General features: G+C 64.8%; 117 protein-coding genes and 1 pseudogene. 50 read left to right on the top strand and 68 right to left on the bottom strand.

Annotation, left to right across the window (positions count from 1 at the left end; translation table 11 throughout):
• Positions 1-30 precede the first annotated feature (30 nt).
• A complete protein-coding gene (locus tag P6U25_RS20660; RefSeq protein ID WP_407146598.1) occupies positions 31-1,242 on the top strand; it encodes an ABC transporter substrate-binding protein in 1,212 nt (403 codons plus the stop codon).
• A 204-nt stretch (positions 1,243-1,446) separates the two neighbouring features.
• A complete protein-coding gene (locus P6U25_RS20665) occupies positions 1,447-2,421 on the top strand; it encodes a hypothetical protein (RefSeq protein WP_407146599.1) in 975 nt (324 codons plus the stop codon).
• Positions 2,422-2,426: 5 nt separating this feature from the next.
• Here P6U25_RS20665 and gmk read toward each other — a convergent pair whose 3' ends face one another.
• The 9 genes from gmk to P6U25_RS20710 all read right to left on the bottom strand — a co-directional run bounded on the left by gmk (position 2,427) and on the right by P6U25_RS20710 (position 11,033).
• A complete protein-coding gene (gene gmk / locus P6U25_RS20670; protein WP_407146600.1) occupies positions 2,427-3,080 on the bottom strand; it encodes a guanylate kinase in 654 nt (217 codons plus the stop codon).
• 3 nt (positions 3,081-3,083) lie between these two features.
• Positions 3,084-3,971, bottom strand: a complete 888-nt coding sequence (locus tag P6U25_RS20675) for a YicC/YloC family endoribonuclease (RefSeq protein WP_407146601.1) — start codon at positions 3,969-3,971, stop codon at positions 3,084-3,086.
• A 127-nt stretch (positions 3,972-4,098) separates the two neighbouring features.
• A complete protein-coding gene (gene mltG, locus P6U25_RS20680; RefSeq protein WP_407146602.1) occupies positions 4,099-5,355 on the bottom strand; it encodes an endolytic transglycosylase MltG in 1,257 nt (418 codons plus the stop codon).
• Positions 5,356-5,485: 130 nt separating this feature from the next.
• A complete protein-coding gene (fabF, locus tag P6U25_RS20685) occupies positions 5,486-6,748 on the bottom strand; it encodes a beta-ketoacyl-ACP synthase II (RefSeq protein ID WP_407146603.1) in 1,263 nt (420 codons plus the stop codon).
• 96 nt (positions 6,749-6,844) lie between these two features.
• Entirely contained in the window at positions 6,845-7,084 is a 240-nt protein-coding gene (locus P6U25_RS20690) for an acyl carrier protein (protein WP_139482977.1), read from the bottom strand.
• 288 nt (positions 7,085-7,372) lie between these two features.
• Positions 7,373-8,110, bottom strand: a complete 738-nt coding sequence (gene fabG, locus P6U25_RS20695) for a 3-oxoacyl-[acyl-carrier-protein] reductase (RefSeq protein WP_280979250.1) — start codon at positions 8,108-8,110, stop codon at positions 7,373-7,375.
• Between the two features lie 20 nt (positions 8,111-8,130).
• Complete coding sequence (fabD, locus tag P6U25_RS20700; protein WP_407146604.1) at positions 8,131-9,084, bottom strand: ACP S-malonyltransferase; 954 nt, start codon at positions 9,082-9,084, stop codon at positions 8,131-8,133.
• Between the two features lie 216 nt (positions 9,085-9,300).
• Positions 9,301-10,326: a fatty acid desaturase family protein gene (locus P6U25_RS20705; RefSeq protein WP_407146605.1), complete on the bottom strand. Its 1,026-nt coding sequence runs from the start codon at positions 10,324-10,326 to the stop codon at positions 9,301-9,303.
• Positions 10,323-11,033 carry a TetR/AcrR family transcriptional regulator C-terminal domain-containing protein gene (locus P6U25_RS20710; protein WP_407146606.1) on the bottom strand — a complete coding sequence of 237 codons (711 nt, stop codon included), beginning with the start codon at positions 11,031-11,033 and terminating at the stop codon, positions 10,323-10,325. Before P6U25_RS20710 ends, P6U25_RS20705 begins: the two co-directional genes overlap by 4 nt.
• Positions 11,034-11,387: 354 nt before the next feature.
• Between P6U25_RS20710 and rpsF the strand changes: the two genes are divergently transcribed.
• From rpsF to rplI, 4 genes are all read left to right on the top strand, one after another.
• Positions 11,388-11,831, top strand: a complete 444-nt coding sequence (rpsF, locus tag P6U25_RS20715; RefSeq protein WP_407146607.1) for a 30S ribosomal protein S6 — start codon at positions 11,388-11,390, stop codon at positions 11,829-11,831.
• A 6-nt stretch (positions 11,832-11,837) separates the two neighbouring features.
• A complete protein-coding gene (rpsR, locus tag P6U25_RS20720) occupies positions 11,838-12,077 on the top strand; it encodes a 30S ribosomal protein S18 (RefSeq protein ID WP_016844287.1) in 240 nt (79 codons plus the stop codon).
• 126 nt (positions 12,078-12,203) lie between these two features.
• A complete protein-coding gene (locus P6U25_RS20725) occupies positions 12,204-13,178 on the top strand; it encodes a hypothetical protein (protein ID WP_407146608.1) in 975 nt (324 codons plus the stop codon).
• A gap of 50 nt (positions 13,179-13,228) precedes the next feature.
• Positions 13,229-13,831: a 50S ribosomal protein L9 gene (gene rplI, locus P6U25_RS20730; RefSeq protein ID WP_407146609.1), complete on the top strand. Its 603-nt coding sequence runs from the start codon at positions 13,229-13,231 to the stop codon at positions 13,829-13,831.
• 39 nt (positions 13,832-13,870) lie between these two features.
• Here the strand turns inward: rplI and P6U25_RS20735 are convergent, their stop codons facing one another.
• The 3 genes from P6U25_RS20735 to P6U25_RS20745 form a co-directional block, all read right to left on the bottom strand.
• Complete coding sequence (locus tag P6U25_RS20735) at positions 13,871-14,332, bottom strand: PaaI family thioesterase (RefSeq protein WP_407146610.1); 462 nt, start codon at positions 14,330-14,332, stop codon at positions 13,871-13,873.
• A complete protein-coding gene (locus P6U25_RS20740) occupies positions 14,329-14,934 on the bottom strand; it encodes a TetR/AcrR family transcriptional regulator (RefSeq protein WP_407146611.1) in 606 nt (201 codons plus the stop codon). The genes P6U25_RS20735 and P6U25_RS20740 overlap by 4 nt, the downstream gene beginning before the upstream one ends.
• A 95-nt stretch (positions 14,935-15,029) precedes the next feature.
• Complete coding sequence (locus P6U25_RS20745; protein WP_407146612.1) at positions 15,030-15,962, bottom strand: hypothetical protein; 933 nt, start codon at positions 15,960-15,962, stop codon at positions 15,030-15,032.
• A gap of 259 nt (positions 15,963-16,221) precedes the next feature.
• Between P6U25_RS20745 and P6U25_RS20750 the strand changes: the two genes are divergently transcribed.
• The gene (locus P6U25_RS20750; protein WP_407146613.1) at positions 16,222-17,475 is read left to right on the top strand and encodes a class I SAM-dependent methyltransferase; all 1,254 of its coding nucleotides are present in this window, start codon (positions 16,222-16,224) and stop codon (positions 17,473-17,475) included.
• A gap of 23 nt (positions 17,476-17,498) precedes the next feature.
• Here P6U25_RS20750 and P6U25_RS20755 read toward each other — a convergent pair whose 3' ends face one another.
• Positions 17,499-17,855, bottom strand: coding sequence for a hypothetical protein (locus P6U25_RS20755; RefSeq protein ID WP_407146614.1), 357 nt, complete (start codon positions 17,853-17,855; stop codon positions 17,499-17,501).
• Here P6U25_RS20755 and P6U25_RS20760 point away from each other — a divergent pair.
• The 12 genes from P6U25_RS20760 to P6U25_RS20815 all read left to right on the top strand — a co-directional run bounded on the left by P6U25_RS20760 (position 17,854) and on the right by P6U25_RS20815 (position 31,210).
• The gene (locus tag P6U25_RS20760; RefSeq protein ID WP_407146615.1) at positions 17,854-17,976 is read left to right on the top strand and encodes a hypothetical protein; all 123 of its coding nucleotides are present in this window, start codon (positions 17,854-17,856) and stop codon (positions 17,974-17,976) included. The two genes, P6U25_RS20755 and P6U25_RS20760, sit on opposite strands and share 2 nt — an antisense overlap.
• 290 nt (positions 17,977-18,266) lie before the next feature.
• Entirely contained in the window at positions 18,267-19,769 is a 1,503-nt protein-coding gene (locus P6U25_RS20765; RefSeq protein ID WP_407146616.1) for a replicative DNA helicase, read from the top strand.
• Between the two features lie 48 nt (positions 19,770-19,817).
• Positions 19,818-21,038 (top strand): alanine racemase, encoded by a 1,221-nt coding sequence (gene alr / locus P6U25_RS20770; RefSeq protein ID WP_407146617.1) that lies wholly within the window; start codon positions 19,818-19,820, stop codon positions 21,036-21,038.
• Positions 21,039-21,069: 31 nt separating this feature from the next.
• Entirely contained in the window at positions 21,070-21,840 is a 771-nt protein-coding gene (locus P6U25_RS20775; RefSeq protein WP_407146618.1) for an exodeoxyribonuclease III, read from the top strand.
• Positions 21,841-22,126: 286 nt separating this feature from the next.
• Positions 22,127-22,852 carry a sulfite exporter TauE/SafE family protein gene (locus tag P6U25_RS20780; protein ID WP_407146619.1) on the top strand — a complete coding sequence of 242 codons (726 nt, stop codon included), beginning with the start codon at positions 22,127-22,129 and terminating at the stop codon, positions 22,850-22,852.
• Between the two features lie 156 nt (positions 22,853-23,008).
• The gene (gene radA, locus P6U25_RS20785) at positions 23,009-24,511 is read left to right on the top strand and encodes a DNA repair protein RadA (RefSeq protein ID WP_407152565.1); all 1,503 of its coding nucleotides are present in this window, start codon (positions 23,009-23,011) and stop codon (positions 24,509-24,511) included.
• A gap of 170 nt (positions 24,512-24,681) precedes the next feature.
• A complete protein-coding gene (locus P6U25_RS20790) occupies positions 24,682-25,317 on the top strand; it encodes a CvpA family protein (protein ID WP_407146620.1) in 636 nt (211 codons plus the stop codon).
• A gap of 47 nt (positions 25,318-25,364) precedes the next feature.
• Positions 25,365-26,888, top strand: a complete 1,524-nt coding sequence (purF, locus tag P6U25_RS20795) for an amidophosphoribosyltransferase (RefSeq protein WP_407152566.1) — start codon at positions 25,365-25,367, stop codon at positions 26,886-26,888.
• A gap of 156 nt (positions 26,889-27,044) precedes the next feature.
• Positions 27,045-27,785 carry an SDR family NAD(P)-dependent oxidoreductase gene (locus P6U25_RS20800; RefSeq protein ID WP_407146621.1) on the top strand — a complete coding sequence of 247 codons (741 nt, stop codon included), beginning with the start codon at positions 27,045-27,047 and terminating at the stop codon, positions 27,783-27,785.
• Positions 27,786-28,091: 306 nt separating this feature from the next.
• Positions 28,092-29,228, top strand: coding sequence for a hypothetical protein (locus P6U25_RS20805; protein ID WP_407146622.1), 1,137 nt, complete (start codon positions 28,092-28,094; stop codon positions 29,226-29,228).
• A gap of 155 nt (positions 29,229-29,383) precedes the next feature.
• Positions 29,384-30,619 carry an ABC transporter substrate-binding protein gene (locus P6U25_RS20810; protein WP_407146623.1) on the top strand — a complete coding sequence of 412 codons (1,236 nt, stop codon included), beginning with the start codon at positions 29,384-29,386 and terminating at the stop codon, positions 30,617-30,619.
• A gap of 198 nt (positions 30,620-30,817) precedes the next feature.
• Positions 30,818-31,210, top strand: coding sequence for a nuclear transport factor 2 family protein (locus P6U25_RS20815; protein ID WP_407146624.1), 393 nt, complete (start codon positions 30,818-30,820; stop codon positions 31,208-31,210).
• A gap of 172 nt (positions 31,211-31,382) precedes the next feature.
• On the opposite strand, the gene der is transcribed toward P6U25_RS20815, so the two are convergent.
• From der to P6U25_RS20855, 8 genes are all read right to left on the bottom strand, one after another.
• Positions 31,383-32,768: a ribosome biogenesis GTPase Der gene (gene der / locus P6U25_RS20820; RefSeq protein ID WP_407146625.1), complete on the bottom strand. Its 1,386-nt coding sequence runs from the start codon at positions 32,766-32,768 to the stop codon at positions 31,383-31,385.
• Between the two features lie 142 nt (positions 32,769-32,910).
• Positions 32,911-33,477, bottom strand: coding sequence for a hypothetical protein (locus tag P6U25_RS20825; protein ID WP_407146626.1), 567 nt, complete (start codon positions 33,475-33,477; stop codon positions 32,911-32,913).
• An 81-nt stretch (positions 33,478-33,558) separates the two neighbouring features.
• Positions 33,559-34,212 carry a tetratricopeptide repeat protein gene (locus P6U25_RS20830; RefSeq protein ID WP_407146627.1) on the bottom strand — a complete coding sequence of 218 codons (654 nt, stop codon included), beginning with the start codon at positions 34,210-34,212 and terminating at the stop codon, positions 33,559-33,561.
• 154 nt (positions 34,213-34,366) lie between these two features.
• On the bottom strand, positions 34,367-35,965 hold the full coding sequence (locus P6U25_RS20835; RefSeq protein ID WP_407146628.1) for a class I adenylate-forming enzyme family protein: 1,599 nt from the start codon (positions 35,963-35,965) through the stop codon (positions 34,367-34,369).
• A gap of 10 nt (positions 35,966-35,975) precedes the next feature.
• The gene (panB, locus tag P6U25_RS20840; RefSeq protein ID WP_407146629.1) at positions 35,976-36,797 is read right to left on the bottom strand and encodes a 3-methyl-2-oxobutanoate hydroxymethyltransferase; all 822 of its coding nucleotides are present in this window, start codon (positions 36,795-36,797) and stop codon (positions 35,976-35,978) included.
• 2 nt (positions 36,798-36,799) lie between these two features.
• Positions 36,800-37,384: an NnrU family protein gene (locus P6U25_RS20845; RefSeq protein ID WP_407146630.1), complete on the bottom strand. Its 585-nt coding sequence runs from the start codon at positions 37,382-37,384 to the stop codon at positions 36,800-36,802.
• 66 nt (positions 37,385-37,450) lie between these two features.
• Complete coding sequence (locus tag P6U25_RS20850) at positions 37,451-38,062, bottom strand: hypothetical protein (RefSeq protein WP_407146631.1); 612 nt, start codon at positions 38,060-38,062, stop codon at positions 37,451-37,453.
• A 398-nt stretch (positions 38,063-38,460) separates the two neighbouring features.
• The gene (locus P6U25_RS20855) at positions 38,461-40,080 is read right to left on the bottom strand and encodes a peptide chain release factor 3 (RefSeq protein WP_407152567.1); all 1,620 of its coding nucleotides are present in this window, start codon (positions 40,078-40,080) and stop codon (positions 38,461-38,463) included.
• A 155-nt stretch (positions 40,081-40,235) separates the two neighbouring features.
• Here P6U25_RS20855 and sugE point away from each other — a divergent pair, with 155 nt between their 5' ends.
• Positions 40,236-40,550, top strand: coding sequence for a quaternary ammonium compound efflux SMR transporter SugE (sugE, locus tag P6U25_RS20860; protein ID WP_407146632.1), 315 nt, complete (start codon positions 40,236-40,238; stop codon positions 40,548-40,550).
• Here sugE and P6U25_RS20865 read toward each other — a convergent pair whose 3' ends face one another.
• The 10 genes from P6U25_RS20865 to P6U25_RS20910 all read right to left on the bottom strand — a co-directional run bounded on the left by P6U25_RS20865 (position 40,551) and on the right by P6U25_RS20910 (position 49,538).
• Complete coding sequence (locus P6U25_RS20865) at positions 40,551-41,555, bottom strand: inorganic phosphate transporter (RefSeq protein ID WP_407146633.1); 1,005 nt, start codon at positions 41,553-41,555, stop codon at positions 40,551-40,553.
• Between the two features lie 99 nt (positions 41,556-41,654).
• Entirely contained in the window at positions 41,655-42,299 is a 645-nt protein-coding gene (locus P6U25_RS20870; protein WP_407146634.1) for a DUF47 domain-containing protein, read from the bottom strand.
• Positions 42,300-42,447: 148 nt separating this feature from the next.
• A complete protein-coding gene (locus P6U25_RS20875; RefSeq protein WP_407146635.1) occupies positions 42,448-43,416 on the bottom strand; it encodes a branched-chain amino acid ABC transporter permease in 969 nt (322 codons plus the stop codon).
• A 1-nt stretch (position 43,417) separates the two neighbouring features.
• Positions 43,418-44,281: a branched-chain amino acid ABC transporter permease gene (locus P6U25_RS20880; RefSeq protein WP_407146636.1), complete on the bottom strand. Its 864-nt coding sequence runs from the start codon at positions 44,279-44,281 to the stop codon at positions 43,418-43,420.
• Positions 44,282-44,345: 64 nt separating this feature from the next.
• Positions 44,346-45,575: an ABC transporter substrate-binding protein gene (locus tag P6U25_RS20885; RefSeq protein ID WP_407146637.1), complete on the bottom strand. Its 1,230-nt coding sequence runs from the start codon at positions 45,573-45,575 to the stop codon at positions 44,346-44,348.
• 40 nt (positions 45,576-45,615) lie between these two features.
• A complete protein-coding gene (locus P6U25_RS20890; protein WP_407146638.1) occupies positions 45,616-46,359 on the bottom strand; it encodes an ABC transporter ATP-binding protein in 744 nt (247 codons plus the stop codon).
• A complete protein-coding gene (locus P6U25_RS20895) occupies positions 46,352-47,107 on the bottom strand; it encodes an ABC transporter ATP-binding protein (RefSeq protein ID WP_407146639.1) in 756 nt (251 codons plus the stop codon). Before P6U25_RS20895 ends, P6U25_RS20890 begins: the two co-directional genes overlap by 8 nt.
• A 387-nt stretch (positions 47,108-47,494) precedes the next feature.
• The gene (locus tag P6U25_RS20900) at positions 47,495-47,863 is read right to left on the bottom strand and encodes an ArsC family reductase (protein ID WP_407146640.1); all 369 of its coding nucleotides are present in this window, start codon (positions 47,861-47,863) and stop codon (positions 47,495-47,497) included.
• Positions 47,864-47,963: 100 nt separating this feature from the next.
• Positions 47,964-48,473, bottom strand: coding sequence for a cytochrome P460 family protein (locus tag P6U25_RS20905; protein WP_407146641.1), 510 nt, complete (start codon positions 48,471-48,473; stop codon positions 47,964-47,966).
• Between the two features lie 21 nt (positions 48,474-48,494).
• Positions 48,495-49,538, bottom strand: coding sequence for an alpha/beta fold hydrolase (locus P6U25_RS20910; protein WP_407146642.1), 1,044 nt, complete (start codon positions 49,536-49,538; stop codon positions 48,495-48,497).
• Between the two features lie 162 nt (positions 49,539-49,700).
• Between P6U25_RS20910 and P6U25_RS20915 the strand changes: the two genes are divergently transcribed.
• Positions 49,701-51,251, top strand: coding sequence for a winged helix-turn-helix domain-containing protein (locus P6U25_RS20915; RefSeq protein WP_407146643.1), 1,551 nt, complete (start codon positions 49,701-49,703; stop codon positions 51,249-51,251).
• A gap of 85 nt (positions 51,252-51,336) precedes the next feature.
• Here the strand turns inward: P6U25_RS20915 and P6U25_RS20920 are convergent, their stop codons facing one another.
• From P6U25_RS20920 to P6U25_RS20935, 4 genes are all read right to left on the bottom strand, one after another.
• Positions 51,337-51,978, bottom strand: a complete 642-nt coding sequence (locus P6U25_RS20920) for a glutathione S-transferase family protein (RefSeq protein ID WP_407146644.1) — start codon at positions 51,976-51,978, stop codon at positions 51,337-51,339.
• A 141-nt stretch (positions 51,979-52,119) separates the two neighbouring features.
• Complete coding sequence (locus P6U25_RS20925; RefSeq protein WP_407146645.1) at positions 52,120-52,338, bottom strand: DfrB family trimethoprim-resistant dihydrofolate reductase; 219 nt, start codon at positions 52,336-52,338, stop codon at positions 52,120-52,122.
• A 259-nt stretch (positions 52,339-52,597) separates the two neighbouring features.
• Positions 52,598-53,923 carry a dicarboxylate/amino acid:cation symporter gene (locus P6U25_RS20930; protein WP_407146646.1) on the bottom strand — a complete coding sequence of 442 codons (1,326 nt, stop codon included), beginning with the start codon at positions 53,921-53,923 and terminating at the stop codon, positions 52,598-52,600.
• Between the two features lie 102 nt (positions 53,924-54,025).
• Positions 54,026-54,730: a glutathione S-transferase family protein gene (locus P6U25_RS20935; protein ID WP_407146647.1), complete on the bottom strand. Its 705-nt coding sequence runs from the start codon at positions 54,728-54,730 to the stop codon at positions 54,026-54,028.
• Between the two features lie 88 nt (positions 54,731-54,818).
• Between P6U25_RS20935 and P6U25_RS20940 the strand changes: the two genes are divergently transcribed.
• Positions 54,819-55,688 (top strand): SDR family oxidoreductase, encoded by an 870-nt coding sequence (locus P6U25_RS20940; protein WP_407146648.1) that lies wholly within the window; start codon positions 54,819-54,821, stop codon positions 55,686-55,688.
• A 68-nt stretch (positions 55,689-55,756) separates the two neighbouring features.
• On the opposite strand, the gene P6U25_RS20945 is transcribed toward P6U25_RS20940, so the two are convergent.
• The 4 genes from P6U25_RS20945 to P6U25_RS20960 all read right to left on the bottom strand — a co-directional run bounded on the left by P6U25_RS20945 (position 55,757) and on the right by P6U25_RS20960 (position 59,367).
• Positions 55,757-56,107, bottom strand: a complete 351-nt coding sequence (locus P6U25_RS20945) for a Lin0512 family protein (RefSeq protein ID WP_407146649.1) — start codon at positions 56,105-56,107, stop codon at positions 55,757-55,759.
• 253 nt (positions 56,108-56,360) lie between these two features.
• Complete coding sequence (locus P6U25_RS20950) at positions 56,361-57,425, bottom strand: GntG family PLP-dependent aldolase (protein WP_407146650.1); 1,065 nt, start codon at positions 57,423-57,425, stop codon at positions 56,361-56,363.
• On the bottom strand, positions 57,422-58,687 hold the full coding sequence (locus P6U25_RS20955; RefSeq protein WP_407146651.1) for a dicarboxylate/amino acid:cation symporter: 1,266 nt from the start codon (positions 58,685-58,687) through the stop codon (positions 57,422-57,424). The genes P6U25_RS20950 and P6U25_RS20955 overlap by 4 nt, the downstream gene beginning before the upstream one ends.
• Positions 58,684-59,367 (bottom strand): GntR family transcriptional regulator, encoded by a 684-nt coding sequence (locus tag P6U25_RS20960; RefSeq protein ID WP_407146652.1) that lies wholly within the window; start codon positions 59,365-59,367, stop codon positions 58,684-58,686. The genes P6U25_RS20955 and P6U25_RS20960 overlap by 4 nt, the downstream gene beginning before the upstream one ends.
• A gap of 129 nt (positions 59,368-59,496) precedes the next feature.
• Between P6U25_RS20960 and P6U25_RS20965 the strand changes: the two genes are divergently transcribed.
• On the top strand, positions 59,497-59,853 hold the full coding sequence (locus tag P6U25_RS20965; protein WP_407146653.1) for an MmcQ/YjbR family DNA-binding protein: 357 nt from the start codon (positions 59,497-59,499) through the stop codon (positions 59,851-59,853).
• A gap of 132 nt (positions 59,854-59,985) precedes the next feature.
• Here the strand turns inward: P6U25_RS20965 and P6U25_RS20970 are convergent, their stop codons facing one another.
• Entirely contained in the window at positions 59,986-60,444 is a 459-nt protein-coding gene (locus P6U25_RS20970) for an SRPBCC domain-containing protein (protein WP_407146654.1), read from the bottom strand.
• Positions 60,445-60,520: 76 nt separating this feature from the next.
• On the opposite strand from P6U25_RS20970, the gene P6U25_RS20975 reads away from it, so the two are divergent.
• Positions 60,521-61,612, top strand: a complete 1,092-nt coding sequence (locus P6U25_RS20975; RefSeq protein ID WP_407146655.1) for an adenylate/guanylate cyclase domain-containing protein — start codon at positions 60,521-60,523, stop codon at positions 61,610-61,612.
• 5 nt (positions 61,613-61,617) lie between these two features.
• Here P6U25_RS20975 and P6U25_RS20980 read toward each other — a convergent pair whose 3' ends face one another.
• Positions 61,618-61,860 (bottom strand): hypothetical protein, encoded by a 243-nt coding sequence (locus tag P6U25_RS20980; RefSeq protein ID WP_407146656.1) that lies wholly within the window; start codon positions 61,858-61,860, stop codon positions 61,618-61,620.
• A gap of 20 nt (positions 61,861-61,880) precedes the next feature.
• Positions 61,881-62,660: a DUF899 domain-containing protein gene (locus P6U25_RS20985; protein WP_407146657.1), complete on the bottom strand. Its 780-nt coding sequence runs from the start codon at positions 62,658-62,660 to the stop codon at positions 61,881-61,883.
• Positions 62,661-62,753: 93 nt separating this feature from the next.
• Here P6U25_RS20985 and P6U25_RS20990 point away from each other — a divergent pair, with 93 nt between their 5' ends.
• Together P6U25_RS20990 and P6U25_RS20995 are read left to right on the top strand one after the other, a co-directional pair.
• Complete coding sequence (locus P6U25_RS20990; protein WP_407146658.1) at positions 62,754-63,974, top strand: helix-turn-helix domain-containing protein; 1,221 nt, start codon at positions 62,754-62,756, stop codon at positions 63,972-63,974.
• A 33-nt stretch (positions 63,975-64,007) separates the two neighbouring features.
• Positions 64,008-64,652 carry a DUF5074 domain-containing protein gene (locus P6U25_RS20995; RefSeq protein ID WP_407146659.1) on the top strand — a complete coding sequence of 215 codons (645 nt, stop codon included), beginning with the start codon at positions 64,008-64,010 and terminating at the stop codon, positions 64,650-64,652.
• A gap of 51 nt (positions 64,653-64,703) precedes the next feature.
• On the opposite strand, the gene P6U25_RS21000 is transcribed toward P6U25_RS20995, so the two are convergent.
• Positions 64,704-65,918, bottom strand: coding sequence for an MFS transporter (locus tag P6U25_RS21000; protein WP_407146660.1), 1,215 nt, complete (start codon positions 65,916-65,918; stop codon positions 64,704-64,706).
• A gap of 199 nt (positions 65,919-66,117) precedes the next feature.
• Here P6U25_RS21000 and P6U25_RS21005 point away from each other — a divergent pair, with 199 nt between their 5' ends.
• The 4 genes from P6U25_RS21005 to P6U25_RS21020 all read left to right on the top strand — a co-directional run bounded on the left by P6U25_RS21005 (position 66,118) and on the right by P6U25_RS21020 (position 68,879).
• Positions 66,118-66,348 (top strand): AbrB/MazE/SpoVT family DNA-binding domain-containing protein, encoded by a 231-nt coding sequence (locus tag P6U25_RS21005; protein WP_407146661.1) that lies wholly within the window; start codon positions 66,118-66,120, stop codon positions 66,346-66,348.
• On the top strand, positions 66,338-66,739 hold the full coding sequence (locus P6U25_RS21010; RefSeq protein ID WP_407146662.1) for a PIN domain-containing protein: 402 nt from the start codon (positions 66,338-66,340) through the stop codon (positions 66,737-66,739). Before P6U25_RS21005 ends, P6U25_RS21010 begins: the two co-directional genes overlap by 11 nt.
• A gap of 419 nt (positions 66,740-67,158) precedes the next feature.
• Positions 67,159-68,217 (top strand): DUF6551 family protein, encoded by a 1,059-nt coding sequence (locus tag P6U25_RS21015; RefSeq protein WP_407146663.1) that lies wholly within the window; start codon positions 67,159-67,161, stop codon positions 68,215-68,217.
• 110 nt (positions 68,218-68,327) lie between these two features.
• On the top strand, positions 68,328-68,879 hold the full coding sequence (locus P6U25_RS21020; RefSeq protein WP_407146664.1) for an AAA family ATPase: 552 nt from the start codon (positions 68,328-68,330) through the stop codon (positions 68,877-68,879).
• Between the two features lie 8 nt (positions 68,880-68,887).
• Here the strand turns inward: P6U25_RS21020 and P6U25_RS21025 are convergent, their stop codons facing one another.
• Together P6U25_RS21025 and P6U25_RS21030 are read right to left on the bottom strand one after the other, a co-directional pair.
• Complete coding sequence (locus P6U25_RS21025) at positions 68,888-69,439, bottom strand: carboxymuconolactone decarboxylase family protein (protein ID WP_407146665.1); 552 nt, start codon at positions 69,437-69,439, stop codon at positions 68,888-68,890.
• Positions 69,440-69,593: 154 nt separating this feature from the next.
• Positions 69,594-71,111 (bottom strand): MFS transporter, encoded by a 1,518-nt coding sequence (locus P6U25_RS21030; protein WP_407146666.1) that lies wholly within the window; start codon positions 71,109-71,111, stop codon positions 69,594-69,596.
• Between the two features lie 203 nt (positions 71,112-71,314).
• Between P6U25_RS21030 and P6U25_RS21035 the strand changes: the two genes are divergently transcribed.
• On the top strand, positions 71,315-72,253 hold the full coding sequence (locus P6U25_RS21035) for a LysR family transcriptional regulator (protein ID WP_407146667.1): 939 nt from the start codon (positions 71,315-71,317) through the stop codon (positions 72,251-72,253).
• 17 nt (positions 72,254-72,270) lie between these two features.
• On the opposite strand, the gene P6U25_RS21040 is transcribed toward P6U25_RS21035, so the two are convergent.
• A complete protein-coding gene (locus tag P6U25_RS21040) occupies positions 72,271-73,182 on the bottom strand; it encodes a LysR family transcriptional regulator (RefSeq protein ID WP_407146669.1) in 912 nt (303 codons plus the stop codon).
• 128 nt (positions 73,183-73,310) lie between these two features.
• Between P6U25_RS21040 and P6U25_RS21045 the strand changes: the two genes are divergently transcribed.
• On the top strand, positions 73,311-74,747 hold the full coding sequence (locus P6U25_RS21045) for an MFS transporter (protein ID WP_407146670.1): 1,437 nt from the start codon (positions 73,311-73,313) through the stop codon (positions 74,745-74,747).
• A gap of 89 nt (positions 74,748-74,836) precedes the next feature.
• Here P6U25_RS21045 and P6U25_RS21050 read toward each other — a convergent pair whose 3' ends face one another.
• Complete coding sequence (locus P6U25_RS21050) at positions 74,837-76,015, bottom strand: MFS transporter (RefSeq protein WP_407146671.1); 1,179 nt, start codon at positions 76,013-76,015, stop codon at positions 74,837-74,839.
• The gene (locus tag P6U25_RS21055; RefSeq protein WP_407146672.1) at positions 76,012-76,800 is read right to left on the bottom strand and encodes a GNAT family N-acetyltransferase; all 789 of its coding nucleotides are present in this window, start codon (positions 76,798-76,800) and stop codon (positions 76,012-76,014) included. Before P6U25_RS21055 ends, P6U25_RS21050 begins: the two co-directional genes overlap by 4 nt.
• A gap of 104 nt (positions 76,801-76,904) precedes the next feature.
• On the opposite strand from P6U25_RS21055, the gene P6U25_RS21060 reads away from it, so the two are divergent.
• Positions 76,905-77,804, top strand: a complete 900-nt coding sequence (locus P6U25_RS21060) for a LysR family transcriptional regulator (protein ID WP_407146674.1) — start codon at positions 76,905-76,907, stop codon at positions 77,802-77,804.
• Positions 77,805-77,839: 35 nt separating this feature from the next.
• Here P6U25_RS21060 and P6U25_RS21065 read toward each other — a convergent pair whose 3' ends face one another.
• Complete coding sequence (locus P6U25_RS21065; RefSeq protein WP_407146676.1) at positions 77,840-78,628, bottom strand: DUF899 domain-containing protein; 789 nt, start codon at positions 78,626-78,628, stop codon at positions 77,840-77,842.
• A gap of 358 nt (positions 78,629-78,986) precedes the next feature.
• Between P6U25_RS21065 and P6U25_RS21070 the strand changes: the two genes are divergently transcribed.
• From P6U25_RS21070 to P6U25_RS21080, 3 genes are read left to right on the top strand one after another with little or no spacing between them, the layout of a single operon-like run.
• A complete protein-coding gene (locus P6U25_RS21070; RefSeq protein ID WP_407146677.1) occupies positions 78,987-79,457 on the top strand; it encodes a carboxymuconolactone decarboxylase family protein in 471 nt (156 codons plus the stop codon).
• Positions 79,454-80,314 carry a sigma-70 family RNA polymerase sigma factor gene (locus tag P6U25_RS21075; protein WP_407146678.1) on the top strand — a complete coding sequence of 287 codons (861 nt, stop codon included), beginning with the start codon at positions 79,454-79,456 and terminating at the stop codon, positions 80,312-80,314. Before P6U25_RS21070 ends, P6U25_RS21075 begins: the two co-directional genes overlap by 4 nt.
• A gap of 51 nt (positions 80,315-80,365) precedes the next feature.
• Entirely contained in the window at positions 80,366-80,581 is a 216-nt protein-coding gene (locus P6U25_RS21080; RefSeq protein ID WP_407146679.1) for a hypothetical protein, read from the top strand.
• On the opposite strand, the gene P6U25_RS21085 is transcribed toward P6U25_RS21080, so the two are convergent.
• Entirely contained in the window at positions 80,578-81,138 is a 561-nt protein-coding gene (locus P6U25_RS21085) for a TetR/AcrR family transcriptional regulator (RefSeq protein WP_407146680.1), read from the bottom strand. The two genes, P6U25_RS21080 and P6U25_RS21085, sit on opposite strands and share 4 nt — an antisense overlap.
• A 158-nt stretch (positions 81,139-81,296) precedes the next feature.
• Here P6U25_RS21085 and P6U25_RS21090 point away from each other — a divergent pair, with 158 nt between their 5' ends.
• From P6U25_RS21090 to P6U25_RS21110, 5 genes are all read left to right on the top strand, one after another.
• The gene (locus tag P6U25_RS21090) at positions 81,297-81,827 is read left to right on the top strand and encodes a hypothetical protein (protein WP_407146681.1); all 531 of its coding nucleotides are present in this window, start codon (positions 81,297-81,299) and stop codon (positions 81,825-81,827) included.
• 28 nt (positions 81,828-81,855) lie between these two features.
• The gene (locus P6U25_RS21095; protein WP_407146682.1) at positions 81,856-82,926 is read left to right on the top strand and encodes an amidohydrolase family protein; all 1,071 of its coding nucleotides are present in this window, start codon (positions 81,856-81,858) and stop codon (positions 82,924-82,926) included.
• A gap of 202 nt (positions 82,927-83,128) precedes the next feature.
• Positions 83,129-84,001, top strand: a complete 873-nt coding sequence (locus tag P6U25_RS21100) for a GNAT family N-acetyltransferase (RefSeq protein ID WP_407146683.1) — start codon at positions 83,129-83,131, stop codon at positions 83,999-84,001.
• A gap of 108 nt (positions 84,002-84,109) precedes the next feature.
• Positions 84,110-84,634 carry a hypothetical protein gene (locus P6U25_RS21105; protein WP_407146684.1) on the top strand — a complete coding sequence of 175 codons (525 nt, stop codon included), beginning with the start codon at positions 84,110-84,112 and terminating at the stop codon, positions 84,632-84,634.
• Between the two features lie 55 nt (positions 84,635-84,689).
• A complete protein-coding gene (locus tag P6U25_RS21110) occupies positions 84,690-85,187 on the top strand; it encodes a peptide deformylase (protein WP_407146685.1) in 498 nt (165 codons plus the stop codon).
• A 127-nt stretch (positions 85,188-85,314) separates the two neighbouring features.
• Here the strand turns inward: P6U25_RS21110 and P6U25_RS21115 are convergent, their stop codons facing one another.
• The 4 genes from P6U25_RS21115 to P6U25_RS21130 form a co-directional block, all read right to left on the bottom strand.
• A complete protein-coding gene (locus P6U25_RS21115) occupies positions 85,315-86,577 on the bottom strand; it encodes a serine hydrolase domain-containing protein (RefSeq protein WP_407146686.1) in 1,263 nt (420 codons plus the stop codon).
• A gap of 122 nt (positions 86,578-86,699) precedes the next feature.
• On the bottom strand, positions 86,700-87,173 hold the full coding sequence (locus P6U25_RS21120; protein ID WP_407146687.1) for a VOC family protein: 474 nt from the start codon (positions 87,171-87,173) through the stop codon (positions 86,700-86,702).
• Positions 87,174-87,225: 52 nt separating this feature from the next.
• On the bottom strand, positions 87,226-87,927 hold the full coding sequence (locus P6U25_RS21125; protein ID WP_407146689.1) for a methyltransferase family protein: 702 nt from the start codon (positions 87,925-87,927) through the stop codon (positions 87,226-87,228).
• A gap of 40 nt (positions 87,928-87,967) precedes the next feature.
• Complete coding sequence (locus P6U25_RS21130) at positions 87,968-88,258, bottom strand: hypothetical protein (RefSeq protein WP_407146690.1); 291 nt, start codon at positions 88,256-88,258, stop codon at positions 87,968-87,970.
• A gap of 64 nt (positions 88,259-88,322) precedes the next feature.
• Between P6U25_RS21130 and P6U25_RS21135 the strand changes: the two genes are divergently transcribed.
• Both P6U25_RS21135 and P6U25_RS21140 read left to right on the top strand, forming a co-directional pair.
• The gene (locus P6U25_RS21135; RefSeq protein ID WP_407146691.1) at positions 88,323-88,790 is read left to right on the top strand and encodes a GbsR/MarR family transcriptional regulator; all 468 of its coding nucleotides are present in this window, start codon (positions 88,323-88,325) and stop codon (positions 88,788-88,790) included.
• A 267-nt stretch (positions 88,791-89,057) separates the two neighbouring features.
• Positions 89,058-89,699, top strand: coding sequence for a glutathione S-transferase family protein (locus P6U25_RS21140; protein WP_407146692.1), 642 nt, complete (start codon positions 89,058-89,060; stop codon positions 89,697-89,699).
• 278 nt (positions 89,700-89,977) lie between these two features.
• Here P6U25_RS21140 and P6U25_RS21145 read toward each other — a convergent pair whose 3' ends face one another.
• Positions 89,978-90,874, bottom strand: coding sequence for a LysR family transcriptional regulator (locus tag P6U25_RS21145; RefSeq protein ID WP_407146693.1), 897 nt, complete (start codon positions 90,872-90,874; stop codon positions 89,978-89,980).
• 290 nt (positions 90,875-91,164) lie between these two features.
• Between P6U25_RS21145 and P6U25_RS21150 the strand changes: the two genes are divergently transcribed.
• Positions 91,165-91,899, top strand: a complete 735-nt coding sequence (locus P6U25_RS21150; RefSeq protein WP_407146694.1) for an SDR family NAD(P)-dependent oxidoreductase — start codon at positions 91,165-91,167, stop codon at positions 91,897-91,899.
• Positions 91,900-91,938: 39 nt separating this feature from the next.
• The gene (locus tag P6U25_RS21155) at positions 91,939-92,538 is read left to right on the top strand and encodes an NADPH-dependent F420 reductase (RefSeq protein WP_407146695.1); all 600 of its coding nucleotides are present in this window, start codon (positions 91,939-91,941) and stop codon (positions 92,536-92,538) included.
• Positions 92,539-92,847: 309 nt separating this feature from the next.
• Here P6U25_RS21155 and P6U25_RS21160 read toward each other — a convergent pair whose 3' ends face one another.
• Entirely contained in the window at positions 92,848-93,300 is a 453-nt protein-coding gene (locus P6U25_RS21160; RefSeq protein WP_407146696.1) for a DMT family transporter, read from the bottom strand.
• A 138-nt stretch (positions 93,301-93,438) separates the two neighbouring features.
• Here P6U25_RS21160 and P6U25_RS21165 point away from each other — a divergent pair, with 138 nt between their 5' ends.
• From P6U25_RS21165 to P6U25_RS21180, 4 genes and pseudogenes are all read left to right on the top strand, one after another.
• Positions 93,439-94,131, top strand: coding sequence for an ArsR/SmtB family transcription factor (locus tag P6U25_RS21165; RefSeq protein WP_407146697.1), 693 nt, complete (start codon positions 93,439-93,441; stop codon positions 94,129-94,131).
• A gap of 527 nt (positions 94,132-94,658) precedes the next feature.
• On the top strand, positions 94,659-95,348 hold the full coding sequence (locus P6U25_RS21170) for an alpha/beta fold hydrolase (protein WP_407146699.1): 690 nt from the start codon (positions 94,659-94,661) through the stop codon (positions 95,346-95,348).
• 71 nt (positions 95,349-95,419) lie between these two features.
• Positions 95,420-95,542 (top strand): annotated as a pseudogene (locus tag P6U25_RS21175) (LysR family transcriptional regulator); the annotation flags it as partial.
• A 9-nt stretch (positions 95,543-95,551) separates the two neighbouring features.
• Positions 95,552-96,319: a LysR family substrate-binding domain-containing protein gene (locus P6U25_RS21180; protein WP_407152568.1), complete on the top strand. Its 768-nt coding sequence runs from the start codon at positions 95,552-95,554 to the stop codon at positions 96,317-96,319.
• 642 nt (positions 96,320-96,961) lie between these two features.
• On the opposite strand, the gene P6U25_RS21185 is transcribed toward P6U25_RS21180, so the two are convergent.
• Genes P6U25_RS21185 through P6U25_RS21215 form a run of 7 tightly spaced genes read right to left on the bottom strand, consistent with a single transcriptional unit; the run spans position 96,962 to position 103,873 of the window.
• Positions 96,962-97,423, bottom strand: coding sequence for a Zn-ribbon domain-containing OB-fold protein (locus P6U25_RS21185; protein WP_407146700.1), 462 nt, complete (start codon positions 97,421-97,423; stop codon positions 96,962-96,964).
• Positions 97,420-98,616, bottom strand: a complete 1,197-nt coding sequence (locus P6U25_RS21190) for a thiolase C-terminal domain-containing protein (protein WP_407146701.1) — start codon at positions 98,614-98,616, stop codon at positions 97,420-97,422. The genes P6U25_RS21185 and P6U25_RS21190 overlap by 4 nt, the downstream gene beginning before the upstream one ends.
• The gene (locus P6U25_RS21195; RefSeq protein WP_407146702.1) at positions 98,613-99,902 is read right to left on the bottom strand and encodes a CaiB/BaiF CoA transferase family protein; all 1,290 of its coding nucleotides are present in this window, start codon (positions 99,900-99,902) and stop codon (positions 98,613-98,615) included. Before P6U25_RS21195 ends, P6U25_RS21190 begins: the two co-directional genes overlap by 4 nt.
• Positions 99,903-99,954: 52 nt before the next feature.
• Complete coding sequence (locus P6U25_RS21200) at positions 99,955-101,178, bottom strand: ABC transporter substrate-binding protein (protein ID WP_407146703.1); 1,224 nt, start codon at positions 101,176-101,178, stop codon at positions 99,955-99,957.
• Between the two features lie 32 nt (positions 101,179-101,210).
• Positions 101,211-102,173 (bottom strand): PDR/VanB family oxidoreductase, encoded by a 963-nt coding sequence (locus P6U25_RS21205; protein WP_407146704.1) that lies wholly within the window; start codon positions 102,171-102,173, stop codon positions 101,211-101,213.
• 34 nt (positions 102,174-102,207) lie between these two features.
• Positions 102,208-103,527, bottom strand: coding sequence for a Rieske 2Fe-2S domain-containing protein (locus tag P6U25_RS21210; protein ID WP_407146706.1), 1,320 nt, complete (start codon positions 103,525-103,527; stop codon positions 102,208-102,210).
• The gene (locus tag P6U25_RS21215; RefSeq protein ID WP_407146707.1) at positions 103,505-103,873 is read right to left on the bottom strand and encodes a hypothetical protein; all 369 of its coding nucleotides are present in this window, start codon (positions 103,871-103,873) and stop codon (positions 103,505-103,507) included. The genes P6U25_RS21210 and P6U25_RS21215 overlap by 23 nt, the downstream gene beginning before the upstream one ends.
• A gap of 201 nt (positions 103,874-104,074) precedes the next feature.
• Here P6U25_RS21215 and P6U25_RS21220 point away from each other — a divergent pair, with 201 nt between their 5' ends.
• Positions 104,075-104,563, top strand: coding sequence for a MarR family winged helix-turn-helix transcriptional regulator (locus P6U25_RS21220; protein WP_407146708.1), 489 nt, complete (start codon positions 104,075-104,077; stop codon positions 104,561-104,563).
• A 44-nt stretch (positions 104,564-104,607) separates the two neighbouring features.
• Here P6U25_RS21220 and P6U25_RS21225 read toward each other — a convergent pair whose 3' ends face one another.
• From P6U25_RS21225 to P6U25_RS21245, 5 genes are read right to left on the bottom strand one after another with little or no spacing between them, the layout of a single operon-like run.
• Positions 104,608-105,843 (bottom strand): cytochrome P450, encoded by a 1,236-nt coding sequence (locus P6U25_RS21225; RefSeq protein ID WP_407146709.1) that lies wholly within the window; start codon positions 105,841-105,843, stop codon positions 104,608-104,610.
• 31 nt (positions 105,844-105,874) lie between these two features.
• Entirely contained in the window at positions 105,875-106,987 is a 1,113-nt protein-coding gene (locus tag P6U25_RS21230) for an NAD(P)-dependent alcohol dehydrogenase (protein WP_407146710.1), read from the bottom strand.
• Between the two features lie 31 nt (positions 106,988-107,018).
• Positions 107,019-108,227 (bottom strand): CaiB/BaiF CoA transferase family protein, encoded by a 1,209-nt coding sequence (locus P6U25_RS21235; protein WP_407146711.1) that lies wholly within the window; start codon positions 108,225-108,227, stop codon positions 107,019-107,021.
• 10 nt (positions 108,228-108,237) lie between these two features.
• Positions 108,238-110,478 (bottom strand): acyl-CoA dehydrogenase, encoded by a 2,241-nt coding sequence (locus P6U25_RS21240; RefSeq protein WP_407146712.1) that lies wholly within the window; start codon positions 110,476-110,478, stop codon positions 108,238-108,240.
• 8 nt (positions 110,479-110,486) lie between these two features.
• On the bottom strand, positions 110,487-111,296 hold the full coding sequence (locus tag P6U25_RS21245) for an enoyl-CoA hydratase/isomerase family protein (RefSeq protein ID WP_407146713.1): 810 nt from the start codon (positions 111,294-111,296) through the stop codon (positions 110,487-110,489).
• Positions 111,297-111,355 lie beyond the last annotated feature (59 nt).

Raw genomic sequence — 111,355 nt, forward strand, 5'->3', positions numbered from 1 at the left:
GCCTCACCCAAACAACCGGGGAGGACGTGCATGAGGAGGAAACGTTCGACGTTTGCGGCATGGGCGGCGCTCGCGCTCGCCCTTGCCGCCACACCGGCCGCTTCGCAAACGCGGTACGGGCCCGGGGCCACCGACCATGAGATCAAGATCGGGACCACGACGCCCTATAGCGGTCCGGCGTCGGCCTATTCGGCGGGCGCCGTCTCGATCACCGCCTATTTTGCGATGATCAACGATCAGGGCGGCGTGAACGGCCGCAAGATCAACTTCATCAGCCTTGACGATGCCTACAGCCCGCCCAAGACGGTCGAGCAGATCCGCCGCCTGATCGAGAGCGACGAGGTGTTGTTTCTCGTCAATCCGGTGGGCACCGCGCCCAACATGGCCGTGGTGAAGTACATCAACCAGAAGCGGGTGCCGCATCTGTTCGTCGGCTCCGGCGCGACCATTTTCAACGATCCCGAGCACTATCCGTGGACGATGAGCTGGACGCCGCATTACGCGTCCGAAGGTGAGATCTACGCCAAGTATATCCTATCGACGCTATCAGATGCGAAGATCGGGATCCTCGCGCAGAACGACGATCTCGGGCGCGACTACGTGATGGGCTTCAGGCACGGGCTCGGCGACAAGGCTGCGACGATGATCGTGTCGCAGCAAACCTACAACACCAGCGATCCGACCGTGGATTCGCAGATCGTGTCGCTGAAGGCCGCCGGCGCCAATGTGCTGTTCATCGCTTCGGTCCCGAAGTTTGCCGCGCAAGCGATCCGCAAGGCCTATGACATCGGCTGGCACCCGCAGGAATTCCTCTCCAGCGTCGGCTCCTCGATCGCGGGCGCGATCCGCCCGGCCGGCTTTGAGGCAGCCAAGGGCGTCATATCGGCCGCCTACCAGAAGGACCCTGCCGATCCGCAATGGAAGGACGATCCGGCCATGCAGGCCTGGAACGTCTGGATGGACAAATACAACCCGCACGTCGACAAGAGCGACTATTACGCGCCCTACGGCTACAACATCGGCTACGCCGTGGTGCAGATCCTCAAGCAGTGCGGCAACGACCTGACGCGCGAGAACATCATGAAGCAGGCCTCGCATCTCGACATGGAGTTGCCGCTGCTGCTGCCGGGCATCCGGCTGCGGACCTCGCCGACCGACCTGCGGCCGATCAAGCAGATGCGGCTGGTTCGGTTCAACGGCCAGCGTTATGTGCTGTTCAGCGACGTGCTGGAGAGCAACTAGTCTCGGAACGAAACCGCCGCGCCAACGGAACCGGCCAGGAACCTGGGAGGCGGCACGCTCGCTTGCCACCATGACGCCGCAATTGCGCGATGCCGTGAGCCTCAATTAAGCCCTGCCCGCTCCGGATTTGCGGCGCATTGCGACCCAACTCTTTACCGAGATTGGACCGCAAGCGTTTACGCAAAAGAAATACCGGGGACGTCAATGTCGAATCGTTCAGCAAAATTTGCTTCGGCGCTCGTCGCGAGCATCCTGGCCGGCGCAAATTTCACGGCCGTGGCGCAGAATGCGGCCACCACCGCGGATACCAAGACGGCCGACAGTTGCCAGTCCGCCCCCAAGGGACCGGCGGGCGCGGGAAAGCACTGGTATTATCACCAGGATCGCACGACCAAGGCCAAGTGCTGGTACATCGGTGAGGCCAAGAATAAGGCAGCCAAGACCGCTACCGCGCAGCAGCAGCCCTCGCCCGAGGCAACGGCAGACGCCACACCACCACAGCCGCAGGCTCAACCGCAGCCACAGCCGCAATCAGCGATGCGCCCGTCGGTCGCCGACGCGCATGCCGAGTTGGCCTTGTCGCAACGTGCAGCCGCGCCGGCCGCAGCCCCCGAGGCCAGTCAGGCCGGCAGCAACACGGCCCCCGACACAAGCGCGCCCGCAACGCCCCCGGACGCAAATACGCAGACGTCCGCGCGCTGGCTGGATGCGACGAGCATGGCCGGCTCCAACGGCACGCGGCACGCCGCGCCTCAGCCCCCCGCACCCGAGCAGGCGGATGCGCAGCAGCCGTCGGTGAACGCCACTGCACCGGCCGCGCCCGCCGCGGTCGAAACGCCGGCGGAGAAGACCTCATCCTCGACGCAGATGTTGCTGATCGTGATGGTCGGCGCGCTGGCGCTCGCAGGCCTCGTCAGTGCCCTCGTCCTCCGCCTGACCCGCAGGCGTACGCCGCCCTCCGATACCCAGGACGAGTGGCACGCACCATGGGACTCGATGCGTTCACCGGACCTGCCGATCCGCCTGGAATCTCCGCTCAGGCTGTCCGAACTGCCGCCGCGCCGGGCCGAGCCGCCGATGCCTCGTCGCGCGGTCGCGCGAAATCTCGATGAGACCGAGGATAGGAATCAGCAGATCACAGCGATGCTGCAGCGCCTGGCGCGCAGCGCGGCCAACTGAAGCGGCTATTTCTCGAGTTGACGCTGCAGGCCGCGCACGAACTCGGTGAGTCCCGTGCGCCGCTCGCGCTTGAGCCGTTCCGCCTTCAGGATCGACTGCACCTCGGCGAAGGCGTCGTCGACGTTCTGGTTGACGACGATGTAGTCGTATTCCGCCCAATGGCTCAACTCATGCGTGGCGCGGTTCATCCGGCCGCGGATGACTTCCTCGGAATCCTGCGCACGGGTGTGTAGCCGCTTCTCGAGGTCGGCGGCCGACGGCGGCAGGATGAAGACGCTGACCACGTCGGCGCGCGCCTTCTCGCGCAATTGCTGCGTACCCTGCCAGTCGATGTCGAACAGCACGTCCTGGCCGGCTGACAGCGCTGCCTCGACCGGCTGGCGCGGCGTGCCGTAGCGATTGTCGAACACGGTCGCCCATTCCAGCAGGTCGCCCTGCTTGGCCATCACCTCGAACTTCGCTTTGTCGACGAAGAAATAGTCGCGGCCTTCGACCTCGCCCGGGCGCATCGGCCGCGTGGTTGCCGACACCGACATTTTCAGCCCCGGCATGCGGTCGATCAGCATGCGCGACAGCGTCGTCTTGCCGGCGCCCGAAGGCGACGACAGCACGAACATCAGCCCGCGCCGCTCCACGCCGTCAAAACCCTGCGCCGTCATCGCTCACTCCAGATTCTGGACCTGCTCGCGGAATTGCTCGACCACGTTCTTCATCTCGAGCCCGGTGTTGGTCAGCTCGACATCGTTCGACTTCGAGCAGCAGGTGTTGACCTCACGATTGAACTCCTGCGCCAGGAAGTCGAGCCGGCGCCCGACCGGCCCACCCTTCCCGATCATCTCGCGTGCCTGGGCGACATGGGAGGCAATGCGGTCGAGCTCCTCGCGGATGTCGGCCTTGGTGGCGATCAGGAGCGCCTCCTGGCTGAGGCGATCGGCGTCGAACCGGTCCGAGGTCTCCAGCAGTGCGGCGATCTGCTCGGCCAGCCGCGCCTTGATCGCCTCGGGCTTGCGGCCCGGAGCAGCCTCGGCGCGCTTGGCGAGCCGTTCGATCTCGTCCATCCGCTGCATCAGGATCTGGCCGAGCGCATCGCCTTCGCGGCAGCGCATCTCGACAAGGCTGCCGAGCGCCTGCTCGAAGGCTTTCGCGGCTGCGTCGCGCGCCGCCTTGTCCTCTTCCTCGTTCCGCTCGGGTTCGGCCACCTCGATGACGCCCTTGATGGCGAGCAGGCCGTCGATGCTCGGCGCCACCGCGTCGATCCGCTGCGCCAGCGTACCGGCGATCTTCACGACGGCTTCCAGCACATCCTCATTGATGCGGACGGTCTGCGCGGCATCGGTGCGCTTGACGCTGAGATTGGCATAGACCGTGCCGCGCGACAGCAACTCGCCGGCGCGCTTCTTAGCGAAAGCCTCCAGCTCGTCCCATCCGGGCGGCAGCCGTAACCGTAGATCAAAGCCCTTGGCATTGACCGACTTCAGCTCCCACTCGAACGTGTAGGGACCGCTTGCGCCATGGCTTCGGGCAAAGCCAGTCATGCTCGACAGCGCCATCGCGTGAAACTCTCCAGCAAAAGGATATGGGGCTCACCAGGAGCCAACGAGACTCGCTCGGAGTCCTGCGACCTTAAAACGGATTCCGTGAAAGTGGAATTACGTTCCACCCACGGGACATCGGAGCTCAGCGCTGCACGACCGGTGGCGAATTGGTCTGCTGGGCTGCCCCCTGGCGGCCGCGCGGCGGCTTCCGCTGATTGGTTGGTTTCGGCGGCGTGGTCGCCGTCGGATTGGTATCGGTCGCCCCGGGAGCCGCGGCCGCCGGCGGCGGATCATCCGCTGGCTCGACGGTGTCGTTCTGGATCTGCTTTTCCATCGTGCGCAGCTTGGCAACGTTCTTGGCGTGCTGGTCGTAGGTTTCGGTGAAGGTGTGACCACCGGTGCCGTCGGCAACGAAGAACAGGTCACGCGTGCGCGCGGGATTCGCGGTCGCCTCCAGCGAAGCGCGGCCGGGATTGGCGATCGGCCCGGGCGGCAGGCCGTCGATCACATAGGTGTTGTAGGGCGACGGCTGCGTAATCTCGCTGCGCTTGATCGGGCGTCCCAGCGTCCCCTTGCCGCCGACCAGGCCGTAGATGATCGTCGGGTCGGATTGCAGCTTCATTCTCTGCCGCAGGCGATTGACGAACACCGCGGCGACGCGGCTGCGCTCGTCGGCGCGGCCGGTTTCCTTTTCGACGATCGAGGCCAGTGTCACGAGTTGCTCCGGCGACTTCAGCGGCGTGTCCGGATTGCGGCGTTCCCAGATCTCGGCGAGCACGCGCTTCTGTGCCTGCTGCATGCGCTGGATCACCTGATCGCGCGTGGTGCCGCGCGGGAACTTGTAGGTCTCCGGCAGCAACGTTCCCTCGCGCGGGATCTCGCGCACCGAGCCGGTGAAGATGTCGTTGTCGGAGAGCCGCGCCACGATCTGCTCCGAGGTCAGGCCCTCCGGAATGGTGACGGCGTGCTGCACCACCTTGCCCTCGACGATGGTGGCAATGACGTCGCGCAGGCTTGCACTCTTCTGGAACGCGTATTCGCCGGGCTTGAGGTCGGAGCTTGCCTTCAGCGCGAACACGCCGCCGATGAAGACCCAGGGATTGACGTTGATCACGCCCTCGCGCGAGAGCACGTCGGCGATGTCACGCTTGCCGGCGCGAGCGGGGATGTTGACGACCTTGTCTTCCTGCAACGGCCCGGGCGCTTCCAGCGTCTGCTTGCCGTAGTAGTAGGTCGCTCCAGCCCCGATCATCAGGATGATCAGGATCGTGAAGATGGCATTGCCGACGATCACGAACGGATTGCGGGCACGATCCGAGCGCTTCGGCGGCGGCGGAACCTGCTCAGGCTCCAGCGCAGCACGCGGACTCCTCGGTGAAATGGGCGGCCTCTCACTCATCGATGCAAACCAAAATCCTGCCGGTTGAATCGTGGCCGGACAAACCCCTGCCCTGCCAATAGCATACGCCCGCTCTTAGGAGTCACCGCGGAATACGGCAAAACGGTGGACTAGTTCTAAAGACTTACAACTAGATCACGCGCCGCACGATCACAGAGGCGTTGGTACCCCCGAAACCAAATGAATTGGACAACGCCACATTCACGTCACGCTTGCGCGACGTGTGAGGCACAAGGTCGATCGCCGTTTGAACCGACGGATTATCGAGATTGATGGTCGGCGGTACCACGTTATCGCGAATCGCAAGGATGGCGAAGATCGCCTCGATCGCGCCGGCGGCGCCGAGCAGATGGCCGGTCGCCGATTTGGTCGACGACATCGAGATCTTCGAAGCCGCATTGCCGAGCAGGCGCTCGACCGCGCCGAGCTCGATCTCATCGCCAACCAGCGTCGAGGTGCCGTGGGCATTGATATAGTCGATGTCGGCGGCGGTCAGGCCGGCACGCTTGAGCGCCGCGCTCATGCTGCGGAAGCCACCGTCGCCATCCGGCGAGGGCGAGGTGATGTGATAGGCATCACCGGACAGGCCGTAGCCGATCACCTCGGCGTAGATCTTCGCACCGCGCTTCTTCGCGTGCTCGTATTCCTCGAGGATCACGATGCCGGCACCCTCGCCCATCACGAAGCCGTCGCGATCCTTGTCGTAGGGGCGCGAGGCCTTCTCCGGCGTATCGTTGAAGCCGGTGGAGAGTGCGCGCGCCGCGCAGAAACCGGCCATGCCGATGCGGCAGATCGGCGATTCGGTGCCGCCCGCCACCATCACGTCAGCGTCGCCGAGCGCGATCAGCCGCGCGCCGTCGCCGATCGCATGCGCGCCAGTCGAACAGGCCGTGACCACCGAATGGTTCGGCCCCTTGAGGCCGTGGTCGATCGAGACGTAGCCCGATGCCAGGTTGATGAGACGGCCGGGAATGAAGAACGGCGACACCTTGCGCGGCCCGCGCTCCTTCAGCAGGACCGCCGTGTCGGCAATGCCCGAGAGGCCGCCGATGCCGGAGCCGATCAGCGTGCCGGTCGCACACTTGTCCTCTTCGGACTCGGGATGCCAGTTGGCATCGTCGAGCGCCTGCTTGGCCGCGCACATTGCGAAGATGATGAAGTCGTCGACCTTGCGCTGGTCCTTCGGCTCCATCCACTGATCGGGATTGAAGCTGCCCTCGGTCCCGTCGCCGCGCGGAACGGGACAGGCAATCTGGCTCGGCAGGTCGGACACGTCGAACGTATCGATCTTCTTCGCGCCGCTCTGTCCGGCGAGAATGCGTGTCCAGGTTGCGTCGACGCCGCAGCCGAGCGGTGTGACCATGCCCAGCCCCGTGACGACAACACGTCTCATTTCAGAATCTCCCGCGCACAATGGGCGGCCAATAATAAGAAACCGGGGGACCGTTCGACAACGGTCCGTCCGGCTCCGTCAACTCCGCAAGAAGCGTCAGCTCTTCGCGTTCTTCTCGAGAAATTTCGTCGCGTCGCCGACGGTCAGAATCGTTTCCGCGGCGTCGTCGGGAATCTCGCAACCGAATTCTTCTTCAAAGGCCATCACGAGCTCGACCGTGTCGAGGCTGTCGGCGCCGAGGTCATCGATGAAACTTGCGCTATCGACCACCTTGTCGGGCTCGACACCAAGGTGTTCGACCACAATCTTCTTAACCCGCTCGCCAATCTCACTCATCGTTCAACCTCGTTGTTCCATTGGACCCGACCCCAAGACGATACGAGCCATCGTGGTCGTCTCGATTACTCAATCGCGCATAGTCTTGATTCGGCCCGGTCGTAGCCGACTAAGCCCCGGCGAAACGGCAGCCGCTGTCACGCCAATATACAGGGTTTCAAAATCCTGCAATGGCGTTCTTTGCCCATCCGTTGGGGTTCAGCTACCATACTTCCCAAGCCTTGACTACACGCCTGAACCGGCTCCCGAAAACGGCCTTTCGCCGCATTGCGAGAGCCAGTAAGCAGCTCAAATCATAGCCATTCCACCATTGACGTGAATCGTCTGTCCGGTGACGTAACCGGCTTCGTTGGACGCCAGATAGACTGCCGCGGCAGCGATGTCTTCGGGCGTCCCGAGTCGCGCCGCAGGAACCTTCGCCAGGATCGTTTCGCGCTGCTTCTCGTTGAGCGCGTCGGTCATCGGCGTCTTGATGAAGCCGGGCGCGATGCAGTTGGCGGTGACGCCGCGCTTGGCATATTCGGCGCCGAGGGTCTTGATCAGGCCGATGATGCCGGCCTTCGAGGCGGTGTAGTTGCCCTGCCCCGGATTGCCGGTGACGCCGACGATCGAGGTGATCGCGATGATGCGGCCGAAGCGCTTGCGCATCATCAGCTTGGTCGCCGCGCGCGCGAGCCGGAAGGTCGCCGTCAAGTTGACCGCGATGACGTCATCCCAATCCTCGTCGCGCAGTTGCACGAACAGATTGTCGCGCGTGATGCCGGCGTTGGCGACGAGAATGTCGACCTGCCCCATCGCCGCTTCCGCCGCCGGCACCAACGCCTCGACCTCGTCCTTGCTGGAGAGATTGCAGGGCAGCACGTGAACGCGGTCGCCGAGCTTGGCGGCAAAGCCGTCCAGCACCTCGCGCCGTGTGCCCGAGATCGCGACGGTTGCGCCCTGCGCATGCAGCGCCTGCGCGATCGCACCGCCGATACCTCCGGTCGCACCCGTGACGAGCGCCGTCCTGCCAGTCAGATCAAACATCGAACTCTCCTCTCGGCCGCTTACGCCGAAGCCGCCAATGCATCCTTGGCCGCAGCAATATCGTTCGGACCGCCGACCGACACGCCGACGGCGCCGTCGGCGATGCGCTTGACGAGCCCGCTCAGCACCTTGCCGGCGCCGATCTCGAAGAACCGCGTCACGCCCTGTCCTGCCATATAGGCAACCGACTCGCGCCAGCGCACCGTGCCGGTGACCTGTTCGACCAGGCGGCGGCGAATTTCGTCGGGATCGGTGATGGCGGAGGCCAGCACGTTGGAGACGAGCGGCGCCGCGGGTGCCTTGATGGTGACGCCGGCCAGCGCCTGCGCCATCGCGTCGGCCGCCGGCTGCATCAGCTTGCAGTGGAAGGGCGCCGACACCGGCAGCAGCATCGCGCGCTTGGCGCCCTTGGCCTTGGCGATTTCGACCGCGCGATCCACGGCGGCCTTGTCGCCGGACACCACGACCTGTCCGCCGCCATTATCGTTGGCAGCCTGACACACCTGCCCCTGCGCGGCTTCGTCGGCGACCGCCACGGCCGTCTCATAGTCGAGACCGAGCAGCGCGGCCATCGCGCCGGCGCCCACCGGCACCGCCTTCTGCATCGCAAGGCCGCGGGTGCGCAGCAGGCGCGCGGTGTCGCTGACGGTGAGACTGCCGGCCGCGGCAAGCGCCGAATACTCGCCGAGCGAGTGACCCGCGACGAAGGCAGCGTCACGGCCGACCGAAAAGCCGGCTTCGCTCTCCAGCACGCGCAACGTCGCGATCGAGACCGCCATCAGCGCCGGCTGCGCATTCTCGGTGAGCTGCAGCGTCTCGCCCGGGCCGTCCCAGATGATCGTGGTCAGCTTCTCGCCGAGCGCGGAATCGACCTCGTCGAACACCGCCTTGGCGACCGGAAAGGCCTCGGCCAGGGCCTTGCCCATCCCGACCGCCTGCGAGCCCTGCCCGGGAAACGTAAATGCTGCCGTCATCGGCGCTCCCTACCTTGTTGAGCGAGATCTTCCCTGGCAAACGCGTTGCGTCTGCTGCGGGGGAGAACGGTATCCGCGTCGCGCGAAAGAAAAATGCCTCGGCGGGTCCGGACGATGCCTTGCACCGTGTCGCGGACCGGGCCGTAAGACACTGACGGAGGCCGCCGTGTCAAGCCGCGCCGACGGAACCCTGGGGATGCCGGTCGATCTGTTGGGCTAGAAACCGCCGGCGTTCTGGTCGGCGTTAACCTTGGCGCCCGCCCTCGCCCGGCGGGCGCTGTTGACCAATTGCCCGGGGCGATCCTCATGGTCGGGCCTGCCGGTCGCGAGCCGCAGCACCGCGGCATAGCCCGGCTGCACCTCCATCCGCCCGGCGTAGCGGCTCCTGCTCAGGATGCGATGGACGCGCGGCAGGTTGTAACAGGGCACGTAGAACAGCAGATGATGCTCGAGATGGTAGTTCACGTAGTAAGGCGCGATGAACAGGCGCTCGAGAAAATTCGCGCGCGTGGTGCGGGTGTTGCGCAAGGGATCCGCGCTGTCGGGCACGACGGCATGTTCGGCGATGTTGCGGATCCGCGTGATCACCATCATCCAGGTCAGAAGCGGCACCAGCCACAGCAGTGGATAGGCCCACCACACGCCGGCCGCGGCAAGGCCCGCGAACAGCACCGCGTTGGTCAGGCATTGCGGGCCGAGCTTGTCCCAGAAGTTCGCGGCGCGCCGCGCCAACGGCCATTCCTTCGGGCCGAGCGCATTGAGCAGTTGCGCCTTGCGCTGCTGGTAGCCGGTCTGGCCGGTGATATCGCGGAGGAATTTGCGACGATAGCTCAGCCGCGTGATCGGAAACGGCGCCGACAGCACGAGGTCGGGATCGTCCTCCTGTTGCGTCCGCGCGTGATGCTGCAGGTGATAGCGGCGATATCCGCGGGTTTCGGCGAAGATCGGATAGGCGCAGAACCATTGGCTCAGCGCGAGGTTGGTCCTCTCATCGGCCGACAGGCAACCATGCGCACCGTCGTGCATCAGGATCGCAAGCCCGAGCTGGCGCGAGCCGATGATCGCCACAGCGAAGAGATAGGTCAACGGATTGGGCCACCATGCGACGAGTGCGATCGCGCCCAGGATCAGCGCCCAGGCGTGCGCGATCAGCGCGACGCCCTTCCATGTCACGCGCTGCCGGACCGCAACCAGCTCATCTTCGGTCAGGAACTCGCGGGCTCGCATGCGAAGCGCGGTCATGTGCTCGTCTCCTCGTCGGATGAGGGCGAAGTGGTGGAATCGCGGACCAGGCGAAGCCGCGCGGCCTCATGCTGCGATGTCGCCGTCGCCTGCTCGCCGAGCGCGCGCAAGAGTTCGCGGCACATCTCGTCGGCCGCGCGGCCCATCGCAAAACCTTCGACGATGACGCCGATCGCGACCGCCCAGAATCGCCGCGAGCTCTCCTCGGGCGCGCGCAGCGTTCGCCAACCGTGCCGCTCGACCTGGCCTGCATAGGCACGCGCACCTTCACTGTGCAAACGCTCGATGGTGCGCTCGACCAGCGGTGCGAGGTCTTGTCGCCGCCTGGTCAGGGTCAAGGCTTCGGCGAAGAAGGCAACGGTATCCGTCGCGGTCACGGTCTCGGCCAGCGCATGCGTGTACGCGCGCGGGGTGTGGGCTTCGAGGGCGGCCTGCTCGGTCGCGCGCGCCAGGTAGAGCATGTCGCGGCAGGCGGCCTCGACGAACAGCGCCTCCTTGGTGCGGAAGTAATAGGTGATCTGGCTCGGAAAGGCGTCCGCCGCCGCGGCGATGTCGGAGATCGAGGTGCCCGACAGTCCGCGCTCCTTGAACAGGCGGCTGGCGCCGTCGAGCAGCAGCGAGCGCATCTTGCGGCCCGCCGACCGTGTCGCGCGGACCGCGTGCTTCGGATCGGGCGCAGGCATGTCGGCAGCGGTCTCCGAACCCATGATCGTTCCTCCCGGACAATATTTGTATGATATACAAACAAAGAAATCAACGGGAAATCACGCGGAGATCAGATTAGGATGGTTTCCGACGAAGGCTCGCCCTTGTGAGAGACATTCCTGCCGGGCCGACAACCCTTGCCTTCGCGGCTAAAATCCGTATAAAGCGCGCCATCCGTGGGCCCCGGCCGGGAGCTGAACGGACGGTCTCAGCAAATTCACCTGGTTGATTTTGATGTGGCAGGGCCAGTCGGCCCGTCGTCCCGTGCTTCCGCCTTCTGAGCAGCATCGAGTCCTTTCCGAAGGTCTCGAAGGGCTTGTCGCCGGGAACCGCGTCAACACTAGGAAAGGACACCCATGCCTCTTTACGAGCATGTCTTCCTCGCGCGTCAGGACGCGAGCACCCAGCAGGTCGATGAACTGACCACCCAGGTCACCGGCATCGTCGAACAGGGCGGCGGCAAGGTCACCAAGACCGAGAATTGGGGCGTGCGCTCCCTCACCTACCGCATGAACAAGAACCGCAAGGCGCACTTCGTGCTGATGAACATCGACGCGCCGTCGGCTGTCGTCACCGAGATCGAGCGCCAGGAGCGGATCAACGAAGACGTCATCCGCTATCTGACCGTGCGCGTCGAAGAGCACGAGGAAGGCCCGTCGGCGATGATGCGCAAGGCCGACCGTGACCGCGAGCGCGATGACCGCGGCGGCGGCTTCCGCGGCGACCGCGATGGTGGCGGATTCCGTGGTGATCGTGGCCCGCGCCGTCCGCGCGATGAAGACGCAGCGACCGAGGAGTAATGAATCATGGCTGACGCTGGTGCCCGCCGTCCGTTTTTCCGTCGCCGCAAGTCCTGCCCGTTCACGGGCGCGAATGCGCCGAAGATCGACTACAAGGATTCCAAGCTGTTGATGCGTTACGTCTCGGAGCGCGGCAAGATCGTGCCGAGCCGCATCACGGCGGTGTCCGCCAAGAAGCAGCGTGAACTCGCCCGCGCCATCAAGCGCGCGCGGTTCCTCGGCCTCTTGCCCTACGTGATCAGGTAATCGCCTTCGGCCGGCGACGCGCGTCGCCGGCCGCTTGTCTTCATAAGGCTTCCGGGTCGTCCGGTCGCCGATGGTTGGGGCTCTCGCAAGACCGCCTCTAACCGCTCGAAAGGAGCGGGACAGCTAATGATCGGAATATTCATCGTTGCAATTGCGGCCGCCGCTGCGTCGGCCTTGATGTTCGCCTCGATCATTTCGGGCGCGCTGATCTCGTTGCTGCTGTTCTATCTGGCGCCGTTGCCGCTGATGGTGACGTCGCTCGGCTGGGGTCCGCTCGCCGCCGCGATCGGCGGCATCATCGCCTCCGCAAGCGTCGGTGCGATCCTCGGACTTCCCTACGGGATCGCCTTTGCGACGATGGTTGCCCTGCCCGGCTGGTGGCTCGGCCATCTCGCTCTGCTCGGCCGGCCCACCACCGGCGGCGTCCCCGCCGGCGCTGCCGCAGAAGCAGCGCCCCCTCAGCTCGAGTGGTATCCGGTCGGCCGCATCCTGATCTGGGTCGCAGCCTTCGCGGTCGTGACCACGGCCGGCGCGCTGCTGACGCTCGGCCTTGATGCCCAGACGATTGCCGCCGAGCTGCGCCGCGGCCTCCTGAAGGTCTTCAGCGCCGGCAACGCGCAGCCCAGCGACGAGATCGAACAGCTCGTCAAGTTTTTGGTGATCTTCGCGCCGATGGCGGCAACGGTCGTCGCGATGGTCACGCTGACGGTGAACCTGTGGCTCGCCGCCAAGGTCACGCAGACCTCGGGCCGGCTGAACCGGCCATGGCCGGAGCTGCGTTCGACGACGCTGCCGCCGATGACGCTGGTCGCGCTGCTGGTGGCGCTCGGCCTCAGTTTCGTCGGCGGCCTTCTCGCCATCCTAGCGCAGCTCGTGACGACCGCGCTGATCATCGCCTACACGCTCGTCGGCTTCGCGGTGCTCCACACGGTGACGCTGTCGCTCACCAGCCGCGGCTTCTGGCTGGCCTGCGCCTACACCGCCGTCGTCGTGTTCACCTGGCCGATCGTCGCGCTGGTAGCGCTCGGCATCGCCGATGCCCTGTTCGGATTGCGACAACGCTATCTGCGCAGCCGGCCGCCGCCGCTGCCGGCATCCTGAGATTCGAACCAACCACTCAACCGATACTTAGCACCTAGAGGAGAACGAAAATGGAAGTCATTCTGCTGGAGCGCGTGGCCAAGCTTGGCCAGATGGGCGAGATCGTCCGCGTCAAGGACGGGTATGCCCGCAACTTCTTGCTGAAGCGCGGCAAGGCGCTGCGCGCCACTGCCGACAACCGCGCCAGGTATGACGGCATGAAGGCCGAGCTCGAGGCCAACAACATCAAGGCCAAGGGTGAAGCAGCCAAGGTCGCCGAGAAGATCGACGGCCGCGACATCGTCATCATCCGCCAGGCCTCCGAATCCGGCCAGTTGTTCGGCTCGGTCTCGGTGCGCGACATCGTCGCGGCGCTGGCAGCCGACGGCGTCACGGTGACCCGTCCGCAGGTCTGGCTGGACTCGCCGATCAAGGTGATCGGCCAGCAGAAGGTCACGATCGCCGTGCACCCGGAAGTCGAAGCCAGCGTCGCCGTGACGGTCGCCCGCTCCGCCGACGAGGCCGAGCGGATCAAGCGCGGCGAGGACATCTCGACCCGCCAGGAGGACCAGGACGCCGCCGCCGAGGCGCTTGCCGCCGCCGGCGAGTTCTTCGATCCGGAAGCCCAGCACGACGAGGTCGAGCCGGCGCCGGCCACCGAAGAGCAGAAGTAAGTCCGTCTCCGCCACCCAACCGACTGAAGCCCGGCCTGATCAGGCCGGGCTTTGGATTCGTGCCGCGGCCGCATCGTCCAGCATCGCAATCGACGCCAACGCCGTCGCCGTGTGCTTTTCCTTGCCGTCGATCACGCAGAACACGTCGGCCGCGACCACCGCGACCTGACGCCCCGGCTTGACCACCCGCGCGCGGCAGATCAGGCGATCGCCCGACGCCGGCGACAGCAGGTTCAACTTGTACTCCGCCGTCAGCGCCGGCTGGCCGCGCGACGTCGCTGCCGCAATCGTCGTGGCGTTGTCGACCAGAAACGCCGTCACCCCGCCGTGAAACAGGCCGTGCTGCTGCAACAGCTCGGGGCGCCGATCGACCGCGAGCGTACAGGCGCCGCGCGACAGCTCGGCCAATTCCGCACCGACATGGCCCATGAAGCCCTGGCGGCCGACGTTGTCGCGGATCCGTGCCGCGATCGGCGCGAAGTCCGGATCGGTTTCGTTCATGACGTTTCTCCTGTGTGCTCCGCCGCTCCCGGCGCCACCACCGCGCGGATTGCGCAGGCAATCAGCGTCTCGACCTGATCCCGCGGGTCGCTGCGGTCGCGGCCCGACAGATAGGCCCGGCAGAAAATTTGCGCCGGACCGATGATCTGGCTGAAGAACAGCACCGCGCTCATCGGCAGCAATTCGCCGCGGGCGAGCAGCGGGGCGCGCCAGCGCTCGATCCCCTCGGCCAGCCGCGAGTTCTCGGTGCGCTGGGCGCCGCGCACCTCCTCACCCCATTCGCTGCGCGAAATTTCGAACAGGAAGCGCGCCTCTCGCCGGTTGCTCACGACCCAATCGAGGTGGGCGCGGATCAGCCGCGCAACGCCATCGCGCGCGCCGCAGGATGCATCGACCGAGGTGATGATCGCGGCGTGGTAGCTCTGCAGGACCTCCAGAAAGAGAGTTCCGGCCAGCTCCTTCTTCGAGTTGAAGAAGTGGAAGAAGCTGCCGTTGGAGGCCCGCGCCCGGCTGCGGATCGCGGCAACCGTCGCGCCTTCGAAGCCGTCCCGATCGAACACCGCCAGTCCCGCTTCCAGTAGATCCTCGCGCGCTGTGCTCACCTGCTCGTCCTCGTTGCTAGATCAGCACTCTAGAGTGATACTCTAGTGATGGTCAAGAATTTGCCCGGCCTGCGAGGGCCGGGCTTTGGCGATTGCTACTTCGACGCCGAACCTTCGGGGGTTCCGGCCGGCGTCGGGGCTGGTGCGGCAGCCGTGGCCGGCGCAGGCGAAGCAGCCGCAGCCGGGCTCGGGGTCGGCGCAGGCGCGGCAGCCGCCGGAGCCGGTGTCACCGGCGGGACTGGGTCGGCGCGCAGCGGCGTCGATTCGCCGCCGGTGCTTTCCTTGGGCGCATCGACCTTGGCGCGGTCGGGCTTGTCCGCCTCCGACTTGTCCGGTCCCGACTTGGCGTTCGCCGGCTTGTCGCTGTCGACCTTCTCCTGACCCTTGGCGGCCTTGGGCTCGTCCTTCGGCGTTTCGCCCTTCGCAGCGTCGTCGGGCTTCTCCTCGATGTGCTTGCCGCGACGGCCGAGCTTGTGGCGGGACGGCTTCTCCTCGCCGGCGGCCGGCGGCTCACCGTCGGCAGCAGGCTTGACACCCTCCGGCGCCTCGCTCGGACGGGCCATGCGCTTGTCCTTGCGGCCGGCACGTCCCTCGGCCGGCGTCACCCCGTCGGCATCGGGCTTCGCAGCCTCCTGCGAAGCGGCGCCCGAATGCGGCTTGTGGCCGGCGCGCTCGGACGGCTCCGCCGGCTGCCTTGCCTCGCGGTCATCCCTGCCCTCTCTGGCCCCCTTGGGCTTGTCCTTGGCCTGGTAACGGGGATCGTTGGCGCCATTGGAAATCAGATAGGACGCGAGCACTCCGGCCATGTCGCTGGACGTCGTGTAGTGCTGGCGCAGGAAGCCCGGCAGCGAGGACGCCGGCACGGTCTTCAGCAGGCCGCGCGGACTTTTGTGACACGCGGTGCAGGTGCTCGAGAAGATTTGGGAGGGGCTCTTGCCGGCCTCGAGGTTTTGCGCTTGCGCAGATGCTGCCGAGAAGCAGCCAACCAGAAGCGTCACCGTCGCCAGACTGAGGGCTCGGCTCAACATCCTTTAAGTCTCCAAATTCCGGAAAATCGCCGCCAGGGATCCATGGGCTGCGGCGGGTCACCTTTTATCCGATTATCTCGCGAATGGAAGCGCATCCATGACACACACACGGTATTGTCACATTTCGGAATATCGGCTTTGACCACAATGCAGTAGCGCGATCTAATTCCGTGCCTATGTTTGTTCCGTGGGGACACACTGGAGCACCCCGCTCCGGTGGTGTCGGGCGCAAGCAGCTTGCCGTTCCGTTGGTGTATCGATGGATCGATTGTTGCGATATTTCTTGGGGCAGTTCGTTCGGCGCGGTTCGATCACGTTCACGACCGCAAGCGGAATGAGGTTCACCTGTGGCGACGGCACCGGAGTTCCGGTGGCGGTACGCTTCACGAGCACTGCGGCACAGGCCCGCGTTCTCCTTGATCCAGAGCTCTATCTCGGCGAAGCCTACATGGACGGCACGTTCGTGGTGGAGCAAGGCACCATCGCGGATGCGCTGGCGGTCCTGATGGGCCAGGCCGATATGCTGCCGAACTATGCCCGGCTCCAGTCGGGCCTGCGTTTCCTCGGACGGCGCATCCAGCAGCTCAATGTCCGCGGCCGGTCCAGGAATAACGTCGCCCGGCATTACGATCTCGACGGACGCCTCTACTCGCTCTTTCTTGACGCCGACAAGCAATATAGTTGCGCCTATTTCGAGACGTCCGATGCGGCGCTGGACGACGCCCAGCTCGCCAAGAAGCGCCATCTCACCGCCAAGCTCCTGGTGCGACCGGGCGACCGTGTCCTTGACATCGGCTCCGGCTGGGGTGGACTGGGGCTCTACCTCGCCGAGATGACCGGCGCCGATGTCACCGGCGTCACGCTGTCGACCGAGCAGTTGCAGATATCCAATGCCCGCGCCGCCGAACGCAACCTCGCGCAATCGGCGCGTTTCCTGCTCCAGGACTACCGCGACATTCCCGGCCCGTTCGACCGCATCATCTCGGTCGGCATGTTCGAGCATGTCGGGGTCGCTTTCTACGAGACCTTCTTCAAGCGCTGCGCCGAGCTCCTGAGCGACGACGGCGTCATGATGCTGCATTCGATCGGCCGCTCGACCGGGCCTGACGTCACCAGCCCCTGGATCAGGAAATACATCTTCCCGGGCGGTTACATCCCGGCGCTCTCCGAAGTCATGCCCGCAATCGAGAAGGCGGGACTCCTGGTCTGTGACATGGAGATCCTGCGCCTGCACTATGCCGAGACACTGAAGGCGTGGCGCGACCGGTTCATGGCGCGTCGCGAGGAAGCGGTCCGGTTGTACGACGAGCGCTTTGCCCGGATGTGGGAGTTCTATCTGGCAGCATCGGAGATGTCGTTCCGCGTGCAGAATATGATGAACTTCCAGCTCCAGCTCACGAAGCGGCAGGGCATCGTGCCGATGACGCGGGATTATATCGGCCGCGAGGAAGCGCGGCTGCGGCTGAAGGAGGCGGATGCCGCCACGCCCCGCCTGCAGCTCGCGGGCGAGTAAGCCTGACGAAAAGGTGAGAGCGGCTAGTTGCGCAGGCTGTAGGCCGATCCGTAGTGGGCGAAGGCCGACGCGGGCCGCGCCAGATGGGCCGAAACGGCTGAGATCAGCTCGGGGTCGCAGGGAGCATTGCGGATCTCCGGACGAACGGCCTGCTCCATAGCGTCTATCAGCGTCGCCAGCCAGCGCCCGTCGAGGCCCTTCGCCGGATCGACCACAAACCGCGATGTCTGAAACTCCTGCGCCATCGTCGCCGTATCTTCGCTGAGTGACAACAACCCGGAAACCGCCAGCCAGTTCCCGCCACCATGCCGCAAATAAAATGCGGCCGGTGTGACCTGCTTCACAGAAACCCTGCCCGGCCCGTCGTAGTGGTCGGGCATGAATCGCCAAACTTACCGATCGATGTTGGACCCGCAGCGCGATATCGTGACCGACTACGCCCTGATCGCAACCGGCGTGGCGGCAGCCTTGATCGCACTGGCCTTCCTTATCCTGGTCTGACGAATCAGAACCAACGGACGCCTCGCCTCCTGATGGGTGCGCCGGCCCGAGAAAAGGTTCAGGCCGCGCCCAACTTTCAGCGATGACGACGCCGTACCGCCGTCCCCTGCCCGGTTTCGCCAAATCCCCGTCAAGCCGAATGCGTTCGCCGGTCTTGGATTCACACACCGCGTTGTGTGAATCGGGCATAAGGCGCATCTCGTCTTTCGCTTCGTGCCGGGCTGGCGCTTGATCGCGGCCCCACATCCGAAAATCGCAGTAACGACGAAATCAGAAGAATAAGCTCGTCCATGGCCTTGATTGATTCGAACGTCCACCAGCTCGCACCGGACGCCGGAGCACCGGCGTACCGGAGTGCACCGCACAACATCGAAGCGGAACAGAGCCTTCTGGGCGCGATCCTGGTCAACAACGACGCGTTCTACCGGGTCTCCGATTTCCTGGAGCCGAAGCACTTCTTCGAAACCATCCACCAGCAGATCTACGAGACGGCCGCGAGTCTGATCCGGATGGGCAAGGTCGCGACCCCGATCACGCTGAAGACCTTCCTGCCGGCCGATCTCGACATCGGCGGCATGACGGTCAGCCAATACCTCGCCCGGCTCGCCGCCGAGGCAACCACCATCATCAACGCCCAGGATTACGGCCGCACGGTCTATGATCTCAGCCTGCGCCGCGACCTGATCCGGATCGGCGAAGAGATCGTCAACGTCGCCTATGAGGCGTCGGTGGACTTCGCGCCCCGCGCCCAGATCGAGGATGCCGAACGGCAGCTTTACTCTCTCGCCGAGACCGGCCGCTATGACGGCGGCTTCCAGCGCTTCTCACAGGCCCTCACGGTTGCCGTCGACATGGCGGCGAAGGCGTTCCAGCGCGACGGCAAGCTGTCGGGCATCTCGACCGGCCTGCGCGACCTCGACGCCAGGATGGGCGGCTTGCAGCCCTCCGACCTCATCGTGCTCGCCGGCCGTCCCGGCATGGGCAAGACCTCGCTGGCCACCAACATCGCCTACAACATCGCCAAGGCCTATGTGCCAGAGGTGCAGGCGGACGGCACCACCAAGGCTGTCAACGGCGGAGCCGTCGGCTTCTTCTCGTGCGAAATGAGCGGCGAGCAGCTCGCCACCCGTATTCTGGCCGAGCGCACCGGCATCCCCTCGAGCCTGATCCGCCGCGGCGGCATCACAGAGATGGATTTCGAGAAGATCCGCGACTGCTCGATCGAGCTGCAATCCTTGCCGTTCTATGTCGACGAGACCGGCGGCCTGTCGATCTCGCAGCTCACCGCCCGCGCCCGCCGTCTCAAGCGGCAGAAGGGCCTCGACCTGATCGTGATCGACTACATCCAGCTTCTGCAAGGCTCGGGTAAGCGCGGCAGCGACAACCGTGTCCAGGAAATCACCGAGATCACCACCAGCCTGAAGGCGCTGGCGAAGGAGTTGAACGTCCCCGTGATCGCGCTGTCGCAGCTCTCGCGTCAGGTCGAAAATCGCGACGACAAGCGACCCCAGCTCTCCGACCTTCGTGAATCCGGCTCGATCGAGCAGGACGCCGACGTCGTGATGTTCGTCTATCGCGAGGAATACTACCTCGCGAACAAGGAGCCGCGCCCCGGCACCCCCGAACATGAGAAGTGGCAGACCGAGATGGGCCTCGCCCATGGCAAGGCCGAAGTCATCATCGGCAAGCAGCGCCACGGCCCCACCGGAACCGTCGAATTGCACTTCGAAGCCAGCGTCACCCGGTTCGGCGATCTCGCGCCCGACGGCCAAGTCCCGGATCGCGGCTACTAACGCGCTGCCGCGGTTGAACGCTCGAAGTCCCGCGCGTACAACTGACGCATGAACATCGTGACCGACGCGAAATCCCAGCTCACGCCCGAAGCCAGCCTGCTGGCGGCCCATCCGGCCGCCACCGGCATCCTCACCGTCGATCTCGACGCCATCGTCGCCAACTGGCGCAAGCTCGAGAAGACCGCGATCCCGGCCGAATGCGCCGCCGTGGTCAAGGCCAACGCCTATGGCTGCGGCGCCGAGCAGGTTGCGCGCGCGCTCGCCAATGCCGGCTGCAAGACCTTCTTCGTCGCCACCGTGGACGAAGCCGCCGCGGTGCGCGCGGCAGCTCCCCAGGCCACCATCTATTCGCTCGGCGGCTTCTTCCAGAACACCGGCGACCGTTACGCCAAGATCGATTGCAAGCCGGTGATCGGCGATCTCAACGAGCTCGCCGAATGGGACGTGTTCTGCCGCCGCTCGGGCTGGTCGGGCGGCGCCGGCATCCATATCGATACCGGAATGAACCGGCTTGGCCTCACGGTCAGCGAAGCGCAGGGCATCATTCCGCGCATCAACGCCGGCGATCACGGCATCACGCTGGTGATGAGCCACCTCGTCGCTGCCGAGCAGCTCAACAATCCCACCAACGCCAGGCAACTTGCCACCTTCCGCGAGATCGCAAGCCTGTTCGCAGGCGTGCCGGCCTCGCTCGCGAACTCGTCCGGCGTCTTCCTCGGCCCGCATTTCCAGTTCGACATCGTCCGTCCCGGCTGCGCGCTCTATGGCGTCAATCCGACGCCGGAGGCCGACAACCCGATGCAGCAGGTGGTCGATCTCAAGGCGCGCATCGTGCAGATCCGCAATATCGATCGCGGCGAGACCGTCGGCTATGGCGGCACCTGGACGGCCCGGCGGCCGACGCGGCTTGCCATCGTCTCGGCCGGCTATGCCGATGGTTATTTCCGCGCCGCCAGCGCCAATGACGGCACCCGCGGCGCCGAGGTCATCGTTGCCGGCAAGCGCTGCCCGATCGCGGGCCGCGTCTCGATGGACCTGATCGCGGTCGACATCACCGACCTCGACAAGAATGCCGCGCGCCGCGGCCACATGGTGACGCTGATCGGCGAAGGCATCACGGTCGACGAGATCGCACGCCATTTCGGCACGATCGGCTATGAGGTGCTGACCAGCCTCGGCCGCCGCTTCGCGCGGGTCTACAAGGGCGGCGGCGCCGTCGCGCAGCCGATCGCGCCACCGCCAGCGGCGTCTGTCGCAGCATCGAGCTGACCATAGAAGGGCTCGCGATCGCCGGGATCGCATGAAGATCGCGACCTTCAACATCAACAACATCAATCGGCGCCTGCCGAACCTGCTGCGCTGGCTGCGCGCGGCGAAGCCCGACGTCGTCAGCCTGCAAGAGCTCAAGGCGAGCGAGGCCGAGTTTCCGCAGACTGCGCTCGAGACAGCCGGCTATGGCGCGGTATGGCAGGGACAGAAGACGTGGAACGGCGTCGCCATCCTCGCACGCAACACCGAGCCGGTGCTGATCCGCACCGCTCTGCCCGGCGACCGCGACGATCATGAGGCGCGCTACATCGAGGCCGCGGTGCGTGGCATCGTCGTCACCAGTCTCTATTTGCCGAATGGCAATCCGCAGCCCGGGCCGAAATTCGACTACAAGCTCGCCTGGTTCAAGCGGCTGCGCGCGCACGCCGCCAAGCTGCTCAAGCAGGACGTTCCGGTCGTGCTCGCTGGCGACTATAATGTCGCGCCTGATACGTTCGACATCTATCCGACCCGCTCCTGGGACAAGGATGCGCTGATCCAGCCGCAAAGCCGCGCCGCGTTCAAGGCGCTGGTCGATCAGGGCTGGTGCGACGCGATCCGCACGCTGCATCCCGACGCGCCGATGTTCACCTTCTGGGACTACAAGCGCAACCGCTGGCCGCGCGATGCCGGCTTGCGGCTCGATCATCTGCTGCTCAGCCCTGCGCTGGCAGCACGGCTCACCGCGGCCGGCGTCGATCGCGACATCCGCGGCGCAGACGGCGCCAGCGACCACGCGCCGGCGTGGGTGGTGTTGAAGTGATGGTGCTTGCCGGCCCTGGGCCCCGATGGCACTGTCGTCCCTGCGAAAGCAGGGACCCATACTCCGCAGCAGATGTTGTTGGAGGGACCCGTCGTCCCGGCATCGTTCAACAATCAGCACTTGTGGTTATGGGTCCCTGCTTTCGCAGGGACGACACTGAATATGTGGTTCGGCCGGTGAGTCATACTTCCGCATTCTCGCGACATGATTTGCCAAAGGCTGACGCAGGGGCTTGCGCCATCGCGCAAATCGGTGGCAGGGGGTATCACCTCGCCGGAGCATGCGCGTGGGCTACCTCTTCGTCCTCATCGTCGGCCTGGTCGCAGGCACCATTTCCGGCATCGTCGGCACCGGCTCGTCGATCATGCTGATGCCGGTGCTGGTCTATCAGTTCGGGCCGAAGCAGGCCGTGCCGATCATGGCGGTCGCGTCCGTGATGGCCAATCTCTCGCGCATCCTTGCCTGGTGGCGCGAGGTCGACTGGCGCGCCTGCGTGGCCTACTCCATCACCGGCATTCCGGCGGCAGCGCTCGGCGCGCGGACGCTGCTCGTCTTGCCCTCGCGCGCTGTCGACGTCGCGATCGGGGCGTTCCTGATCGCAATGGTGCCGGTGCGGCACTGGATCGCGCGACACAGGCTCAGAGCCAGGCTCTGGCACCTCGCGGTCGGCGGCGCCGTGATCGGCTATCTCACCGGCATCGTGGTCTCGACCGGGCCGCTCAGCGTGCCGCTGTTCCTGTTCTATGGCCTGTCCCGTGGCGCGTTCCTCGCCACCGAGGCGGCAAGCTCGCTCGGGCTCTATGTGAGCAAATCGGTGACGTTCGAGCGCTTCGGCGCACTCACCGCCGCGGTGGCGCTGAAGGGCCTGATCGCCGGCGCGTCGCTGATGGCCGGCGCCTTCATCGCCAAGCGCTTCGTGCTACAGATGAAGCCCGAGGCGTTTCGCCTGCTGATGGACGGCATCATGCTGATCGCGGGCGCGACACTGCTGTGGTCGGCCGTCTCGCACTAAGTCCGCGCTACTCTGGGCGACACGCTACGGTGGGTGGCCGGAGCGCGGATCTTCTCCCACTGATCCCCGCCGTCCGGCAGAGCCAATCATTGATGGATCGTGTTCGCCAGCCGAACCGTGTTATGCACGCTGCTCGACAGTGCGACTCACCTACCGATGGCCAAGAACACGCTCTCCTTCGTCTGCCAGAACTGCGGCGCGGCGTATAATCGCTGGCAGGGCAAGTGCGACGCCTGCGGCGAGTGGAACACGCTGGCCGAGGAAGACACGTCCGGCTCAGTGCCGGTCTCGATCCGCAGTAAGCGCAAGGGCCGGACGTTCGCGCTGGAGTCGCTGTCCGGCAAGACTCAGGACGCCCCGCGCCTCTCCTCCGGGATGGCTGAGCTCGATCGCGTCACCGGCGGCGGCTTCGTGCGCGGCTCGGTGCTCCTGGTCGGCGGCGATCCCGGGATCGGCAAGTCGACGCTGCTGACGCAGGCGACCAGCATGATGGCGCGCGCCGGGCATCGGGTGGTCTACATCTCCGGCGAAGAGGCGGTGGCGCAGGTGCGGCTGCGGGCCGACCGGCTCGGCCTCGCCGACGCGCCGGTGCAATTGGCGGCGGAAACCTCGGTCGAGGACATCGTCTCGACGCTGTCGGAAGGCACCGTCCCGCGCCTGATCGTGATCGACTCGATCCAGACCATGTGGACTGACACCGTCGAGTCCGCGCCCGGCACCGTCACCCAGGTCCGCGCCTCGGCGCAGGCGCTGATCAGGTTCGCCAAGAAGACCGGGGCCGCGATCATCCTCGTCGGCCACGTCACCAAGGACGGCCAGATCGCGGGTCCTCGCGTGGTCGAGCACATGGTCGACGCCGTGCTCTCCTTCGAGGGTGAAGGCTCGCAGCAGTTCCGCATCCTGCGCTCGGTGAAGAACCGCTTCGGCGCGACCGACGAGATCGGCGTGTTCGAGATGACCGGGCTCGGCCTACGCGAGGTCACCAACCCATCCGAATTGTTCCTCTCTGAACGCGACCTCGGCAGCCCCGGCACGGCGGTGTTCGCCGGCATCGAGGGCACGCGGCCGGTGCTGGTCGAGTTGCAGGCGCTGGTGGCGCCGACCTCGCTCGGCACGCCGCGCCGCGCCGTGGTCGGCTGGGACCCGAGCCGGCTGTCGATGGTGCTGGCGGTGCTGGAAGCCCATTGCGGGGTGAAACTCTCCGGCCATGACGTCTATCTCAACGTCGCCGGCGGGTTGCGCATCCAGGAACCGGCGGCGGACCTCGCCGCGGCGGCCGCATTAGTGTCCTCGCTGGTGAACGCCCCGCTGCCGACCGATGCGGTCTATTTTGGCGAGATTTCGCTCTCCGGCGCGATCCGCCCGGTGGCGCAGACGCCGGCACGGCTGAAGGAGGCACTCAAGCTTGGCTTCGGCCGCGCGATCCTGCCCGAATCGGCCCGGGGCGAGACGAGCAGCGACGCCGGGCTGTCGCTCAACAGCGTCGGCAATCTGACAACGCTGGTCGCCGAAATCGCCGCGCGTGGTACGCCAAGAGGCGGCCGGGGAACACCGAGCGGCAATCGGGCTCCGCCAAGGGGCGACCAGGACGGCCCCGCGGGCTCTGATCCGGCTGAGAAAAATGCCACACCGGCCCGATTCCGTCGGGAGACCCGCTAAACCGGGCGTGACGTATCAGCCCCCCGCCGCTATACATCCGCCGCGCGGGACAGGTGGCTCTCCGGCCTTGCCGGACGCACCCGATGCGCCTCAGTTAGGACGGCACCGACACGCCGATTCGCGAGAGCCATTAACAGCGTACCCAACGTACCAGCGGACCTGACCAGCCGATGCCCATAACGATACTTGATCTCGTCCTGCTCGGGGTGATGCTGATCTCGGGCCTGCTTGCCATGGTGCGCGGCTTCATGCGCGAGATCCTGTCGATCGCCGCCTGGGGCGCCGCGGCGCTGGTGACGCTGTATGCGTTCTCGAAGCTGCTGCCGACCGCCAAGACCTACTTCAACAACGACACGGTCGCGGCCATCGTCGTGGTGGCCGGCACCTTTATTGGCACGCTGATCGTGGTCTCCGTGATCACGGTGCGGATCTCCGACATGATCCTGGATTCGCGGATCGGCGCGCTGGACCGGACGCTGGGCTTCCTGTTCGGCCTCGCCCGCGGCCTCCTGATCGTGGTCGTGGCGTTCATGTTCTTCACCTGGCTGGTCCCGGACAAGCAGCGGCCGGACTGGGTGAGCGGGGCGAAGTCCCGGGTGGTGCTGCAGGGAACCGGGGATTGGCTGATGTCGCTCTTGCCTGACGACCCCGAGAACACCATCTTAAAGAAGTTCAAAAAGAATAAGCCGGACGACGATTCTGCTGCTGATCCCGATCAGGCGACAACGCCTGCGTCGGGCGACGGCTATAGCAAACCTGCCCGCGACAGCCTTAAAAAGCTGATCGAGAAACCCGCAGGCCATTGACGCAGGCAACTGACTTTGACGGGCCCCAACGAGAGGCGATGAACGAGATGCAGACCCCTTCCGATCACGCCGACCAACTGGATCTCGACCTCGGCCCGATCGAATTGCAGGATGATCTCCGACACCCTGATCTGGATGGCGACACGCTCCGCGAAGAATGCGGCGTCTTCGGCATCTTCGGCAACCCGGACGCCGCCGCCATCACCGCGCTCGGCCTGCACGCCCTCCAGCATCGCGGCCAGGAGGCCGCCGGCATCGTCTCCTTCGACGGCAGCCGCTTCCATTCCGAGCGCCGCCTCGGCCTCGTCGGCGACACCTTCTCCCGCCGCGAGGTGATCGAGCGCCTGCCCGGCAGCGCCGCGGTCGGCCATGTCCGCTACTCCACGACCGGCGCCACCATCCTGCGCAACGTGCAGCCGCTATTCGCCGAGCTCAACGCCGGCGGTTTCGCGGTCGGCCACAACGGCAACCTCACCAATGCCCTCACTTTGCGCCGCGAACTCGTGAAGGGCGGCGCCATGATGCAGTCGACCACCGACACCGAGGTGATCCTGCATCTGGTGGCGCAGTCCAAGCGCGCCCGTTTCATCGACCGCTTCATCGAGGCGCTGCGCGCGATCGAGGGCGCCTACGCGCTGGTCGCGCTGACCAACAAGAAGCTGATCGGCGCGCGCGATCCGCTCGGCATCCGCCCGCTGGTGCTCGGCGATCTCGATGGCCGCCCGATCCTGACCTCGGAGACCTGCGCGCTCGACATGATCGGCGCCAAATATGTCCGCGACATCGAGCCCGGCGAGATCATCGTGTTCGACGATCATGGCGCGCACAGCCACAAGCCATTCCCGCCGAAGCCGGCGCGGCCCTGCATCTTCGAATACATCTATTTCGCCCGGCCGGATTCCATCGTCGGCGGCCGCTCGGTCTACGACGTGCGCAAGGCGTTCGGCGCGCAGCTCGCGCGCGAGAGCCATCCCGACGTCGATGTCGTGGTGCCGGTGCCGGACTCCGGCGTGCCCGCCGCCGTCGGCTACAGCCAGTATTCCGGCGTGCCGTTCGAGCTCGGCATCATCCGCAACCACTATGTCGGCCGCACCTTCATCCAGCCGACCCAGAGCGTGCGCGAGCTCGGCGTGCGCATGAAGCATTCGGCCAACCGCGCCGCGATCGAGGGCAAGCGCATCATCCTGATCGACGACTCGCTGGTGCGCGGCACCACCTCGAAGAAGATCGTGCGCATGATGCGCGACGCCGGCGCCCGCGAGGTGCATTTCCGCCTCGCCTCGCCGCCGATCCTCTATCCCGACTATTACGGCATCGACCTGCCCGACCGCGGCGGCCTGCTCGCCGCCACTCATTCGGTCGAGGAGATGCGCGAGATCATCGGCGCCGACTCGCTGGCGTTCCTGTCGATCGACGGTATGTACCGCGCGATGGGCTACCAGGGCCGCGATCCCGCCAATCCGAAATTCGCCGACCACTGCTTCACCGGCGCCTATCCGACCCACCTCACCGACCAGAGCGACGTCGAGCCCGCGCCGCGCCAGCTCTCGCTGCTGGCGGAAGCGAGCTGAGCCTACGTACGGTGTCGTCCCGGCGAAGGCCGGGACCCATCACCACCGGCCTATCCGGCTGGGGTGGTATCAGACACCAACAGTTTCTTCCATGCCGCCGTCACGGCGTATGGGTCCCGGCTTTCGCCGGGACGACGATTTGTTAGAGTCTCTTCCATGACAAAACCCCTCGCCTCCCGTATCGCCCTCGTGACCGGCGCCTCGCGCGGCATCGGCTATGCCACCGCGATTGCGCTCGCCAAGGCCGGCGCACATGTCGTGGCGGTGGCGCGCACGCAAGGCGGGCTCGAGGAGCTCGACGACGAGATCCGCAAGCACGGCGGCAGCGCCACGCTGGTACCGCTCACTCTCACCGACTATGAGGGCATCGCGCGGCTCGGCCTCGCGCTCCACGAGCGCCACGGCAAGCTCGACATCCTCGTCGGCAACGCCGGCGTCGCCGGTCCCTCGTCGCCGCTCGGCCATATCGAGCTGAAGCCGTGGAACGATGTGATGGCGGTGAACGTCACCGCGAACTTCCAGTTGATCCGCTGCATGGACCCGCTGCTCAAGCAGTCCGATGCCGGCCGCGCGGTGTTCGTTACCTCGGGCGCGGCCTACAAGGCCAACGCCTATCTCGGCCCCTACGCGGCATCGAAAGCCGCGCTCGAGGCGCTGGTGCGCTCCTGGGCCAACGAGACCGTCAACACCAGGCTGCGCGTCAACCTGTTCAGCCCCGGGCCGATCCGCACAAGGATGCGGGCTGCGGTGTTTCCCGGCGAAGACCCGATGACGCTCGACACGCCCGAGATGGCCGCCGAATTCATCGTGCCGATGTGCGCGCCTAACTGGACCGAAACCGGCAAGCTCTACGACTACAAGGCCCGCACGCTGCGGAGTTTCCAGCCGCCGGCGTAGTTATCCGGCCGCGCCACACCCTCGATCGTCATCCCCGCGAAAGCGGGGATCCAGTATTCCAGAGGCGATTGCGATTGAATCGAGAAGCCGCAGCGTACTGGATCGCCCGGTCCCGTCTACGCCAAGGCTTCGACGGGGCTCGGATATCAGGCGCGCCGAAGCATCTTGCGGAGGCGGCAGGCCGGGCGATGACACCTTTTTTGACGCGTCCGCTTGCCTTTCCTAATGCAATTGACTCAGCTCCCTCCCCACGATTGACTGCCGTCCCAACGGGACACCCGCCAAGAAAAATCACGGGAGGCACCGATGACGCCGACGCTCAAACGCGCGCGCTTCAAACTGTCCGGATTGATTTTCTCCGCCTGCATCGCATCTTCGGCCCTTCTCGCTCCGCTCAACTCCGCCACCGCCGCCGACGTCCCGACCTTCGCGGTCGACACCTCCTGGCCCAAGCAGCTTCCGAACAACTGGATCCTCGGCCAGATCGGCGGCATCACCGTCGACTGGCAAGGGCATATCTGGGTGATCCATCGCCCGCGCTCGCTCACCGAAAACGAGAAGGCCGCGAGCCTGACGCCGCCGCGCGCCAAATGCTGCGTGCCCGCGCCGCCGGTGCTCGAGTTCGACGCCGACGGCAATCTGCTGCGCGCCTGGGGCGGCCCCGGCGCCGGCTATCAATGGATCGGCCGCGAGCACGGCATCGTGGTCGACGAACGCGGCTTCGTCTGGATCGGCGGCAATGCCGACGACGACAGCGCGATCCTGAAGTTCTCGCTCGACGGCAAGTATCTTGGCCAGATCGGCAAGATCGCGCCGCGCACCAACAGCAATGACACCACGCAACTCGGCAAGCCCGCAGGAATCGCGATCGACAAGGCGGCCGACGAGCTCTACGTCGCCGACGGCTACGGCAACCGCCGCGTCATCGTGTTCGACGCGACGACGCTCGCCTATAAGCGACACTGGGGCGCCTATGGCAACCGCCCGAACGACGACCCGCAACCGCCCTACGATCCCGGCGCGTCGCCGCAGCACCAGTTCGGCAATCCCGTGCACTGCATCAAGCTCTCCAATGACGGGCTGGTCTATGTCTGCGATCGCAGCCAGGACCGCGTCCAGGTCTTCAAGACAGACGGCACCTTCGTGATGGAATACTTCTACGAGAAGAAGACGCGGGGCGACGGCGCGGTGTTCGATCTCGCGCTGTGGCCCGATCCGAAGCAGACCTATCTCCTGAACGCAGACGGTGCCAACAACGAGATCCGCGTGGTCAAGCGCGAGGACGGCAGCGTGGTCGGCACGTTCGGTCACAGCGGCCGCAATGCCGGCCAGTTCGCACTGCTGCACGTGATGGCTGTCGACCAGAACGGCAACGTCTACACCGGCGAGGTCGACGGCAAGCGCATCCAGAAATTCAAGCTGACGTCCGGCGCGCTGAAATGAAAGATGAAAGCCGGATGACGCCGCGAGTGGCATCCTGCGGCTTTATACGGATTGCCGACGGCCTCCCGACAAGGTAAGTGGGAACCGCGACGACCGGCACAAAGGCTCCATCTCAAGAGGGCTGCCCGGATCATTCACAGTGGAGGAAATTGCTTATGACGACGACGCTTGCGCGGCGCTGTGCCGTGCTACTCGCCTGCGCCGCACTCACCGTCACGACTTCTGCGTTGGCCCAAGACAAGTTGGACAAGAACGTCAAGATCGGCGTGCTCAACGATATGTCGAGCCTCTATGCCGACATCGGCGGGGCGAACTCGGTGGCCGCGGCCAACATGGCGATCGAGGACTCCGGCCTCCGCGGCAAGGGCTGGAAGATCGAGCTGGTGAGCGGCGATCACCAGAACAAGCCCGACGTCGGCGTCAACATTGCTCGGCAATGGATCGACAACGAGAAGGTCGACATCATCACCGATACGCCGAACTCCGGCGTCGCGCTCGCAGTGAGCAACCTGGTCAAGGAAAAGAACTCGATCATGCTCAACTCCGGCGCTGCGACCGCCGACCTCACCGGCAAGGCCTGCAACGCCAACACGATCTCCTACACCTTCGATACCTACATGCTCGCCAACGGCACCGGCAAGGCGCTGACCAAGGCGGGCGGCGATAGCTGGTTCTTCCTCACCGCCGACTACGCCTTCGGCCACGCGCTGGAGCGCGACACCTCCGCGGTCGTGACCGCCAACGGCGGCAAGGTGCTGGGTGATGTCAAGCATCCGCTCAACACCGCTGACTTCTCCTCCTTCCTGCTGCAGGCTCAGGCCTCCAAGGCCAAGATCATCGGGCTCGCCAATGCCGGCGGCGACACCACCAACGCGATCAAGCAGGCTTCCGAATTCGGCATCACCGCCGGCGGCCAGAAGCTCGCGGCGCTGCTGCTGTTCATCAACGATGTGCACGCGCTCGGGCTGAAGATCGCGCAGGGCCTGACCTTCACCGAGTCGTTCTACTGGGACATGAACGACCAGACCCGCGCCTGGTCGAAGCGCTTCCAGAAGGTCTCGCCCAAGGGCACGATGCCCTCGATGACGGTCGCCGGCGTCTATGCCGGCATCCTGCATTACCTGAAGGCGCTCGACGCGATGGGCGGCAATCCGCATGACGGCGCCAAGGTCGTCGCCAAGATGAAGGAGATCCCGACCGACGATCCCTTGTTCGGCAAGGGCCCGCTCAGGATCGACGGCCGCCGCATCATTCCGGCCTATCTGTTCGAGGTGAAGAAGCCCGAGGAGTCCAAATATCCCTGGGACTACTACAAGCTGGTCGCCACAATCTCCCCGGAAGACGCGGCCAAGCCGCTCTCGGCCAGCGAGTGCCCGCTGGTGAAGAAGTGACGGCGTCCGCAGCGTAACGCTCGGCAACCGGGGCGGGTTGGCCTGCGGCTAGCCCGCCCCGCACCGTTTTCTTCGCGCCTCGCATTCACATCATCCCGTCGCGGTCGCCAGCAAAAATAACGCACGCCTCCCTGTCGGACGTGCGCCCTTGTCTTCGTCCTCGGAGCATTCATCAGCCAGCCCCGGAGCATGAGAGCGATGACCCAACCGGACAAGACGGCAGAAATCGAAATCAGGACACTGATCGATGCCTGGACGGACGCCGTCCGCAGGCATGACTATGCGGGCGTACTCGCCCATCACGATCAAGACATCGTGATGTTCGACGTTCCGCCGCCGCTCCAATCGCGCGGCTTGGACGAATATCGGAAGACGTGGGATCTGTTCTTCCGCTATCACAAGCCTGCTGACGCGTTCGACGTCGAGGAGATTGCGATCACCGCGGGCAACGACGTCGCCTTCGCCGTTGCGATGATGCGATGCGGTCCTCCCGACGCCACGTTCCAGTTCAGGCTGACGATCGGATTGCGCAAGGTCGACGGCGCCTGGCGCATCACGCATGAACACCATTCGGTGCCGGCAACCGATTAGCGCGTTGCGGCGACGCGCATGCCGAATTGTAGATTGTAGGGTGGGCGAAGGCACGCTTGCGCCGTGCCCACCATCGGCGGCGTGCTCGTCATGGTGGGCACGCTTCGCTTTGCCCGCCCTACGGATCTGCGCGCCTGTGATGAAGCCGTCATGACGTGCACGGTTGCTCCGTTCATGACGGCCGTTTGCGCTTGTGGGCGAACGGATTGGCCTTCTCGCGCAGCGTGATCCGGACCGGCGTGCCCGGCAGATCGAACGCCTCGCGCAGTCCGTTGGTGAGATAGCGCAGATAGGATTTCGGGATCGCATCGGCGCGCGAGCAGAACAGCACGAAGCTCGGCGGGCGCGCCTTGGTCTGGGTAATGTAGTTCAGCTTCAGCCGACGGCCCGAGACCGCGGGCGGCGGATTGGCCTGGATCGCCTGCTCGAACCAGCGGTTGAGCGCCGAGGTCGGCACACGCCGGTTCCAGACCGCATAGGCGTCCTGGATCGCCGTCATCAGGCGATCGATGCCCTCGCCCATCAGGCCGGACACCGCCACGATCGGCGCGCCCTTGACCTGGGGCAGCCAGTGATCGGCGTCAGTGCGCAGCGCCGAGATCTGGTTCGGCTTGCGCTCGACCAGGTCCCATTTGTTGACCGCGAGAACGATCGCACGGCCCTCGCGCTCGATCAGGTCGGCGATGCGCAGGTCCTGCTCCTCGAACCTGTTCTGCGCGTCCATCATCATCACGACCACCTCGGCGAAGCGCACCGCGCGCAAGGCATCGGCGACCGAGAGCTTCTCCAGCTTCTCCTCGATCCGCGAGCGGCGCCGCAGGCCGGCGGTATCGAAGATGCGGAATTCACGGCCCTGCCAGGTGATCTCGACCGAGATGGAATCCCGCGTGGTGCCGGCCTCGGGGCTGGTCAGCAGACGTTCCTCGCCGAGCAGATGGTTGATCAGTGTCGACTTGCCGGCATTGGGCCGGCCGACGATCGCAACCCGGATCGGGCGCTGCGCGGCCTCCTCCTCCGAGACGTCCTCGTCGTCCTCCACCTCGTCGTCATCCGCGGTGGCGCCCTCCGGCATCAACGAGCTCAAGGCGTCGTAGAGTTCGCCCATGCCCTCGCCATGCTCGGCCGAGATCTGTACGGGATCGCCGAGACCCAGCGCATAGGATTCCATCGCCCCGATCTCGCCGTGCTTGCCTTCGGCCTTGTTGGCGACCAGCACCACCGGCTTGTTGGCGCGGCGGGCGAAATCGGCAAAGGCGCGGTCGGTCGGCGTCAGGCCGACGCGGGCGTCGATCACGAACATCAGGGCGTCGGCGAGCGCGATCGCGGTTTCGGTCTGCTCCTGCATCCGGGCGGTCAGCGAGCCCTTGGCGCCCTCGTCGAGACCGGCGGTATCGATGATGGTGAAGTCGAGATCGCCGAGCCGCGCCTGGCCCTCGCGGCGATCGCGCGTCACACCCGGCTCATCGTCGACCAGCGCGAGCTTCTGGCCGACCAGGCGGTTGAACAACGTCGATTTGCCGACATTGGGCCGGCCGATAATGGCGATGGTGAAAGACATGGATCATCCAGGCGCGGTCCGAGACGCGCGTATCAGGGCGCTGCGGCAAGAACTACAGCAGGAATGGCGGTTGGTCGAAGCAAATGGTAGGGCACCTTCTCCCTCTCCCCGTTACGGGGAGAGGTGGAATTCTGCTCTGCCGCTAGCGGCTAAACGAACCGCTCGGTAGCGGTGCAGGGAACGGCGCGGCGGATTGTTGCGTGGTCTGGGCCGGGGCCGCCGGCTGCGCGGCAGGCTGCTGCGCCTGCTGGTCGTCGGGCGGCGGCGCGGTGGTCCGGCGGCGGGCGATCTTTTTCTTCTTCGGCTCCGGCGGCAATTGAGCGGGAGCTCCCTCCTCGGACGCCGCAGCGGCGGGCGCAGCGGCCTGGTCCGCGGCGGGAGCGGGCTTACCCCGGGCGTGCTTCTTGGCCGGTTTCGCCGGCTCCGCCGCCGGAGGCGTCGCTGCGGCGGCAGCTTCGGCGGCCTGCTGCTCCCGCTGCTGCTGCTCGACCTCGTTCTTGTACAACTCCTTCGGCACGCCCTGCTCGAGACCTGGCACGCCATCGGGGAACACCGGCTTGCGGTCGCCCGGCAGCTTCTTCTTGGTGTCGAGGAAGTCGAGCAGATCGGACGGATCGAAATTGGCCATGCCGCCGCCACCGCAGCCCGCCAGCACACTGCAAAGCGAGACGAGAACTGCGGCTGCGATCAAGCGTTGCGAGCGGCGCATGGTCGATCTCTCATTCAACTCAGGTTTGTCTGGGCATGACCCAATCGGAAAACCGGTCCCCACTTTTCCGGATCATGCCTCTCAGCTCTTGGCGGCCGGCGGCAGCAAGGCCTGCAGCGCCTCGGCGCGCGAGCGCAGGCTCGGCGGCGAGTCGCCATCATTGGCAATCTGATCGAGCCACTTGCGCGCGGCGGTGGCGTCGTTGGCCCGCCAGGCTGACAGCGCCAGCAGTTCGCGCGCGGTGTGACGGAAGGTCGAATCCTGAGCGGTCACCGGTTCGAGCCGCTGCAGCATGTTCGGATAGGTCGTGGTTTCCATCAGAAGCTGGGCTGCGCGAATCCGCGCCAGATCCTGCTCCGGCCGGCCGATGCTGCGATCGGCGGCGATCTCGTCATAGAGCTTCGCGGCGGCCTGCTGGTCGCGCGTCGCGACCTCGGCCGCCATGCGCAGCCGCGCCAGCGTCCGATAGCCATACGGCGCCTTGGCCGCGAGGTCGGCAAAGGCCGCTTCAGCCTCGGAGTGCTTGTTCTGCTCGGACAGTTCAGCGGCGCGATCGAATGCCGCACTCGCCTCGGCGGCCTTCTTGGCCTCGAGATACTGATAGCCGCGCCAGCCCCCCACGCCGGCGATGATCAACACCACCAGCGCGACAATCAGGAGCGAGTACTTGTCCCACAGCTTCTTGAGCTGTTCGCGGCGGACTTCCTCGTTTACTTCATCAAATAATTCAGACACTTAAGGCTATCCCATCCCCTCGGGACCGCAACCGCGGGCTGGGCCCGGCCCATACCCGATCCCCACATCGCCGCGGCGTTACCCTAATGGTGTGGCGGTGGCAAGGCAAAGTGAGGCGGATCAAAGCGTTAACCGTGGAGGTTTACCTCGCCGATCAGGTCGCGGCCGCCGCCAACGTCTCCCGCAACTGCCGCTTGATCACCTTGCCGTTGGCATTGCGCGGCAGCGGGGTTGCGGTCACTGCCATCGTCTCCGGCACCTTGTAGTCCGACAGCCGCTCGACGCACCAGGCGCGCAGCGCCTCTGCATCGACCTCGGCGCGCGTCACGATCACCGCGTGCACACGCTCGCCGAGCACTGGACACGGCTTCGCAATGATCGCGCTCTCGACCACGGCCGGGTGTCCGGCCAGCACCGATTCAACCTCGGCGGAGTAGATCTTCAGGCCGCCGCGATTGATCATGTCCTTCTGGCGATCGAACACGCGGACGAAATTGTCGGCATCGACTGAGCCGAGATCGCCGGAATGCCAGAAGCCGGCCGTAAAACTCTCAGCCGTTGCCTTCGGATTGTTCCAGTAACCCCTGATGACGGAGGCGCTGCGGATCCACAGCTCGCCGATCTCGCCGCGCGGCACTTCGCGGCCGTCGGGCCCCATCACGACGATCTCGGCGCCCGGGCACGGCAGGCCGACGCTGTCGATATGCGCTGCGGTCAGTTCGCCCGGCATCAGCGTCGACGGTGACGTGGTCTCGGTCGCGCCGTAGCAGTTCGCGAGCTTGAGCCCTGGAATCTTGGCATCGAGCTTCTCGATGGTGGCAACCGGCATCGGCGCGCCGCCGAAGCCGCCGATCCGCCAGCTCGACAGATCATAGCTGTCGAAGTCCGGCTGCAGCAGGCAGAGATTGTACATCGCCGGCACCATCACCGTGTAGGTCACGCGTTCGCGCGCGGCGAGCTTGAGATAGTCAGCGGCCTTGAACTCCGGCATGACGATCAACGTGCCGGCGCAGCGCACCATCGTCGTGATGTTGGCGACGGCGCCCGTGACATGCGCGAGCGGCACGGCGGCGATCGAACGATCCACCTTGGTCAGCTTGAGGCACGAGACGAACACCATCGAGGAATGGATGATGTTGCAATGGGCGAGCATCGCGCCCTTCGGCCGGCCGGTGGTGCCGGAGGTGTAGAGGATCATCGCGGTGTCCTCTTCCCTCACCTCCGCGGGCGCGGATGCCGGTGCATTGTCGAGCAGGCGCGCAAATTGCGACGCGCTGTCGTCGCTCACGGCGATCCGGTGCCGCAGACCGGGAATATCGGCCGCATCAGGCACGCGGTCGGCAAGTCCGGCTTCGTGGACCAGCAGCTTCGCGCCGCAGTCGTTCAGCACATAGGCGATTTCGGGCTTCTGCTGACGTGTCGAGAGCAGCACCGTCACCAGCCCGGCATGGGCGGCGGCAAACATCGTCAGCACGAACTCGACGCGATTGCCGAGCAGGATCGCGACGCGGTCGCCGGGCACAAGGCCGAGCTTTTCGAAGCCGGCCGCGACCTTGGCCGCGCGCTGCGCCACCTCGCGCCAGCTCAAGCGCACATCACCGCAGATCAGCGCCTCACCATCGCCGTTCTGCGCCACGGCTTGCGCGATCATCGCCCAGAGGCTGCCCGGCCGCTCCACGAAGGCCGGCACGACGCGGTCACCGAAGCGCGGCTCGAGCCGCATGGGCGGAAGTGCGTGTTGCGACCAGTCCATGTCGGCTCCGTCAGGTTTTCTTCATGTCGTAGACGTGCTCGGGCCCCGGGAAGGCGCGGCTCTTCACGTCCCGCGCATAGCCCGCAATCGCCTCCTCGATCGCAGGTCCCAGATTGCCGTAGCGGCGCACGAATTTCGGTGCGCGCGGCGACAGGCCGAGCATGTCCTCCAGCACCAGCACCTGGCCGTCGCAGGCCGCGCTGGCACCGATGCCGATGGTCGGCACCGCGATCGACTGCGTGATCTTGCGCGCCAGGGGCTCGGCCACCGCCTCGACCACGATCGAGAACGCGCCGGCCTCCGCGATCGCCCTGGCGTCGTTTTCGATCGGCGCCCAGTTCGCCTCCTCGCGGCCCTGCGCGCGGAACGAGCCCAGCGTGTTGATCGACTGCGGCGTCAGGCCGATATGGCCCATGACGGGAATGCCGCGCTCCGACAGGAACGCCACCGTCTCCGCCATCCGCGCGCCGCCCTCGAGCTTGACGGCGCCGCACAGCGTTTCCTTCATGATCCGCACCGCCGACTGGAACGCCTGCTCCTTCGAGCCCTCGTAGGAGCCGAACGGCATGTCGACGACGACGAGCGCCTGCTGCGAGCCGCGCATCACCGCACGGCCCTGCAGGATCATCATGTCGAGCGTGACGGGAACGGTGGTCTCGAAGCCGTGCATGACGTTGCCGAGGGAATCGCCGACCAGGATGGCATCGCAGTGCTTGTCGACCAGCGCCGCCGTGTGCGCGTGGTACGAGGTCAGCATCACGATCGGCTCGCCGTTCTTGCGGGCGCGAAGGTCGGGCGCGGTCTTGCGCTTGATGGCGGATTGAACAGACATCGTCAGGCTCCCATCACAGGCACGCCGATCACGACCGGATGGAACGCAAACGCCAGCGCCAAATAAGCGATGACACCGACCGCGATCGCGATCAGGTCGTTGGTTGTCCCGCCCACCGGGATCGGCGGCGCGCCAGCATCCGTGCGGTACTTCAGCGAGATGCGGTCATAGACCGCCCAGCCGAGAAACGAGCCAAACAGGATGATCGAGCCGAGATCGCCGTTGGCGAGCAGATGCGCGAACGCCCACAGCTTCACGCCCGCAAGCATCGGATGCTTCAGCGTGGTGTAGATGCGGCCGCGGATATATGAAGCCACCACCAGGATGACGGCCGGCAGCATCAGCGCCACCGTGATGTGCTTGAATGCGGTCGGCGGCGTCCAGACCGGGATCATTCCGGCGGCTCGGTAATGGCCAAATCCCCAGATGATCAGCGCGAGCCCTGCGATGGAGACCAGCGAATAGACAATCTTGTAGGCTCCCTCACCCATCGCTTTCACGATGCTCGCGCGCAGTTCGCGCCGCGTCGTGAGCAAGTGGACGCCGGGAAACAGCACGAGACCGAGGATCATGACGAGCAGTCCCACGACGTTCCTCCCCTGATTGATGCCTTCGCGTATCACCTTCGCCGGGCGGTGCGCAATGTCGCAGCTTCACGGATTCCCGGCCGGCTTGGCGAGTTCGCGATTGTCGACGTAGCGGATCATGATCGGGCGGCCGGCCAGGGCCCCGCCGAGCCCGCCGGTGAACTTCAGCGGCAGGCAGGCATCGAGCGAGGCGTTGATCGCGTTCAGATAGGTGGAGCGGGTATCGGCCGGCACGCCTGAGGTGGCGAATGTCATCCGCGGCGCGCCGATCATTTCGCCGGACCGCTTGAAGCTGAACCGCACCGACATTTGCATGCCCTCGCGCGCGCTATCGGCTGGCGGCGGCGACCAGCAGGCACGCAGCGCGGCAAAGAGGTCACCGATGGTATTGAGGTCATGATCGGGCTTGCGATACCTGTCGGCCTGGTCCTGCGGCGGCACGGTCAGGACCGTGAGCTGCAGATTTTCACCATACGGATAATCCATCTCGGGCAGACAGGGCCCGCGATTGAACACGCTGCAATAGGACGGGGTGCAGGGCCTGTTGTCGAGCACGCTGCACGGCTCATGCGCGAATGGAATCGGGTTGCTCTGATGCCGTGGCCGCGCGCCGGCGGTGGCGGCAAGGCCGATGGCCAGCACTGCAAGGGCAACGACGATGGCAACGCGACGGAGCATGCGAGCGAACCCTGAATGCGCTCCGGAGAAAATGGTACCGCAACCGGATCGCATCAAGCGGCAACGCGTTCAATTCCGCGCGCTTGTGGCGCCACAAATTCCACCGTCATCGCCCGGCTCGACCGGGCGATCCAGTATTCCAGAGGCGGTTGTGAATTGCGGAGACGCCGCGGCGTACTGGGTCCCCCGCCTTCGCGGGGGACGACACCGAATGGTTGGCGTTACGCCTTCTTCACATCATCCTCGCGCTTGCATGAGAAGCCGCCGCCCCAGCCTCCACCGTCATCGCCCGGCTTGACCGGGCGATCCAGTATCCAGAGGCGTTTGCAAATTACGGAAAGCCGCGGCGTACTGGGTCCCCCGCCTTCGCGGGGGACGACACCGAATGGTTAGCGGCACTACGCTTTCTTCTTCACGTCCTTGACGTTGGAGAAGGTGATGCCCTCGGCGCGCTCGCGGGTATAGCCGAGATAGAACTCGTTCTTGGCCATGAACACGGGATCGCCGTCGACGTCGTCGGCGATGCCGGAATTGTTGGCGGCGATGAAGGCCTCGAGCTTCTTGCGATCATCGGAGGAGATCCAGCGCGCCAGCGAGAACTCGCTGACCTCGAACTCCACCGGCAGCGAGTATTCAGCATCGAGCCGCGCCTTGAGCACGTCGAGCTGCAGCGGGCCAACCACGCCGACCAGCGCCGGCGCGCCGTCGCGCGGACGGAACACCTGGACGACGCCCTCTTCCGACATCTGCTGCAGGGCTTCCTTCAGCTTCTTCGCCTTCATCGCATCCGTCAGGCGGACACGGCGGACGATTTCCGGCGCGAAGCTCGGCACGCCGACGAAAGTCAGCTCCTCACCCTCAGTCAGGGTGTCGCCGATCCGCAGCGTGCCGTGATTGGGAATGCCGACGACGTCGCCGGCGAACGCCTCGTCCGCCACCGAACGGTCCTGAGCGAAGAAGAATTGCGGGCTCGACAGGCTCATGTTCTTGCCGGTGCGCACCAGCTTCGCCTTCATGCCGCGGCTGAGCTTGCCCGAGCACAATCGCGCGAACGCGATGCGGTCGCGATGGTTCGGATCCATGTTGGCCTGGATCTTGAACACGAAGGCGCTCATGCGCGGCTCGGAGGCCTCGACCTTGCGCAAATCTGAATCCTGCGCACGCGGCGCCGGCGCGAACTTGCCGAGCCCTTCCAGCAAGTCGCCGACGCCGAAATTGCGCAGCGCGCTGCCGAAATAGACCGGCGTCAGGTGCCCCTCGCGAAACGCGTCGAGCTCGAACGGTTTGCAGGCTTCCGATACCAGTTCGAGCTCGTCCTTGACCCCGGCGACGTCGAGACTGGGATTGCGGGCGCCGAGATCGGCGATGTCGATCTGCTCGGCCTGACCGGTCTTGGCGCCGCCGCCTTCGAGCAGCCGCACGCCGCCATTGACGACGTCGTAGGTGCCGAGGAAGTCGCGGCCGCGGCCGACCGGCCAGGTCATCGGCGTGGTGTCGAGCGCCAGCGTCTTCTCGATCTCGTCCAAAAGCTCGAAGGTGTCGCGGCTCTCGCGGTCCATCTTGTTGATGAAGGTGATGATCGGAATGTCGCGCAGGCGGCAAACCTCGAACAGTTTTCGCGTGCGCGCTTCGATGCCCTTGGCCGCGTCGATTACCATGACAGCGGAATCGACCGCGGTCAGCGTCCGATAAGTGTCTTCCGAAAAGTCCTCGTGGCCCGGCGTATCGAGGAGATTGAACACGAGATCGTTGAACTCGAACGTCATCACCGAGGTGACGACCGAGATGCCGCGCTCGCGCTCGATCTTCATCCAGTCCGAGCGGGTGTTGCGCCGCTCGCCCTTGGCCTTGACCTGCCCCGCAAGGTTGATCGCGCCGCCGAACAGCAGCAGCTTTTCGGTCAGCGTGGTCTTGCCGGCGTCCGGGTGCGAGATGATCGCAAAGGTGCGTCGCCGCGCCACCTCCTCGGAAAGCGACGAACGGAACGGCGATTCGGCTGTGACTGAGATATCGGACATAGCGGGGGAGCGTTTGGCAGGGAAAACGGACACGATCAAGGGCGATTTGTCGCAATGCGGAATGGTCGCATCCTCCCATATAGGTACGGGAAGGACGACCTTCACCTCATGAGACCATTAGCGGGGACGACCCTGCCATATCCGGAGGGTTCGTTATGGCGTGGGCCATTCTGTTCACCGCGGGTCTCCTCGAGATCGGCTGGGCCATCGGGCTGAAATACACTGAGGGTTTTTCGCGGCTCGTGCCGTCGGCGCTCACGCTGGCGGCCATGGCCGGCAGCATCATCCTGCTGGGCGTCGCGCTCAAGACACTGCCGATCGGAACCGCCTATGCGGTCTGGACCGGGATCGGTGCCGTCGGAACCGCGGCGCTCGGCATCATCCTGCTCGGCGAGCCGGCGACTGCGATGCGGCTTGCCAGCATCGCATTGATCGTCGCGGGCATTATCGGGCTGAAGCTGGTCGGATGATCACTTGAGGATCAGCACCGCCCAATAGCTCAGCGCGGCAACCGCCGCGGATGCGGGAATTGTGATCACCCAGGCATAGACGATCGAGCTCGCCACGTTCCAGCGCACCGCGGACAGCCGCCGTGCCGCCCCGACGCCGACGATGGCGCCGGTGATGGTGTGCGTGGTCGAGACCGGAACCCCGAGAAAGGTTGCCATGAACAGGGTCGCGGCACCGCCGGTTTCGGCGCAGAAGCCCTGCATCGGTGTCAGCTTGGTGATCCGCAGTCCCATGGTGCGGACGATCCGCCAGCCGCCCATCAGGGTGCCCAGCGCCATCGCGCTCTGGCAGGCCAGCACCACCCAGAAAGGGATGTGGAACGTCTCGCCGGTATGCCCTTGCGAATAAAGCAGCACAGCGATGATCCCCATGGTCTTCTGCGCGTCGTTGCCGCCATGGCCGAGCGAATAGAGCGAGGCTGAGGCGAATTGCAGGATGCGAAAGGCGCGATCGACGGCGAACGGTGTCGAGCGCACCGACAGCCAGGAGACAATCGCGACCAGCACCAGCGCCAGCAGGAAGCCGACCAGCGGCGACAGCACGATCGCAAGCAGCGTCTTCGAGAGCCCGCTCCACACCGCCGCCGAAATCCCCGCCTTCGCCATGCCCGCGCCGACCAGCCCGCCGATCAGCGCGTGCGAGCTCGACGAGGGAATGCCGAGCGCCCAGGTGATCAGGTTCCAGACGATCGCGCCGACCAGGGCGGCGAAGATCACGGTCGCATCGACCACCGATGGCTCGATGATCCCGGTGCCGATGGTGTTGGCGACGTGCAGGCCGAACACCATGAAGGCGACGAAGTTGAAGAAGGCCGCCCAGAACACCGCATATTGCGGCCGCAGCACGCGCGTCGAGACGATGGTCGCGATCGAATTGGCGGCATCGTGCAAGCCGTTCAGGAAATCGAACAGCAGCGCCACCGCGATCAGGATGACGAGAACGGGAAGACCCAGCGTGGCGTCCACGTGATGCCCTGCCCTATTTCACTTGTTTGAGCATGATCTCCGCGCAAACGCCTCGCGTTTGTCGCAGGGAAAACCGCTGCACACGTTTCCGGATCATGCTCAGACCTGCTCGATCACGATCGAGTTGATCTCGTTGGCGACGTCGTCGAAGCGGTCGGCCACCTTCTCGAGGTGATCGTAGATCTCCGCGCCGACGATGAAGTCCATCGTGTTGGCATTGCGATGCTTCAGGAACAATTCCTTCAGTCCGATGTCGTGCAGGTCGTCGACCCGGCCTTCGAGCTTGGTCAACTCCTCGGTGATCTGGGTCAGCATCACGACGTTCTGGCCGATCGACTGCAAGAGCGGCAGCGCGCGGCCGACTAGGTTGGCGCATTCGATGATCAGGCCGCCGATCTCGCGCATCGGCGGTTCGAACGATCGCACCTCGAACAGCACGACCGCCTTCGCGGTCTGCTGCATCTGGTCGACGGCATCATCCATCGACGTGATCAGGTTCTTGATGTCGCCGCGGTCGAACGGGGTGATGAAGGTGCGGCGGACCGCGGTGAGGACTTCGCGGGTGATGTTGTCCGCATCGTTCTCGAATTGATTGACACGCTGGCAGAAGACGGGCGTCTCGTCCCCGCCCTTCAGCATGTCCTGCAGCGCCAATGCGCACTGCACGGAGGTCTGGGCATGGCGGGCGAACAGGTCGAAAAACCGCTCTTCCTTGGGCAGGAAGCTGCGAAACCAGCGTAACATATGTCCGTTCCATCGTTCCGGGGCAGCCGTCGGGAAGCCGTCACAGAACTGTCATAGAACACTTCGCGGGACAAGCGCCCGGCCTCGGCCGCCCGGATGGGCGGTCATCCACCACTTTGTCGGTTCAGAAAGTCCCTGCCCCGCTGCCCTACAGCGACCGCCGCAGGTAATGGGCGAGCTCCCCGACGAGGCCGCGCCGGAACAGCAGCACGCAGGCGACGAAGATCACGCCCTGGATGACGGTCACCCACTGGCCGAAGCCAGCGAGATATTGCTGCATGGCAATGATCACGAAGGCGCCGACCACAGGTCCGAAAATCGTGCCGAGACCGCCGACCAGCGTCATCAGCACGATCTCACCGGACATCGACCAGTGCACGTCGGTGAGCGAGGCGTTCTGCGCCACAAACACCTTCAGCGAGCCGGCGAAGCCCGCCAGCGTGCCCGACAGGATGAAGGCGAGCAGCTTGTACTGGTCGGTCTTGTAGCCGAGCGAAATCGCGCGCGGCTCGTTCTCGCGGATCGATTTGAGCACCTCGCCGAACGGCGAGTTGATGGTGCGGTAGATCAGGAGGAAGCCGGCGAGGAATCCCACCAGCACGACGTAATAGAGCACCGTCGGCTTGGAGAGGTCGAAGATCCCGAACAGATGGCCCTGCGGAATGCCCTGGATGCCGTCCTCGCCGTGGGTGAACGGCGCCTGTAGATAGATGAAGTAGATGAGCTGCGACAACGCCAGCGTGATCATCGCGAAATAGATGCCCTGCCGGCGAATCGAGACATAGCCGGTGACAAGAGCGAGCAAGGCGGCGGCAGCCGTGCCGACCACGATGCCGAGCTCGGGCGGCAGCCCCCACACCTTCAGCGCATGCGCCGACACATAGCCCGCGGTGCCGAGAAACATCGCGTGGCCGAACGACAGCAAGCCGCCATAGCCGATCAAGAGGTTGAAGGCGCAAGCGAGCAGCGCGAAGCACAGCGCCTGCATGACGAAGAAGGGATAGATTCCCGTCCACGGCACGACCGCCAGCAGCACCGCCATCGCGGCGAACACAGTCATCTCGTCGCGCATCGCGCGCGGCGTCACCGGAATCGTATCATCGGTCAATGCTGACATATCAGGCCGCCCGTCCCGTCAGTCCCGTTGGTTTCACCAGCAACACCAGCACCATCAGGACAAACACCACGGTGTTGGAGGCCTCGGGATAAAAATACTTGGTCAGTCCCTCGATCACACCGAGCGCAAAGCCGGTGATGATCGATCCCATGATCGAGCCCATGCCGCCGATCACGACCACCGCGAACACCACGATGATCAGATCGGCGCCCATCAGCGGCCGGACCTGGTTGATCGGTGCCGACAGCACGCCGGCGAGCGCCGCCAGGCCGACGCCGAGCCCGTAGGTCAGCGTGATCATCCGTGGCACGTTGATGCCGAAGGCGCGCACCAGCGTCGGGTTCTCAGTGGCGGCGCGCAGGTAGGCGCCAAGCTGCGTCTTCTCGATCAGGAACCAAGTCGCAAGGCACACCACCAGCGAGAACACGACGACCCAGCCGCGATAGATCGGCAGGAACATGAAGCCGAGATTCATGCCGCCCCTGAGCTGATCCGGGATCGAATAAGGCAGACCGGAGGAGCCGAAATAGTTCTGGAACACGCCCTGCACGATCAGCGCGATGCCGAAGGTCAGCAGCAGCCCGTAGAGATGATCGAGCCCGGTCAGCCATTGCAGCATGGTGCGCTCGAGGATCATGCCGAAGATGCCGACGACGATCGGTGCGATGATCAGCGCCCACCAATAATTGATGCCACCCAGATTGAGCAGGAAATACGCCACGAAGGCGCCCATCATATAGAGCGCGCCGTGCGCGAAATTGATGATGTTGAGCATGCCGAAGATCACGGCAAGCCCCAGACTGAGCAGCGCGTAGAACGAGCCGTTGATCAGTCCCACCAGGAGCTGTGCGTATAGAGCCTGCATCGAATGAGCTTTCGCTTGGGTAGACAAGGCCCGCCGGTCACGCCGTGCCCGGCGGGCGTGATCATTACTTCTTCAGCAATGGGCAGGTGCTCTTGTCGAGCGGGGTGAACGCCTGGTCGCCCGGCACGGTGCCGACCAGCTTGTAGAAATCCCACGGGCCCTTCGACTCCGACGGCTTCTTCACCTCGAACAGGTAAGCGTTGTGGGTGACACGGCCGTTGGGCTGGATCTCGCCTTTGCCGAACAGCGGATCGTCGGTCGGGATCGACTTCATCTTCTCGACCACCTTGACGCCGTCATGCGGATTGCCGCCCAGCGCCTCCAGCGCCTTGAAGTAATGCATCAAGCCTGCATAGACGCCGGCCTGCACCATGGTCGGGGGAGCGCTGTTCTTCATCCGCTCCGAAAACCGCTTGGAGAAGGCACGGGTCTGGTCGTTCATGTCCCAGTAGAACGTCTCGGTGAAGTTGAGGCCCTGCGCGGTCTCGAGCCCGATCGCCTTGACGTCGGTGAGGAACAACAAGAGCGCGGCGAGCTTCTGGCCGCCCTTGACGATGCCGAACTCAGCCGCCTGCTTGATCGAGTTGGTGGTGTCGCCTCCCGCGTTGGCAAGGCCGATGATCTTGGCCTTGGAGGCCTGCGCCTGCAGCAGGAAGGAGGAGAAGTCCGCGGTGTTGAGCGGATGCTTGACGCCGCCGACCACCTTGCCGCCATTGGCAAGGACGACGGCGGTGGTATCGCGTTCCAGCGCGGCGCCGAACGCATAGTCCGCGGTCAGGAAGAACCAGGTGTCTCCGCCCGCCTTCACCAGCGCCTGGCCGGTGGCGTGGGCGAGCATGTAGGTGTCGTAGGTCCAGTGCACTGTGTTCGGCGAGCACTGCGCGTTGGTCAGATCAGAGGTCGCTGCACCCGAGTTGATGTAGACGCCGTTCTTTTCCTTCACGACGTTGTTGACCGCGAGCGCGACGCCGGAATTCGGCACGTCGACGATCGCATCGACCTTGTCGACGTCGAACCACTGCCGGGCGATGGTGGTGCCAATGTCGGGCTTGTTCTGGTGATCGCCGGAGATGAGATCGATGGTCCAGCCCTTGGCCTTCAGGCCGGAGTCCTCGATCGCCATTTGCGCCGCCAGCGTCGAACCGGGACCTGCGAGGTCGGCATAAAGGCCGGACTGATCGGACAACGCACCGATCTTGACCGTCTTGTCCATCTTGTCCTGGGCGGAGGCGACGCTCGCGGCGCTGAGCACCATCGCGGTGCCGAGCAGAAGCGCCGAAATCGTATGTCTCATCTGGTATTCCCTCGTTTTAAATTTTCTGGTTCAGGCGATCTCAGACGCCAAGATAGGTATGGAGCTTGTCCATGTTGGACGACAGCTCCGAATTCGAGAACCCGTCGATCACCTTGCCGTGCTCGACGATGTAGTAGCGGTCGGCAACGGTCGAGGCGAAGCGGAAATTCTGCTCGACCAGAAGGATGGTGAATCCCTCGGATTTCAGGCGCGAAATGGTGTGGCCGATCTGCTGGATGATGACCGGCGCCAAGCCTTCGGTCGGCTCGTCCAGCATCAGGAAGCGTGCGCCGGTGCGCAGGATGCGCGCGATCGCCAGCATCTGCTGCTCGCCGCCGGAAAGCTTGGTGCCCTGGCTGGTGAGACGCTCCTTCAGGTTGGGAAACAGCGTGAAGATCTGGTCGAGCGAGAGGCCCCCGCTCTGCACCACCGGCGGCAACAGCAGGTTCTCGCGCACGTCGAGGCTCGAGAAGATGCCGCGCTCCTCCGGACAAAACGCAATTCCCATCCGCGCGATCCTGTCGGACGTAGCGCGAATGATCTCCTTATTGTTGAACCGGATCGAGCCGGAACGCTTGCCGATGACGCCCATCACCGATTTCAGCGTCGTGGTCTTGCCCGCACCGTTGCGGCCGAGCAGTGTCACGACCTCGCCGGCCTTCACGTTAAAATTGATGCCGTGCAGGATGTGGGACTCGCCGTACCAGGCCTGCAGATCCTTGACCGACAGCACGTCGGCGCTGGCCGCCGTCGCGGGAGCTTCCGCCAGTTTCGCCTCAGCCATGACCCGCTCCCAGATAAGCTTCCTTCACACGCTCGTCCTTGGAGAGCTCGGCGTAGTTGCCCTCCGCCAACACCTGCCCGCGCGTCAGCACGGTGATGACGTCGGAGAGGTTGGCGACGACCGAGAGGTTATGCTCGACCATCAGGATGGTGTATTTGGCGGAAATCCGCTTGATCAGCGCCGCGATCTTGTCGATGTCCTCATGGCCCATGCCGGCCATCGGCTCGTCCAGCAGCATCATCTCCGGGTCGAGCGCGAGCGTCGTCGCAATTTCAAGTGCGCGCTTGCGGCCATAGGGCATCTCGACCGCCGGCGTGTTGGCGAACTCGCTCAAGCCGACGTCGTTCAACAGCTCATGGGCGCGCGGATTGAAGCGGTCGAGCACGGTCTTGGAGCGCCAGAAATCGAACGACGCGCCGTGCTGGCGCTGCAAGGCCACGCGGACGTTCTCCAGCGCGGTCAGATGGGGGAACACCGCCGAGATCTGGAACGACCGGACCAATCCGAGCCGCGCCACATCGGCCGGCGGCATCGCGGTGATATCCTGCCCCTTGTAGCGGATCTCGCCCGCCGAAGGCTTCAGGAATTTGGTCAAGAGATTGAAACAGGTCGTCTTGCCGGCGCCGTTGGGCCCGATCAACGCATGAATGTGACCGCGACGCACCTTCAACGCGACGTCGCGAACGGCGAAGAAACCCGCGAATTCCTTGGTCAATCCGCTGGTTTCGAGAATGAACTCATCGGCCAAATAGAATCCCCCATACGCCATCGCTGCGAGGCCTCTCGCCTGCGTGGCCAGTTTTTTGATGTCCGACGGGTTGTCCGATACGTCTTGGAACCGTCCGAAGCCCGCCGCCTCCGGCCGGAATATGCCGTCATCCGTGTCGGTTACGCAAGGTGGAAAGCTGTGCACTGCGGCATCGCGAACACCCGGTTCCGGTTCGTCCTTAGTCGAATGGCATTCGATCGCAGTTTGCGCATCGGACGGCAGCCGCTAACGGTATTTCGCTGCGCTTCGGCGCTTTTCATGACCCGGCCCCGCGCCATCATCGATCCCGACCTGGTCCGTCGTTGCCGCGGCTCGGCGATGCGATCGCGTTTGGCTAGCCGATGCAATTCGAATGCGCCGATCCAGCTAACCCTTCTTGCGCGCCTTCGCCGGCACTTCCTTGGCATAGAGATCCGGCTTGAAGCCGACCACGCGCTTTGACCCGAGGTCGAGCACCGGCCGCTTGATCATCGACGGCTGCTCCGCCATCAACGCGAGCGCCTTGCGCTCGTTCAAACCTTCCTTGTCGTCGTCAGGCAGCTTCTTGAAGGTGGTCCCGGCGCGATTGAGCAGCGTCTCCCAGCCGACCTCGTCACTCCACTGCTTGAGCTTGTCCTTGCCGATTCCGGCGGTCTTGTAGTCGTGAAAGTCGTAAGCCACGCCGTGATCATCGAGCCAGGCGCGCGCCTTCTTCATGGTGTCGCAGTTCTTGATGCCGTAGATGGTGATGGTCAATGCCGTTCCCCCCATGCGATTGCGGCGGGGAAATTATCGCCGCAGCAATCGCAGCGCCAGACCGCGCCGGGTCTGTCTCCACATCGATATTGGCCGCGCCTCAGCGCGCATAATGCGTGAAGACGAAGTCGTGATCCCGGGCGTGCGCCTCGTGGCAGGCGAAGCAGGTCTCGTGCTGCGCGGCATCGACCGGCTTGCCGTCGATGAACCGGCCAAAGCCCCAGCCGCCGGTTGCGGCATACTTGATGGAATCCTTGACCATGACCTGGACGGTGGTCGCCGGCCCCGTGATGAAGGCGCCATCGAGGCCGGCGACGGGCTTGCGCTTCCAGGCCAGCTTGACCAGCACGGTGCCATCGGGAAACGGCGACGTGCCATCCTGATAGGCCTTCGCAGCCGTCGCGTTGCCAAGTACGCTGCGCAGCTCGTCGAGCCCGGTCTCTTCTCCCACCGCGATCAGCTTCCAGTCGCGATAGCCGGCTGGAATTTTCACGCCGAAGATCGGCGAAGCCGGCGCCGCATCGTCGGCATGGCCGACGGCAAAGGGCAATGACGCCGTGATGCAGGCCGCCGCGATCGCGGCGGCTGCCCATTTCAGAACCTGTCTCACGATCCGTTGTCCGCGCTCGCTTCACGTCCTGCTGACGTCGATGATGGCCTGGGCAAACGCCTGCGGCGCTTCCTGCGGCAGATTGTGACCGATGCCTCCGGTGATCAGCCGGTGCTCATAGTGACCGGAGAACTTCTTGGCATAGGCGGCAGGCTCCGGATGCGGCGCGCCATTGGCATCACCTTCCATCGTGATGGTCGGGATCGCGATGACAGGCGCCTGGGCCAGCGTCTTCTCGTAGGCGTCGTACTTCGCCTCGCCCTCCGCGAGCCCAAGCCGCCAGCGGTAATTGTGGATCACGATATCCACGTGGTCGGGGTTCTCGAATGCCGCCGCGCTGCGATCATAGGTGGCGTCGTCGAACTGCCACTTCGGCGAGGCGAGCTGCCAGATCAGCTTGGCGAAATCGTGCCGGTTCTTGGCGTAGCCTTCGCGGCCGCGCTCGGTCGCGAAATAGAACTGGTACCACCATTGCAGCTCGGCCTTCGGCGGCAGCGGCACCTTGCCGGCCTGCTGGCTGCCGATCAGGTAGCCGCTGACAGAGACCATCGCCTTGCAGCGCTCGGGCCACAGCACCGCCATGATGTTGGCGGTGCGCGCGCCCCAATCGTAGCCGCCGAGCACGGCCTTCTCGATCTTCAACGCATCCATCAGCGCGATGATGTCGGCGGCGACCGCGACCGGCTGGCCGCTGCGCATGGTGTCCGTCGACAGAAAGCGGGTCGTGCCGTAGCCGCGCATATGGGGCACGATCACGCGGTACCCCGCTTCCGCCAGCGCCGGCGCGACGTCGGCATAGCTGTGCATATCGTAGGGCCAACCGTGCAGCAGAATGACGGCGGGACCGGAGCCCGGCCCCGTCTCGACATAGCCAACGTTGAGTACGCCGGCGTTGATCTGCTTCACCGGACCAATCGAGCTACGGGCGCCCGGCTTGATTGCAGGCAGCGCCGTGGCCTTCGACTGCGCACGCGCCGGTGCGATGATGCCGAAGCCCGCCGCCGCGAGCGCCCCGCCGGCGATGCCAAGGAAGTTACGGCGTTGCTGATCGATGGATTGCGACATGGCGATCTCCTGCGTCTTGTGTCGCTGAGGACCATGCCAGACCCCTCACCGGTCTGCTTTGAGACGCCGTGGATTTGCCCTTCAGACCGTCTTGATTTTGGCTCCCGCCGGCCTGTGCTAGGTTCCGCCACCTGTACAGGCTCCGGCTCCGGACTTTCGAATTTGCTCTATCACTTCAACAACTTCACCCTCGACCCGGGCCGCCGGGAGTTGCGCCGCGGCGACGCGCTGGTCGCCGTCGAGCCACAGGTCTTCGACCTCCTCGAATTCCTCATTCGCGCCCGCGACCGCGTGGTCAGCCGCGACGAGGTGCTCGCGGCGGTGTGGCACGGGCGGATCGTCTCGGAAGCCACGCTGGGAAGCCGGGTCAACGCCGCACGGACCGCAATCGGCGACAATGGCGACGAGCAGCGCCTGATCCGCACCCTGCCCCGCAAGGGTCTCCGGTTCGTCGGCGAGGTCCGGGAAGATGCCGCCCCCGAGCCCGCCACGGCGGAAGACGCCGGTCCACGCCCGAGCGAGGGCCCCGCAATCGCCGTGCTTCCCTTCACCAATATGAGCGGTGATCCCGAGCAGGACTATTTCGCTGACGGCATCGCCGAGGACATCACCACCGCGCTCGCCCGCTGCAGTGGACTGACGGTGATCGCGCGCAACTCCGCCTTCACCTACAAGGGCAAGGCGGTCGACATCCGCGAGGTCGGCCGCGACCTCGGGGTCGGCTATGTGCTCGAGGGCAGCGTCCGCCGCGGCGGCGACCGCCTGCGCATCACCGGGCAATTGATCGACGCCGTCTCCGGCGCGCATCTGTGGGCGGACCGCTTCGACGGCGCGGTGAATGACGTGTTCGACTTACAGGACCGTATCACCGAGAGCGTGGTCGGCGCGATCGAGCCGACCTTGCATGTCGCGGAAGCCGAGCGGCGGCGCGCCGCGCCGCCCGACAAGCTCGACGCCTACGACCTGCTGCTGCGCGCCTACAGCCTGCGCTACGAGTTTACGCCCGAGAGCATCACCGCCGCGCTCGATTGCCTCGACCGGGCGCTTGCGCTCGATCCCGCTTACGCGCCAGCGATGGCCGCGTCCGCCTATTGCCAGGCGCTGCGGCATTTCCAGGGCTGGCTGACGCCTGACGATGCGTATCGGGAGCGCGCGGTGACGATGGCCTGGCGTGCCGTCGAGCGCGCGCCCAATGACGCACAAGTGTTGTGGATGGCGGCCTTCGCGATCTGGAACATGGCCGACGAGATCGAACCCGCGCGCGACTTGTTCGAGCGCTCGCTTGCGATCAATCCGAACTCGGCGATGGCGCTGGTGCTCGGCGGCTGGATCGAGGCGATGCGCGGCAACCAGGCGGCGGGCCGCGCCATGATCGAACGGGCGCAGCGGCTGAACCCGCGCGACCCGCGCGGCTGGTTCGCCTCCGGCGCACTCGCGATCTGCGCGGTGCTCGACGAGAACTTTGCCGAAGCGGCGAATTGGGCGGAGAAGGCGTTGGCGCAGAACCGGCGATTTGCGGTGGCGCTGCGCGTCCTGATCGTGGCGCTGGTGAAGACCGGCGATCGTGAGCGCGCGATGCAGACCGCGCGCGAATTGCTCAAGGTCGATCCGGCGTTCACAATCTCCGGCTTCCTGTCGCGGATTCCGTTCCCGGTGCAATCGATGTCCAGGACCTATCGCGAGACCCTGAAGGCGGCCGGCGTCCCGGACTGACGCCGCTCTGAGGACGCGATAAATCCCATGACGAGCTTTTCGCAACGACTCAACGAAGCGCTTCGCCGCTCCGACGAAGCGAGCCCTACAATCCCGGTGATCTCGCCGCCCAAGCCTTGGTGGCCTGGCAGCTTTCCATCGCTCGGACATAGGCAGGGCGTGACGTCGTGCGGGCGAGATAGTCCCGCTCGGTCGGACCCGGGACGTAGTTGCCGGTTCGCATGCCGAGCAGGAGGGCGTAGCTCACCGAGATATCGGCAGCAGTGAAGCGGTCGCCGGCGAGATAGGAGCAATTCGCGAGACGGCGGATAACCAACCCCAACCGGCTCTCGAATGTCTCGAGCGCCCAGCAGGTAACCCGGGCACCTCGCTCGGCTTCGGGTGCCAGTTGGCGACCGACCAAGACGGCGTTCATCGGCCCGGCGAGCCCGGCCTCACCCAAGTGGAGAAATTGCAGATAAGAAGCGAAGGCGGGATCGTCCGGGGCGACGGCAAGCGAACCTCTACCGTAGCGGGCGAGCAGGTACTCAAGAATCGCGATCGATTCGACCATGATCGTCTCGCCGTCCTGCAGCACAGGAATGAAGCCGGCGGGATTGATCGCGAGGAAATCGCGATCATTCTCAACTGCGAGCAGGTCGACCGGGCGCAGCCGATAAGCCAGTCCTAATTCCTCGAGCAGCCAAACAACACGGAAGCCACGACCTTCGCCATACACGGTGAGCATAGTTGAGCGTTCCTGGATTGGGCTAGTGGATCGGATCTAACGGTTGCTATCCGCCCACGACCGTCCCTCCTTCTCGAGGAAGAGCACCGCGCCCTTGCCCATTAGCAAATCTTCCGAAGTGCACAGCAGGGTGAGAATCGGTCACTCACGTTCCAAGACCGGCGGCTTCCATGCGTCGATCGCCGTCTCTGGATAAATCTGCACCGAGCCAGGCTCGAAGTAGCTCTCGATCGCATAGCCGAGCTTGGTCAAATCCGTACGATACCAACCAACGATTCTACCGCGCCATGATGCTCGCCCCTTCTTTGCGGCATAGTCACCCATTTGAAACTTTGCATCTGGGGGCCACTGATCGACCATCTCGCCTCCGACCGAATTGCCTTAAAAAGAAGACACTATGGCCGCCCCACCTATGTCCGCAACTGGTCGATTTTGCCCCGTCGACGGCCTTGGGCGAGCGGACGCTTGCACAATTTCGGAATATTAGAAAAATAGCCCTGAGTTGCCCGACGTGTCAAGTTGTTGGGTCGAACGCCGGCCGCCGCGGGCTACTTTGCATGGGGTTGTTTTCGATATTTTGGCGGCGCGCCCTGCGACGGCCCCATAGGTTCGTATTGCCCTAGCCTGACCCGCCCGGCTCCAGCGCCTCGCCGAGCTCGAGCGGATGCGCCATGGTCTCGTGCAGCGCATCCTTGTCGAGCTCGCCTTCGGACAGGCTGATCACGACGCAGGCGACGCCGTTGCCGACCAGGTTGGTGAGCGCGCGGCACTCGCTCATGAACTTGTCGATGCCGACCAGGATTGCGATCGACTGGATCGGAATGTCAGGCACGATCGACAGCGTCGCCGCGAGCGTGATGAAGCCCGCGCCGGTGACGCCCGAGGCGCCCTTCGAGGTGATCATGGCGATGCCGAGGATGCCGAGCTCCTGCCAGATCGTCAGATGCGTGTTGGTGGCCTGCGCCAGGAACAGCGTCGCCAGCGTCATGTAGATGTTGGTGCCATCGAGGTTGAAGCTGTAGCCGGTCGGGATGACGAGGCCGACCACCGAGCGCGAGGCGCCGAGGTGCTCCATCTTCTGGATCATCTGCGGCAGCACGGTTTCCGACGACGAGGTGCCGAGCACGATCAAGAGCTCGTCCTTGATATAGGCGATGAAGCGGAGGATCGAGAAGCCGGACAGCCGCGCGATGGCGCCGAGCACGATCAGCACGAACAGCAGGCTCGTGAGGTAGAAGGTGCCGATCAGCGCGGCCAGGTTCCACAGCGAACCGAGGCCGTAGGCGCCGACCGTGAAGGCCATGGCGCCGAAGGCGCCGATCGGCGCGACGCGGACGATGATGCGGATGATGCCGAAGAACACCTTGGCGGCCATGTCGATCGCCGCCGCGATCGGCTCGCCGGCCTTGCCCATGAAGGCGATGGCGAAGCCGGAGAGGATCGAGATCAGCAGCACCTGCAACAGGTCGCCGCGCGCGATCGCCCCGAAATAGCTGTCCGGAATGATCGCCATCAGGTGGGCGACGATGCCCTCCTCCTTCGCCTTGCTGACATAGGTCGCAACCGACTTCGGATCGATCGTGGCCGGATCGATGTTGAAGCCGCTGCCGGGCTGGAGCAGCTTGCCGACCAGAAGGCCGACCGCCAGCGCCACCGTCGAGACCACCTCGAAATAGATCAACGCCTTCAAGCCGACCCGGCCGACGCGCTTGAGGTCTCCCATCGAGGAGATGCCGTGCACCACGGTGCAGAAGATCACCGGCGCGATCATCATCTTGATCAGCGCGATGAAGCCGTCGCCGAGCGGCTTCAGCGCCTTGCCGAGACCGGGATTGTAATGCCCGATCAGAATGCCGAGCGCGATCGCGATCAGCACCTGGATGTAAAGAACCTTGTACCAGGGCTGATGACGATGAACGGCAGGCCGGATCGCGTCTGTGGTCATGGGCGGGCTCGAGGCTCGAATGGAAGGACGGGCGGAACGATCATGGCGAAGCGCGGCACGGCCGACAACGGGTTTTCTCGCTCTCGCCCAACCACGCCGACCTTAAGGCCGCTTCGGGATGTTCAGTCCACGCTGCACCGCGGGGCGCGCGAGGCCGCGCTCCAGCCAGGCGACGACGTCTTTGAACTGGTCGAACTCGACAAGCGCGCGCGCATCATAGAACCCGATCAGATTGCGAACCCAGCCGAGCATCGAGATGTCAGCGATGGTGTATTCGTCGTCCATGAACCACTGTCGCCCGGCAAGGTGCGTCTCCATCACGCCGAGCAGGCGCTTGGATTCCGCGACGTAGCGCTGTAGTGGCCGCTTGTCCTCGTAGTCCTTGCCGGCGAACTTGTTGAAGAAACCGACCTGACCGAACATCGGCCCGATGCCGCCCATCTGGAAATGAACCCACTGCATGGTCTGGTAGCGGCGCGCCGCATCCTGCGGCAACAGCTTGCCGGTCTTCTCGGCCAGGTATTGCAGAATAGCGCCGGATTCGAACAAGGGCAGCGGCTTGCCGCCGGGGCCGCTGGGATCGAGGATCGCCGGGATCTTGCCGTTCGGGTTCAGCGAGAGAAACTCCGGCGTCTTCTGATCGTCCTTGTTGAAGTCGACGAGATGCACCTCGTAAGGCAGCCCGATCTCCTCGAGCATGATCGAGACCTTGACTCCATTCGGCGTCGGCAACGAATAGAGTTGCAGGCGATCCGGATGCTGAGCGGGCCAGCGTTTTGTAATCGGAAAGGCGGAGAGATCAGCCATATTGATGATCTTTTTGATGGTCTTTGCGTCGCTTTAATTGGCTAGCTAATGTACGACCTCGATGCAAGCCACAAGGGCCGGACCGACCATGACAGACCAAGCGGAGCCGGAACGGCTTGGCCTCTCCGACGACGAACTGGCGATCCATCCGACCGTGTTCGCATCCGATGCCCTCGCCGGTCAGGTGGTGATCGTCTCGGGCGGTGCCGGCGGCATCGGCCGCGCCATCGCCTGGCTGTTTGCGCGGCTCGGCGCTGATGTCGTCGTGATCGGGCGCGATGGTAACAAGCTCGATGCGCTCGTCGACACCCTGCGACGTCGCGGTCTCAAAGCATCTGCGCATGTCACCGACATCAGGGAACCCGATGCCGTCAACGCGATGTTTGATGCCATCTGGGCCGCGCATGGCCGCGTGGATATCCTGGTCAACAGCGCCGGCGGCCAGTTCCCGCAGGCCGCGATCGACTTTTCGGTCAAAGGCTGGAACGCGGTCATCAATACCAACCTCAACGGCACCTGGTACATGATGCAGGCGGCGGCGCAGCGCTGGCGTGACCGCAAGCATCCGGGCAGCATCGTCAACATCGTCGTGGTCACCACCCACGGCCTCTACGGCATCGCGCACACGATCGCGGCGCGATCCGGCGTGATCGGCCTGTCGCGCGCGCTCGCGGTCGAATGGGCGCCGCTGAACGTCCGCATCAACTGCATCGCCCCCGGCGCGATCGAGACCGAGGGCTGGAACGTCTACAGCGAGCAGGCGCGCGCTGCCTATCCGCGCTCCAATCCGATGCTGCGCCCGGGCTCGCCCTGGGACATCGCCGAAGCCAGCGTCTATCTCGGCGGGCCCTCCGGCAAGTTCATCACCGGCGAGATACTGACCGTCGACGGTGGCGGCCAGCATTGGGGCGAGACCTGGACCACCGGCAAGCCAGATTATTTCAGGGACAGCGAATAACACTGCCCTTCCCCGCGCCCGCGAACTTTTGCGATCAGACCACGCACACCGTGGCTGACGGCCCGGGATCAGCCGGTCTTGCCGTCGTCGAAGCTCACGATCACCGCGGCGTTGGCGATCAGGATCGGATCGTTGCCCTGATCCGACGGGATCTCGAGCCCGCCCGCAATCGCCTTCACCGTCTTGGTGCCGTATGGCAGTTCCTTGGCGACCGCGGCGGTGTCGACCGCCTCCGGGTTTGGCACGGCGATCGTGACGTCGACGAACATGTCGTTGGCGGTCTTGCCGAGCATGCGAAAGAATCCGAGGCTCGAGTGCCGGATCGCATCCGACACCGCGCGTTTCGCAGCCTTGGTGGCGTCGCGGCCGTGGACGTCGACGCCCATGCCCATTTCCGTGATACAGCGCACGCGTGTCATGAGAATTTCCTCATCGTGGTTGGCGCAAAGGACCGTCCCTCCTTCGTCCGCTGCACCCGCGACGTCAAGCCGGAAGCTCATCATATCAGACCATCATCGGCGGACAGCGGCATACTGGATGCCAGCCTGCGCGGCCATGACGACAGTGTGGCCAGGTTCTCGCGACGGAATTTGTCCGACAACAGGCACCACGTGAACGTCGCGAACGACGCCGACGCGGAGCGAAGAAAGACCGTCGAGGACCAAGAAGCTGTCACGCCTCAGCGGCGAAGGCGGCGATCGTACGCTCGACCGCCGCACTATCGATGTGCCGGTGTGTGACGAGGCGAAGCTGGCTTGCGCCGCTGGCCTGCGCGAGAATGCCGTGCCTCTTCAGGCGCGATGCCCAGTCGGCCGCATCCCGCGCACTGCGTGAGACATTGATGCGGAGGATGTTGGTCTGCACATGGTCGGGCTCGGCGAGCGCCGGGTCCAGCCACGCCAAGCCATGCGCAAGCCGCGCGGCGGCGGCATGGTCCTCGCGCAGACGCTCGATCATGGTGTCGAGCGCCACGAGGCCTGCCGCCGCGATCACGCCGGCTTGCCGCATGTTGCCGCCGATGAAACGGCGGAATCCCCGCGCCCGCGCGATGAAGGCGGCGGAGCCAGCCAGCAGGCTGCCGACCGGCGCGCTCAGCCCCTTCGAGAGGCAGAACATCACGCTGTCGGTGTGATCGGCGATTGCCTGCGCGCTGGCGCCGAGCGCGACCGAGGCATTGAACAGGCGCGCGCCGTCGACATGCACAGCGATGCCGTTGCTGCGGCCGAGCGCATGGATATGCGCCATATGCCATAACGGCAGCACCGCGCCGCCCGCCCCGTTATGGGTGGTCTCCATCCAGATCAGCGCCGGTCGCGGCCGTCCCCCCGATGAAGCGGCACGGATCGCTTGCGCGAGTGCATCTTCGTTCATCGCGCCGCGGTGGCTTGCGACGGCTCGCGGGATCAGCCCCGCCACCGCCACCACGCTGCCGATCTCCGAATTGAACAGATGCGCGCCACCATCCGCAAAGATCTCGCCGCCGCGCTCTCCATGGGCCAGCATCGCCAGCAGGTTGCCCATGGTGCCACTCGGCACGAACAGTGCGGCCTCCTTGCCGGTCAGCGAAGCCGCCCGCGCCTCGAGGGCGCGCACGGTCGGATCGCCATCGCGGCTGTCGTCGCCGAGTGGCGCGCGGCGCATTTCCGCAAGCATCGCCTCCGTCGGCAATGTCACGGTGTCGCTGCGCAGATCGACGATGCCGGTCGCGCCCGGCCGCGTATCGTCGCCGTCCATCATGCGTCCTGCGCCTTCAGCGCGAGCGGCGCCGTCTCCGGCGCGCCCACCGCAAGCTCGCCGCCAAAGCGCTGCACCAGCTTGACCGCGACCGTGTTGCCGAACACGTTGATTGCGGTGCGCCCCATGTCGAGGAAGGCGTCGACCCCGGCGATGACGGCGAGCGCCTCGACCGGCAGCCCGATCGCCGACAGCACCATGGCGATGGCGACCAGCCCGCCGGAGGGAACGTTGGCGCTGCCCTTGCTGGCGATCGTGGTGACCATCACGATGGTCAGCAGCGTCGACCAGGTGAGCGCCACGCCATAGGCCTCGGCCAGGAACGTGACCGCGAGCGCGAAGTACATGATCGCGCCGTCGCGGTTAAAGGCGTAGCCGAGCGGCAGCACCACCGAGACGATCCGGTTCGGCACGCCCATCGCTTGCAGCTTCTCCATGTGCAGCGGCAGCGTGACCTCCGAGGAGCGCGTCGAGAACGCCAGCAACATCGGCTCCATCACCGCTTTCGTCACCGCAATCGGCCTCTCGCCGAGCACGAGCAGCATCAGCCAGAAGATCATCACCATGATGGCGAGGCCGAGATACATCACGGCCACAAGCTTTGCGAGCGCGACCACGGTGGCGAGCCCTTGCGTGGCGAACAGCCAGGCCATGATTGCGAACACGGCGATGGGCGCCAGCGCCGTGATCCATTTCGTCATCTTGAACATGGCCGCCATCACGGCCTCCAGCACCGCGACAACAGGCTCGCCGACCTTGCCGATCGAGGCCAGCGCAAGACCGAACAGAATCGCAAACACCAGCGTCGGCAGGATCTTCTGCTCGGCCATCGCGGCGACGATGTTCGAAGGGATCATGTCCATGAAGAACTTCACCCAGTCGACCGACACCGCAAGGTTCGCCGGCACCTTGCCCGACGCCGCCAGCGGTGCTCCGGCGCCGGGATGGAATATCCCGTTGAGCACCAGCCCAATCAGGATCGAGATCACGGTCGCGAGGTAGAAATAGCCGAGGCAGATCACGACGACGCGCCCGAGGACCCTGAGCTCGGTGCCCATCCGGTAGATGCCGAGCGCAACCGAGGCGAACACGACCGGGATCACGATCATCTTCACCGCCTCGACAAAGGCGGTGCCGAGCGGCCGCAGGCTCGCGCCAAAACCCGGCCAGAGCAGGCCCACGACAAGCCCCGCGATCAGGCCGATCAACATCTGGACCGCGAGCGGAAGTCCCAGGATACGCCGCACGCCCGACCGTCCGCTCATGACCGCTTGCCTCCGGTTGTCGGGATGCGTGGCCGCACCGCACCAAGCGCGTTCAGCCGCGCCTCGAACGCCGACGACAGATGCCGCCACATCCGTTGCTGCGCGGCGTCGGGATCCTGCGCTTCGACGGCGGCATAGATATCGAGATGCTCGCTGACCGCCTGCCGGGTACGGTCGGGGTTGTATTGCGACATCTTCTGCAATGCGAGGCCGCTTTGGGCGCGCAGATTGTCATAGGCCTGCACGAGGCGGCCATTGGCCGTTGCGCGGAACAGCTCATCATGGAAAGTCCAGCCGATCTGCTGGGCCTCCTCCACGTCGATCGACGCGCGCGACTTCACGCGCCGCAGCTCCTTCGCACAGCGGGCAAGGCCTTCAGTCGGCCCGCGTGTCGCCGCGAGATAGGCCGCCATGCCCTCCAGCGCGAGGCGCAGCTCGTGGATTTCGCGCAGGTCGTCGAACGACAATTGCCGCACGAATGTGCCGCGCATGGGATGGATCGTCAGCAGGCCGTCCCGGGCCAGCGCCTTCAAGGCCTCGCGCACCGGCGTCCGCCCCAGCGCAAGCCGATCCGAAAGGCTGCGTTCCGACAACGGCTCGTCAGAGGCGAACTCGCCCGACATCACGAGGTCGCGGATGCGCGCATAGGCCTTGTCACGGGAAAGAGAAGCAGTTGGCATAGTTGACATACCAGCATGATGCCAGTGGCGTGTCAATTCGGTCCGTCGTCCCGCTGGCCGCGACGTCGCACTTGTCAACCTCGGCGAGACCGGACTATGGCTGAGCGTCCCTCACACCCCCGGCGTTGCATGCGGCCGAAAGCGTTCGAAGCCCACTGCCTGCGCCTTCCCGCCGTCACCAAGGTGGTGCAATGGGAGGGCACATCGGTCTTCAAGGTCGGCGGCAAGATGTTTGCGCTGGGCGGCGGGTTCGTGGAGCGGCTCGGCGGCGGCTTCATGTTCAAGACCTCGAACATGGCCTACCAGCTCCTGATCGAGCAGGGTCTGGCGCGGCCGGCGCCCTATCTGGCGCGCGCCAAGTGGGTGCAGCTTGTCGGCAACAACGCGCTGCCCGACGCCGAGCTCAAAGCCTATCTCGATCAGGCGCACGCGCTGATCGCAGCGAAGCTGACGCGAAAGTCGCGCAAGGCGCTCGGGCTCGAATAGCGGCACACGGGGCCGGCGCGTGCGCGCGCCGCTCGCCTCAGCCATCCACCGGTGTATCGGATTCGCCGGTCCGGGCACCGTCCCGCAACGAGGACTCCCTTTATGAAGACGCCCGTCCTTGCGCGTGCGATGTCACGCGCTGTGGTGCGGACCGCGATCCGGACCGGGATCCTGGCCCGCGGCCACCAGCGCCAGCCTGCCAAGATAATGCGCCCATCCTCTGTCATGGCTGGCGCACTGCGCTGCATTGGGCAGGCCGCTATGAACCATGCGCAACAGCGTGCCGCTGTCCTTGTCGATCAGGTCGATCTCGACCAGGCTTGATCCCGGCGGCACCTCTTCGCCGCCTTCCCAGCCGAAGCTGTAGGCGAGCCGATGCACGGGCACGACCTCGCGGAACGCACCGCGCGCGGCACGCGCATGATCGCTACCGAAGCCCTTGAGGAAATAGAGCCCGCCAGGAAGCGGCTCGGTCGATGCCTCCAGTCCCATCCAGCTCACGATCTTCTGCGGATCGGTCAGGAAGGCGAAGACGGTTGCAGGTGGGGCAGCGATCTGGATCTCCCGCTGAACGACGAAGGCTTCACTCATCGATCCATCCTCCAATGGCGGCCGGGCTAGAGGGATAACGCGTGACAAGCATAGCGTGTCGCGCCCATGATGGGCGATGCAATTATCTGCGACGCTGAGCTGGCTGGTCGACGCTGCGGCCGAGAGCGCGGGCGCCAACCGGCTGCTGGCGGAACTCGGTGCGCATCTGGTTGCGGACGGCCTGCCGCTCGCCGGCGGCGCGCTGACGCTTGAGGTTCCGCATCCCCTGATCGCGCGGCGCACCTGGCTGTGGCGCGCGGACAACAGCGAAGTGATCGAGGCGCTCGGCTTCGCGCCGCAGCAGCCCTTTGCGATGTTCGACACGGCTGCTTCCGGCGATGCCGGTCGCCGCTGGCTTAGCACGCTCGCGCCCGGCCCGCTGCATGAAGACACCATAGGCCAACGCGCTGACGGCCCGGTGCTCGGCTGGATCGGGACCCGCCCGTTCGCGCCTGACGAGACCGATCGATTGCGCCAGGCGGCGCGCTTCACCGCGGCACCGCTTGCCGCGATTGCGGCGCGCGGCACATTGACCGCGGCGCTGGAGGCTTATCTCGGCCGGCGCAGCGCGGCGCGCGTGCTCGCCGCGCCGTTGCGGCGGAACACCGGCGAGACGATCAAGGCAGCTTTGCTGTTTGCCGATCTGCGCGGGTTCACCGCGCTCTCCGAAAGCCACCCGCCTGCCGAAGTGATCGCCGCGCTCGATGCCTGGTTCGACCGCATCGCCGGCGCCATCCACGCGTTCGGCGGCGAGGTGCTCAAGTTTATCGGCGATGGCTTGCTCGCGATCTTCCCGGTCACGACGAGCCCGCGCAGCGCATGCGAGGCGGCGTTGCGAGCGGTCTCGGCCGCGCGTCTGGGCATGGCGCATCTCGACGCCGAGCGCCGCAAGCAAGGCCTGCCGCCGCTGCCGTTCGGTGCGGCGCTGCATCTCGGCGAGATGCTCTGGGGCAATATCGGCGCCGCCGATCGTCTCGACTTCACCGCGATCGGCTCCGCGGTCAATCTGGTCAGCCGGCTCGAAGGGCTCTGCAAGCCGCTGCAGAAAACCGTGCTGGTCTCGGGCGCGCTGGCTGCCGAGACCGAGATGCCGCTGGTGGCGCTCGGTACGCATGAGCTGCGCGGCATCGTGCAGCCCTGCGCGGTGTTCGCCCTGCCCGACAATTGAGCCGGTCATCGCAGCAGCCGCAGCCAGGGCGCCAGATGAAACGCGCTCATCAGCGCATACATCGGGACCATGCCCTGAAGCGAGAACTCTCCCCGCATGGTGGCGCAGAGCATGTCGGACGGCGCGGCCGCCGCAAGCAACGCCATGATCGCGAAGGTCGGCGCCGCTGCGAGCGAGAGCCAGCGCGCCACGGCCTCGCCCTGTCTGCGCGGCCGCGCGCTGACAATGGATGTGGTCTGGTCGCTCATCAGCCGCCTCCTTGGACCGATCAGGCCGCATCGTACTCGTCATGACGCCGCCACCACGCGCCGCCGGTCTCGTTGCGCCCCTTCGGCGCGCGGTCGAGCCAGGGATACATGCCCCAGACAGCGTCGAGACCGCGCGCGTAGGCTGAATAGGTGTGATAGATCGCGCCGTCCTCGCGAACGAAGGCGCTGAGGCCCGGCCGCTCGCGAAGGAAGGTTGCACGGTCGGTCCCGCACATCGCGGAATGCGACTGCGACCGCGGGGCCTCGCCGTCACCCTGCGGCTCCTCGCGCTGCACGAATGGCGGTTCGCGGCGGTAGTTGTAGTCGATGCCCGTGCTCTGCTGATCTTCGCTGAACCAGACATTGAAGTCGGCGTTGAAGTCGCTCGGCGACGACGACGCCCATGGAAATGTCCAGCCCATGCGCCGCTTGTAGGCCTGCAGCTTGGGAAGCGGCGCCCGCGAAACCGCCGACAGCATCACGTCGTGATGGGCGAGATGGACTGCAAATCCGTTGAAACCATCGGCGATCATCGAGCAGGACGGACAGCCGGCGGCGTAGTCGGGGCCGAACATGAAATGGTAGACGAGAAGTTGTGAGCGGCCCCGGAACAGGTCCGCCAGCGATGCGCTGCCGTCCTCGGTCTCGAACCGGTAGTCCTTGTCGATCCGGACCCATGGCAAAGCCTGCCGCTGCCGGGCCACCGCGTCACTGCGCCGTGTCAGCTCCTTTTCCGCCTGCAGCAGGTCCAGACGGGCCGCAAGCCATTGCTCGCGCGTTCCGATTTGGTGACTGGTCATCGCATGCTCTCCTTGGCCGTGGTGTTCCGTCGTGCTGTGCTAGATTAGGCCCGGGACTCAGATGAAGAGAGTGACAAGTGTGTCGGGATTCGAATGGACTCGCTGATCATTGCTGCGGCGCGCGCGCTCGCGGCGGGTGATCCCCTCGGCGCACTGAAACGGGTGGCGCTGCGCGACGACGCGCCGGCGCTGGCGTTGCGCGGCATCGCGATGGCCCGGCTCGGCGACTTCGCCCGCGCCAAGGAGCTGCTGCGGCGCGCGGGACGCGCGTTCGGTCCACGGGAGGCCATTGCGCGTGCGCGCTGCGTGGTGGCCGAGGCCGAGATCGCGCTGGTGTCGCGCGACCTCTCGTTTCCGAAAAGAGCCCTCGCCGCGGCGCGCGCGACCCTTGCGGCGCATGGCGATGCGCTCAACGCCGCACATGCCGGCTATCTCGAAATCCGCCGCCTGCTGCTGATCGGGAGCCTCGATGCGGCCGAGCGCATGCTTGATGACCTCGACCCCGCGCCCTTCCCGCCGGCACTTCGGGTCGGCCATGAGCTCGTCGTGGCCGGGATCGCAATGCGGCGGCTGCGGACGAAACCGGCACGCGATGCACTGGCGCGGGCCAAGGATGCCGCGCGCCGCGCCGGCATTGCGGAACTTACGGCCGAGGTCGAGAGCACGGCGCGTCTGCTCGTCACGCCCGCGGCGCGTCTGATCGCGCGCGGCAGCGAGCGGCTGCTGCGGCTCGACGAGGTCGAGACCCTGCTGGCGTCGAAGGCGCTTGTCGTCGACGCGTGCCGCTATGTTGTGCGCGACAACAGCACAACGGTCTCGCTGACGCGGCGGCCGGTGCTGTTCGCGCTTGCCCGCGCACTGGCCGAGGCGTGGCCGGCCGACGTGTCGCGCGGCGCGCTGATCGCACGGGCGTTTCGCGGCAAGCACGCCGATGAGTCGCACCGCGCGCGGCTGCGGGTCGAGATCGGCCGGCTGCGCCGCGCGCTGCGTCCGCTCGCCGACCTGCGCGCGACGCCCGATGGCTTTGTGCTGGAGCCGCACCGCCGGCGCGATGTTGCCGTGCTGGCGCGTCCAGTCGAGGAGGAGCACGCCGCGGTGCTCGCTTTCCTCGCCGACGGCGAGGCGTGGTCGAGCTCGGCGCTGTCGCTGGCGCTCGGCGCCAGCCAGCGCACCGTGCAGCGCGCGCTCGACGCGCTCGCCGCCGCGGGCAAGGTGCGGTCGGTCGGCCGCGCCCGCGCGCGGCGCTGGATGACGCCGCCGGTGCCGGGATTCACGACGACCTTGTTACTCCCCGCCCCGCTGCCGAACGGCTAGCATCAGCCCGCAATCAAGCACCAGGAGCGAAGCATGAAGACGTCGCCGGCCCGGATCATCAAGGAATACGCCTTCGAAGGCGTCGACAGCGTGGGCGGCGTCAGCTTCGATGGCGAGCAGGTCTGGTTCGCTGCGGGCGACCGGATGATCGCCTTCGATCCCGACAGCGGCAAGACCACCCGCACGATCGACATCGCAGCTCATGCCGGCACCGCCTTCGACGGCAAGCACCTCTACCAGATCACCGAGGACCGTATCCACAAGATCGATCCCAGGAACGGCCGCGTGGTGTCGACGATCCCATCGCCCGGCGGCGGCCGCGACTCCGGCCTTGCGTGGGCCGAAGGCTCGCTCTGGGTCGGACAATATCGCGACCGCAAGATTCTCCAGATCGATCCGGACACCGGCGTGATCCTTCGCACGATCGAATCCAACCGCTTCGTCACCGGCGTCACCTGGGTCGACGGCGAGCTCTGGCACGGCACCTGGGAAGACGACGCGAGCGAGGTGCGCCACATCGATCCGCAAACCGGTGAGGTTCTGGAACGGCTCGAGATGCCGAGGGGGACGAATGTGTCAGGATTGGAGTCCGATGGCGGCGACCGCTTCTTCTGCGGCGGCGGACACACCAAGGGCACCGTGCGCGCGATTGCGCGGCCAAAGCGACGCCGCGCATAAGATGTGGCGTGATCCATTTTCGGCGGATCACGCCACGCATGATCCCGCGTCTCAGGCCGGGACCGGCGCCGCGCTCCTCACCGCCGGGAACGGCCTGAACGTCATGATGATCAGGAAGGCGCCGAGGCCGACCGCCCAGGACCCGACGTAAAGCCAGGTGTAGCTCGCGAAGGTGTCGTAGATCAGACCGCCGGCCAGCGGCCCGGTCGCCATGCCGAGGCTGCCGGCCATCGCGGTGCCGCCGATCACGGTGCCCATCATCTTGAGCGGAAAGTTCTCGCGGATCAGCACAGCATAGAGCGGCATGGTGCCGGCATAGATGAAGCCGAATATCGCCGCTACCGTGTAGAACGCGGCGAGCTCGCGCACGAAGACGTAGCCGAGCGCGCCGAATGCCTGTGCCAGCAGGCCGAGCACCAGCACGCGCTTGGCGCCGAAGCGGTCGCCGAGCAGGCCGAACACGATGCGGCCACCCATGCCGGCCAGTCCTTCCACGCTGTAGATCGTGACCGCGGCGATCATCGGAATGCCGCAGGTGATCGCATAGCTGACGGTGTGGATGATCGGCCCCGAATGGGTGGCGCAGCAGAAGAAGTTGGTCGCGATCAGGATCATGAATTGCGGCGAGCGCAGCGCCTGCGCCATCGACATCGCCGGTTCGCCGTTGTCGGCCGCCGCGGCCGCCTGCGGGTTCTGCAGCGCGGGCGGCCTTCGCACCAGGAGCGACACCGGGATCATGATCGCGGCGACCACGCCAGCCACGATGAGCATTGAAGTGCGCCAGTCGTGATGGGAGACGAGCCAGGCGGCGAACGGCGACATGGTCATTGGCGCCATGCCCATACCCGCCGACACCAGCGAGACGGCAAGGGCGCGATGGGTGTCGAACCAGCCGGTGACGCAGGCCATCATCGGCGCGAAGATGGCGGCGGCGGCCGCGCCGACCAGCACGCCAAACAGGACCTGAAAAGCCAGCAATGACGGCGCCCGGCTTGCCAGCGCGAGGCTCGCCGCCAGCACGACCGAGCCGGTCAGCACCACCGGAAGCGGACCGAACCGGTCCGACAGCGTGCCCCACATCATGCTGGTGAAGGCCATCGCGAGGAAGCCGATCGTCATCGCGCTGGAAATGCCGGTCACCGACCAGCCGGTCTCCCGCGCCATCGGCTGCAAAAACACCGGCAGCGAAAACATGCCGCCGATCGCGACACAGCCCAACAGGCCCCCAGCCGCGACGATCACCCAGCGATAGTGAGAATTGCTCATTCCGGATCTCCCAGTGCACCTTGTTCTGGGTGGAAGACGAACGGGATGGAGCGGAACCGACAGCCGACGAAGCAAACAAGTCGATTCTACGACGAGCTACTTGGAAGCGCGCAATACGTGCGGCGCAAAGCCCACTTGCATCCGCCTGCTCCCGGATATACATTTGGATTCGTGTATATCCTTATACGGAGCACCAAACATGCAAGTCGCCAAATGGGGTAACAGCCTCGCGATCCGGCTTCCCGCGGTCGTGGTCGAGGCGCTCGGACTCAAGGAAGGCGACGAGATCGAAATCCATGTCGCCGACGAGCGGAACTTCGGCGTCGCGCGCAAACCGGGGCGTGAGGAGTTACTGGCGCGACTGCGCACCTTCCGCGGACGCCTGCCGGCGGATTTCAAATTCGACCGGGACGAGGCAAATGCCCGGTGACTTCTTCGACACCAACGTGCTTGTCTACCTCGCGTCGGACGATCCCTTGAAGGCCGATCGGGCAGAAGCCGTCGTTGCCCGGGGCGGGGTGATTAGCGTTCAGGTACTGAACGAAGTCGCCAATGTCGCGCGGCGCAAGATGCGGATGTCATGGACGGAGACGCGCGCATTTCTGACGATCTTGCGCAATCTGCTGACCATTTATCCCCTCACGCAGGAGATCCATGACGCTGGACTTGATCTGGCAGAGCGCTACGGATTGTCGATTTTCGACGCCATGATCGCAGCTTCAGCGCTTCAGGCCGGTTGCGACAGATTGTGGTCTGAGGACATGCAGCACGGCCAAGTCCTGGATAACAGCCTTCGGATCGTCAATCCATTTCGCGCTTAAATCGTTTGTTATCAAAGTCGTCACGCTCTCGCTGCAACAGCAAGGACCGGGAAGGAGCCTTCCTCTTACCTCCGATCTTCCGGGACCGCCGCAGCGGACCAGCGGCGCTCCGAACTTGGTCACTGAACAATTGACCGTGAGGATTGAGTACGTCCTACGCAAGCCACACTACAAAACGTCCAGCAACCCTATCTACGATCCTGTTGAAAACAGTCACAAGAGATGTGGTCAGCCGTCCATCCTTCACAGAGGGTTTGATTGAACAGGGCATCGTTCTCCCTCGAACCACGCACCAACTGGCTTACTAGGGAGACTGATCGATGACAAACAACCTACGCGCTCCAGCGAACGAACCCGGAAATGACATACGGACGTGGACACACGGCCAATTTCCTATGCCGGACTGGGTGCCAGCACATATGGCTGGCGGCATCGAAGCGAACGGAACATTTACTCTTGCCACAGGATTGGGACGAGCCAGGGTCCACCTTGGAAGCGTCATCATAGAGCGCAGCGGCGACGTATGGGTTCGAACGATAGAGGAAACTCCCGAGTTTATTGAGGGTCTTAGATCAAGCTTCACGTCCGCGATAACAAGCGTAGGGCCGGGAAAAGCCCGGCAATTTGGCACGAGCACTCGTACGCGAAAGACAACAGGAACTACCCGTAGCACGTCAACGAAGAAGCTCCCTCGTCATTTCCCACCAGTTGGCTCCCAGCCGTCGATCGAGTGGATCCACCTGGAGCGACTTTCTGTCGATAGGACATATCAAAGGTCGACGGAGAACGAACCATCCCGTCGCCTTATCGCAAGTATTGCCGCAAAATTCGACTGGCGCCTGTGTGCACCACTTGTTGTTTCGCGCCGTTCCGATGATTCACTCACAATAATCGACGGCCAGCACCGCTGGATGGCAGCATCTCAAAGGGACGATATTCCTCAACTTCCGTGTTGTATCTTCAGATATCAGGATCTCCAAGAAGAGGCGCGGATGTTCATCGTCGCCAATCGAGCGCGAAGACCGATGAACCGCCTCGACGATTACTTTGCAGCCGTGGCGGCCGCAGACGAGGACGCACTCGAGCTTCAACAGGTCGTGACCGATGCGGGGCTGCGAATAGCGAGAAATACATCCTCAACAGCTTGGCAACCAGGCGAGATCGCCTTCACCGCAGCAATAGCGAACTCAATTCGACGCTTCGGGCCCGCCATTACTTCGGCCGCTCTGACAAATATGGCGGAGGCTTTTCCCAATCAAAAATTGAGTCACGGTGGTGCCATCTTCGGCGGGCTCGTCAAAATCATGTCTCATCCGGCGCCAGATTTCGACCCCGATCGGCTTGTGACCGCATTGCAATCTCGAACGGCCGATCAGTGGGGAGAATGCACAACTGGGCTAAAGGGCGGAGATACGAGAGCGGCCGCGCTGCATGATGCGATTATGCGCGCGTATGCAGAGCAGTCCATGGGCACGTAGGTTTTCTGTTTGCTCCCTGATGACTCTGAACATATTCGACCCGAGGAGCAGTCTTCCACGTCCGCTGCCATCTGCTCTTCCCATTTCCCGCGCAAGGAAAGGACCTTCCCTTGGAAAATCGCCTTGTCTTGATCTCGGGCTGCTCTGGCGGCGGGAAATCGACCTTGCTGGCCGAATTGCATGCACGAGGCTATCCGGTGGTCGAAGAGCCGGGCCGTCGCATCATCGCCGAAGAGCAGGCATCGGGCGGCAACGCCCTGCCCTGGGCCGATCCGGCGGCCTTTCTCCGCCGCGCCGTCGCGCTCGCGCTGAGGGACAGGGAGATGGCCGAAGCCCACTCCGGCTGGGTGTTCTTCGATCGCGGCCTCGTGGACGCGGCATCGGCGCTGGAGGCGATCACGGGCGAGCCGTGTCTGCAATCGCTCTGCTTAGCGGATCGCTATCACCGGCGCGTCTTCATGACGCCGCCGTGGCCCGAGATCTACGTCACCGACCCGGAGCGCCGACACGGCCTCGAAGCGGCCGTTGCCGAATATCATCGGCTAATCGAGACACTGCCGAAGCTCGACTATGAGCCGATCATCCTACCGAAGACCTCGCCATCGGCCCGCGCCGACTTCGTGCTCGCAACCCTCGGCGATCCCGCCATCCCGGCCGCTTGACGACGCCATCATTCCGCCGCCTCGCGGCCGGGCACGCCGTCTTCGACCTCGAGCTGCAGGACATCGTTGAAGCGGTTGAAGGCGCCGCACAGCGCGATCCGCCAGGTCAGCTCAACGATTTGCGCTTCGGAGAAATGCACGCGAAGCCGATTGAAGATCTCGTCGCGCGTCCTGTTCCAGGCGTTGGTGACCGCGATCGCATATTCGACCACGAGCTTGTCGACGTCGTCGAGCTCGGGATGATCCTTGTAGTCGAGCAGGCGCTCGGCGCCCGCCTCCGACACGCCCTGGACGGCGAGCTTCGGCGCATGATGCGAGACGCAGTAGTCGCACTTGTTCAGGAGCGACACCGTCACCAGGGCGAGCTCAAGGTGCCGCTTCGACACCACCGCCTCGTCGGCCAGATCGACCAGCAGCGACCACATGTGCTTGAAGATCGGCGGCCGCTGCGCCATCACGCCCGCCTGGTGCTCGAACGCGCCATAGGTCGTCATCTTGTCCCACAGCGGCCGGAGTTCGGGTGGCAGCTCGTTCCTGGTCTTGGCGGACACACGCGACATCGATTTCACCTCGGCTCGGAATGGACTCGTGCAGCCTGCCCCTGTTCGCAGATCGCCGCAAGCCGAACGGGATCGCCGTCATGCGTGACTTGCGCGCAGCGCAGAGGCCGCAAGAGGGTCCGCGGAATCGCAGGCCCTCCCCCGCTTGATCCGATCATTCCGGGTACTGAACCCTCGGCTGACGAAGCGGCCGCGCGTTGAAGATCACGAAGCTGATGCCGGCCATGATCCACACGCCGATCCCGCCATAGAGCATCACCCAGCCGAATCCACTTGCCAGTGCCTGGTGCACGACCGGAGCCGTCAGCTCGGGCATGGATACGGTGTTGCCCGCAGCGATCTTCTCGGCGAGCCCGCGCAACTGGTCCGCATCGAGCCCGGGCAGCACTGCCTTCAGATGCGCCAGCACGCCGCTCGCCAGGATGAAGCCCATCAGCGCGATATTGACCGCCAGCGAGACCATCCGCGCACTCATATCGATGCCGGAGGCCATGCCGGCGCGGTCGCTCGAGACCGAGCCCGTCGTCGTGTTGGTGACCGGCGTATTGGTGATGCCGAGCCCGATTCCCGCGATCAGGCAGCCCGGCAGCATCGTCGACCAATCCGGTTGCGCCGCGGCGCTGCCGAACTTCATCAACAGGAAGCCCGCACCGATCGTGAACAACCCCGCCGGAATGATCAGACCGGGCTGATAGCGCAGCGACAGCCGCTCCGCGAACGGCGGCATCACCAGCGTCGGCAGGGTGTAGGCGAGCAGCGCCAGACCCGCCGACACGCTGTCATAGCCGAGACCGGCGTGAAACCAGATCGGCAGATAGATCATGAAAGGCCAGTAGCTGAGGTTCATCGCGGCCGAGCCGATGATCGAGCCGGAGAAGGCGGGAATCCGGAACACCGAGAAATCGAACATCGGCCGCCGGCTCACCCGCTCGGCAACGACGAACGCAATGAAGCTTGCCGCGGAGACACCGAGGATCGCAAGCGCGGTCGGGCTGGCGAAGCCGAGATCCGGTCCCTGCGTGATGTAATAGGCCAGGCAGAACACCGCGAGCGAGAGCGTCACGATGCCTGCAAGGTCGAGCGTGCTCGCCTTCGGGTCCTTCGATTCATGCACGCCGCCAATGGTGAGCACCAGCGCCACTGTCGCGAACAGTACGTGGACCAGGAACACCCATTCCCAGCTCAGCACCGCGGCGACGGCGCCGCCGATGATCGGTCCGAACCCAAGCCCGATGCCGAAGATCACGCCCCACCAGCCCCAGGCGACGGCACGCTCCCGTCCGCCCTGGAATTCATGCGACAGGACCGCGATCTGGCAGATCAGCAACGCGCCACCGCTCGCGCCCTGCAGAAAGCGGGCAATGATGAGCGTCACGACGTTGTCGGCCACGCCGCACATCAGCGACGTGAGGCCGAAAGCGGCGATCGCGACGACGAACATGCGCTTGCGCCCAAAGCGGTCCGCCAGCGTTCCGACCGCCATCAGCACGGTCGTCACCGCGATCGTGTAGGCGTTCATGATCCACTGCAATTGCGTGAAATCTGCGTGCAACACCTGCTCCAGCGTCGGCAGGATCGCGGGAATGCTGGAAATCTCCAGGCCGAACATCAGGCATGACAGACATACGGCGGAGAGGACGACAACGCCTCGGCGGCTCAGTTCATTCGGCATAGTTCAGCCTTTCGACATTGCGACGCCAACGACTAGGCCCACGCTGCTGCCACGGTACTGGCAGCAGCGGCGCTCGGGTTGGCACACAATCAATTGAAGCGGCGACCGATAGCCGTGCGCCGCGCTTGACCTGTGGCGAAGCTAGGCGGTGCTTGAACATCCCGGAACGGGATGACTAGATATTTCAGAGACAACAAATTCGGATGATTGACGTGACCACACTCGATGTCGATGCCGTCAAGGCGTTCGTAACGATTGCCGATCTGCAGAGCTTCACCCGTGCGGCCGACGCGCTCGGCACCACGCAGGGCGCGATCAGCGTCAAGCTGAAGCGGCTGGAGGCGCGGGTCGGCCACAGGCTGGTCGAGCGGACGCCGCGGCTGGTGCGCCTGTCGGCGCAGGGCGCGGTGTTCCTCGACTCCGCGCGCGCCTTCCTTGCCGCGCACGACCGCGCGCTCGCCGAGCTGTCTTCAGCGCGCCGCCGCTTCTCGCTCGGCATCGCCACTCATGTCGGCGCGCCCGAGCTTCCGACATTGCTGGCGCGGCTTAGTGCGCATGATCCCGCGCTCACCATCGAGGTTCGGCTCGACGATGCCCGCGACCTGCTGGATGCATTTGATCGCGGTATGATTGATGCGGTGATCATGTTCCGGGAGGACGATCGCCGCGATGGCGAAGTGCTCGGCCCCGACCATTTCGGCTGGTTCGCCACGCCGGGCTTCGTGCATCGCGCCGGCGAGCCGATCCGATTGGCAGCATCCTCGCCATCCTGCGGCATCCTCAACACCGCGACCCGCGCGCTCGACGCTGCTGGGCTATCCTGGACCGAGACGTTCCTCGGCTGCGGGGCCTTTGCCGTCGCCGAGGCCGTTTCGGCGGGCCTTGCGATCTCGGTATTCTCGTGCCGGGTCGCGCCGCCCGGCACCATCGAGGTGAGCGAACGGTTCGGCCTTCCCGCCCTGCCCCCCACCGAGATCGTGCTGCTGTCGACGCTCTCGGACCCGCGGTCCCGCGCCGCGCTGAAAGTCCTCGCAGGCGCGTTTCGCGCGCATCGTGCCCCGGTGATCGCCAGGAACGCGGCCCGGCGCGACCACGCCGGTCAACACGCTCAAAAGAGCCTGAACGGCGCATCGCGCGCGTGATTTGTCCGCGGTGCGCGCTATCGCCGCGCAGCATCGGCGCGCTTGCCCTCGAACAGCGCGCGTTCTGCCGTCAGGGCCCTGGCGAGAAAGTCGAGCGTGGCGCGGATGCGCGTGGTGCGCTTGAGATCGTCATGCGTCAGCAGCCACAATGCCGACCGGGGCTCGGCGGGCGTCTTTGGCGTGAGCCGGCGCAGCCCAGGCGCGAGATCTCCGACGTAACAGGGAAGCAAGGCAAGCCCGAGCCCGGCAACCGCCGCGTCGCGCAGCGCAGGCAACGCGTCGACGCGGCAGGTGATGCGGGCCGCGCGCAGGTTCTCGCGTATCCAGCCTGCAATCACGGTCCCCGCCAGCGCATCGTCGAGCCCGATCCAGTCGTGCCCGGACAACTCCTTGTCGCTGCGTCGGTCGAGATAGGCGCGCGATCCATAAATCGCGTGTGCAATCTCAGCGACGCGCCGCCCGACCAGCAGTTCCGGCGGCGCCGGTGTCGGGCGGACGGCAATCTCTGCTTCTCGCCGCGTCAGATTGGCCATCGTGTTCGAGATCGTGATCTCGGGTTCGATCCCGGGATGGGCGGCGCGCATCGCCGGCAAATGCCGCATCAGGATTGCGCCGAGCGTATCCGTCGTCGTGATCCGCACCGGGCCTGACGGCCTGAGATCCCGCCCCGCGAGCTTGCGTTCGAGCGCAAGCACCTCGTCCTCGAGACGGGCCGCCGACGCAGCCGCGGTCTCGCCGGCCGGCGTCGGCGCATAGCCGTCACGGAAGCGTTCGAACAGGCGCGTTCCGATCGCCGCCTCGATCGCACCAAGGCGGCGAAACACTGTCGAATGCGTGACGCGCAAGCGGCGCGCAGCGCCCGAGAGGCTGCCCTCGCGCGCCACCGCGAGCACGAGCCGAAGATCATTCCAGTCGATCGGACTGTGCATTCTTGCAAACTCGATTGGCAGTTCCTGACAATATCATATCGCCGATGGACAGGCCATCTTCCGCTTCGAAGGTTTCGATCAACGGTGCGCCTCTCGCTGGGACGCTGCCGAAACTGAGGAGCTGGAAGGTGACGAGCGAAACGGCCGATCCGCTGCAATTCCGTCATACCGCTCATCCACTGGGAGACCCGCGGCGCTGGCTCGCTTTGCCCGTCCTGCTCACTGGCGCCTTCCTGCCGATCCTCGATTTCAACGTCGTCAACCTTGCATTGCCGGCCATTCGGCAGGATCTCGGCGCAACCGCAAGCGAGGTGCAGTTCGTCATCTCGGCCTATGCGGCGACCTATGCAGTGTTTCTGATCACCGGCGGCCGGCTCGGCGATCTCCTTGGCCGGCGGCACATGTTCCTCCTCGGCGTGGCCGGCTTCACGATCGCCTCGGTGCTGTGCGGCATCGCGTGGTCACCTGCCGTGCTTGTCGCCGGACGTATCCTCCAGGGCCTCACCGCGACCGCGATGGCACCGCAAGTGCTCGCCTCGATCCGCGTGCTGTTTCCCGCGGCCGAGCAAGGCCGCGCCCTCGGCTATTACGGCGCGACCTTCGGCCTCGCCAACATCTGCGGCCAGGTCCTGGGCGGCGTGCTTGTGTCGGCCCATCCGTTCGGATTGGCCTGGCAGGCGATCTTCCTGATCAACGTGCCGATCGGTCTCGCCGCGTTCGCTGGCGGGCTGTTGTTCCTGACCGACTCGCGCGCCGAGCACGCCCAGCGGATCGATATCGGCGGCGTGCTCCTGTTGTCACTCACGCTCGGCCTGCTGGTCTACCCGCTGATCCAGGGCCGCGAGACCGGATGGCCGATCTGGATCGTCGCGATGCTGCTGGCTTCGCCGCTGGTGCTCGGGATATTCGTCCGCTTCGAGGCGAACCTGTCGGCGCGCGGCGGCGATCCGCTGGTCGCATTGCATCTCCTGCGCAACAGCGATTTCGTGATCGGGCTCGTGATGGCGCTCGCCTTCTACATGTTGTCGTCGTTCTACCTGACGTTCGCGGTCTATCTGCAGAACGGCCTGCACGAGTCGCCGTTGTCCGCCGGGCTCGCCACCCTGCCCTTCGCCATCGGCTTCTTTCTCGCCTCGCTGGTATCGCCCTCCGTCATGCGATGGCTCGGCGTGCGCACGTTGACGCTGGGCTTTGCCCTCCAGGTCATCGGCTTCGGTGGCGTGATGCTCGCGGTCGGCGGCGCGCTGCCGCACAGCCTCACAATCGGCCTGGTGTGCGGTGGTCTCGGCTTCGGCACCGTGATGCCGTCGGTCATCAAGGCGGTCATCGGCAGCATCGATCCGCGCCATGCCGGGTTAGCATCGGGGATGATGATCTCGACCTTCCAGATCGGCGCCGCGCTCGGCGTCGCGATCATCGGTGGCATCTTCTACAGCCTGCTTGGACCGCACCCGGACGCCGACGACTATGCGCATGCCTTCACGATCGCGCTCGGTTGCAACGTGGCCCTGCTCGCGCTCGGCGGTTGGCTGTCGCTGTGGCTGCCCCGCGAGCCGGCCGCTTGAGAACCAGCGCCGCGAGACAGCCCTTGATCGGTGGCGTCATGTTTTTCTGCGTTTCATGTTTCTTGAAGAGATCTCGTTGGGCGCGGACCTCAAGACGGTCTCGGAAACAGCACCTTCAGCAGGCCCGCCGCCAGCAACGTCACCACGGCAAGGCCGGTTGAGAGGTACAGCGCGCCGGCGTTGCCCACGCGGTCGATGACGATCGCGTAGATCAGCGGCGCCGCCGCGGGCAGGATGAAGCTTGGCACGATCAGGCGACCGACGATGGTCCCGTAGCTGCGATGGTCGAACAGGATCAGCGGCAACGTCCCCCTCGTGATGGTCAGGATGCCGTTGCAGGCGCCGTAGAGCAGCGCGAAGACGATCGCCATCTCCTTCGAGGTGCCGCTGAACAGCCCGGCGATGAAGGAGAGCGGCATGAAGAGGCAGGCCAGCAGGTTGAGCGAGAGCGGATCCATGCGCCCGCCGAACAGCACTTCGCAGAGACGGGCTGCGGATTGCCCGATGCCCCGGAATGTCGCGATCCAGACGGCGACCGTCGCGCTGAGCCCGAGACCAGCGAGCACAGCGATCATATGCGCCGACATGCCGGCGTTCAGGAAGTTCGCGCCCGTCGTGATCATGGCATAAAGCCCGCCACCGACGATGACCTGCCGGGAGCTTGATGCGAGTGGCTGTCTCGGCGCTGTCGCGGCGGTGTCCGACGGACCGGCGTAGCGCCGGTTCGGGGTCACGAGGGAGAGCGGGATCGTCACGAGCGAGAAGCCTGCATAGACCAGCACCGCGATCCGCCAACCGAAATGCTCCGAGAGAATGTGTCCGAGCGGCCAGAACACGGTGGCCGCCAATCCGCCCAACAGCGTGATCCCGGACATCGCGCGGCGCGCCTCCGGACCGCCGATCCGCGCCAGCGCTGCAAAGGCGGCGTCGTACAGCGTCAGCCGCATCCCGAGGCCGAGCACGATCCACGCCGCGAGGTATGTTGCAATTTCGTGCGAGACGGCGACACCGGCGCATCCGGCGGCATTCACCACCGCGCCGGCCACCATGACATCGCGGCCGCCGCGTCTATCCACCAGCCGTCCTACCAGCGGCGAGGTCAGCCCCATCACCAGCAACGCAACGGCAAACCCGCCGTAGACGATGTCGCGGCTCCAGCCGAGGTCGGCGCCGATCTGCTCGCCAAAACCGCCGATCAGATAGTAGGTGGCGCCCCAGGAGATCAGTTGGCCAAGTCCGAGGGCAACCACGATCCGGCGCGCGATCACCGCGGCGCCTCCGTGATTCCTGACGGAGGTGCACCGTCGCCGCGACCAAGCGACCGCTGCATCAACACGGTGTCGACCCATTGCCCGAGCTTGAAGCCGACCGATCTCAACGTCCCGACCATCTCGAACCCCACACCACGGTGCAGCGCGATCGAGCCGACGTTGCCGCTGTTGCCGATCACGGCGATCATTTGCCGCCACGGCCCCGCCTCCGCCCGTTCGATCAGCGCCTGCAGCAGCGCGGCACCGATGCGGCGGCCGCGCAGGGCTTCCGACACGTACACTGAGTCCTCGATGGTGTGGCGGTAGGCCGGCCGGGGCCGGTACGATGTCGCATAGGAGTAGCCGGCCACGCATCCATCGACATCGGCCACGAGATACGGCAACCCCGCGGCCAGCACGGCCTCGCGGCGTCCGAGCATCGCGTCGAGAGTCGGCGGCACTTCCTCGAAGGTCGCAAGTCCGTTCAGCACGTGATGCGCATAGATGCGCTGCACCTCCGCCATGTCGAGCTCTGTCGCGTCGCGGATCACGGTGTGCTTGATGTCTCTCATTCCTTCCCTCTCGTCCAGCGACCGCATGCCGGTGCTGCGACGGCGCGTCGGTGCATGCTGCAGGCTCCATGGACTGATCTCAACATCGCTGCGCGACAGTCCGACATCCGCCAGCAGGCGATCGTCCAGTTCGTGCAGGGCCTGCCAGCGGCGGGTGCGCGAACGTGGCGAGGCCGCAAGGTAGCGTCCGAGCTCGACGAGGGTGCGGCCGATGGACTTGACGCCGGACAATGCCTGCTCCCGGTCCGAAAAAGCGATCGTGTTGCCCGAGCATGCGCCGCGGCGCTATATAAGGGAAGCTTCGACAACTTATGCAAAGCATAAGAGATGCTTTGATGAAGAACCTCAACCTGGACTATCTCGAGAGCTTCCGGGTCGTAATCGAGCGCGGCAGCTTCTCGGCCGCCGCCGAACGGCTGCAGCTCACGCAGCCGGCGGTGAGCCTGCAGGTGCGGCAGCTCGAGCGGAGTCTCGGGGCAACCCTGATCGAGCGCGTCGGGCGCAGGGCTCGTCCCACGGCGGCCGGCGCCGCGCTGCTGACGCATGCCGAGCGGATCAGCGCTGCCGTCACATCGGCCGTCGACGCCGTCGCCCAGCAAACCACCGGCACCGCAGGGCGCGTGCGGCTCGGAACCGGCGCGACGGCATGCATCTTCCTGCTGCCGCCGATCCTGAGGGAGCTGCGGACAGCGCTTCCCGGCCTCGAGATCACGGTCACGACCGGCAACACGCCGGAGATTGCCAAGGCGGTCGAGGACAACACCATCGACATCGGGCTCGTGACGCTGCCGGTGTCGGGGCGCAGCTTCGAGATCACGCCTGTGCTGCACGACGAGTTCGTGCTGATTGCTCCGCCCGACATGCCGTTGCCGGCGCGGATCACGCCCGCCGTGCTGGCGACGCGGCCTATCGTCCTGTTCGAGCCCGGCGGCAACACCCGGCGCACCGCCGACGAATGGCTGGCGCGCGGCGGCGTCTCGCTGAAGCCGTTGATGTCGCTCGGCAGCGTCGAGGCCATCAAGGAGATGGTGCGCGCCGGCCTCGGCTGCGCCATCCTCCCGGGCATGGCCGTCTCGGCCAGGAGCAAGCAGCGCGACCTTGCCATTCGCTCGCTGTCGCCGAAGCTGTATCGCCGGCTCGCCGTCGTGATCCGCCGCGACAAACGCCTGGATCGTGGACTGCGACAAACCCTGTCCGCGCTGAAGGCGATCCCTGCCAACCACAACGGTCGATAGGGAGGACGACGCTGCGCGTCCTCCCGATCTGGCCGTTATGTCGCCTTGCGCTCTTCCTCGGCGATCTTGCGGAACGCGGCTTCGCCGGCATCGCTGACCGCAGCCCACTTCGCATTCGGTGTGGCCTCGGCCTCGTAGTTGTCGTGCCAGTTCCACCATTTGTACGTTGGGCCCTGCGGGTATCCTGCCGGTGAGTCCTCCCAGAGCTCCTGCCGGCCGAGCGGCGTGATATCAAGGTAGCTCCACACCGTCCCCATCGCCTCGTCGCCGCGGCTGTTGACGAAGTAGGTGCGGAAGATGCGCTCGCCGTCGCGGAAGAACACGTTGTGGCCGTGCCATTCGCTGACGCCGAAATCAGCATCAAAACTGTCCGTGATCGTGTACCACGGCATCTCCCAGCCCATCCGCGCCTTCAGTCGCGCGATGTCGGCCTGTGGCGCACGCGAGGCATAGACCAGTGTGGTGTCGCGCTGGTTCAGATGCGCGAGATGGCCCACCTGATCGGCGCCGAGCGAGCAGCCGCGGCAGGCGTGATCGGGCCAGCCGAACACGCCGGGCTCGAAGAAGGCGCGATAGACGATGAGTTGCCGGCGGCCTTCGAACAGGTCGGCCAGGCTCATCTTGCCGTTCGGTCCCTCGAAGACGTACGGCTTCTCGACGGCCGTCCACGGCATCCGCCGGCGCTCGGCGGCGAGCGCGTCGCGCGCCCGCACCTGCGCCTTCTCCTTCACCAGCATTTGCAGCCGCGCGGCCTCCCACGCCTCCGGCGTTACCACCGGCGGTGTCTGCATGGCGGCGCGGGCGTTTTCGGGTAATTTGCTCATGGTGGTTCAACCTCCTGCAAGGACGAACGCCGGGGTCGAAATGCTGTTCCCCGTCCCTCGTCATGGTTCATGCACGCAGTCTGGCGCGGTGGCGACGGACCATGGGAGTGACAAGTGTGTCGGGATTTTCTCGCGCAAGCAGCGCGAGCGGGCATCGCGTCGATCCCGGCTCCACCGTATCGGTGCGGTGCAGATTCCACGGGGAGGCCTCAAGGAGTCGGACGCTCGCTGACAAGGCGACACGTTCCGTCGTCGGGAGACCTTCGACAGCTTGCAGCCAAAAATATTTGCCCTGCATGTCACTTTCGCCGCCCCTCGTTCGTCATGATGGCATAACTCCACCCCCGAGGACCCCGTCATGACTGCCAGACTTGATCCGCTCGCCGCCGCCCCCAAGATGATGAAGATCTGGTTCGAGGCATCGGTCGCCATTTCTTCGAGCCTCGATCCGAAGCTCGCCGAGCTCATCAAGATCCGCGCCTCGCAGATCAACGGCTGCGCCAACTGCATCAACCTGCACACGACATTTGCACGCGAGGAGGGCGAAACCGAGCAGCGCATCTATTTGCTGGCGGCCTGGCAGGAGGCGCCCTGCTTCACCGATCGCGAGCGCGCCGCGCTCGGCTGGACCGAGGCGTTGACGCGAATTTGCGAAGCGCACACCCACATCGCTGCCTATGATGCCTTGAAGGCGCATTTCACGCCGGAGGAGCAGGTCAAGGTGACACTTCTGATCAACATCATCAACGGCTGGAACCGGATCGCCGTTGGCTTTGGCGGGTTTGTCGATCCGCAGGTCGTCAAGGCGTCGATGGCGAACGCTGCATGACGGTGAATGCCACACCAGGGGACGCAGCGGCGGAATTTGCGCCGCTGCGTCCAAAGCTGATGCGCGTTGCCTACCGCATGCTCGGCTCGGTGGCTGATGCGGAAGACATGGTGCAGGAGGCCTTCATCCGCTGGATGAAGGCCGACCGAACCGAGGTGCGCGAGCCGGAGGCGTTCCTGCGCCGCACGGTCACGCGGCTCTGCCTCGACCAGCTCAAATCCGCGCGGCGTCAACGCGAGACCTATATCGGCCCCTGGCTTCCTGACCCTGTTGTCGAAGAGCAGGACGAGGACGACGTCACCTTGCCGCTGATGCTGGCGCTGGAGCGGCTTTCGCCGCTCGAGCGAGCTGCCTTCCTGCTGCACGACGTGTTCGGACTGGGCTTCGAGGAAGTCGCCGCGACGATCCAGCGCACGCCCGCGACCTGCCGCCAGCTCGCGGGCCGGGCGCGCGACCACATCCGTGAGGCGCGACCGCGCTTCCACGTTGAGAAGCAACGAGGCCTGGCGCTGGCCGAGGCGTTCTTCACGGCGTCCCGCAGCGGCGACATGAAGGCGCTCGGCGCGATGCTGGCGGCCGATGTCAGCGTTCATGCCGACGGCGGCGGCAAGCGCCCGGCAGCCGCTGCGCCGATCTTTGGATTCGATGCGGTCATGAAGGCACATGAATCCCTGGTGATCCAATTCCGGAGCCATGGCTCGAAACTCGTGCGCACCAGTTTCATCAACGGACTGCCCGGCTTCATCACGCGCGAGGCCGACGGTGAGTTGACGACCACGGCGCTCGACATCGAGAACGGCAAGGTCGCGGCCATCTATGTGGTGAGGAATCCCGACAAGCTGCGGCATCTGCATTAGCACGCAGATACCGGTCGCCGCACCGACGCGAGCCGTCGAGGACGATTGATCTTGCGTCGCGATGCCGTCAATGTGATCGCGATGCTCAGCTTGCGCCAGCTTCAGCAATTCCTCGCCCCGTCGCCGACTCCACGAGCTTCCAGCAGGCCGCGTCGTGCGCTGCGCGTCGTCACGCCGCAGGGGGCAACGCACTACGTGCATCTTGATCGGCCGCAGCATGGACGAGAGCAATTGCTGCAGGAGGTGGTCTCCTTCCTGACCAACTAGCGCTGGCGATCGCGCCGGCCTCTCCGATAACAGGTCTGCCGCAGCACCGCGACGAGATAGGCTTTGATCTCCGCCCTTGTGCTGGTGTCGGGACGGCTCGTGACGTGTGTTGCGACCGCGCCGGTGAGAATTTGCTGGATGATGTCGAGATCGGCATCGGACGGAAAATCGCCCCGGTCACGGGCTTGCGCGAGTACCGCCTCGATCCACGCCTCGCGATGCTTCAAGCTCGCGTTCCAGTACGCCTCCCCGAGATCGGGATAGTGCGGCAGCGCGGTCATCAGGCGACGGATGAGACGGCGCGCACGCGGCTCAGCGATCGCCTGGGCCCAGAGTGAGAGCATCTGCTCGACATCTCGGCACTGCGGCAGGTCCGGCAGCGTTTGCTGCCCGACATGCGCCATGTGGATCGCGGCAATGAGCATCTGGTTCTTGTCGGGGAACCGGCGATAGACCGTCGGCCTGGTGACGCCGGCGCGTTTGGCAACTTGCTCGATAGTCGTCCCCTCGACCCCGCGCTCGATCAGCAAGTCCACGGCCGCATCGAGGATCGCCACGTCGACATCCACATTGCGTGGCCGTCCGGGACTTCGGGCAGAACGTCGGGCCTGGGATCGCGTCATTGACATTTGTTTACAGTACTGTACCGTAAATATCAATCCTGAACGGGCTTCGCCGCGCGAGCGCCTCGCGCGGCGCTCGAGGAGCAAACACCATGAATGAAGCCGGTGTGGAAGCCGCCATCCTCGCGATGAACGCACTCGGGGCCGGTATCCTGCTGTTCGTGTCGGGTGTCGTTCAGAACATGATGAACGACATGGACGAGCTCGCTTTCAAGGACTTCGCCCGGACCTTCCTGCGCACGGCGACGAGCGACCTGTTCACCGTCACGATCGGGACCATCCCCATTCTCGCCGTCATCTTCTATTTCGCGGCCTACGGCTTTCATCATTGGTGGTTCAGCGCGGGTATCGTGATCTGGATCATCGGGAGCAGCATCACCAAGATCATCAACCTGCCCGTCTATAACTGGATCAGGGATACGGGCAGCGCCGACGCGGACGAGTTGCGGAAGAACCGCCGCAGGTTGCAGCTCGGCAATGTGTCGCGCGCCTGGGTCACTTTGCTCTCCGTCGTCGTGATGGCGTGCCAGTTCAGTGTTCAGGCAACCATGCTTGCGGTGACGTCTTGCGCGGTGATTGCAGCGCCCTCGGCTTGGATGGCGCGCCGATATTTTCGGGTGTGATGCGGGGCCGACTTGCCGGAGACCAACGATGGCGGGATTGATCGACATCCACCACCACATCGTTCCGGAGCCATACGCCAACGCCCTTTCGCGCAAGGGCGTCACCAAAGCACTGGGCGTTCCCTTGCCGAAATGGACGCTCGAGGCTGCCCTCGATGTGATGGACAAGAACGAGATCAACACGAGCATCATCTCATTGTCTGCGCCGGGCGTCTATTTTGCCGGCCTCGACGCTCCCCTTCCCTTTGCATGCGAACTCGCCCGCCACACCAATGACGTCTTCGCTGAACTCGTGGCCGCGCATCCGAGCCGCTTCGCCGCGCTTGCCACTCTGCCGCTGCCTGACGTTGATGCCGCACTGCGCGAGCTCGCATACGCCCTCGACCAACTGAAGCTGGACGGTACCGTTCTGTTCTCGAACTACGACGGTTACTATCTCGGCGATCCCAGGTTCGACGCGCTCCATGCCGAACTCAACCGGCGCAAGGCGGTCGTTTTCGTCCACCCAGCCTCGCCGCCCGGCCTCGATCAATCGCATCTCGGCCTTCCCGAAGCGATGCTGGACGTCTGCTTCGACACCACGCGCACCGCCTATTCGCTGATCGTCGGCGGCGTGATGAAGCGCTATCCGGACATCCGCTTCATCCTGGCGCATGCCGGCGGCACGGTGCCTTACCTCGCCGGCCGCGTCAGCATGACGGCGACGCTGCTCGCCAATGCCCGCGGAATCGGCGCGGCCGTGGGCAACGCCGCCGGCTTGCTGTCGCGAATCCTTCCTGGGCTCAAGGGATCGATGCCCGACCTCCTGACCTACTACATCAATTTCAAGGAAAACGTGCTCCCCGAGGGACCCGAGCACTTCCTGAAGCGGTTTTATTACGACACTGCGCTGTCGGCCTCGCCGCATGTCTTTGCCTCCCTGCTGACTGTCGTCGACAGCTCCCGCATCCTGTTCGGCAGCGACTATGTCTTCGCCACCCGCGAGGCGGTGCCGCTGACAATTCGCGGCGTCCGCGATCATACGGCCTTTACGCTGGCCGAGATCGCCGCGATCACGCGTGACAATGCGGTTCGGCTGTTTCCGCGGCTGGGATGCTGATCTGGTGCGGATCTCACTTGCCAAGCAGCCCGGCACTGTTCCGCAATCTCGCGGCGCCTGCGTGATGGCTTACGGCTTATAGGTGCTCGCTCCCGCGAGACTGGGCTTGGTGGTCGCCGTTATCAGCGAGTGACTTGGCCTCCTGAGACCCGCATCCGCATGCCGATTGACGGCAGAATAATATCTGACTAAAGTCAGATATATGCTTGATGCCGTTTCCCGCGTCCGTCGCTTCAATCGTGCCGTGACATCCGCGGTCGGCGCGCTCGATACGTCGTTCCTCGGGCGCGGCCGGCCGCTTGGGGCGGCACGCGTGCTCAACGCGATCGGGCATGGATGCGCCGAGGTCGGCGACATCAGGGATTATCTCGGCCTCGATTCAGGCCTGATGAGCCGACTGTTGCGGAGCCTCGAAGACGAGGGGCTGATCGAGACCACGACGCATGCGAGCGACGCGCGCCGCCGCACCTGCCGGCTGACGGCGACTGGCCGTCGCGAGTTCAACGCCTATGAAGCGATCTCCAATCGGCAGGCCAGGGATTTCCTCGCCCGCCACACCCAGCGCGAGGCACTGCTGGCGGCGATGGACATGATCGCCTCGGCGCTCGGGCGCGACGGCACGACCTTGCATGAGGCGGACCCGCGCAGCGACGAGGCGCGCTACTGCCTCGGCGCCTACTACGCCGAGCTCGCGCGACGCTTCAAGCAGGGGTTCGACGTCAAGCTCTCACGCGATCCCGACGCGAAGGACATGGTGCGCCCGCGCGGCACATTCATCGTGGCGATGTCGGACGGCCTGCCGGTCGGCTGCGTCGGACTGAAAGGCAGCGGCGGCGCGTTGGCGGAGATCAAGCGGCTCTGGGTCGCCCCGGCCACGCGTGGCCTCGGCCTCGGCCGCCGTCTGATGGAGGCCGCCGAGAACGCCGCGCGCGAGCTCGGCATCACGGTGTTGCGGCTCGACACCAACAGCGCGCTGGGGGAAGCGGGTCAACTCTACCGTACGAGCGGCTGGACCGAGATCCCGCGCTTCAACGACGACCCCTACCCCGATCTGTTCTTCGAGAAACGCTTCTGACTCGCGAATGCGCTGGCCGATTGGCCATCCGGCACCGCTCGGCTATGATCAGCCGGAGCTGAACGTGTCCTTCTGCCCGAGATTCAAGAAATCAAACGGAGGATGGTAATGGCGGTCCCTTGCAAGTTCGAACGCAGCATTCTCAGCCACGAAGAACATGAGACAGTCCGCCTGACCCATCATCCCGCGATCTACGACGTCGAGGTCGCCGAGCTCGAGGCCATGCGGCCCCGCTTGCGCAAGATGCGCGACAAGGAGCGAACGCTCGGCCGGCAAAAGCAGCGCGAGGGACGCGGAAAGGCCGAGGCTCGCGGGTCAAGCTTTCCGGGAACCGCCAAGCATGCTTCGGAGCGCAAGCAGGTGTTCGCCGCGGCGTTGAAGCGCGTGAACACCGAGCTCAGGCGTCTGCACAATCTGGCAGCCCGGACCGCGCATGTCGAAGCAGCTCGAAAGGCCCTCGCCCTGCACCGGGCCGCGAATTTCATGACCTATCCCCCGGCCGGCGCTACCGCGGGCGAAGGCATGGTGCCGAAGCCAAGCGAACGCCGAAGAAAGATCGTTGCGGGCGCGAAAATCGGACGCGTGTCGCAGGCGACGAAAGTCGCCCAGGCCGTGCGTGACGCGCGTGGCTAGCGCAGCGAAGCGGACATGGCCGGGACTTCATGATTGCGCGCCCTGATACGATCGCATGACCATCCGTTCCATCGTCCGCTATCCCGATCCTCGGCTCGCGCTGCCTGCCCAACCCGTGACCGTGTTCGACGATGCGCTGCGCGAGCTGGCGGGCGACCTGCTCGACACCATGCATGCGGCGCCCGGCATCGGCATCACCGCGCCGCATATCGGCGTCTCCTTGCGCGTGGTGGTGCTCGAGCTCGACGCCGGCGAAGGCCCAAGGACCTACGTCAACCCCGAGATCATCCGGACCTCGCCTGAAATGATCCTGCATCGGGAAGGCAGCGTCTCGATGCCCGGCGTGGTCGACGAGGTCGAGCGTCATGCCCGCGTCCGCATCCGCTATCAGGACCTCGACGGCAACATGCAGACCGAGGACTCCGACGGCCTGCGCGCGGTGTGCCACCAGCACGAGATCGATCAGCTCGACGGCATGTTCTGGATTAAGCGGCTATCCCGCCTCAAGCGCGAGCGGCTGATCAAGCGGTTCGAGAAGCTGTCGCGGGGGTAAGCTGAGAGAGCCCACACCCGCCGCGCTCAGGCGCGCAAGAGCGCTGCCGAGCGCGTCGGCCTCCCCGCAAGCGGGGGAGGCGAAGTCGGTTCTGCCGATAGACCGATCGAACCAAAATTTGTCGCCCTCACCCGCCCGCGATCAAATCCTTCGCCAGTGCCATATAGGCCGGCAGCGTCACGGGATCGTTGGCGGCATTGCCGGCGACCGGGTGCGAGGCGTAGCGCGCGATCACCATTTCGGCTTTCGGATCGATGTAGATGCCCTGGCCATACACGCCGCGCGCCATGTAGGCGCCGTGCGCATTGTGCGTCACCCACCACTGGTTCCGGTAGGAGGCGCCGGGCAAGGTGGTGTAGCCGGCCGGCTTGAATTTTTCGCGATCGCCGCCGCGCGCGATGTCCTCGACCACGGAAGGCGGCACGATCTGGCGGCCGTTGAAGCGGCCGTGATTGCGGATCGTCTCGCCGAAGCGGGCCAGATCGCGCAGTGTCGTCGACAGGCCACCGCCGCCGCTCTCGGTGCCGATGCGGTCGACGTGATAATGCGCGTCCTCCTCCGCGCCCATCGGCGTCCAGATCCGCTCGGAGAGAAGATCGGACAATGTCATGCGGCTGGCGCGCCGGCAGATCCAGGCCAGCACGTCGGAATTGACGGTCTTGTAGGCGAAGGCCTTGCCGTGCTCGCCCTGCTTCTTCTGCGCGCAGAGAAAATCGAAAATCGTGGTCGCGCCCTGATAGCCTTCCGGGATCGGCGCCATGCCGTTGGCGCGCCGCAGCCCCCACACGTCGGAGTTCTTGTCGGTATAGACCTCGGTGTAGGCGAGGCCCGTGGTCATATCCATCGCCTCATGCACGCGCGCGTCGCCGAATGCACTGGCCTTCAGCTCGGGCACATAGTCCGTGATCGGAGCTTGCGGATCGATCTTGCCCTCCGCGACCAGGATGCCGGCGAGCGTGCCGGTGAACGACTTCGTCACGGACATCCCGATATGCGGCTTGTGCGGCTTCAGCGTGCCGAAATAGCGCTCGTAGATCAGCCTGCCTCGGTGCAGCACGGCGATGCCGTCGGCATAGGTTTCCTCGAGCATGCGCGCAAAGGTCATCGGACGGCCGTCCATGGTGACCGACGCCGATGCGCCGATGTCATGGTCCTCGCGCGGCAGCACCGACGCAGGCCCCGGCCCGCGCCAGACGTTCACCGTCGGCACCAGTTGCCGCAGATTGCTCCACGCCCAGCGCAGCTCGGGAAAGCTGCGGAACGAGCCGTCCTGGAACGTGATGGTCTTGTCCTGAGGCGGCGGAAAGCCCTGCATCCAGCCGAGCGTTTGCGGATCGGTCTCGGCGGCGGTGGGAGTTTGTTGTTGACTGGATGCAGTCGCGACGGACATCAGGGCTGGCTCCGGGACGGGACGATATCGAGTCCTACCATGCGGGGCCATGCCACACATCTCGCGTTTGCGCCGGCCGCCTTGCCGCTATGTCATGACGAACGGACGTGGCGGTAATGCCGTCATCCCGCGGCGGCTCGCTCGATCGCAGCGATGTCGATCTTCGTCATCGTCATCATCGCCTCCATCGCGCGCTTGCCGACGGCGCGATCGGTGCTGTTGACGAGCTCGAGCAGCCGCCGCGGCGTGATCTGCCAGGCAAAGCCCCAGCGATCCCGGCACCACCCGCACGGCAATTCCTTGCCGCCATTGCCGGTGACCGCATTCCAGTAGCGGTCGGTCTCGTCCTGGCTGTCAGTGAGCACCATGAAGCTGACCGCCTCATTCGGCGTGTAGGTGGGGCCCCCGTTCAGCCCCACGAAGCGCCGGCCGAGCACGGTGAACTCGACCGTCAGTTCCTCGCCCTGCCCGATGCCCGGTATCGGCGATGCATGGCCCGCGCCGACATGGCTGTCGGGAAAGGTCGCGGCGTAAAACTCCGCCGCTTCGCGCGCCCGGCCTTGGTCGAACCAGAGGCATGTGACGAGGTCGGTCATGGTAGTCTCCTTCCCAGAACTGTGTTCGACTGATTTCGGCCCTCGGTGATCGTCACCAGATGCCGGGCACGAGCCTATAACGCGTTCGGCCTGCATAGTCAGCATAGCCCGACAATTCAGTCTGGAGCAGACGGTCCTCCAGCCGCGTCCGGAGAACCAGCAGCACGATCGCCAATGCAGCCGGCAACAAGGCCCACCACGAGGCGAGCGCAAGCGGAATTGCGATGAACATTGCTATCGCAGCGACATAGCCGGGATGCCGGACGAATCTGTACGGCCCGGATGTAATCACCCGCTGCGCTCGCTCCTGCTGAATCCGAACACCCGGCTCGAAGAACGGATTGACGGCTTGAGCCCATGTCGTGACTGCGACGCTGCCGACAAACAGGAGATAGCCGACCACGACGACCCAGAGCGGGACGTCGGACCATCCCATCCGTCCCGCGTCGAGCGTCGCGATTGGAATTTCAAGAACGAGGGCCGGGAGCATGACCGCGAGCAGGACCAGATCCCATGTCTTGGTCCCCGGCTGGAAACGGCTGCGAGCGCGGTAGATCATCGGATTCACCCGCGCAAGGAGCAGTGCCGAAAGCCCAAACGCCGCGACAAGGACGGCGACGAAGATCCAACCCGGGCCCCAAGCGATCCTCCCTACCGGAACGAAGACCAGGGCCACGAGCACAAGTGGCAAGCCTACGGCATAGAGGATCGCCGTGGCGCGCGACATCGGCTTCGGATCGACAGCCGCGTTCATATTTCCCTCTCCCATAAGCTGGTCCCCTTGCCGCTGTTGGTCAGGCGCCTGCCTGTGTGCCCGGCTGCTTGCGAAAGACCCATCCGAAATACAAGCAGGCGAGAAAGAGGACAAAGTGGATCGCACCGCGCACGGCGCTGAGCGGCGGCGACTGCACGGCGGTCGTCCACACGAGCGGAATCGGGATATTCGCCAGGCAGAGGTAGACCTGCATCCCGCTGCTGACGAAAAATGCGCCGGCGAGAAACTTGTGATACTCGCGATAGCGCACCGCGACGTAGAGCGTCGGCAGCCCGACGACAATGATTGCAGCCACGAGATAGGGAAGCATGGCCTCCTCCCAGCCTTGCGGTTGCCCACCAGCTCAAATTCATTATATTCGGGATATGTCGAATATGTCAAAGACAGATCGAAAGTCGAGCAAGGCCGAGCGGCAATTCATCGAGGACGTGGTTCGCCTGCTCCTGCCCTGGGGCGTGCCATCCGCCGCGGCCCGGCTTTACGGTTACCTGCTGCTGCGTCCCCGCCCGGTCAGCCTCGACCAGATCAGCGACCAGCTCGGGATCAGCAAGAGCAGCGCCAGCGTGGCGGCGCGGTTGCTCGAGAGCTACACGCTGGCGCGCCGGCATCGCGAGCCCGGAACGAAACGGGCGCTCTACGCCGTCGCCGACGATTACGAGACCATGATCCAGCAGCAGAACCGCCTGCTCGATACGTTGGCCGACCAGTTCGCCGCCGGAACCAGGATCACAACATCCAGGGACGTGAGCGCGCGCTTGAAGGAGATGGCGGATTTCTACCGGATCATGCGCGGCGCCATGGAGGACGCCGTCGATCGCTGGAAACGGAGCCGGTCGTCTTAGGGAGCGTAAGGCGGATGAGCGTTCGCGATTGTCAGGTACAAGCGAATGATCTCAGGTTCGGACCGTCTGTGGGTCAGCCTCGAAATTCCCCGGTCAAAAGAATTCCGGATCAGTTGTCGGACAGCGCGCCGATCGTTCGTTCTAGGGCATGATCCGGAAAAGTGCGAAGCGGTTTTCCGAAAAGATCATGCTCAAACGAGGGACTGAAGCGCGATGACAATCTCATCGCGCTTTAGGGACGCCAGGCCAGCGCCGCGGAGAGAGACCATGACCATCACCATTACCGCCTTTGAACGATCGCCTGATGGCGGCAAGGGACTGGCGCGCGATACCCGCGTTCGCTGGGCGCTTGAGGAAGTCGGCCAGCCTTACGAGGTGCGGCTGGTTTCGTTCCGCGCGATGAAGGAGCCGGCACATCTGGCGCTGCATCCCTTCGGCCAGATACCGACCTACGAAGACGGCAATCTGGCGCTGTTCGAGACAGGCGCGATCGTGCTCCATATCGCCGAGCACCATGCGGGCCTGCTGCCTGACGATCCCAATGCCCGGGCGCGCGCGATCGCATGGATGTTTGCCGCGCTCAACACGGTGGACCAGCCGATCCTCGAGCTCGTCATCGCCAAGTTCGTAGAGGGCGACAAGCCCTGGAGCAAGGAGCGCCTGCCTCTGGTCATGGATCGCATCCGCGACCGCTTGGGGCAACTCTCCGCGCGCCTTGGCGATGCCGATTGGCTCGATGGCGCCTTCAGTGCGGGCGACCTGATGATGGTGTCGGTGCTGCTCAGGCTGAGAGCATCGGGTATTCTGGACGAGTTTCCGAACCTCGCCGCTTATGTCGCCCGCGGTGAAGCGCGGCCTGCGTACAAGCGGGCCTTCGAGGCGCAGTTGGCAGCGGCGCGAATTTTTTAGACGCACGACGAAAGAACCGTCTCGCTGATCCGTCAGAAATTTGCGCTCTTGATTTCAAACACCAATTTCGACGGTGCACGATCTGCTCGGTTTCAGCGACTATCGGCATCAATCGGTCGATTTTTTCCGACGCCCGCCGACCGAGCCGTACCGGCAGCTCCCAAAAAAGACCGTCTCGACGGTGTCTACTACCAGAGCCCGTCGCGAGATTTACATCGGCGCTGCGGGGTCGATACAGCGGTACGCCCGAGACTGCGCCGTCGCCGACCTGCCGCGCGTCAGTCGTGCGATACGGACAGTCCCGTGAGAAGCGGAGCGTACGCGGCGAGCCTGCGGGATACAAACTCAGTGAAAAGCCGCACGCGCTTCGTCTTGCGTGTCTCCCCCTGTGTGAGAAGCCAGAGCGTTCCGTACATGTGCAGGTCGGTGCCCGGCACCCTCACCAGCAGTGGGTCGGCATCGCCAACGAAGCACGGCAGTGTCGTCATCCCGAGCCCCTGCCGTACCGCGACGAACTGCGCCTCGGCATCTGTGACCCTGAACGGAATCTCGGCGGTGCGAACCTCACCCTCGTGGGCCCAGTCCGGGATTCCATGAATGCTTATGACGATCCAGCGGATGGGATCAGGCGCGCCCGCACGCCACGCGGCCAGTCGATCGCGGGATATGTAGATGCCGCCGAACAGCTCCGGTCCCTTCAGGCCGTGCAGATTGAGCGGCAGGGTTTTGCGGTCGTAGACGACGCGGATCGCGACGTCGGCCTCTCGGTTGGTCAGATTTGCCAGCTCGCCGGACGACAAGATTTCCATCTCGATATCCGGATAAAGACGCGCGAAATCGGAGAAGTCCGGCATGAGCAGGTGTGTCGCAAGCGGCGGTGCCAGTGTCACCCGCAGGAGTCCGCGCACGCTCTGGTCGCGGCCGAAGACGCGCGTCTCCAGCAGGTGGGACGACGCTTCCATCTGGTCCGCGAGCTCGAGGACCTCCTCCCCCGCAGCCGTCAGGCGGTAGCCCGAAGGCAGCTTCTCGAACATATGTGCCCCGAGCCGTTCCTCCAGTTGGGCGACGCGTCGCAGCACGGTCGAGTGATTCACCCCGAGGCGCTCGGCGGCGGCCCGCACCGAGCCTCCGCGCGCGACGGCAAGAAAGTAGCGAACGTCATCCCAGTCGATCATGGTGCAATCCAGCACCGCTGGGGTGCGCCTTCCAAAACCCGTGCCCAACGCATCGAACAGCATCTCGTATGTGAGTAGCACGGGCGGTCATTGTAACCCATGCCGACGAGCGCGGCCCAATTCCGAATGGCAGACACCGAGCGTCGCGGCTGGCGTCGGTCACCCGGCCGGATCGATTTCGCACCACCGATGTGCGCGCTTCTGCACTCAACACCTGACGCCGGCGGACCCATGTCGAGGTTCTCGGGGGGCTCCCCGAACGACCAAAGATGGAGCCTGAAGGAGAAGTCATGGGAAAGCTTGAGGGTAAGGTTGCAGTCATCACGGGCGGATCGAGCGGCATGGCGCTGGCGAGCGCCATGCGGTTCGTTGAAGAAGGCGCCTATGTTTTCATCACGGGCCGGAGGCAGGAGGCGCTCGACGAGGCCGTAAAGCTGATTGGCCGGAACGTGACCGGCGTGCGCGGCGACGCGGCCAATCTCGACGACCTCGACCGCCTGTTCGATACGGTCAAGCGGCAAAAGGGCAAGATCGACGTCCTGTATGCGAGCGCCGGCACCGGCGAAGCCGTCCCACTGGGCGCGATTACCGAGCGACATTTCGATGCGACCTTCGGCCTGAATACGCGCGGCACGCTGTTTACGGTGCAAAAGGCGTTGCCGCTGTTCAACGATGGCGGATCGATCTTCATGACCGGATCAGTTGCTTCGGTGAAAGGTTTTCCTGGTTACAGCGTGTATGCGGCAAGCAAGGCGGCGCTGCACGCATTCGCACGCGGGTGGCTCAACGAACTGAAGGGCAGGAATATCCGGGTGAACGTGCTGCACCCAGGGCCGATTGCCACACCGATGCAGGACCAGGTTCTCGACGACGAGGCGAAGCGGATGTTCGAATCCCTGATCCCGCGGGGAAAGATGGGTCGTCCTGAGGAAATTGCGGCGGCCGCACTGTTTCTTGCTTCAGACGATTCGAGCTTTGTGAATGGGCTGGAGTTGTCTGTCGACGGCGGCTTCTCGGCCATCTGAAAGCGGGGAATCGATATCAACACGGATCGGAGAAGTATCATGAGCTATGCGATTGTAGGATTCGGTGCGGTCGGCCAGGCCCTCGCCCGGGGCTTCGCCCGTAAGAACATCAAGGTGGCCGTTGCGAGCCGCCGGCCGCCTGAGGCGTTGGCGCCGCAGGCCCAGGCAATTGGACCCACGGTCGTCGCCAAGTCGCTGCGGGATGCACTCGAGGCCGACACGATCATCCTGGCGGTCCCGTTCGGGGAGCATCGCGAGGTTGCGAAGGCCCTGCCGAGCTGGAAAGACAAGACGATCATCGACGTGATGAACGCATTGGTTCCCCTTGAGGAGCTGGACGGGCTCCTGTCCTCCGCCTTCGTCGCTAAGGCGTTCGCCGGTGCTAAGCTCGTGAAAGGCTTTAATCACCTGATTGCGGCCAAGCTGGCTGCCGATCCGATCGTCGAAGGCGGCCACCGGGTCGTCTTTCTGTCGAGCGACGACGAGGACGCGACCGCTCCCGTCGCGGCCTTGGCCAAACAACTGGGGTTCGCACCCGTCAAACTGGGAAAGCTCAACGAGGGTGGCGCGCTGGTGCACGCACGCGGCCGCACTTGGGGCCCGCTCATCTTCCAGGATTTGTTCAAGAAGGATCAGTGAACGAAGGCGTATGGACGCTGTTCGAAGGGTGGGAAGACGCCCGACGGAACAGCATATCTGCGGGCCGCCGAGTACCTATCGACTGCTATCGATGGCCTGGGATTCGCCCGAGTGTCCTCTGCTATCCGCTACTGCTGCACTGTACGCCCCGTCACTCTCACTCTATCATTTCGAACGAAGTTTCGTCGTTGATTTACAAGCGCGTCCGTTCAGTTCGTGACCGCTTTGCGCTAAAGCCTGCCGGTGCTCGAAGCTGAGCTTTGGACGCCCCGCCATCACCGGATGATCTTCGACGGTGCATCGCGCTGGTCAAGCGATGCGACGAGCAAAATATGTCCCTATCGCCATGAGGAGGATGCCGATGATGCGTTGCGTGGTGAGTTGAGACTTCAGGGCGCCGAATAAGCCGAACTGGTCGATCAACGCCGCTGACGCGATCTGCCCGAGCAACACAAAGAACACGGCGTTGGCGACGCCGATGCGCGGCGACGTCCACGTGATCGACAAGACATAAAAGGCGACGACAAATCCACCCGCATAGTACAATGGCGGTGCGCTGAACCAGCCATGCTTCGGCAACCCGAGGATCAGCATCGCGATTCCGCAAATAACTGTGCCAAGAACGAAGAGAATGAAAGCGGCAGCCCAGGGACTTTCAATCTCAACGCCAAGTTTGGAATTCCATGCGGCCATGACAGGGATGGCGACGCCGGCGGCGAGCATGAGAAGCGATAGAAAGAGATTGCTAAAAGGCGTCGTCATGGCGTCACACTCCGTCGTTTCTCGCGTGAATAACGCGGGAGATACGCCGACCGACCCGTCCCCGGAACCGGAATCAGTTCGATCGATATCGAAGTGTCGGCACTAGATTGATCGCCGCCGGGCGCCTATCTCCTGTTGATGAGCAGTCCGATCAAATTGGCGGAAATCGGCGGGATGATCGGCGATCCAGCGCGTGCAGTGATACTCTGCGCGCTGCTTGACGGCCGCACCCATAGCGCAACGGAGTTGTCCTTGGTCGCAGGTATCTCGCCGCAGACGGCGAGTTGGCACCTCGCGAAACTCTCCGACGGAAAGTTGGTTGCAGCAGAGAGGAAGGGCCGCAACCGGTATTTCCGGATGGCGTCGCCGCTTGTAGCGCAGGCTCTGGAGGCAATGATGGCAGTGGCGATAACGGGGTCCCGCCCGTTGCGCTCCCACGCGCTTTCGGAGCGCGAGCAAACATTGCGCAATGCACGGACCTGTTACGATCATCTTGCGGGAAGATTGGGTGTCGCGCTAACCGAAGCGTTTACTCGAAGAAAGTTGATTATGCTTTCGGAGGACGGCGGGCTTGTCACTCCGCGCGGAGCAAAATTGCTTTCCGGCTTCGGCATTGATCTGTCCGCCATACAGAAATCGAAGCGTCCTGTTTGCAGATCATGCCTGGATTGGAGCGAGCAAAAGCCGCATCTCGCGGGCGCAGTCGGCGCGGCACTTGCTGCGCGGTGCTTCGACCTGGGTTGGGTGCAGCGCCTGCCCAACACACGGGCTATCGCAATTGCGCCCGCAGGTGTCGAGGGCTTTCAAGAGCAGTTCGGAGTGACGGTGTAGGTCGGCGACAGCCCTCGCCGACGTATCCGCCATCGCGCGCTGGATCGAGCAGATTCTCACCACATCAAAAGACAAGAGGCCGTGGAGCACACCTACGCCATTCCCCTCGAGAGCCCTCCAGGGTATCCCGCACCCCTCACTCCCACTCGATTATTTTAGCGCGGAGTAACGCGTTGATCTTGCGACGAAAATTTTCTCCGGGTCCGACGAAGAACCGTCTCCCCGGACCGTCAGAAATTCGGGCTCTTGATGTCAAACGTAAATTTCGACAATCCTCGATTTGCTCGATTTCAGCGATTGGTCGATTCAGAAACTGCCGAGAGAGCGGCGTCACCAGCTTGACCCGAAAAGGACCGTCAGCGGGTCGTGGCAAAGCACGTCTGGGTGCTCGGGCATAATGGCATATAAGTTGCCGGCTTAGCGTCAACTGCATTGCTGATCTGGCAACGGGCATTGCTTGCGAGGCGGGATGTTCGCGTGCCCTCTTTTCATCTATTTTGGGGCCTGCATCACGAGGAGAAATCGACATGGCCATCGAAACGGCAGTGCTCGTCCATGGAGCGTTCGCAGACGGCTCTTGCTGGGCAAAGGTCATTCCGCTTCTGACGAAGCGCGGTCTCCGGGCGATCGCGGTGCAGAACCCGTTGAGTTCGCTCGCCGATGACGTCGTCGAGGCGCACCGCGTCATCGACATGCAGAAGAAGCCGGTCCTTCTGGTCGGTCATTCATGGGGCGGCGCGGTCATCTCCGAAGCTGGCAACCATGCCCAGGTCAAGGGGCTCGTGTACGTGGCTGCGGGTGCTCCCGACAACGGCCAATCCTTCGGCGATTGGTGGAAGGACTACACGCCAGCCCCCGCTGCCGCCGAGATCAAGCCTTACGGCGAAGGCTATGTGGCTCTGACGACTGAAGGTGTGCGCAAACATTTCGTCCAGGACATCCCGGCGGGCGAGGCAGACATCGTTTACGCCACGCAAGGCCCACTCGCCGCCCGGTGCTTTAGCGATAAAGTGGTGAAAACAGCGTGGCGCTCGAAGCCGTCCTGGTACCTCGTCGCCGCGCAGGATGAGACCATTCCTCCGGCCGTCCAACGGGACTCGGCGGATCGCATGGGCGCTCAAACTCTGGTCCTCCAAAGCAGCCACGTGCCGATGCTTTCGCAGCCGGAAGCCGTGGCGGAGTTCATCGCCAACGCAGCGGCTTCGATCGATGGCTAGAGGGCAGTTAGGCCAAGCCCGAAACCGACCGCGGCCTCGCGCGATCTGCTGCTCTCGGCTAAAATCGGGCCATGCAACTTGTCGCATTGAAATACTTTGTCGCAGTGGCTGACCATGGCAGCTTCGCTGCGGCGGCCGAATGGCTCGGCGTCTCGGCTTCGACGCTGACACGGAGCATCAGCACGCTTGAGGACAATCTCGGATTGACGCTGTTCGAGCGAAGCTCCCGCGGCGTTGCCCTCACCGCGGCTGCCGCGCCGGTCTTGGCAGAGACCAAGAGGATGCTGGCAAGCCTTGAGGCGGTGACCGAGGCGGCCGGGGGCGCGGCGCGGGGTACAAACGGCGATCTTCGACTCGGGGTACGCTCTCCACCGCTCGGGGAGCCGTTGCGCGGCATGCTGGCGCGGTGGCGGCGGGATCATCCCGACGTCCGGCTGATCGTGCATGAGCTTCCTGACCTTGAGCTCTTCTCGGAGCTCGTCGCCCGCCGCATCGACGTAGCGCTCATCCCGAGTTTCGCGCCCTGGCCGCAGATCGTGATGGAGCCGCTGTATCACGAAAGGATGGTGGCGGCCGTTCCGCAGGATCACGCTCTTGCCGGCCGCGATATGTTGAAGTGGACCGATTTTCATGGCGAGACGATTTACGTACAGGATTGGGCTCAGAGCCACGCGATGCGGGAGTTCTACGCCTCGATGATGGGCGTCGGAATGCCGCTGCATCCCATTTCCGCGAGCAAACAGACCGTGTTCAGCCTGGTCGCGAGCGGCTTCGGTGTCACGCTTGCCCAGCAAAGCCAGGCTGAAGCCAGCTTCCCCGGCGTGGTGTTCAGGAAAATCGACGAGACCAATGCGCGGGTTGAATTCTCCCTAGCCTGGTCGCCGCAGTCCGAATGCGCCGTGATCGGCCGGTTTCTCGCATCAATGCGCGACAGCGCCGCCGAAAAGAACGTGGGCGCTTCCGCGCCATAACCCCGCCGCGGGCATCCTGGGCTGGACTGGACCACTTCTAACGATGACCGCGAAATATGGCACGGGCAGACAGGCCTATGTGCACGCTATTTTACGCCACAGCCCTCTCGCTGTTTGAAGCTGCTTTACATCATCCGAGGATTGTACGTAGATCGAATCTGCCAATGTTGAGAGGGCGACCAGCGTTCGCAGCGGGGGCTGTAACAAATGAAACGCCGGCAACAGGCAGCGGCAATCGCCGCCGAAACTACGCTGTTGTCACCGCTTTTACCCTCACTCCCACTCTATCATTTCGAACATCGCTTCGCCCTTGATCTGCAAGCACAATTTTTCGGGTCTGACGGACAAATGCCGACGGTACATCCGCCTCAATTTTTCAGTCTTGAATCCACAGAAGAATTCGCACCGCGCTCGATGCTAGCCATTCCGCCAACTATCGGCGTCAATCGACTAATCAGGGCTGCCTGCGTACCCAGAAGTGCCAAGTCCGCACTCGCGCGGCGCCGTTTCAGAATGCCGTCAGAGATCAGGAACGCGCTGATACGTTCTTGGCAAACACCTCATGGTATTCGCGGCCACATGCAGCAAATCCTGCTCTCGCACTCAGACAACCTAGGACCTTTTGGAGACTCTCGTCTCGCGTCAGCGGACTGACGAAAGCCGCCAGTGCAGCAGCGAATACGGCCGCTCCGGATGAGGATGGTGCTCGAAAACGCCTTCCACAGCCGCGCCGATGGAGACCGCTTGCGCAGGATCGCCGAGCAGGTTGCCGATCATCCTGACGCCGCTGGCGTGAGGGATTTCAACGAGCACGGCGAGATAGGGGCCGTGCTGCCTTAGCGCAGCGTGCGAGGGATACCAGACCCGCTCCCAGCTGAAGATCCGCCCGTGCGGCTCAATCTCCGTCCAGTCGGGATCGAGGGCATGGCACTGATGGCAGATCCATTCGGGGCCGAACTGCCATGTGGCGCAATGGCGACAACGCTGCACCAAGAGGCGGCCCTGGCGCATCCCCTGCCAGTAGGGCGCCGACAGGCCGTCGGCCTCGGCCACCGGGATCGGCAGCCCCTGCGGAAGGTAGGTTCGGCCCGCCTCGCCGCTCACAGCGTCGCCTCCGAGCCGAGAAGGAGATTGCTGACCGGCGTGACCATAGGTCCGCCGATCACCATGGCCACATCATTGCGCCTCGCCTGGCTCGTGGACGTTCCGCGCACCTGACGCACCGCTTCCAGCACGAGTTCGAACCCGTGCATGTAGCACTCGGCCAGATTGCCGCCGCTGGTGTTGAGCGGAAGCCGCCCCGATGGCGCAACGAGGTTGTCGAAGGCGAGATAGTCGTTGGCCTCCGCCGGCGCGAAGAAGCCGTGTTCGGCGAGCGCCATCACCACGCCGCCCGTGAAGTTCTCGTAGCACTGGACGACACCGACGTCGGACGGACCGAGCTCAGCCATCGCATAGAGGTCGGCCGCGACGGTTTCGAAGCCGGCGCTCGCGTAATGCGGCGAATTGTGCGGGATCGCGCCCGCGCGATATCCGGATCCGACGGCGGCCCCCAGCACATAGGCCGGCTTGTTGCGAAATTCTCCGGCACGTTCGGCTGGCACCAGCACGAGCGCGGCGGCGCCGTCGTTCTCCATGCAGCAATCGTAGAGATGAAACGGCTCCGCGATCCAGCGCGAGGCATCATACTTGGCCGCGTCCAGCGGTTTGCCGTGCATGACGGCCCGCGGATTGGCCTGCGCATGATGATAAGAGGCCAGCGCGATCGCCTGCAGCGCCTGCTGGCTTACGCCGTGCTCATGCATGTAGCGCCGCACGCGCATGGCGAAGCGCTGCGGCGGCGCCAAAACGCCGTAAGGCATCAGGTACGCCTTCTCGCCGGAAATGGTGTCGATGCTCGTTGTCTGCCCGAACCGGCCGTATTGCCCCTGCGCGAGCGAGCGAAACACGACGGCGCAATCCGCAAGGCCTGCGACGATCGAGGCCGCCGCATTGGCGACGGCCGCGCAGCAGCCTCCGCCTCCCCCGCCCCATTGCATGGTCGCAGCACGAAGCCGCCGCGTGCCGAGCGCGGCGGCAAGCCTGGATGCCTCGCTCCGCTCCTCGCTGTAGGAGGCGAAGCCATCGATGTCGCGCGGATCGATGCCGGCATCGCCGCACGCCGCAAGTATGGCCTTCAGCGCCAGCTTAAACTCCGGATGTGGCGATGCGCCATGGCGGTAATAGTCGGTCTCGCCGATCCCAACGACGGCAACACGGCCTCTCAGCGTGCGATCGGCGGTTGCCCTCGCGCTCACGTCCGCCCCGCCTTGGCTGGCCCTGCCCCGGTCTCGCCGAAGGCGCCGGCCGCGGCGAGCCGCGCCAGACGCGCATCGTCGTAGCCGAGCAGATCCTGCAGCACGGCCCCGGTATGCTGGCCGACCGCGGGCGCGGCCACGGGATCCACGACGGGCGTCGCGGAATAACGGATCGGCAGGCTGACGTTCGGGATCCAGCCCAGCGTGTCGTGCGGAATGCGGGTGACGAGACCGCGCTCCCGCGCTTCGGACGACCGGATCGCCTCCCCGACCGTGCGGACCTGCCCGCACGGGACGCCGGCCGCCCGCATCCGGGCTTGCCAATGGCTCCACGGCCGTTGCGCGAAGACCTCGCTAAGGATCGCGAACAATTCCTCCCGCCGCCGGATACGATCGGGCCCCGTCGCGTAAGCCTCGGCCGCGGCGAGGTCGGCGCGGTCGAGCACCTGCGACATCAGGCGCTGGAAGATCTTGTCGTTTCCGCAATTGATATAAAAAGCGCAGTCCTGCGCCTGGAACACGCCCGAGGGACAGGTATCGGGGCTGGTGTTGCCGTGCCGCTGCGGATTGGAGCCGGTGAACAGATGTTGCATCGTGGCGTAGCCGGTCATCAGCACGGCATTGTCGAACAGCGACACCTCGACCGCCTGTCCGAGCCCGCTGCGCTCACGGGCAACCAGCGCGCCGAGGATGGCGGTGCAGGCCATCATCGCCGTGCTGATGTCCATCACGGGCGACAGCGCCCGCACGCCCTCGCGATCCGCATAGCCGTTCATGGACACAAACCCGCTCTCGACCTGCGCGATCGGATCGAAGCCGAGCCGGTCCGCGAAGGTCCCCTCGCGTCCATAGGCCGAAACCGAGCAGTAGATGATTTCCGGATTGATCGTCCGGCATGCCGCATAGTCGAGCCCGAACCGCTCCATGACGCCGGTGGAGAAATTCTCGACGACGATATCCGCCGTCGCGATCAGGTCCCGCACCACCGCGACGCCCTCCGGCGACTTGAGATCCAGGGCAACGCTTTGCTTGTTACGGTTGGTCCAGACGAACGGCGCGCCGGCCTTGAGTTCGGGATGCACCGGCGGGTAGCGCCGGAGATCGTCGCCGCGGCCGGGCGCCTCGATCTTGATGACCTCGGCACCCATATCGGCGAGGATCATCGTGGCGAATGGGCCTGCGATGAAGTGGGAGAAATCCACGACCCGTATTCCCGCGAGCGCCCTCGGCGCATCGACTGGCCGCGGCGTATAGACGGGAAAGTCGGCTTCGATGTTATCCAGCATGGTGCATCCATTGTTCGCGCGGCAGCCCTGACGGGACTGATCGCAACCGGCGTCAATTACTCTTCGCCTGCTCGACCATCGAACATCCGCCCTGGTCGATCGGGCGGAATGCCTCGGGTCCGCTCAGGACGCCGACATTGTCGAGAAGATCCCATTTGCCTTTCGACGCCTTCGGCTCCTTCACCTTGAAGATGTACATGTTGTGGATGGCGCGGCCGTCCGCCCGCACCACGACAGCCCCGAACAGCGCGTCATCGATGGGCTGCTCCTTCATTTTGCGGATGACCGCCTGCGCGTCGTTGGTTCCCGCGGCCAATGCGGCATTCAGATAGGCCAGCACCGAAGAATAGACGCCGGCGTGAAACGCCGTCGGCGACTGATCATGCTGCCGCGCGCTGAACTTCGCCGACCAGGCCCGGCTGGCCTCGTTGAGGTCCCAATAGAACGGCTGGGTGATGATGAGCTCCTGCCCGACCGCGAGGCCGCTGGCCTCGACATCGTTCGTCGTGGTCAACATCGCGGCGAAATTCCGACCCTTCTGTTTCAAGCCGAACTCAGCGGACTGCTTGATCAGGCTGACGGTATCGCCACCGGCGGTCGCGAAAGCGATCACGTCGGCGCCGGAGGCATCCGCCTGCAGGATGAACGAGGCGTAGTCGGCGTTATTGATGGGAACGCTGACCGATCCGAGCACGGCGGCGCCGCCCGCATTGATGACGGACGTTCCGTCCCGCACCATGGACTTGCCGAGCGCATTATCGGTGGCGATGAAGTACCATTTCTTAGCACCGTGGCGGACCAGGTAATTGCCGATCGTGTGCGACGCCGCCCAGGTGTCGAACGTCCATTGGATCGTGTTGGGCGAGCAGTATTTCCCCGTCAGGTCGGACGACGCCGCGCTGGAGGCGATCAGGGCGGCCTTGCCGCCGCGAACAACCTCATTGACGGCAAGGCCAACCGCGGAGTTCGGAACGTCGGCGACGGCGTCGACCTTCTCCTGCTCGATCCAGCGACGGGCGATGGCGGCCCCGACGTCCGCCTTGTTCTGGTGATCCGCCGAGATGATCTCGACCTTGAAGTCAGGATGCTGCGTCATGAAGTCCTCGGCCGCCATCCTGGCCGCCGTGACGGAGCCCTCACCGGCGTTGTCGGAATAGGGACCCGACGCATCGTTGAGGACGCCGATCTTGATGGTGCGTGTTGCGGCCGCCCATGCGGGCGAACACAGGCCGGCGAGGAGCAAGGATATTCCGGCAACGCGTAAAGCGACTTTCATGTTTTCCACCCTGTTGACGAACGTTGCTGTTCTTAGAGGTCCAGCACCAGCGTGCCTGACCTCGCGCCCGAGCAGCAGATCATCATCGTCTTGTTGGATGCCTGCTCGTCCTTGCTGAGAAACTGGTCGCGATGATCCGGGATGCCTTCGAGCACACGCGTCTCGCAGGTGCCGCAGACCCCCTCCGAGCAGGCATGGTTGGCCCCGATCCCCGCATCGAGCAGCGCTTCGAGGATCGTCTTGCCGGCTTCAACCGGAATCGTCCGGCCGCTGCGCGCGAGCCTCACCTCGAAGCCGCCCGCCGTCGCGGGAGCTTCGGTCGCCTGGAAATACTCGACGTGCACGTGATCAGCCGGGCGGCTGGCGGCCGCGGCTTCGAAGGCTTCGAGCATCGGCTGCGGTCCGCAGCAGTAGAGATGAGCCCGCGCCGGGGCCCGATCGATGACGGCCGCAAGATCGAACAGGCGCCCGGAACGCTGGTCGTCGAAGTCGAGGCACACCCTCAAGCGTCCCTTCGCCGCGAGCACTTCGATCTCATCGAGGAATGCCGCCGCGCGCGGCGCCCTTGCCGCATAGACCAGTTCGCAGGACCGTCCGAGGGCGTCGAGGCGACGGGCCATGGACAGCAACGGCGTGACCCCAATTCCGCCTGCAATCAGGACCGAATGCTCGGCCTGCTCACAGAGCGCAAAGTTGTTGCGGGGCCTCGACACCCTGACGATGTCACCCGCCTTCAGATTGTCGTGCAAGAAGCGTGAGCCACCCCGCCCGGCCGTGTCCTTGTTGATCGCGATCACATAGCGATGGCGCTCGCGCTGATCGTTGACCAGCGAATAGCTGCGGACCATGCCGTTCGACAGATGCACATCGATATGACCGCCGGCCGTGAAGGGATCGAGATTGCGGCCGGTTGGCGAGATCAGTTCGTAGGAATTGATCGCATCCGCCTCGTAGCTGATGCGCTTGACACGAACCTCGAACAAGCCGTCGCTCATGGCGCGCGCCTCCGCGGGACTGCCATCGAAGGGCTCACATCTCGTATCCGAAATCGGCGCCGAGTTTGGCACGCATGAAGGGCGCGCCGACATCGACCCACGACTCTTCCGGCGGCAGCCGCATCGACACCGCGCGGACCATGAATACGTCGGGATCCGTCACGCCTTTCGGCTTGGTTCCATGATCGCGATAGGCCCCGAGCGCCTCCAGGATGAAGCGTCGGGTCATCGCGATGCCGGTGTCGCTCGAGCAGAGGTTTTCCTTCGTCCGGTCGAAGATCGGCGACACGCCGCTCTGGCAGGCCCCGTCCTGCACCCACAAGCCCGGCAAGCCCGAGAACCAGGTCGTCTGCTGCGCCTGATAGTCGAACTGGAAGCCATTCTGCGGGTTATATTTCGTCCAATAGCCCGCATAAGGGACCGTCACCGGCTGCTCGACCAGCGCGTTGCGGCTGGCATGCCCGCTCTCGCGACCGTTGTGTCCTTCGGAGAAGACCTGCCGGGTTTTCGGCAGCAGGGGTTGCGAGGGGTGATACGAGAACATGATGCAGAGCGTGTTCTCATCGTCGATCGGCACCCAGGCATGGCCGCTGAGATCCGGGAATGGCATCAATGGCGGGACCAGCGTGTAGAACGGCAGCATGAACTGATTGACGCGCCAGTACAGCGTATTGGCATCGTAGTTGCGCCGCGCCGCGATGCTCATGCCGAAGTCCTGCTTGATGCATTCGAATGTCGGACGCAGATCGCGTTTCTGGATCCAGGTGCTCGTTGTGCCCTGTGCATCGAGGCGCCCGTGCAGCAGCGGCGCGTGGGCGGAATCGATCTCACCCTCGACCGCCTGAAGCCAGTTGCACTCCTGCACGCGCAGCGAGATGTGCACCTGTTCCTGCGGCACCAGATTCCATTCGACGTTCGGCAGCGGCGGAAGATCGGCTTGATCGGGGCCCATATAGGTCCAGATCATCCCGTTGCGCTCCCGGCATGGATAGGCCTTGATCCTCACGCGCTCCTTCAGACGACTGCGGACCGGCTCGGCCGGCATATCCGTCGTGGCGCCAGTCACGTCGAATTTCCAGCCGTGGTAGACGCATCGCAGGCCGCAATCCTCGTTCCTTGCGAACACCATCGGGGCCCCGCGATGCGGACAGGCCTGGTCGACCAGCCCGACGCGGCCATCCGAATCCCTGAATGCGACAAGATCCTCTCCAAGGAGCCTGATCCGCTTCGGCTGCCCGTCTTTGGTCAGATCCGCCGACGGAAGGAACGGAATCCAAAAGAGGCGGAACAGGTCTCCTAGCGGCGTGCCCTTGCCGACCCTGACGAGCCGTTCATTGTCTTCGCGTGAGAGCATGTGCTTCCTCCTTCAATGGCAACCCGTCGCCGCCTTGCTCTGTGGCAGTGCCAAGCAGCGCTGCGACACGCGCCGACAGTCCGAGATCGCGTGCGGTCCAGAGCGGATCGGCCGAAGCCAGTGGCTGCCGTGGTATGGGCGGCACTGCCCCGGCCTCGACGAGGCCGACGATCGTCTCGATGCGGCGCCGCTCGAGATCTCGCAGGGCATCCTCGACCACGGCGCCTTCCGCGGTGCAGCCGGGCAGTTCGGGATAGGTCAGACGCACGAGCCAGCGGCCAGGTTCGGTTTCGACCGCCTCGGCTTCGAGAAGATAGGGAATCGACAGAAGCTCGCGCAAATCCAAGCAGTCCTCCCCGGCAGCGCAGTTCTTGGTGCCTTATTAATACGTATACGTATTACTTGAGCAAGTGGATTGCAATAGCAAATCTGGCGCTGTCGGCTCTGCCGGAAGCAGCCCCCGACGCTCATTCGGCCCCGGGGTTGAGAGCCATCGGACAAGCTGCTAACGCCTAGCCGTTCTCGGAGAAATCAGGTCAACGACGGCATGTCAGCGCCCAAGGGAAAGAGTGCGAGCGCGGTGGAGATCGCGCGCAACTGGCGCCTCGAAGGAGGAGTTGGATTCCTGCTTCGACTACTCGAGGCCCGCTATGACCTGCTCTACCAGGACCTGACCGGCCAGAGCGACATCACGCCACGGCAGTTCGGCGTGTTGATCGCGCTCTATCAGGACGGTCCCCTGACTCCGTCCGCCCTCGCCGTGCGCATCAGCAGCGACCGCAACACGCTCAGCGAGATGCTCAAGCGCATGACGGCGCGCAAGCTGATCTCGAAACGAAGCAACGCGGAAGACCGGCGGTCGATCCAGGTCCAGATCACCGCCAAGGGCGAAGAAGAACTTCTCGGGGTCATCCCCGCCGCGGCCGAGCTTCAGAACACCCTTCTTGCGCCCCTGAGCAAGGAGGACCGCGTCCACTTCCTCAACTGCATGCTCGCGATCGCTAAGGCCGCGGCGCCCTCGTCCTCCGGGACCTGACCCTGTTCCTGTCTTCGAGGGCGCGCCCGCGCCGCGATGCTCCCCTATCGCACCGAATAGCGGACCGGCAGGCGTTTCACGCCGCCGAGGAACGAGGTCTCAGTCCAGGCCGGGGCGCCCGCGAGCTCGACCCGCTCGATCCGGCCGAGGAATTCGCGGAAGAAGGCCACGATCTCGGCCTTGGCGAGATGACGGCCGATGCAGGCGTGAATGCCGAAGCCGTAGCCGAGATGCCGGTTGGGCGACCGATCGGGGATGAACTGGAAAGGACGATCAAAGGCTTCCTCGTCCCGATTGCCTGAGGGATAGCTGAGGAGGATGCTATCCCCGGCCCTGATCGTCTTGCCGCGAATGTCGTAGTCGGCCGTTGCGGTGCGGAAGAAGTGTTTGACGGGAGATACCCAGCGCACCATCTCCTCCGCAGCGTCCGAAAGGAGCTCGGGTTCGCGCTGCAGCCGGGCCATGGCATCGGGGTTCTCGATCAAGGCAAGCAGACCGCCGGCGATCGTCGCGCTCGTCGTATCGTGTCCCGCGCTCGCGAGCGCGACATAATACGAATAGGCCTCGAAATCCTCGATCGGCCGGCCGTCGATCTCGGACGTTGCGATCACCGTCGCCACGTCGTCCTGCGGGTTCTTCCGTCTCTCCCGCGCGACGTCCTTGAAATAGTCGACATAGGCGATCGTGGCGTCGATCAGGTCCGAACCCTTCTGCATCTCCGGATCGCCGCCGCCGAAATAGGCCTGTGTGATCTTGAGCAGACGTTCCTCGTCGCTACGCGGCAGGCCGAGGATGGTCATCAGGACGCGTAGCGGATAATAGATCGCGATATCGTTGTAGAAATCGCACTGGCTACCCATCGCCACCAAGCGATCGACGCCCTCCTTCGCGAGCGCCGCCATCCGCTCGGACAACGTCCGGATGTGCCGGGGCTGAAACCAGGCGTGGGTGAGCTTCTGATACTTGCCGTGATCGGGATTATCCATCTGCGGCAAGGCCCGGACCAGCATGGGCTTGCCGCTCATCGCCTCCCTCACCTTGCTTTCGAATTCGATGCTGAGAAGCTTCGTCCGCGGCGCGTTGATGAAGCGATCGGCCTGGCGCTCGATCTCGATGATGTCGGCGTATTTGGTGACGGTCCAGAACGGACGATACCCTTGAGGTTGCGTCCAATGGACCGGATCGTCGCGCCGCAGCTCGCCGAAGAGCCGGTGCTGCAGACCAACATTGCCGTACGTTCTGTGATCGGCGATTGCATTGTCCGTTGCGATGTCGAGCATCGTTCCTCCTCGCTGCTTGTTTTGTGTCTTGTTAAGCGCTCCCAAATCCCGCCATTGTCAGAACGGGCTTGACCACGCGGCCGCTATCGAGATCGTCAACGGCCTCGTTGATCCCCGCGAGCGGATAGGTCTTGACGAATTTGTCGAGCGGCAACCGGCCTTCGCGGAAGAAGCCGATCATGCGCGGAATGAACAGCTGGGGATTTGCATCGCCCTCGACCACGCCGCGGATGGAGATTCCCCGCCCGACCACCACACTGGCTTCGGCCGCATACATCGTTCCCCGAGGTGGGGCCGCGACCTGCGCGCTGACGCCTCGCGCGCGCAAGCAATTGACCGAGCTTGCCACCGCCGCCGGTACGCCCGTCGTGTCGAGCGAGACATGCGCGCCGCCCTGCGTGAGCTCGGTGATCTCAGCCGCGGGATTCTCCGCGCGGCCGGACACCGCATGCGTTGCGCCCAGCTCGCGCGCGACGCGCAGCCGCTCCGGCACGACATCCACGGCGATGATGGTCGAGCAGCCGACGATCCGCGCGGCGATGATGGCGGACAGGCCGACGGCGCCGACGCCGAACACGGCAATCGAGGTCCCGGCCTGCGGCCGCAGCACGTTCATGACCGATCCCATGCCGGTCTGGATGCCGCATCCGAGCGGCGCAAGAAGATCCAGCGGCAGATCGGCATCGACCTTGACGATGTTCCTGGTGGTGGCGATCGCGTACGTCGCGAAGGCGGATTGCGCGAAGAAATGACCGCCAAGCTCGCTCCCGCCGCGTGACAGCGCCGAGCCGCCGGGCCTGCTTCCGAACAGGTTGATGGCACGAAAATGGTCGCAATAGCCGAGCGCGCCGTCGCAACAATTCGGGCACTCGCCGCAGGAGCCAAAGCTCATGAGCACATGGTCGCCAGGCCGGAACGACGTCACGCCGGGGCCGACCTGCTCGATCACGCCCGCTCCTTCGTGGCCCAGAACCTTGGGCATCTGCACCGGGATGTGCCCGTACTTGACCGCCAGATCGGTGTGACAGATGCCGCACGCGTGCACCCGGACCAGGACTTCGCCGGCGCGCGGCGCCGAGAGTTCGCAGGGGACGATCTCGAAGGGATCGCGCGGCCCATTTGCTATCGCAGCGATGATCCTCATGGACGGGTGCCCTCCGGCGCGCTGATGTGAACTAACCTTTCGCCCGGGCGCTGGCGCTTCCAAACACTCCGGCGTCGGCGAGGCCGGCGATGGCCTCGCCGGATAAGCCGAGGATCCGGGACAGCAATTCGTCCCGGTGCGCTCCGACCGCGGGAATCTCCCGCCGCATGGCGGTCGATCCGCCCGACATCTTCCAGGGCGCATTGACGCCCAGGAATTCCCCCGCGCTATCTGCAATCGTCGCGAATGCGCCGCGCTGCAGGAGGTGAGGGTCGGTCAAGGCGGCTCCCGGATCGCGATATTCGGCACTAGGAACGCCGGCCCTATCGAGGGCAGCCATGCACTCGCGCACCGTATGCTGCTCGGACCATTTCTCGACCACCTGCATCATTGCGGTCCAGTTGGCCGCGCGGCCCGGCACCGTTTTGAAGCGCGGGTCGTTCGCGAGATCACCCTGCCCTGTCACCTCGCAGAGCGCGGCGAAATTTCGCGGCGTGATCGGCGCAACCAGGATGTCGCCGTCGGAAGCCCGGACCGGACCATAGGCGGCGCGCGGCGCTTGCGGGGCGAACTGCGCTTCCTGTAATTCGTAGACGAGCAGGTTCAGCATGCAGTCCATCAGGGCAACATCGATCCGCTGGCCGGTTCCCGTTCGCGCGCGCTGGACCATGGCGGTCTGGATCGCCGAATAGCCGAATATCCCGCCGAGCACGTCCGCAACGAAAACGGCACCCGCGGCCGGCCGGTCGCGATCGCCCGCATACCGCATCAGCGAACGGTCGAAGCCGCTCTCGGCGTGAACGATCATGGCATAGGCGGCGCGCTCCGCGGCCGGGCCCGTTTGCCCATAGCCCGAGATCGAGCAGTAGATCAGGCGTGGATTGATCGCGCGCAACGCGTCGTAGCCGAGGCCAAGCCGGTCCATCACGCCCGGCCGAAAATTCTCGACCAGGATATCGGTCTCCTTGACCAGCCGACGGACCAGTTCGATCGCCTCGGGGCTTTTCAGGTCGAGCGCAAGGCTGCGCTTGCCCGCATTGAGCTGGCCGAAATAGGCACTCTGGCCGCCCCGCAACGGGGCCCGCAGACGCATGTCGTCGCCCTCGGGCGGCTCGATCTTGATGACCTCGGCGCCGGCATCGGCGAGCAGCCTCGCGCAATAGGGACCGGCCAGCATGATCGAGAAGTCGAGCACGCGGACGCCCTCGAGCGGCAGATTCGTGGTCTCCTGCGCCTGCATGCGGTCACTCCTATCTGGGCAGCCCAAGCGCCCGTTGTGCGATGAGGCTGCGCTGGATCTCGTTGGTGCCGATGCTGATCACCCACATCAGCGAATGACGCAGGTTCTGCTCGAAACGGCCGTTGTCGATCGCGCCAGGCATCTGCTCCGACAGCGCCGCCCTCGTGCCGAGGATGTCGAGGGCCGCTTCACCGAAGCGCTCCATCAACTCCCCCGAGAAGACCTTGCTGATCGCGCCGTATTCCGGCGGGGTTACCCCTTCCTCCGCGAGCTCGGCGCAATGAATCATCAATTGACGCCCGATCTCGATCTCGGCAGCCAACGTCGCCATCCTATCGCGCACGATGGGATCGTCGCTCAGCGCCGCTCCCGCGGCGTCCTTCTGCATGACGTGCCGGCGCAACTGCTCGAAGGCGTGAGCGACCTTCAGGACGATGCCCCCGCCGACCAGCCCGCGCTCGAAGGCGAGCGCGCCGGTCAGGACCTTCCAGCCTCCGTTTACCTCGCCGACGAGGTTCTCCAGGGGAATGCGGACGTTGTCGTAGAAGATGTTGGCGAAGGAGCCGTCATACATCGTGGTCGCCGGCCGGACCGTGATCCCCTCGGCGTTCATCGGCACGATGAACATGCTGATGCCGGCGTGCGGCGGCTTGGCGTCCTTGTCGGTGCGCGCGGCCAGGAACATGTATTTGCCCCACCACGTCGTGGTCCAGATCTTCTGGCCGTTGATGATCCAATGATCGCCGTCACGTACCGCGCTGGTGCGCAGCGCAGCAAGATCCGAGCCCGCCTGCGGTTCGCTGTAGCCCATCCCGTGCATGGCTTCGCCGCGAAGGATTTCCGGCAGATATTGCTGCTGTTGTGCGGGCGTTCCGAACATCATCAGGGCATTGGCCTGGATCGCGGCGCCGATGCGCGGCGCTTCGCCCCACTCCATCGTCTCCATGAACGCGATCTGCTCGAGCGGCGAACGGGCCTGGCCGCCGAATTCGCGGGACCAGCCGAGACCGATCCAGCCCGTCTTGCCGATGTCGCGCGCGAAGTCGGCATCGAACTCGCGTTTGGCGAACGGCTTGCGATCGAATTCGGCCTTCCGGTCCCCCGACCAATGCTGTCCCAGCCAATCCTTCACCTGCTCGCGTAGCGCGTTGCCGGCCAGGCCGAGGTCATATTCAGGCAGACCCGAACTTCCAGGCTCCAGCAACGAGGACGCCAGCCATCGCTTCGCCGGTGCTGCCCCGCCCAGCATGATCGTGTCGAGATGCACCCGCTTAAAATGCAGCGGTGACTCGTGCTCGTCGGCATAACCGATCGCCCCGAATGCGTGATGCGTCTCGAGCGAGACGCGCCGCAACGCATCGCTCGCAAAGGCGACGGCCGCATTGGCGAAGTAGCGCCATTCGCGATCGTCGCGATCGTGAAGCCTGGCCGCATGATCAATGATCAGCCGCACCCCTTCCAGGGCGATGAAGCCATTGGCAAGCTTGTGCTGGATGGCCTGGAACCGGCCGATCGGCTGACCGAACTGATGCCGTTCCTTGGCATAGTCCGTGGCAAGCTCGAACCCGCGTAGGGCGGCGCCGTGCGCTCGCGCCATCAGCGTCAGCTTTCCCCTCAGCATGAGATCGTCGAGTACGCCCGCCTCTATCGCGATAAGGCTGATCGGCGCCGAACTGAGACGCACTTCACAAGTCCCCCAGGCGCCCATGGCACGCGTGGGGACCACGGCAACGCCGGTGGCATCCAGCGCCACGAGACCAAGGTGAGCGCGGTCGATGGCAACAAGCAGATGCGTGCAGCTATCCGCGGCTTCCACGAGACGGAGCACCCCATCGGCCCGGCTGTTCCGAACCCGGATCGCACTCGCGCCCGGATCCGGATCGAGCGCCCCAAACGACATGGCGAGCCGGGCCGAACTCTCGTGCAGTCTGTTCAGGCAATCAACGGCCACCTCTGACCCGGCCGTCCAAAGCGCGAAATTGGCAAGCGCGGCCGACCACATGGGAGCCGGGCACGCCGCGCGCCCGAGTTCCGCGAGCACGACCGCGATCTCGCGCAGCCCCCCTCCTTCGGGATCGGAACCGAGACTGGCAACGCCCTGCCCAACCAGCTTGGTCCATACCGCCGCAACCTCCTGCGGCCTGGAGCCATGCCTGAGGCAATCGGCATCCCACTGCTCGCCGAGAAACCCGCGAAGGGATTCCCGGAGCATCCGCCTGACCTCGTCGTTCGGAAGCTCGGTGGCGTCCATGGACTTGGCTAGCCTTGGCCAAACCTGGGCTTACGCTTCTCCTTGAATGACGTCGTCGCTTCCTTGTGGTCAGCGGTCTCGAATGTCACCTGCTCGAGCGCCATCGAGGCCTCGAGCAGCATGTTCACCCGGTCCTTGACGATCTGATTGATCGACAGCTTGGTCCAGCGGATAGCCCAAGTGGGACCATTCGCGAGCTCGATCGCGATCTCCTGGGCCTTGGCCAGCACCTCTGCTCTGGGCGCGACGTGATTGACGAGGCCGATCCGCTCGGCCTCCTTTCCCTTCAGCAGGGTGCCGCGAATGAGGAACTCCTTGGCCTTGTTGATGCCGACGAGCAACGGCCAGATCACGGTGCCGCCGTCTCCGGCCACCAGGCCGACCCGCGACACATGGGTGTCGCCGATGCGCGCATCCTCCGCCATGACGGTGATGTCACAGAGCAGCGCATGGGTCGCGGCAAGGCCGATGGCATCACCGTTGATGGCGGCGATGATGGGCTTGTCGAGCTCGAGCTGGCGCGTCACACCTCGGCGGCTGATCATGGGGTCGTGGACCTCGCCCTCCTCCAGCACGTCGCCGCCCGGCCGCTCCGACATCGCCTTGACGTCGCCGCCGACGCTGAAGAAATCCCCGGCCCCGGTCAGCACCACGACGTTGACGGCGTGGTCGTCGGCAAGATCGTCCCAGATCGTGCGGAGCTCCCGGATCAGCTTCTGATTGATGGCATTGCGGGCCTGCGGCCGGTTCAAGGTCACCGTCGCGACCTTGTCGGCGACATCCACGGTCAGGCACTCGTACTTCGCATATGGGGACACGTCTTCCTCCGTTCGTTTTTCTTAATTTCCATCCGGCGCTCGGCCGGGCGTACAACTCG

Source organism: Bradyrhizobium sp. ORS 86, assembly GCF_045571475.1.
In the GTDB taxonomy this organism is placed as follows: Bacteria; Pseudomonadota; Alphaproteobacteria; order Rhizobiales; family Xanthobacteraceae; genus Bradyrhizobium.

What these genes read in the sequence shown, in the direction of transcription:
- P6U25_RS20660 (WP_407146598.1), top strand. Translation starts at nt 31, where the DNA reads ATGAGGAGGAAACGTTCGACGTTTGCGGCATGGGCGGCGCTCGCGCTC.
- P6U25_RS20665 (WP_407146599.1), top strand. Translation starts at nt 1,447, where the DNA reads ATGTCGAATCGTTCAGCAAAATTTGCTTCGGCGCTCGTCGCGAGCATC.
- gmk (WP_407146600.1), bottom strand. Translation starts at nt 3,080, where the DNA reads ATGACGGCGCAGGGTTTTGACGGCGTGGAGCGGCGCGGGCTGATGTTC.
- P6U25_RS20675 (WP_407146601.1), bottom strand. Translation starts at nt 3,971, where the DNA reads ATGGCGCTGTCGAGCATGACTGGCTTTGCCCGAAGCCATGGCGCAAGC.
- mltG (WP_407146602.1), bottom strand. Translation starts at nt 5,355, where the DNA reads ATGAGTGAGAGGCCGCCCATTTCACCGAGGAGTCCGCGTGCTGCGCTG.
- fabF (WP_407146603.1), bottom strand. Translation starts at nt 6,748, where the DNA reads ATGAGACGTGTTGTCGTCACGGGGCTGGGCATGGTCACACCGCTCGGC.
- P6U25_RS20690 (WP_139482977.1), bottom strand. Translation starts at nt 7,084, where the DNA reads ATGAGTGAGATTGGCGAGCGGGTTAAGAAGATTGTGGTCGAACACCTT.
- fabG (WP_280979250.1), bottom strand. Translation starts at nt 8,110, where the DNA reads ATGTTTGATCTGACTGGCAGGACGGCGCTCGTCACGGGTGCGACCGGA.
- fabD (WP_407146604.1), bottom strand. Translation starts at nt 9,084, where the DNA reads ATGACGGCAGCATTTACGTTTCCCGGGCAGGGCTCGCAGGCGGTCGGG.
- P6U25_RS20705 (WP_407146605.1), bottom strand. Translation starts at nt 10,326, where the DNA reads ATGACCGCGCTTCGCATGCGAGCCCGCGAGTTCCTGACCGAAGATGAG.
- P6U25_RS20710 (WP_407146606.1), bottom strand. Translation starts at nt 11,033, where the DNA reads ATGGGTTCGGAGACCGCTGCCGACATGCCTGCGCCCGATCCGAAGCAC.
- rpsF (WP_407146607.1), top strand. Translation starts at nt 11,388, where the DNA reads ATGCCTCTTTACGAGCATGTCTTCCTCGCGCGTCAGGACGCGAGCACC.
- rpsR (WP_016844287.1), top strand. Translation starts at nt 11,838, where the DNA reads ATGGCTGACGCTGGTGCCCGCCGTCCGTTTTTCCGTCGCCGCAAGTCC.
- P6U25_RS20725 (WP_407146608.1), top strand. Translation starts at nt 12,204, where the DNA reads ATGATCGGAATATTCATCGTTGCAATTGCGGCCGCCGCTGCGTCGGCC.
- rplI (WP_407146609.1), top strand. Translation starts at nt 13,229, where the DNA reads ATGGAAGTCATTCTGCTGGAGCGCGTGGCCAAGCTTGGCCAGATGGGC.
- P6U25_RS20735 (WP_407146610.1), bottom strand. Translation starts at nt 14,332, where the DNA reads ATGAACGAAACCGATCCGGACTTCGCGCCGATCGCGGCACGGATCCGC.
- P6U25_RS20745 (WP_407146612.1), bottom strand. Translation starts at nt 15,962, where the DNA reads ATGTTGAGCCGAGCCCTCAGTCTGGCGACGGTGACGCTTCTGGTTGGC.
- P6U25_RS20750 (WP_407146613.1), top strand. Translation starts at nt 16,222, where the DNA reads ATGGATCGATTGTTGCGATATTTCTTGGGGCAGTTCGTTCGGCGCGGT.
- P6U25_RS20760 (WP_407146615.1), top strand. Translation starts at nt 17,854, where the DNA reads ATGAATCGCCAAACTTACCGATCGATGTTGGACCCGCAGCGCGATATC.
- P6U25_RS20755 (WP_407146614.1), bottom strand. Translation starts at nt 17,855, where the DNA reads ATGCCCGACCACTACGACGGGCCGGGCAGGGTTTCTGTGAAGCAGGTC.
- P6U25_RS20765 (WP_407146616.1), top strand. Translation starts at nt 18,267, where the DNA reads ATGGCCTTGATTGATTCGAACGTCCACCAGCTCGCACCGGACGCCGGA.
- alr (WP_407146617.1), top strand. Translation starts at nt 19,818, where the DNA reads ATGAACATCGTGACCGACGCGAAATCCCAGCTCACGCCCGAAGCCAGC.
- P6U25_RS20775 (WP_407146618.1), top strand. Translation starts at nt 21,070, where the DNA reads ATGAAGATCGCGACCTTCAACATCAACAACATCAATCGGCGCCTGCCG.
- radA (WP_407152565.1), top strand. Translation starts at nt 23,009, where the DNA reads ATGGCCAAGAACACGCTCTCCTTCGTCTGCCAGAACTGCGGCGCGGCG.
- P6U25_RS20790 (WP_407146620.1), top strand. Translation starts at nt 24,682, where the DNA reads ATGCCCATAACGATACTTGATCTCGTCCTGCTCGGGGTGATGCTGATC.
- purF (WP_407152566.1), top strand. Translation starts at nt 25,365, where the DNA reads ATGCAGACCCCTTCCGATCACGCCGACCAACTGGATCTCGACCTCGGC.
- P6U25_RS20800 (WP_407146621.1), top strand. Translation starts at nt 27,045, where the DNA reads ATGACAAAACCCCTCGCCTCCCGTATCGCCCTCGTGACCGGCGCCTCG.
- P6U25_RS20805 (WP_407146622.1), top strand. Translation starts at nt 28,092, where the DNA reads ATGACGCCGACGCTCAAACGCGCGCGCTTCAAACTGTCCGGATTGATT.
- P6U25_RS20810 (WP_407146623.1), top strand. Translation starts at nt 29,384, where the DNA reads ATGACGACGACGCTTGCGCGGCGCTGTGCCGTGCTACTCGCCTGCGCC.
- P6U25_RS20815 (WP_407146624.1), top strand. Translation starts at nt 30,818, where the DNA reads ATGACCCAACCGGACAAGACGGCAGAAATCGAAATCAGGACACTGATC.
- der (WP_407146625.1), bottom strand. Translation starts at nt 32,768, where the DNA reads ATGTCTTTCACCATCGCCATTATCGGCCGGCCCAATGTCGGCAAATCG.
- P6U25_RS20825 (WP_407146626.1), bottom strand. Translation starts at nt 33,477, where the DNA reads ATGCGCCGCTCGCAACGCTTGATCGCAGCCGCAGTTCTCGTCTCGCTT.
- P6U25_RS20835 (WP_407146628.1), bottom strand. Translation starts at nt 35,965, where the DNA reads ATGGACTGGTCGCAACACGCACTTCCGCCCATGCGGCTCGAGCCGCGC.
- panB (WP_407146629.1), bottom strand. Translation starts at nt 36,797, where the DNA reads ATGTCTGTTCAATCCGCCATCAAGCGCAAGACCGCGCCCGACCTTCGC.
- P6U25_RS20850 (WP_407146631.1), bottom strand. Translation starts at nt 38,062, where the DNA reads ATGCTCCGTCGCGTTGCCATCGTCGTTGCCCTTGCAGTGCTGGCCATC.
- P6U25_RS20855 (WP_407152567.1), bottom strand. Translation starts at nt 40,080, where the DNA reads ATGTCCGATATCTCAGTCACAGCCGAATCGCCGTTCCGTTCGTCGCTT.
- sugE (WP_407146632.1), top strand. Translation starts at nt 40,236, where the DNA reads ATGGCGTGGGCCATTCTGTTCACCGCGGGTCTCCTCGAGATCGGCTGG.
- P6U25_RS20870 (WP_407146634.1), bottom strand. Translation starts at nt 42,299, where the DNA reads ATGTTACGCTGGTTTCGCAGCTTCCTGCCCAAGGAAGAGCGGTTTTTC.
- P6U25_RS20875 (WP_407146635.1), bottom strand. Translation starts at nt 43,416, where the DNA reads ATGTCAGCATTGACCGATGATACGATTCCGGTGACGCCGCGCGCGATG.
- P6U25_RS20880 (WP_407146636.1), bottom strand. Translation starts at nt 44,281, where the DNA reads ATGCAGGCTCTATACGCACAGCTCCTGGTGGGACTGATCAACGGCTCG.
- P6U25_RS20885 (WP_407146637.1), bottom strand. Translation starts at nt 45,575, where the DNA reads ATGAGACATACGATTTCGGCGCTTCTGCTCGGCACCGCGATGGTGCTC.
- P6U25_RS20890 (WP_407146638.1), bottom strand. Translation starts at nt 46,359, where the DNA reads ATGGCTGAGGCGAAACTGGCGGAAGCTCCCGCGACGGCGGCCAGCGCC.
- P6U25_RS20910 (WP_407146642.1), bottom strand. Translation starts at nt 49,538, where the DNA reads ATGTCGCAATCCATCGATCAGCAACGCCGTAACTTCCTTGGCATCGCC.
- P6U25_RS20920 (WP_407146644.1), bottom strand. Translation starts at nt 51,978, where the DNA reads ATGCTCACCGTGTATGGCGAAGGTCGTGGCTTCCGTGTTGTTTGGCTG.
- P6U25_RS20925 (WP_407146645.1), bottom strand. Translation starts at nt 52,338, where the DNA reads ATGGTCGATCAGTGGCCCCCAGATGCAAAGTTTCAAATGGGTGACTAT.
- P6U25_RS20930 (WP_407146646.1), bottom strand. Translation starts at nt 53,923, where the DNA reads ATGACCACAGACGCGATCCGGCCTGCCGTTCATCGTCATCAGCCCTGG.
- P6U25_RS20935 (WP_407146647.1), bottom strand. Translation starts at nt 54,730, where the DNA reads ATGGCTGATCTCTCCGCCTTTCCGATTACAAAACGCTGGCCCGCTCAG.
- P6U25_RS20940 (WP_407146648.1), top strand. Translation starts at nt 54,819, where the DNA reads ATGACAGACCAAGCGGAGCCGGAACGGCTTGGCCTCTCCGACGACGAA.
- P6U25_RS20945 (WP_407146649.1), bottom strand. Translation starts at nt 56,107, where the DNA reads ATGACACGCGTGCGCTGTATCACGGAAATGGGCATGGGCGTCGACGTC.
- P6U25_RS20950 (WP_407146650.1), bottom strand. Translation starts at nt 57,425, where the DNA reads ATGATGGACGGCGACGATACGCGGCCGGGCGCGACCGGCATCGTCGAT.
- P6U25_RS20955 (WP_407146651.1), bottom strand. Translation starts at nt 58,687, where the DNA reads ATGAGCGGACGGTCGGGCGTGCGGCGTATCCTGGGACTTCCGCTCGCG.
- P6U25_RS20960 (WP_407146652.1), bottom strand. Translation starts at nt 59,367, where the DNA reads ATGCCAACTGCTTCTCTTTCCCGTGACAAGGCCTATGCGCGCATCCGC.
- P6U25_RS20965 (WP_407146653.1), top strand. Translation starts at nt 59,497, where the DNA reads ATGCGGCCGAAAGCGTTCGAAGCCCACTGCCTGCGCCTTCCCGCCGTC.
- P6U25_RS20970 (WP_407146654.1), bottom strand. Translation starts at nt 60,444, where the DNA reads ATGAGTGAAGCCTTCGTCGTTCAGCGGGAGATCCAGATCGCTGCCCCA.
- P6U25_RS20975 (WP_407146655.1), top strand. Translation starts at nt 60,521, where the DNA reads ATGCAATTATCTGCGACGCTGAGCTGGCTGGTCGACGCTGCGGCCGAG.
- P6U25_RS20980 (WP_407146656.1), bottom strand. Translation starts at nt 61,860, where the DNA reads ATGAGCGACCAGACCACATCCATTGTCAGCGCGCGGCCGCGCAGACAG.
- P6U25_RS20985 (WP_407146657.1), bottom strand. Translation starts at nt 62,660, where the DNA reads ATGACCAGTCACCAAATCGGAACGCGCGAGCAATGGCTTGCGGCCCGT.
- P6U25_RS20990 (WP_407146658.1), top strand. Translation starts at nt 62,754, where the DNA reads ATGGACTCGCTGATCATTGCTGCGGCGCGCGCGCTCGCGGCGGGTGAT.
- P6U25_RS20995 (WP_407146659.1), top strand. Translation starts at nt 64,008, where the DNA reads ATGAAGACGTCGCCGGCCCGGATCATCAAGGAATACGCCTTCGAAGGC.
- P6U25_RS21000 (WP_407146660.1), bottom strand. Translation starts at nt 65,918, where the DNA reads ATGAGCAATTCTCACTATCGCTGGGTGATCGTCGCGGCTGGGGGCCTG.
- P6U25_RS21005 (WP_407146661.1), top strand. Translation starts at nt 66,118, where the DNA reads ATGCAAGTCGCCAAATGGGGTAACAGCCTCGCGATCCGGCTTCCCGCG.
- P6U25_RS21010 (WP_407146662.1), top strand. Translation starts at nt 66,338, where the DNA reads ATGCCCGGTGACTTCTTCGACACCAACGTGCTTGTCTACCTCGCGTCG.
- P6U25_RS21015 (WP_407146663.1), top strand. Translation starts at nt 67,159, where the DNA reads ATGGCTGGCGGCATCGAAGCGAACGGAACATTTACTCTTGCCACAGGA.
- P6U25_RS21025 (WP_407146665.1), bottom strand. Translation starts at nt 69,439, where the DNA reads ATGTCGCGTGTGTCCGCCAAGACCAGGAACGAGCTGCCACCCGAACTC.
- P6U25_RS21030 (WP_407146666.1), bottom strand. Translation starts at nt 71,111, where the DNA reads ATGCCGAATGAACTGAGCCGCCGAGGCGTTGTCGTCCTCTCCGCCGTA.
- P6U25_RS21035 (WP_407146667.1), top strand. Translation starts at nt 71,315, where the DNA reads ATGATTGACGTGACCACACTCGATGTCGATGCCGTCAAGGCGTTCGTA.
- P6U25_RS21040 (WP_407146669.1), bottom strand. Translation starts at nt 73,182, where the DNA reads ATGCACAGTCCGATCGACTGGAATGATCTTCGGCTCGTGCTCGCGGTG.
- P6U25_RS21060 (WP_407146674.1), top strand. Translation starts at nt 76,905, where the DNA reads ATGAAGAACCTCAACCTGGACTATCTCGAGAGCTTCCGGGTCGTAATC.
- P6U25_RS21065 (WP_407146676.1), bottom strand. Translation starts at nt 78,628, where the DNA reads ATGAGCAAATTACCCGAAAACGCCCGCGCCGCCATGCAGACACCGCCG.
- P6U25_RS21070 (WP_407146677.1), top strand. Translation starts at nt 78,987, where the DNA reads ATGACTGCCAGACTTGATCCGCTCGCCGCCGCCCCCAAGATGATGAAG.
- P6U25_RS21075 (WP_407146678.1), top strand. Translation starts at nt 79,454, where the DNA reads ATGACGGTGAATGCCACACCAGGGGACGCAGCGGCGGAATTTGCGCCG.
- P6U25_RS21090 (WP_407146681.1), top strand. Translation starts at nt 81,297, where the DNA reads ATGAATGAAGCCGGTGTGGAAGCCGCCATCCTCGCGATGAACGCACTC.
- P6U25_RS21095 (WP_407146682.1), top strand. Translation starts at nt 81,856, where the DNA reads ATGGCGGGATTGATCGACATCCACCACCACATCGTTCCGGAGCCATAC.
- P6U25_RS21100 (WP_407146683.1), top strand. Translation starts at nt 83,129, where the DNA reads ATGCTTGATGCCGTTTCCCGCGTCCGTCGCTTCAATCGTGCCGTGACA.
- P6U25_RS21105 (WP_407146684.1), top strand. Translation starts at nt 84,110, where the DNA reads ATGGCGGTCCCTTGCAAGTTCGAACGCAGCATTCTCAGCCACGAAGAA.
- P6U25_RS21110 (WP_407146685.1), top strand. Translation starts at nt 84,690, where the DNA reads ATGACCATCCGTTCCATCGTCCGCTATCCCGATCCTCGGCTCGCGCTG.
- P6U25_RS21115 (WP_407146686.1), bottom strand. Translation starts at nt 86,577, where the DNA reads ATGTCCGTCGCGACTGCATCCAGTCAACAACAAACTCCCACCGCCGCC.
- P6U25_RS21120 (WP_407146687.1), bottom strand. Translation starts at nt 87,173, where the DNA reads ATGACCGACCTCGTCACATGCCTCTGGTTCGACCAAGGCCGGGCGCGC.
- P6U25_RS21125 (WP_407146689.1), bottom strand. Translation starts at nt 87,927, where the DNA reads ATGAACGCGGCTGTCGATCCGAAGCCGATGTCGCGCGCCACGGCGATC.
- P6U25_RS21130 (WP_407146690.1), bottom strand. Translation starts at nt 88,258, where the DNA reads ATGCTTCCCTATCTCGTGGCTGCAATCATTGTCGTCGGGCTGCCGACG.
- P6U25_RS21135 (WP_407146691.1), top strand. Translation starts at nt 88,323, where the DNA reads ATGTCAAAGACAGATCGAAAGTCGAGCAAGGCCGAGCGGCAATTCATC.
- P6U25_RS21140 (WP_407146692.1), top strand. Translation starts at nt 89,058, where the DNA reads ATGACCATCACCATTACCGCCTTTGAACGATCGCCTGATGGCGGCAAG.
- P6U25_RS21145 (WP_407146693.1), bottom strand. Translation starts at nt 90,874, where the DNA reads ATGATCGACTGGGATGACGTTCGCTACTTTCTTGCCGTCGCGCGCGGA.
- P6U25_RS21150 (WP_407146694.1), top strand. Translation starts at nt 91,165, where the DNA reads ATGGGAAAGCTTGAGGGTAAGGTTGCAGTCATCACGGGCGGATCGAGC.
- P6U25_RS21155 (WP_407146695.1), top strand. Translation starts at nt 91,939, where the DNA reads ATGAGCTATGCGATTGTAGGATTCGGTGCGGTCGGCCAGGCCCTCGCC.
- P6U25_RS21160 (WP_407146696.1), bottom strand. Translation starts at nt 93,300, where the DNA reads ATGACGACGCCTTTTAGCAATCTCTTTCTATCGCTTCTCATGCTCGCC.
- P6U25_RS21165 (WP_407146697.1), top strand. Translation starts at nt 93,439, where the DNA reads ATGAGCAGTCCGATCAAATTGGCGGAAATCGGCGGGATGATCGGCGAT.
- P6U25_RS21170 (WP_407146699.1), top strand. Translation starts at nt 94,659, where the DNA reads ATGGCCATCGAAACGGCAGTGCTCGTCCATGGAGCGTTCGCAGACGGC.
- P6U25_RS21195 (WP_407146702.1), bottom strand. Translation starts at nt 99,902, where the DNA reads ATGCTGGATAACATCGAAGCCGACTTTCCCGTCTATACGCCGCGGCCA.
- P6U25_RS21200 (WP_407146703.1), bottom strand. Translation starts at nt 101,178, where the DNA reads ATGAAAGTCGCTTTACGCGTTGCCGGAATATCCTTGCTCCTCGCCGGC.
- P6U25_RS21205 (WP_407146704.1), bottom strand. Translation starts at nt 102,173, where the DNA reads ATGAGCGACGGCTTGTTCGAGGTTCGTGTCAAGCGCATCAGCTACGAG.
- P6U25_RS21210 (WP_407146706.1), bottom strand. Translation starts at nt 103,527, where the DNA reads ATGCTCTCACGCGAAGACAATGAACGGCTCGTCAGGGTCGGCAAGGGC.
- P6U25_RS21220 (WP_407146708.1), top strand. Translation starts at nt 104,075, where the DNA reads ATGTCAGCGCCCAAGGGAAAGAGTGCGAGCGCGGTGGAGATCGCGCGC.
- P6U25_RS21225 (WP_407146709.1), bottom strand. Translation starts at nt 105,843, where the DNA reads ATGCTCGACATCGCAACGGACAATGCAATCGCCGATCACAGAACGTAC.
- P6U25_RS21230 (WP_407146710.1), bottom strand. Translation starts at nt 106,987, where the DNA reads ATGAGGATCATCGCTGCGATAGCAAATGGGCCGCGCGATCCCTTCGAG.
- P6U25_RS21235 (WP_407146711.1), bottom strand. Translation starts at nt 108,227, where the DNA reads ATGCAGGCGCAGGAGACCACGAATCTGCCGCTCGAGGGCGTCCGCGTG.
- P6U25_RS21240 (WP_407146712.1), bottom strand. Translation starts at nt 110,478, where the DNA reads ATGGACGCCACCGAGCTTCCGAACGACGAGGTCAGGCGGATGCTCCGG.